This is a genomic window from Aerococcus sp. NPDC058936 (assembly GCF_042741995.1).
Taxonomy (GTDB): domain Bacteria; phylum Bacillota; class Bacilli; order Lactobacillales; family Aerococcaceae; genus Aerococcus.
Genome location: NZ_JBHYKZ010000006.1, coordinates 1 through 115,343 on the forward strand (window position 1 = coordinate 1; position 115,343 = coordinate 115,343).

Consider the following 115,343-nt stretch of genomic DNA (forward strand, 5'->3'; position numbering starts at 1 on the left):
ATGAAAATGAATAATGGAAAAGAATATATAAAAAGCCAGGCAATCTAATGATTACCTGGTAGAAATTACTCATCAGTCCTATTTGACGAAGAGCCAAAAAACCACAATATCAAGCACTTCACAGATGAAGCTAGATACTGACGGTTTTCAATGTCGTATATAATGTATATATCATTTCAATCGCTTATTCGAATTCGATTTCAACTGATTCAGTTAACACATCAGAATAGCTATAGCAGATGCGTTCAAATTTGTTTTCTTCTTGGTCTAGTTCAACCACAAAAACAGCAGGGAAAGTGTCACTTAGCACCCCTTGGCGTTTCATCACGCGTTTACGACCAATCTGTTGTGTTAGATGGACGCGTTCACCAATTTTTCCTTCAAGTTCCGCTTTAATCATTGCAATATTATTTGGCATGCCCTCACCTCTCTACCATAAAGTATACCATAAAATGCAAGATATTTAAATACCATTTTTGTCTTTTATTGTCAACAATAATAATGGTAGAAATAGGTGAGAATTTTAGCCAGATAATCTTAATCTTGGAAGGTTAAGTCTTCTTTATACAAGGCGTCTGCCAAGTGTCCAAAATCTGCAATCGTTAATGTTTCTGCCCGTTGCTTTTGGTCAATACCTGCAACTTCAAGGGCTTTTACCATTTTTTCAACGACGGCTTCTTCTTTTCCAAAGGCAGCCCGTAAGTTATTCCAAATGGTCTTACGTCGTTGTTTGAAACTAGACCGAACTAAATGGAAGAAAAATTCTTCATTTTCAACAGTAATTCTTGGTTTATCTAGCTTGTTTAAGGCCAAGATAGCTGAATCTACGTTAGGTTGTGGGTTAAAAACAGTCCGTGGTACGGTAAAGGCAATTTCCGCGTCACAGTAATATTGAATAGCTACTGATAATGACCCGTAAGCCTTCGTTCCTGGTGATGCTGTCAATCTTTCTGCCACCTCTTTTTGCATCATCAAGATGAATTGGTCGAAGTGGAAGCTGGCTTCAAGTAAGTTGAAGATGATTGGCGTTGTAATATAATAAGGCAAGTTAGCCACTACAACCGTCCGCTCAGCAGGTGGAAAGGCCGCCATTGTTGCATTCAAGTCCGCTTCCAAGATATCTTGGTGCTTGATTGTTACATTGTCGTAGTCACTTAGGGTATCTGCTAAAACTGGCAACAAGCGTTGGTCAATTTCAAAAGCCAATACTTCCTTGGCATTGATGGCTAAAAACTCCGTTAAAGCCCCAATCCCCGGTCCGATTTCAATAGCGTTGGTATCCTTGTCCACCCCAGCCACGTCCACCATATGTTGTAGGATTTGCGGTTCAGTCAGGAAGTTTTGTCCCAAAGATTTTTTTGCATCTAAATTAAATTTCTTTAGGATAGCACCCGTTCTTGACGGCGTTGCGATATATTTAAATGGTTGATTCATAATTTTCACCTATTTCTTTTGGTAATTTTCAAGCACTGCTGCCACTTGGTTTAATGATATCTGAAAAAGGGCTAATCGTTTCGCAAGCTGCTTGCCGTTGACATAACCCAAGTGTAGCTGGCTAGATAAGTAGTCTCTTCTGTCTTTGGCATCCGGCGTCCCAATCAACCTTAAGGCAATCAAGTCTTTTTGTGCGATAGGCTCAAGGTCAGCCTTCGCTGGATCAGCCAACTGGTATACATTGGCCATCGCCTTTTCAATCGCTGTATCAGAGGCATGCTCAACCCCTAAACTCCCCTTATGACTTGGCTTCGCCTCATCTCGTTGAATAAAGGCATGTTGAACACCTGGCACAGCATCCACAACTGCTTGTCGAATCTTAATGCCAGAGATATCTGGATCTGTAAAGACAATTACCCCATGAAGTTCATGAGCTTTCTTGATTTCAAGCAAGGTCCGTTCATCAACCGCTGACCCGTTAGTTTCAATCGTTGTGACTTGGTATAGCCGGTTTAACCGTTGGGTATCTGACTTGCCCTCAACCACAATTACTTGTTTAATCCGTTTCTTTTGTTTTGTAGATGGTTTTTCAGCTTTCGCCATCTCTCCCTGTTTGTCTTCAGCTGTCATATCACGCATCTACTTTCTCTTGACTAATTGTTGGCCATCAAAATTCAGTGCGAATAAATCCAAAGCATTTTGGAAGGTTTGCGCTTCAAAGTCAGCAATGGCACTTTCACGTGTTGCCGCCAAAGTTTCTGCTACATAGGCCACAAAAGCTGATTCATTACGTTTGCCTCGTTTTGGTACCGGCGCTAAATACGGCGAATCTGTCTCAATCAAAATCTTATCATCTGGCACCAATTTCGCTGCTTCCCGCACTTCGACTGTCTTTTTAAAGGTCGATACCCCCGAAAAAGAGACGTGCATGCCTAAATCTAGGAATTTCTCGGCCCATTCAGGTGTTTCACCAAAGGAATGCATAATGCCACCGAAGTCGCCCACTTTTTCCTCTTTTAAAATGTTGTAACAATCAGCCGTCGCGTCCCGGTTATGGATGACAATGGGTAAATGTAATTCGCGGGCAATCGCTAGTTGACGGCGGAAAACTTTCTCTTGTACATCACGGGGACTGGTATCCCAATAATAGTCCAAGCCCGTTTCTCCAAGTGCCACTACCCTGTCATCTTCTAAAGTAGATAGCAGATATTTTTCAGCTTCGCCATTGTAATCCACTGCCTCGGTTGGATGCCAGCCGTAAATGCCAACCATGTCCCCATTTTTCTTGACCATTTCTTGGGCCCGGTTAATGGTATTGTAGTTAAAACCTACTAGGGCAAATCCCTTTACCCCAGCATGTCTAGCCCGAGTAATGGTTTCATCGCGGTCGTCATTAAAATCATCCACATTTAAATGTGTGTGCGTATCAAATAACATATTTTTCCTTTCTTAACTTAGAAAAAGGGGCTGTGACAACCAGCCCCTTCATCACGTTATCATTAAGCTATTTCACTACCATTAGAAGCATCTTCAGGTGCAAATACAACTTGTAATTTACCCTCGTGTTCTGCAGAAAGGATCATTCCTTGAGAAACTTCACCCTTCATCTTACGCGGTTTTAAGTTAGCGATGATGCAAACTTTTTTCCCGATTAAAACACTTGGATCTGGATAGAATTCACGAATACCAGATAGGATTTGACGGTGACCCTTGTCTCCTGCGTCCAATCTGAATTTCAATAATTTGTCTGCTCCTTCAACGAAGTCAGCATCAATCACTTCAGCAACCTTGATTTCAACTTTATCAAATACATCATATTTGATTTGGCTATCTTTAACAGATACCAATTCCGTTTCTTCAGGGTTGAAGTTTTCGTCTTCTTCATCGTCACCAGCTGGTTTATTGGCCGCCATTTGTGCTTGGATATAAGCTACTTCTTCATCGTGGTCTAGTCGTGGGAAGATTGGTTGCCCTTTTTCAACTACTTTCGCAGTTTCTGGGTATAAACCAACTTTTGCATTTTCAAAGCCTGCATCAGCGTCGAAATCTAAACCTAATTGTTCAAAGATGTTAGCTGGCGTTTCCACCATCACTGGTTGAATTAGGATGGCAATCACACGTAGTGAGTCCACCAAGTGGTACATCACTGATTGCAATTTACCTGCTTCTGCTTCATCTTTAGCCAAGATCCAAGGTGCTGTTTCATCAATGTATTTGTTGGTACGAGAGATGATTTCCCAAACATGGTCTAAGGCTACACTGAATTGTAGGTCATCCATCGATTGACGGTATGCCGCTACTTCTGTTGTGATGAGGTCTTCTAATGGTGCATCAAAGTCCGTAATTTGACCTGGGTAAGCACCGACTTGACCGCCTAAGTACTTGTTAACCATTGAAACAGTACGGTTCAATAAGTTTCCTAAGTCATTGGCTAAGTCGTAGTTAATCCGGTTGATGAAGTTGTCAGGGGTAAAGATCCCGTCATGACCAAATTTCACTTCACGCATTAAGTAGTAACGTAAGGCATCTAAACCGTAGCGCTCAACCAACATTTCAGGGTAAACAACGTTCCCTTTAGATTTAGACATTTTACCATCTTGCATCAATAACCAACCGTGACCAAAGATTTGTTTTGGTAGTGGTAAGTCTAATGCCATCAACATAATTGGCCAATAAATCGTATGGAAACGAACGATTTCTTTCCCTACAAAATGGATATTTGCTGGCCAATATTTGTCAAAGTTTTCAGCATCCGCATTGGGATAGCCTAAAGCTGTAATATAGTTGGCTAAGGCGTCAATCCAAACGTAGACTACGTGTTTAGGGTTAGATTTAACCGGCACCCCCCAGTTGAATGATGTACGTGAAACCGCCAAGTCTTCTAGACCAGGTTTAATGAAGTTGTTAATCATTTCATTTTTACGGGTTTCAGGTTGGATGAATGTTGGGTTTTGTTCGTAGTATTCTAGTAAACGATCAGCGTATTTACTCATCTTGAAGAAGTAAGATTCTTCTTTTACTAATTCTACGTCGTGACCAGATGGCGCTTTACCACCGATAACTTTACCATTTTCATCTTTGTAAACTTCTTCTAATTGGGTTTCAGTGAAGAACTCTTCATCAGAAACCGAGTACCAACCTTCATATTCACCTAGGTATATATCGCCTTGTTCTAATAAGCGATCGAAGATGTATTGAATGGCTTCAATATGTTGTTGGCTTGAAGTACGCATGAAAATATCATTTGAAATCTTCATTGTCTTCCAAAGTTTTTGCATGCCAGCCGCCATACCATCAACGTATTCTTGCGGTGAAATGCCTTGTTCTTCAGCTTTTTGTTGGATTTTTTGTCCGTGCTCGTCGGCACCAGTTAAAAACATCACATCAAAACCGTTCGCACGTTTGTAACGCGCAAGTGTGTCAGATGCTACTGTTGTATATGTATTTCCGATATGTAATTTACCACTTGGGTAATAAATCGGTGTAGTAATATAAAATGTTTCCTTATTTTCAGCCACGAATGAGTGCCCCCTAATATTTGTCTATTCTCTTTCCGTAATAGTATATCATAATTTATCAGTATTTTAATGGGGTTCGACGACATTTACGATCACTCGTGTCACGAATAATTGATAATATGCTAATGATTCAATTTGAAAAATGGTGAATCTGTCCTAAGCTAATCCACTAGTCCACCTAATTATCTACTTACTAGACTAATTGCTTACAGGTCATTCATCACCCGGTTAGCAAACTGTGGGGCAAAGCGGCCAACATGACCGTATGAAACAGCCTTTCCCGGACTTGGCGCGTGTAAATAATAGCCATCCTCAAGGGCTAAGGCGACGTGGTAAACCTGGTCGTCTTCTTCAAAAAAATATAGGTCGCCAGGTTGAACATTGTTTAAGTCTACAGGTTGGCCAAAATATTGCTGTTGATTGGTTGTACGTGGCATATATAAGCCGTTTGCCTTGAAAATATATTCAATAAAACCGGAGCAATCAAACCCAGATAAATCATTGCCACCCCAAACATAAGGAATGCCAATCAAATCATTGGCTGTGATCAGGATGGCTTGCCGCTTAGTTGTTGCGGTCTTGAATGGTAGGTGTGCATTTTGGTCGCTAGCTGGTATTGATGCTGTTGTGCCCTTTCCCTTGGCCTCAATGGCTTGTGCGGGAAAGGCGAGCGCAGCCACTGTGTATAAGGCGGACAGCAAGTACAAGAAACTTCTTTTTCTAAACATATTGATCACTCCTTTATTGGTTATAACAGGGCTATCATATCAGGTTAAAATCCTTGTTGCTATAGGATTTACACAAGTTTTACCAAGCGTTTTCTGGGTGTTTTCACGTATACGGATTGGGGGCAAAATGCGTCAAAAAAAGACCTGAACCGGGGTCCAAGTCTTTCATCTTTTCTATATTAATATTTACGCGCCTTCGATGGTTACTAAGAAATATTTTTTCTTACCGCGACGAACAACGATGTATTTGCCTTCGATGGCATCTGCTGCTGAGATTTCGTAGTCGACGTCTTGTAGGCGTTGACCGTTGATGTAGATGGCGCCGTTGTTGATGTCTTCGCGTGATTGACGACGTGATCCTTCGATGCCTGCGTCTACTAACCAAACGGCTAAATTGTTGCCTTCTTTAGGCATTGTTGACCCTGGCATGTTACCGAAACCTTGTTCAATTTGTTTGGCTGATAGGTCTTGGATATTGCCTGAGAATAAGGCTTCTGTGATGGTTTGGGCATCTTGTAAGCCTGTTTGACCGTGAACAAAAGTAGTCATTTCTTCTGCTAAACGACGTTGTGCTTCACGTTTTTCTGGTTGAGTAGCTACTTTTTCTTCTAGGGCTTCGATTTCTTCTTTATTTAAGAAGGTAAAGTATTTCAAGTATTTCACGACGTCTGCATCGTTTTGGTTTAACCAGAATTGGTAGAATTCGTATGGTGACGTTTTTTCTGGGTCTAGCCAAATCGCACCACCGGCAGTTTTACCGAATTTAGTGCCATCCGATTTCAACATTAATGGAATAGTTAATCCAAAGGCTTCTGCGTCTGCTCCAGCTTCTTTACGAATTAATTCTAAACCTGATGTGATGTTGCCCCATTGGTCGGCCCCACCGATTTGTAGACGAACGTCCTCGTTTTCAAAAAGGTGTAGGAAGTCCATTGATTGAAGGATTTGGTATGAGAATTCTGTAAATGAAATCCCTGTTTCTAATCGTGAAGCAACGATGTCTTTTTTGATCATGGTATTCACGTTGAAACGTTTCCCAATATTACGTAAGAAATCAAGTAAAGTCAGGTTTTTGGTCCAATCGTAGTTGTTGACCATACGGAAGTCGGCGTCTTTTTCTTTTAGGAATAAGTTTTCCATTTGGCTAGCTAATTTGCGGGCGTTGTCTTCTACTTGTTCCATAGTTTGTAGGTTACGTTCTTCCGATTTACCTGATGGGTCACCGATTGAACCAGTTGCCCCACCGATTAAGATAACTGGACGGTGTCCTGCTAATTGGAATCGTTTAAGGACCATAAATGGAATTAAGTGACCGATATGTAGTGAGTCACCAGTTGGGTCAACACCGCAGTATAGGCTGATTTTGTTGTCTTTGATGTAGGCTTTTAGACCGTCTTCGTCTGTTTGCTGGTTGATGGCGCCCCGCCATTCTAATTCTTCAATAATGTTCATATTTTTCGCTCCTTTTCCCTTTTATAAAATAAAAAAAGCCCCTGCCCTAAGCTCTTCCAATTGGAAAAACCTAGACAGGGACGATCAATTACCGTGTTACCACCCAAATTGTTATAAACATCTAGTTTATAACCTCTCTTTGTGCGTTATCGGGCACTAGCCGGCGGAATTTGTACTGCTATGTGTAATTCACTATCAATCCTTGACTAGTTTTCACCCACCACTAGTTCGCTAATTACCAGATTTATTGCTACTCCACCAATTGACTTGGTGCCATAGTGCATTCCTTGCACAAGATTATTTGCGTGTGAAGCTTTCGCTTCTCACTGAATTTTATCAAAGTCATTGGATAAGTCAAGCAGTTTTGATGTCTTTTTCTACTATCGATTGATACTGATATGCTTTCTCTTCTATCCAATTACCATTCTTCGTGGTTCCATGCTAGGCCGTCTAAATTGCCTTGGGCTTGGAATAGACGTTTGTCGGTTTCAGCGATTTCAGCTTTCACTTTTTTTAGTATGGCGATTGTTGCATAGTCTGTTGCCGTTTCGATGGCTTGATCAATGATCGCCTCGGTCCATTTCAAGTCATTTTCCATTCCGGTTCTAGTCTCCTTGTTTAATGCCGTCATATGATGTGCCCCTCTTAACGCCAGCTTGTTTTAGGTAGTTGCGCTTCAATATCGCCTAGATTATCCATTTCCTCTGCCCATTCTTCAGCAACCAGATTTAGTTGCTCTTGTAATGGTTGATCAAAATCGCCTGCAATGTCTTTTAATTGTGCGATCAACCAAGCGTTTCGCTCAGCAAATTTTGCCTGGTTTGGTAGTTCTAGGTATTGTCTAAAACGGACTAGATTGTCTTGCTGGATATGTTCTGGTTGGTAGGAATGTTGGGCAAGGACAAATGGTGGCAAGTAATTCAAGCCAATCGCACGTGCGAAGGATTGGTAAGGTCGAAGTAACTCTGAAATGGTTACTTGTTCCCGACCACCTGCTTGATACTGTCTTAAAGGCACACCCACTGAGATGATTACACCAAATTCTTTACCTTTTAAATTTGTACTATAGGTATCTAAAAATTCATTGTTAAAGACTTCTTGAATAAAATCCGACACTAAACCGGGTGCTTGATACCAAAATAATGGAAATTGAAGAAACCATCTGTCTGACGCTAGGATAGCTTCTTGATAAGCTGTCACATTTGCTTCAGTGAATGGTCGTTCAATTTGGATAAAAGGAACGGTACTTGGTCTGGCTTCATACAGAAATTGGTGGGACGCTGATGTCGCCATTTCTGGATGTCCACCAAAGATCACTCTTGCCATTGATTCGCCTACTTTCTCATTATTTGTAGTCATTTTATCATAAGACTATTTTACATAAGAAAAGCAGCCTAACCAAGTAGACTGCTTGCAAAATTTATATTGAATGATTTTTATAATAAAGCTGGTGAATTTGGTCCAACTGGAATACCAATTAGATACCAGATGACTGCCATAATAATCCACGCAATACCGATGGCTACTGAGTATGGTAATACGTTAGACATTAACGTTCCTAAACCAGAACGCTTGTCGTATTTGTATAATACTGCTAGAACTACCGGAATGTAAGCTTGCATTGGTGTTAATGGGTTAATAATCCCATCACCAATACGGTAAAGCATTTGGGTGAATGCTGGGTGATAACCTAATAGCATGAACATTGGGACAAAGATTGGTGCCAGGATTGCCCATTTTGCCGAAGCGGAACCAATAAAGAAGTCAACGAACATTGATAATAAAATGAATCCGATGATTAAGGCGATACCATTGGCGCTTTCTAGTAAGCTTGCGCCTGAAATCGCAATGACTGTCCCCATGTTAGACCATGAGAAGTACGCCATCATTTGACTTGAGAAGAAGATGATCACGATGAAGCTTCCCATATCAGCCATTGATGTAGATAACATCCGAGATAAGTCGTGTGAGTCTTTGACTTGGCCGGTCATCTTACCGTACACAAAACCCGGTACGAAGAACATAATTGTCATCAAGACTGTGATCCCGTCCATAAATGGCGAATCAGAAATTAATGAGCCCGTTTCAGCGTTTGCTAAGAATGAATTTGGTATTAAGGCTAAAACTGCAACAATAGCGATTGTCGCTAGTAATGACCAGTTTGCATATTTAACTGCTTTGATTTCTTGGTCTGATAATGAGCCACCTTTGTGAACTGATGGTAATTGCTCGCTGGCAAATTCAGGTTGGTACTCCCCCATTTGTGGTAATGAAATTTTAGTCAATACAAAATAAATAACTGGTACTAATACAAATGTTGAAGCGAAGATGAAATAGTAGTTCATCGCAACGTTGAGTTCAATATCTGGCATAATAGTCTGTGCTGCTGATTCTGTAAAGGGGAATACTAAGGCATCAGACATCCCCAACATCACGTTGGCTGCAAAGGCTGCAAGTGATGAGACATAACCTAGCACTGCACCGGCCATTGGGTTTAATCCCATTTTCAAGAAGGTTAAGGCTGCTAACGGTGGCAATACGATTGGACCAGCATCCCCAGCGATGTTGGCAATTACTCCTGCAAAAATGATGATCAGTAAGATATATTGCTTGGGCGCTTTCTCCACTACGTTAGTTAAAACGGCTTCAAAGTAACCTGATTTCTCAGCCATACCAACACCAAGCATAATAACTAATACAGCTGACAAGGCTGGGAATCCAGCAAAGTTGGCCCCTGCTTCTGATATCATGCGGGCAAAGTATTCGCCAGTTAGCAAGTTATTTACTGCAACCTCTGAATTATCTATCGGATTGACAACCGATACCCCAAACATACTCATTACCCATGACGCTAGAATGATTAGAATACATAGGTAAATGAAGATCATAATTGGTGAAGGCATTTTGTTCCCTACACGTTCAATCCTGTTAAGAAAACGGAGTAACCGTGATTCTTGTTGTTTTTCTTCCACTTATTTCATCTCTTTTCTTATTGTAATTCTTGCTTATCTTTCCACTATTATATTAGATTATAAATATTTCATTAAAATTTCGCAAGTATTCGTTAAGTTTTTCTATAATTTCCACTCTTTTCTTGGAAGATAATCTCCATTTTCCCCAAAAAAAAGACCCATATCATCTTTATATGGATCTATTTGTTAGATTTATTGACGGCTAGAGGCCAAATTCTTTTGGTATAAGTTACTTGTACTTGTCTCAACCCTACCGTATTGATGTATGAATCCTAATAATTTGTAATGATTATTGGTCACACTGTTCACCTCTTTCCGTTGTTGGATTTGTATTTCCTGCGAAAGAGGGGTTTGTAAATTATAGAACCTTTAACGGCTAGCTACCGTTTCTGTGATTGTTTGAATTGCGGCTTCACTTCTTTGAATCAAGTCTTTACCTTTGGCACCTAATGTTGCTTGTAGGTTTTCATCCTTTAATAATAAGACGTTTTCTTCAACATTTTCGTTGGCTGCTTGAATAGCTGTTTTCAGCATGGCTGTCCCAACGGTGACGTCGGCCATTACAGACTTCCTTCCTAGGCTAGCGACTTGGGTCATAATTTCTAAGCCTTGTGTTGCGTGGTCCATGATTTCCAATGGCACTTCTGTGGCAATTTTTAAGCCCGCTTGAATCGCTTGTAGGCGGTCAGCTTTTTCTTGGTCAGTGGCTTTGGGTAATTTAAATGCACCGAATAGTTGGTTTGATGCGTCTTCGTCCCCTTGCACCAAAGCGAACAGTGCTTCTTGGTGGCTAGTCATTTGATTGACTAGACCCGTCAGCAAATCAATGTCTGCCCCCTTTTGCTTTTCAATAGTAATATTTAGGACCATGTTACCTAAGGCGGCGCCCATTGTGCCGGCGTATGCTGCTGCTGACCCGCCCCCTGGTGCTGATTGGCTTGAGGCTAATGCTTCGATATAAGTATACATTTCCATGATATTTTCTCCCTTTTAATCATTTTTTGAGTGATAGTTTGAATAATTTCTTCTATTATAGAATAGTGTTAAAAAAAGTTGAATAGTGGAATTAAAACGATTGGTACGAACATAGATGGCGCGATGTTCATGACCTTGATGTCAGTAATTTGTAAGAGATTGAAGCCTAAGCCCATAATAATGAGGGACCCTACTGCACCAATTTCTGTGGTTACGACGTCACCTAATAAGGGCGCGATGGATGCAGATAGTAGCGATAAGGCTGCTTCATAAATAAATAATGGGATAGCGGCAAAGGCTGACCCAATTCCAAGAGTTGACGACAAGACAAACACAAACACAAAGTCTAAGATAGATTTGGCGTACATGGTGGTGTGGTCTAGGAATAAACCAGACTGCAGGGACCCAATGATCGCCATTGCGCCGACTACAACGAATAAGGTGGCCGATACAAAGGCTTCTTGAAAGGTAGATTCACCTTCGTCAGCTACTCTTTCTTGGAGTTTTAAAGCAAAATGGTTAAATTTCCCGTCGAAGTCAACTGTTTCACCGATTAAAGTCCCCATCACTAAGGACAGCACCATGACGATTAGATCCTCTGTTGCAAGAGCACCCTGGATTCCAATAAATATAACGACCAAGGCAACGGCTGTCATGATACCTTTTCGAGTGTTGTTCGTTAAGAGATGACCGAATGTCGACCCCACACCTGCCCCAAATACTACGCTAATCGCGTTTACAATTGCCCCAAATATGACCATGTCCAAACTCCTCTTATCTTCGTTTTCTTTTGAATTTGATTATAACAAATAATGAGATTTTTATGTGTGACTTGTTAACATTTTGTTAAATCCAGTTTCCGTGTTATATTTTATGACACAAAACGTTAATTTGCCCTTGCATTATATTAAAAATACATTCATAATACACAAGTAGTTAAATTTAGGACAACAAAAGAAGGAGCAATTTATATGGCAATATGGACAAGAGAAGCAATTTTTGAAGACGCAAAAGAAAAAAATGTACATTTTATTCGTTTAGCATTTTCAGATGTTAACGGAATTTTGAAAAATGTTGAAATCCCTGTTTCACAGCTAGACAAGGCTTTAGATAACGAAATGGCTTTCGATGGTTCTTCTATTGATGGATTTGTCCGTATCGAAGAAGCTGATATGAAGCTACACCCAGACTTGAATACTTGGACTGTTTTCCCTTGGGGTTCTGATGATAGAAAAGTTGCCATCTTGATTTGTGATATTTATACAACCGACGGTGAGCCATTTGCAGGTGATCCTCGTGGCAACTTAAAACGTATGGTAGAAAAATTAGATGATTTAGGTTTTTCTTCTTTCAACTTAGGTCCTGAGCCAGAATTCTTCTTGTTCAAACTTGCAGAAGACGGCAACCCAACGACTCGCGTAAATGATGTTGGTGGTTACTTCGACGTTGCGCCTGTTGATTTAGGTGAAAACTGTCGACGTGAAATCGTATTGGTACTTGAAGATCTTGGTTTTGAAATAGAAGCTTCTCACCATGAGGTTGCGATCGGCCAACATGAAATCGACTTTAAATACACTGATGTTGTAGATGCTTGCGATAAGATTCAATTATTCAAGTTAATCGTTAAAACTGTTGCGCGTAAATACAACTTGCATGCTACTTTCATGCCAAAACCTATTTACGGCATCAATGGTTCTGGTATGCACTGTAACATGTCTTTATTCAAAGGAAGCGAAAACGTCTTCTTTGATGCAGATTCTGAAACACAGTTATCTGAAACAGCTATGAAATTTATCGCTGGTGTCTTAGAACATGCTAAAGCAATCACCGCAGTTGCTAACCCGATTGTTAACTCATACAAACGCTTGGTTTCTGGTTATGAAGCACCTGTAAATATTGCTTGGTCTGCACGTAACCGTTCACCGCTAATCCGTATCCCATCAGCTCGTGGGAAATCAACACGTGTTGAATTACGTTCAGTTGACCCGGCGGCTAACCCTTACTTAGCACTTGCTGCAATCTTAGGTGCTGGTCTTAAAGGTATCGAAGATGAAATGGTTGCACCTGCACCAATTTCTCGTAACGTATACAAAATGACTGCTGATGAATTAGTTAACGGTGGCATTGATAAATTACCTAGCTCTCTATCTCGCGCTTTAGACGAATTAGAAATCGACAACGTTGTACAAGATGCTTTAGGTGCACACATCACTGCAAACTTCATCTCAAGCAAACGTATTGAATGCCAAGAATACCTACACCAAGTAACTGACTGGGAATTGAATACATACTTAGAACAATACTAATTTAGGCAAAATGAACACGACTTGGCGAAAGCTAGGTCGTGTTTTTTTATTGTATACGAATAGAAAAAACACATAACCCAAACAGAAATTCAGATTATGCGTTAAATTTGGTTTATTCATTTCTCAACAGTTTGTGTCGCACCCTAGTCAGGTTCGCTTTGGCAATCAGCTATCCACTTCATAATAACTTGCCCAAAAGCTCGCACCCTCTTTTTAAAAGTCGTTCCAGTTTTTATCGTCTGTATACTTGTCATCCACAAAACTGTGATTGGTTTTGTATGTGGACGGTTTTTCTTTTCTTGTAAATCCGCGGTATGTGTTGCCTGGTTTTTTGGCATTGCGGTTTGAACTCGGCGTGCACTCGTCTTCTTCTGCAAGGACTTCTTTGGTCCGGTGCTTTCTAGCTTGTCTTAGTCGGGATACTTTTTCCGGATAGCCCGTTTCATCTAATGCTTCTTCGTAGAAATTGATTAAGGCTAGGCTGTGGTAGGGTTTGACGTAGAAGTAGGCTAATCCTAGCGTGAATGGAATCAATACGTACCATCCGATGAAGCGTAGGTTTAGCCAGATAAATCGCCATTTCCGGCCGCGCATCATCCGGCGAGATTCTGTGATGGCCTCAGAGGCTGTTAGGATTGGGAAGTCGACGATTAAATAATCGGTCAATGCATATCCTATACCTTTGTAAACCGCTGGAAAAAATAACAACAATGACCACATAAGTAGGTAAAATCCTCGTAGGCATCCTGCCCAAGCAAATTTGATTGAATCACGCATAATGGGCCCGATGATGTCACGGTGGATTCGTATCGATTGTTGGTTATTCTTTACCATTAATGACCGTAGATAAGCCATTTCAGCTCCGGCAATAAAAACGATCCCGATAATCATAATAAGGATGCTGATGGGGTAAAGGACGAAGGATACTGCAGTTGGTACAGTCCCAATAATCCATACGATTGCCCAAAAAATAATGGTAAATAAGACAAACCAACCTGTATTTTGGCTTAGCGTCTCTTTAGCTTTCACTTTTAAATTTCTTCGCAATCACGGTCACCTCCTCATTAAAAATCATCAATTTATTATGTGCATATAATACTTGTCTAATCGATAAACTGGTAGACAGCAATACTTGCCTTTCAGACCAGCTAACCTTATATAAGTATTTTATCAAATTCTAAAGTTTCGCCATCCAACCTAAGACCTATTTCAAACAAAAGAAAAGCCTTGAATACCGTCGTACTCAAGGCTGTCCTTCGCCTGTAATAAAGGTTACATCTTAGTCGCGAGAACGACCGCCAAACAATATCAAGACACGTAGTAGTGACAAGGCACCTGCAATTGCTGAAGCGACGTAAGTCATAGCCGCAGCGTTTAGAGTTTTACGGGCATATGGTAATTCCGTTGCAGTTAGGACATTCCCGTCTTCCATAATTTGTAACGCACGTTTAGAGGCGTCAAATTCGACTGGTAAAGTCACCAATTGGAAAAGTAAGGTTAGGGAGAACAAAATAATCCCAATATTGATGAAGGTCTCGTTAAACCCAGCCATAGCACCAAGGATTAAGATTGGCCAAGACAGTTTTGAACCGATACTCACAACAGGTACAATTTTTTGACGTAGGGTCATCATGAAATAACCTTGGGCATCTTGAACAGCATGGCCACACTCATGGGCCGCAACACCGATAGCAGCAATCGATTTTGAATCGGCTGTGGCGTCAGATAAACGCAATACTTTATTGCTTGGATCATAGTGGTCGGTTAAGTTCCCAGAAATACGCTCAACTCGAACGTTGGTAATGCCTGAATATTGTAAGATGTATTCGGCAACTTGGGTACCGGTCATCCCCTTTGCAGTGGCATATTTACTATATTTAGTAAATGTTCGATTTACGTTGGCACTTGCGATTGATGCGATTACAGCACCAATAATAATTAAGATATAAGTCCAGTCAAACATCATGGGGAAAAACATTGAATCACTCCTTCTTTTATATTATAACAGCTAACGCCGCCCTGACCAATGCGTATGCTGGTTAGGGGTTTATAATTTGTTGGTGGATGATGTCGATAACTTCCTGACTTTCTGGTAGGTTGTTCAGGTAAAATTCATGGTGCATGTAATCAAACTGGTAGTAGTTACTAGTATGATTATGGGCACGTAATCGGCGGTGTAACCAACGGCCGTCGCAGGCGTGGCTGTCATGCGTTCCGTTAATAAAATCGACTGCTGGCATTGAGTCAATTGGCATTTTAGCATAATTTAAAGCTGGATTTTTCTCCCGCCAGATAGTTTTTAAGGCATTGACCTTGGTGGCATCAAATTGAACATCGTTTGGGTTGATATTGACGTCATCAAAGCTTGTATTCAACCATGGTGATAGTAAAATCACCCGTTGCACTGGACTGCCTATTTGGTCCATCCGATCCGCAACCAGTAAGGCTGGAATCGCGCCAGTGTCTGAAGCAAGGAAATAGACATTTCGAAGAGAACGCCCTGTTTTTTTAGCGATTTCCTCTATCAAATTGGTCAACCGTCCTGTTTCACTAGCTAAGTCATAATTAGCGAATGATCGCAGCAAGGGAATTGACACATTCGCATCATCTTCGAAACGGTTAGCTATTTTTCGGGCGAAGGCCCATTCACGCTCTTGTAAGGTATGAATCCCGCTTCCGCCATGGAAATAAATAATCCAGGCTTTGTCTGTCTCTTGAGAATCCCCTTGAGTGCCCAAAGCTGGTTCAGTATCAATATCCGTCAGCTCGACCATGACACCCTTTTGGCCACGGTGAATCTTTGAAGCTTGGTCTCGGGTAATAAAGAATAAGTTTTCGTGGTTGATACTCCGTGTAGCTAGGTCTACAGTTGCTTGCTTCTTGCTATTGGCAGGGGTGAGGCGATTAGCTTCTCGCATAATCCGCATACCATCTTGTATCACCTTGCTGCGCACCGATCGCTCTTGACTCATGGCATGATAAACATAGCCGACACCTGTTGCAGCAACCGCTAACCCTAGTCGCCACAGTCGGTTATTGTCCTTTTTACTCATTCCCACACGCTCCTTCCCACTTTCTTCATCATAAAACTTGCACCAATTCTTTAGTCTATTATAACTGAACACTCAGATTTGGATAGGGACTAAAGTCCTAATTTCTGGCAAAAGAATTCCTACGTTTTACTTAGCGTTTTCTAAAAATTATATTAATTTCTTGAGTAATTTGCTTAAGTCTCGTATCATTAAGGGAGCATTATACTTTATGGGTTATCATTGGTTACTTTATGCAAAAATGCATATGGTATTCATTGATCAATAAAGTAAAAAAGAATAAGGAGATAGATAATGGTATTGAAGAAACTATCCACCCTTGCAATCATTGGATCGAGTATTGGGGTATTAGCAGCTTGTTCAGCCACACCAGACCAAGTTGTGACGAAATCATCCGAAAACGCCGACGCTATGATGGGCCAATTAGAGGCCATTCAAACGCAGGAAATGGCCTTACAAGATGCTTTTGAAGCAGATTTGGCAGCTGACGAAAGCTTAGCCAACTTCGTTGAATCAGGCACGGGTGCAACACGGGAAAACTTACAAACAAGACAAGAAGATTTTGATGAATTAAAATCACTTTTTGAAGATTTCCAAGGTCAGGTTGAAAGTTTAAATGAATTTGACGAAACTGATTTCACTGCTGGGGAAGATTTCGCCAACTTTGATGCATCTCGCCAATTAGCTGCTAGCATCAACACGCAAATGAGCGCATACATTGAAAACTACCAAGCTGTTTTGGAACAAGAAGATGCTTATTACACGAGATTGGCAGCCGAAGATAGTGACTCAGCAGCCTTCTATGACGGCCTAGCTGAAATTAACGGAAATTTCGAAACGTCACAAGCAGCTTTATCGGATATGTTGCCTGACTTAACGGCATTAGCCAAACTTTCTCAAACAGAAAATCAATCATAATAAAATCAAATAGAACGGAGGCCAGAACCTTGAAAGACAATCAATCAAATCCAAATCCGGATAATAAGAAAACTTTAGACCCAAAAAACGAAGGACCTAAATTCAATTGGAAACTCGTTTTAAGCTTACTCACAGCTATTGTACTAGGTTTAGCCTTAATCTTTGGGATTCGAACAGACTGGTATGGCTTAGCCAATGAAAATAACCAAGATCAAACAGCAAGTAGCGACAATTCGTCTGAACAAAATGCTGAATCTACCAGTGAATCTGGTGAAGCAAGTGATGAAGATGCTAGCACTGAGGCGACAGGTAGCGAAGGTGACAGTGCACAACTACCAAATGTTTCTACAGAAGCAACCACATTATTAAACCAACCAAAAAATTTACCCTCAAAATTTCAATACGATTCGGGTTATGACATTGCCTATCCTGAAGATGGGGTAAAAGGAATTTACCTATCAGCTGCCGGTGCCACCGACCAAGCCTTATTTGATGAAAATATGGCCCTTTTAGATGAAACCAATCTAAATTCAGTTGTACTTGATGTCAAAGACGACTACGGGAACATTACTATGGACCTACCTTCAGAAGATGATACGGTCAACAACAACGAAATAGATAGTATTGACGGCGAAGGCATCATGCAAACCTTCGAAGACAAACAAATCTATCCAATCGCTCGTATCACAACCTTTAAAGATACCAACCTAGCCAATGCTGATCCATCACGTACCTTCCAAACAGCATCCGGTGAAGTATGGACTAACGGTGGTGGCGACGCCTTCTTAAACCCATACAACAAAGATAACTGGGAATATCTTGTAGAAGTCGCAAAATCAGCCGCTCGCGCTGGTTATAAAGATATCCAATTTGACTATGTCCGCTTCCCGGAAGGATTTGAAACTTTCGGTGAAACCTTAACTTACGATATGGGTGACTACGCTGAATATGGAAAGGCTTCAACTGAAGCCCGTCAAATGGTTATCGCAGACTTCCTAGCTTATGCGCGTGAAGAACTTGAACCATATGGTGTAGATGTTTCTGCAGATATCTTTGGTTACGTGACAGATGTTGTCGCAACACCTGGTATCGGTCAAAACTACAACATGATCGCAGAAAATGTAGACGTTATTTCATCAATGATCTATCCTTCTCACTGGGGTCCTGGCTACTTTGGCTTAGACTACCCAGACTTATATCCATATGAAGTTGTACAAGCTTATATGGAAAAAGAAAATGCTTTAAATGCTGAGCTTGAAGAATCACCTGTATCTAGACCTTGGTTACAAGACTTTACCGCATCATACCTAGCGGAAGGTACTTATGCTGAGTACGGTGCTGCCGAAGTACAAGAACAAATTGACGCTGTTATTGAAAGTGGCGCCAACGAATACCTACTTTGGGATGCCTCAAACACCTACACAAGAGGTGTAGATTACAAATAGTACCTAGGATAGCAAAAACTCGACGTCAGCTGGCGTCGAGTTTTTGTTTTTTTACATTAAAGATTTTGATTTTAAAACAATGTCTTTCGACTAGCTAAAAAATGAGTTTGTCAGGTTTTAAAGAATTAACCTATTATTTAAATAATGTTCAACATGATAGCGAATTGTCTGAGGTTGACGAGAATACAGCCGATGTTCTTGCAACTGATCTCTTTTTAATGATAAGTAAAAGCCAAATGTCCCTGAAATTATTCTAATCCTCTCTTACCTCACATCCCTTCTTACTAGTATATTTTGCGTTTATGTTAGAGTAACTATTTGAAGAGTGCGTTATTTTTTGAATTCATGAAATAATTGTCAATATAAAGCGTTTTTGTAAAATTAAGAAACCGATATGCTATACTTCTGATAAATCTTCGGGAAGGAAGTATCGTATATGGATTACAATAAAATTGGTCGCGATATAATAAAGGGTGTGGGTGGTAAAGAAAATATCAATGACTTAACCCACTGTTTCACTCGTTTAAGATTCGAGTTAAAAGATAAAGATAAGGCGGATAGTGATTTGCTTAACCAAGTTGAGGGGGTGATTTCAACTGTCTATAGTGGTGGGCAATATCAAGTTGTCATAGGAAGTAAAGTTGAGGAAGTATTTAACGCTGTTCAAGAGGCACTCGATGATCTTCAGACTGAGGACGTTCAAAAATCAGTCTTAGATAGAACGCTCATCCTAATTACACAAATTTTCACCCCAATTGTACCTGCTATTGCCGCTTCAGGGCTAATTAAAGGATTACTAACTGCTGCAAATATGCTGTTGTCAATATATTTTTCTATAGACATTTCGACATCTGATACTTACATTTTATTATTTGCCGCTAGTCAAATTATCTTCTACTTTATGCCGATCTTTTTGGCTTACACAACTGCAAAAGCTTTAAAAACTGATAAATTTACGGCAATGCTATTAGGTGGATTTCTTGTATATCCACAAATCAATGAGATGATGTTAGATTATCAAACCCAAACCTCAATTTTCGGACTACCCTTTATTAAAGGTGCATGGGGAACTGGAGATAATGTGCGGGTATTTTCGTATGTAGAATCTGTTATCCCTATCATTTTAACTGTAATAGCACTCTACTTTTTAGAAAAGGTTTTAAAGAAAGTTACACCTGAGATTCTTCAAATTATATTAGTTCCAGGATTGTCTGTCATTATTATGCTACCAATTATGTTATCTGTTACAGGACCTATTGGAATATATCTGGGTAATATGATTCAAACTACATATAACGCTATTATTGATTTCAGTCCAACGTTAGGTGGTGCTATGGTTGGAGGTTTATGGGCTGTTTTCGTTATCTTCGGAGCCCATCGTGCACTTTTACCAGTTGGACTGAACGATGTTGCTTTAACAGGTAGACAAAATCTCCTCGCATTTGCTGGAGCTGCCAACTTTGCCCAAGGTGGCGCCGTTCTAGGGGTAGCGTTGAAAACAAAGAATAAAGACTTAAAAAGTATCAGTTATTCTGCCTTTATTTCTGCAATCTTAGTTGGCATTACAGAACCTGCCATATATGGGGCTAACCTCCGTCTAAAAAAACCTATGATTAGTGCAGTAATTTCAGGTGCTCTCGGTGGCGCTATTATGGGCTATGGGAATGTATATGGTGATGCCTTTGCTAATAATGGTATTCTAACTATATTTACATATGCAGCATTTGGCCTGAATCCTTTCGTATACTATCTTGTGGGATGCTTAGTTGCTTTCACTGGGGCAACCGCATTAACTTATGTGATAGGTTTTGAGGACATCCCGGTTTCTAATTCATCATCGAATAGCTCTACAGACGAAAAAACTACCAGCGGAAAATTTAATCAGGTTAATATAGTTGCACCAGTTGAAGGTGTAATTAGACCGATTAATACTGTAAATGATCCAGCATTTGCCAATAATTTACTTGGTGAAGGTATTGCTATCAGCCCTTCAGAAGGCATCGTTTTAGCTCCTGCTTCTGGTGAGGTTGTTGCTGTCTTCCCAACTAACCATGCGTTTGGCCTAAAATTAGATGATGGTATAGAATTGTTGATTCATATCGGTATCAATACGGTTGAATTGAATGGTCAACATTTCCAAAGTCATGTTAAGGTTGGTGATTATGTCGAACAGTATCAGTTGTTAGCTAACTTCAATATCAAAGCGATTCAAGAAGCTGGATACGACACCACCGTTTTTACAATCATTACGAATAATGAAGAATTTAAATTACACGGTATTCAAAGTAATCAAACAATAACAAATCAAGATAGTGTATTTACCTTAGAAGGAGGATCTAATGTTTCCAAATAATTTTTATTGGGGTGCCAGCTCATCCGCTTTTCAAATCGAAGGAGCTTGGAATGAAGATGGTAAAGGACTTACGGTAGCCGATTATAATTCATTTAAAAAAAGTAACAAACAAGCTGACACTAAAGTCGCTAGTGATTTTTATCACCGTTATAAAGAAGATATTCAACTTATGAAAGAGCTAGGTTTAAAAATGTACCGATTCTCTATATCTTGGGCCCGAATTTTTCCAGAGGGTGATGGTAAAGTAAATGAAAAAGGGATTGATTTTTATAACAATGTTATCGATGAATTGATAGCGAATAATATTGAGCCTTTTATCACGTTATACCATTTCGACCTCCCCTTCTCTTTAGTCGAAAAATACAATGGTTGGGCTTCTTACAAAACTACCGAGGCTTTTGTAAACTATGCTGAAACTTGCTATCAAGCTTTCGGTGATCGCGTAAAAAAATGGCAGATTAATAACGAACAGAATTTAATGGTCCGAGTTAATGAAAGAATGAATATTTACGATGCTACAGGGGAAGAAGCTGAAAAGCTTAGAGTGATTATGGACCACCATATGTTTCTAGCCTATGCAAAATCTTCTAAATTATGTAAGCAATTAGTTGATGGTGGAAGTGTTGGGCCTTCTATATCAGCCACAGTGACTTACCCAGCTACGAATAAACCTGAAGATGTGATGTCAGCTATTTGGAATAACCGCCTCAAAACAGATTACTGTATCGATACTCATGTAAACGGGGCTTATCCAAATTATTACTTAGAGTACCTCAAAGAAACTAACCGCATGCCTAATATTTCTGAAGAAGATGTTGTAAGTTTATCCGAGTCTGTTGTTGACTTCATTACAGTGAATTACTACCGTACTTTAACCTCAAGACACTTACCTGCTGACGCCAACCATATCAAAGGTGAAAAAATCGAAGGCTTTAATATCGTAGATTACAACATGTACGGATATTGGGAAATTCTGAAAAATGAGAACTTAAAGGAGTCTGAATACGGTGCTCAAATTGACCCTTCTGGTTTAAGAATTGCCTTAAATGATTATTGGAACAAATATAAGAAGCCCCTTATTATCACAGAGAATGGCTTAGGAACTGCAGATAATCTAGTTAATGACAAGGTTCACGATGGATATCGTATTGATTATATTAAATCTCACCTTCTAGCAATTGAAGATGCTATTAAAGATGGTGTTGACGTCTTTGGATATAATGTTTGGTCGATAATCGACATATTAAGCTCACATCAAGGTTTTAAGAAACGTTATGGTCTCGTATATATAGATCGCACTGATTTCGACGAGAAAGATCTCCGTCGTATTCCAAAAGATAGTTATTATTGGTACCAAGACGTTATAAAGTCTAATGGTCACAACTTATAGTTCTTAACAAACAACCTATTCATATCCTGTAGGCTTATCTGGCATCATCATAGGACTGCTAGTACTGTAAGAATGAAGCGTCTATGGAAGATTTAGAATGCCTCAAACACCTACACAAGAGGTATAGATTACAAATAGTACCTAGGATAGCAAAAACTCGACGTCAGCTGGCGTCGAGTTTTTGGTTGGTTTTAAATAGTGTTGGTGAAAATTATCTAAAAGTTACGAACAACTATTATTTTGTGCATCTAAAAAGGCCATGATTTCCTAATATAAAGTAAAACACCACGTTATACTTGAAAGAAGAAAAATTCATGACCTATTTATTAATAGAACAATTTTTATGCAAACTTTGCGAGACAATTATTATTGGATGATTTCAGTGTGGAAACACCGTGTCATATGTTCAAGCATGATGTCCCCTAGATCAGTAAAGGTGGCAACGCCATTCGCATGGACTTTCGTTTGAAAACCATAAGCATCCGCCCCACTAACTGTATTGAAAACACAAATATCTGTGGCCACACCAACGACATGAACTGTATCAACGTCTTTATCCAGCAACAAGTCCGCCAAACCAGTATTAAAGAAACTATTGTAATTTTCTTTAGGCAGGTATGTGACCAATTCATTCTCTTTGTTAGCTTGGAACCAGTCCTGCAATTCACCATAGAGTGCTTGCCCTTCTGTCCCAACCACGTTATGAACTGGCCACAATTTAAAATGTGGGTCATCCATTTGATGGGCATCCATAGCCACGACTACATTATCACCTCGGCCAATAAAGTCTTCTGCCAAGGTTTTTATATAAGGTACGATGGCTTGACCTGGTTGGCCAACGGTTAATGATCCGTCTGGCGCTACAAAATCGTTACTCATATCTACAATGATTAATGCTTCTTTACCCATGATATCTGCCTCTCAATCGTTATGTGCACAAATTCTTTGAAAAATGAATGTGCATTTCTATACGCACTATTTATCTTTGTTTTATTTGTTTCTTAGCTCGGTAACGAATTCTTCTATTTTATTCATGGCAATCGTCAATTCTTTAATTGAGTAAGCATATGAAATACGTAAGAATCCTTCCCCACCTTCACCGAATGCAGAACCTGGCACAACAGCCAGTTGCTTCGCATCAAGGAGAGCTAAGGCAAATTCTTCACTGGTCATATCAAATTCACGAATGTCAGGGAAGGTATAGAACGCCCCGCGTGGCACGAAACAAGGTAGGCCCATATCCCGGAATCGGCCTAATAGGAAATTACGACGTTTTAAATAGTCCTTCCGCATCGCTTCTACATCATCATCACAGTCTTCTAAGGCAACAACTGACGCATATTGTGACACAGTTGGTGCAGCCATAATTGTGAATTGGTGAATTTTCAACATTTGTTCCACTAAAACTTCCGGTCCACATAGATAACCAATTCGCCAACCTGTCATTGAGAAGGCTTTAGCAAACCCGTTAATGTAGATTGTTCGTTCTTTCATCCCTTCAAATGAAGCGATTGACGTATATTTATCTTTGGCATACCAGATTTCAGAATAGATTTCGTCCGTTAATACATATAAATCATGTTTCTTAATCACATCAGCCAATTTTTCCAACTCTTCGCGTGTTGCCGCTGCCCCTGTTGGGTTGTTTGGATAGTTTAAGATAATCGCCTTTGTCTTGTCTGTAATTAATGCTTCAATATTTTCTGGCTGTAAAATGAAGTCGTGCTCACTTGGTAGCTTCACTGGTACCGGAATCCCGCCTGCAAGTGCAATCGATGGTGTGTACGATACATATGAAGGGTCCATACACAATACCTCATCACCTGGGTTAATTAACCCACGACAAGCAAGGTCAATGGCTTCAGAACCACCCACAGTGACAATCACTTCCGTATCTGGATCATACTTCAAATCATATTTACGGTCTACATATTTTGAAATTGCACGACGCAATTCAATTAAACCTGCATTGGCAGTATAATAAGTTTTACTTTTTCTAATGGCCCGAATCGCTTCTTCACGAATTGACCAAGGCGTTGGAAAGTCAGGCTCCCCTACACCAAGCGAAATCACGCCTTCGATTTCATTGGCAATGTCGAAAAAACGTCGGATACCAGATGGTTCCATGTCTATAACGGTTTTATTTTGAGATTTTGTCATTGTGAAATCACCATACGTCCGCCATCTTCTTTGATATCTTTATAGACAACCCCTTGTTCTTTATAGCGGTTCATTACAATATGGGTTGTTGTAGCGCTAACTTCATCGATAGCTGCTAATTTGGAGATAAATTTTGAGATATCAACCATAGTTAATCGTTTCGTCAATAATAGGAAATCATAAGTACCCGACATCAAGTATAAAGATTCTACTTGGTCATATTGGTAAATGGTTTCCGCAATATCTTGATAAGATACACCATGATGTAAATCAACATTTACTTCTACCATTGCTGATAACAAGTTATCATCGGCAACGTCCCAGTTGATCATTGTGTGGTAGCCGGCAATCACATTATCTTTTTCATAAGCAGCGATTTGCGCAACTACTTCTTCTTCGTTTGCTTCAATCATGTTAGCGATAGTTTTAGGTGCTAATCGAGCATCCTGAGCTAAGATTGCTAGCAATTCTTTTTTCTGTTCGATGTTCATTTTTTTCCCTCCAAAAACGACATAACTTGTAGACTTAAGCATACGTTTAAACTGAATTTTTGTCACTTAATTTGAATATTTTTAATAAAAAATTTTGATTTCACCCCGATTTCAAAGACACGTACTATTTTATTATATATGAAATAGAATATTTTTGTAGTGATAAGGCTAATAGCTCTTTTCACCAGATCATTAGCCTTCCTTCGCTTATGATGCTTTCCATATACCTTTGGTATAAAAATACAGAGTCTAGTAATTAAAAAACAAAACTCTCCAAAATTCCTTTAATGATGAAAATTCAGAAATACTCGTACCTAACGACATCCCCTCACATCCTAATGATATTATGCCTAGACAAGAATCATCGTCTTTCGCAATCTTTTTCTCCTTAAACAATTTTTATATCCTTGTTAAAAGTTTCCTAAAACCCTTTCCAATTAAAAATGATACAATGGAGTCACCGACAACTAGGACCTTCATGGCCATAATCAGTCTGTAGGAGGAAACAAATAATGGAAAAGTTTACAAAACGAATTTTATTAACTAGTGGTGTTTTAGCTTTAGGCCTTGCCGTAGCTACACCAAATAAATTAGCAGATAAGGTTGCTATTGACCCAATGTTTACATACGGGGAAACTTTAAATGAGCGCCAATATACTGAAACAAAAGAATTATTAGGTGTTGAAGATGGTGCGACTGAAATCGAAGTTGCAGTTGACGAATTAAACGACTTATTACAAGATAGCTACCCATACAACCAAGTATATTCTTCAGCTTATATTACACCAGCTGATAATAATGGTGGCGTAACAGTTGAAATCGAAACACCTGATACAATTACAGATATCACAGAAGCGCAATATGAGAATGCGGCTATTACTGCAGGTGCAGTTGACGTTGATATTAAGGTTGCATCTGCTGTTACAGTAGATGGTTCTGGTGCCTTAGCGGGTGTTTATAAAGCCTTTGAAGATGCTGGCTATTCATTAGATGATGATGCCCGTCAAGTGGCGCAAGACGAGTTAGCGGTAACTTCTTCAATTACGCAAGAAAACGAAGATACTGAAGGCTACTCTGATAGCGACATGAACGCTGCGATTGCGGATATTAAAGCACAAATTGCTGACTTGAAAGACCAAAATGGTGGCTCAATTTCAGTGGATGAAATTACTGTTATCGTAAATAATGTTGTGAATAACTACAACTTAGACGGCGTGATTTCTGAAGACAATATCCAAGCGATTATTAATCAAATGAAAAACTTCTCAAACCTTGAGTTAAGTGAAGAACAAAAAACACAATTATCTAACTTAGCAAGTTCATTATCTGACGCTGCAAGTAATGTGGCTGCTTCTGCTTCATCTGCAATTGAAAATGCAGATACTGAGCAATTAAAAGAAGATGCTGTAGGCATTTGGGACCGTATCTTATCCATTATTGATAACATCTTTGGTACTAACTTCTCAGATAGCAAGGAAAACAATAACGAATAGTCAATCAAACGCTTGCATAAGAAAACCATATTGTCTCCAAAACTACTTTTTTCTCAACAAAAAATAGTTTTGGAGACTTTTTTTATGAGGTGATCGCTACACTTACACTATACTACATAGACTGAAATAAACGTCAAGGTCTATAATAGCTGTATGAGGGAGGGATTGTAATGATCAAAGCTAATCCATTCAATTTTCGTATGAATAGTGATTATGTGAAAAGCATGGTCTATGGTGGTTTAGATGGCATAATAACAACTTTTGCAGTAGTTTCCGGCGTTACTGGCGGTGCCTTAGACTTTAAGATTGTAATTGTTCTAGGCTTCTCAAACTTGTTAGCGGATGGCCTTTCAATGGCTGTCGGTGATTACTTATCTTCTAAGTCAGAAAACGAATTTATCTCTAAAGAAATTGAACAACACCAATCTAATTTCAAATATGATTTTCAATCTGAGCAAAACGATTTCAAGGAATATTATATAAACAAAGGGCTTACAGAAACAGATGCTTCACTCATTTCAGAAACATTAGCTAAATATCCAGAAGTAATCGAACAAGAGCGTATAAACATGATATTTGGCGCCGCAGAAACAGAAGCGCATCCTATGTTTAATGCTTTAATTACTTTTTTCTCCTTTATTTTGTTTGGGTTTATTCCTTTGATTGCATATGTCTTTGCTTCTTTTTCAACATTTCTTATGGAGAATACTTTTATAGTTGCTGGTACTTTAACTGGACTTACGCTATTTATTTTAGGTGCAATCAAATCAAAGCTAACTTTAACTAACTGGGTCCGATCTGGTATGGAAATGTTATTAGTAGGAGGTGCAGCTGCACTAATTGCTTATATGATAGGTTTTATTTTGGGTAGTTAGTATTCTTTAAGATGAGATTACGTTTTGCCATTGTAAATAGACACAACACGCTTTTTCTATTAAATATAATCTCCAAGTAAGTGAGTATAAATAAAAAGCCAAGCAATCAAATAATGATTACTCGGCTTTTTTTCAAACGCTCATTTGCTGGCAATTCATTTTTATGAGTCAATCTGTTCGCTTTAAGATTGACCTATTAGTGATGTTTCTCAACCAATTCTGGATATAATTGGTTGATTTGTAATTGATCATTGATTAGTTTTGAACTTGGATCGATGGCTTCTTTTTGCTTAACGCCTTGACGCCAGTAAACAGCAAGTAATACCAAGGTAATGGCTGCCCCGCCCCAGTAAGATAAATTACTTAATCCTAGGTTAAAGCCAATTGGTTCACTTAATAGGTATACAACAACGGCATATAACATAAAGACCCCTGGCACTAGTGTGACGAAGTAATTTCTACCTTTTAGGAATAAGTAACGTGTTGTTACTAGTAAAGCTAATACCGCTGTAACTTGGTTGGCCCAGTTGAAATAGCGCCATAGCATGTTGAAGTCTACGAATGTTAGGAAGAACGAAATAACATAAATTGGTAAAGTAATCGTCATTATCTTTGGCAATGTGTCTTGTTTCATGTGAGTATAGTCTGCAATGATAATACGTAATGAACGGAAAGCAGATAGACCAGATGATAATGGAAGTACAATAACCCCAATAATGGCTAAAGTACCAAATACTGGCCCTAACAATTCTAGTGACACAGCGTTTACAACTGCTGAAGCTGTCCCTGCATCAATCATACCTGATAAAGTCTCTCCATCGAATAAGGCTAATGAAGCTGCCACCCAAATCATCGCAATAACCCCTTCAGCAATCATCATACCATAGAAAGTGAAGCGACCTTCGCGTTCATTTTCCATTGTACGAGATACCATTGGTGCTTGGGTTGCATGGAAACCTGACATCGCTCCGCAAGAAATAGTGAAGAAAATACCTGGGAAAATAGCCAAGCCTTTAGGATGAAAGTTTGCCATAGTAGCTGAAGACAATTCAATCATTGAGTGGTCTCCAAAGACTAATGTTAAACCGATTGCTAAAGTTGAAATGATGAGTATTGCACCAAACCAAGGATATACTTTCCCCATTGCTTGATCAATTGGTAAAACTGTTGAAATAATGTAGTAAATAAAAATAGCGATTATAATGATAATCAAAGCAACATTACCTGGCAACAAGCTTTGAATAAGCGCAGCAGGTGACGAAACGAATACAGTACCTACCAATAATAATAGTAAACAAGCAAATAAGTTTACGACGTGCATTGTCCCTTTGTTGATGTATTTACCGGCTAAGGCTGGTAATTGGGCCCCATTATTTCTAAGAGATACCATCCCCAACATGTAATCGTGAACCGCCCCAGCAAATATACAACCAAAAACAATCCACAAATAAGCGACCGGCCCATATAAAGCACCCATAATCGGTCCAAATACAGGTCCTGTACCAGCGATGTTTAATAATTCAATAATTGCGTTTTTCCATCTAGGCATTGGTACGAAGTCCATGCCATCTTGTAAAACCTCCGCTGGCGTTGTCCGTTCAGGATTTGGCTCAAAGTTTTTCTCGATATAGCGACCATAGGTGAAGTATCCTACAATTAAGGCGACAACACCCAATATAAATGTCCACATAAAAATTTCCTCCCTTTTTATCAATGAAAGCGTTACACCAGTATATTATCACGCTATACTGATGTACAAGTCAATTTTACTTGAAGGAAATCATTGCCACGCCATTTATTTGTACATTGCTGTTTTTATGAATATGAGAAAAAGAGTAATTTAAACGCTATGATACAAACCTTTTCATACCTCATTTTCATTTTCTCACTTGTCAGCTTCATGCTTCTCTTATATAAAAAACGCAATATACAGTACAAATTTGTATTCATCACTAATCCAAGTACTTATGTAGCTAAGGGTAAATAAAAAAGAGAGCTAGCTTACCATTCGCTACCTCTCCATAATATTTTTCCACATTGAATGTTTTAAAAATTATCCCGTAAATTTCTTAAATTTTTAAAAGCTGTGACATCTTCCGCTTGCATAAAAATGTTAATGATTTTTTCTCTACCAATAGTTGAAGGATAGGTAGGATGGTTTGCAGCATTTAAAACTTCTGCTTGCCCTAAGGCTTCAGCAATTACTTCATTTTCTGGAAATATTGAATGTGCGAATTTTAAATTGGTTAAGGTATACTCGTGTCCTGCAAATACAACGATGTCATCATCTAAACGGCTAAAAGTTTCTAAGGCATCAAAGGCTGCTTGGTAGTCGCCTGTGAAAACCCGGCCGCAACCGGCTGAAAACATGGCATCTCCTGAAAATAGGAAATGATTGTCTACAACATAAGCCAAATGCCCTTCTGTGTGGCCAGCTGACAGTAAAGCCGTTACAGTGTGCCCTAAAATGTCTACCTGGCTACCATCTTCTAAAATTGTCATATCGTCAAAACTTGGCACTTCATTTGGACCATAGATATTAGTTTCTGGGTAGGCCTGGATAATTTCCTCTACACCCCCAATATGATCGTCATGTTTGTGTGTTAATAAAATAGCAATTTTGCTAGGTTTTTCTACTTCAATATAAGATAAAACTTCTGCTGCTTCACCCGGGTCAACAATCACAACACTATTTGTATCTTCAATCATCCAAATATAATTATCTGCTAATGCATGTATCGGGAAAATATTCATACGTAAACTCCTCACTAATCCTTGTATACCTAACATAATCCATATAAAACCTAATCTTTCTCTTGCATCTTACCATATCATGCATACTAATCGCCATTTATCAAACTGAATCAAGTTTTATTTATGATATGGTTCCCCGTTTCATTTGTTTCTGCGGTTAGTCATACCTTTAAAATCATTACGGATACTCAATCAGCTCCACATCAGACTATCGTATTTTTAACTGTTCGAGTACAGGAATTCATTAATAATGGACATTTCTTTCACTCATTAAAAGAGTATATTTGCCAGCTTTGTAGATGTTTTCACAAGTGCAGGTTATAATGACTTCATCAAAAGGTGAAAGAAGGAAAGATAAATGTTGTTAGAAAATAAAGTAGCGATTATTACTGGAGCTGGCAGTGGTTTTGGCCGTGCAACTGCAGAATTATATACTAAAGAAGGCGCAAAAGTCGTCGTAGTGGATTATAATGAAGAAACAGCTAAACAAACGGCTGCTGGTATTCGAGAAGATGGTAGTGAGGCAGTCGCTGTAAAAGCGGATGTCAGCAACGAGTCAGATGTGAAACGCTTTATTCAAACGGCGATTGATACGTATGGACAAATCGATATCTTGTTTAATAATGCTGGAATTTATGCGCCAGGAACAGTGGAAGACACATCCATGGATGATTGGAACCGATCATTAAATGTTAATATCACGGCTTTATTTTTGGCAAGTAAGTACGCTATGCCTTATTTAAAAGAAACAAAGGGAAATATTATTAATACGGCTTCCGCAGGGGGTATTATTGGATTCCCTGACGCCATTTCGTATGCGACGACTAAAGGGGCTGTCATTTCATTCACTCGTGCGACGGCTGTTGATTATGCAGAAGCTGGCGTTCGTATCAATGCGATTTGTCCTGGGACTGGAGTCACTGGGATGACAAAAGATTTGTTAGAGATTGACGAAATTTACCAAGGTTTTGTTGCACCTATCCCTATGAAGCGACTAGGTGAAGCAAATGATGTGGCAAACGCTGCGTTATTCTTAGGCAGTAATCAAGCTTCTTACATTACGGGTCATGCTCTGCCAGTTGATGGCGGATGGACAATGTCTTAATATAATCTAAATATAGATAATACGGCTAGTAAAAGATTTTTTTCTTTTCTAGCCGTTTTTTTTATCATTTTTTTAATCGATACCCTTCCACTAATTTTTCTGCCCATTTAGAAAATTTGCTGAGCATTCTAGTGCGACTTTATAATTATTTTAAGTATAATTATAAATCAAAGAATAAAATAGAAGAACCAGTGTATCAGCGATTCATAAAGGAGCCCGGTATGGTAAAAACGCATCCCATGTGGAACAACTATCCTCACATTCAAAGCCTTTTACAAGAGTGCCTTGAATTAATTATAGAAAAAATAACGATTGAAAATAAGGACATTGAAAAAACTGTTACTGATTTGATAGAGCAACAAGGAAAATTACTGAGACCAGCTTATTTTTTTCTTTTTTCACAATTAGGCAACGCCCCTGAAGATACGCATAACAACATTATCGCTGCCGCTGCGTCTACTGAGGTCCTTCATCTCGCTACGCTTATTCATGACGACATCATAGACGATTCGAAAATGCGCCGCGGCATGGAAACGGTCCAATCCAAATATGGGAAAGATGTGGCTGTTTATACAGGTGATTTATTGCTCGCGGTATATTTTGATTTATTGGCGGATGCGACGGACTCAATCAAAATCATCAAATTAAACACACTATCGATGAAGCAAGTATTATTGGGTGAAATCAATCAAATGACAAATGTCTATAATACAGATATCACCTACGAAGACTATTTGAAAAGTATTAAAGGAAAAACAGCCCAGCTGTTTGAATTAAGTTGTTACGAAGGGGCTTATTTTGGACAATGCGACCCTGAGATTATTGAGCAAAGTCGGTCGATTGGTCAAAATATCGGAATCGCTTTTCAGATGCTAGATGACATTCTGGATTACACCCAATCCCCTGAAATTCTAGCAAAGCCTGTTTTGAATGATGTCAAACAAGGGATTTATACCCTTCCGCTCATTTTAGGCTTGGAAACAGACGAAGCCTTTCTCCCTCTGTTGAAAAAGGGTGAACACTTATCGGACAGTGATCTAGCCGCTTTAGTTACTTTACTGCACGACAATGAATGCATCGAACGCGCATACGCTATTGCAAATACATACATTGATAAAGCTTTAGCATCTATTGAGACGCTTCCCAGCCATCCTGAAAAAAAGGTATTGTATTCATTAACTAAAAAACTACTCACAAGAGAATTTTAAAAGGAGACCGTTATGACCCTCAAACAGTATGTCTTACTTTCTCAAATGGAATACGCCACAACCAGTTTTTTTCCTGGATTTATGGGCATCTTGTATGCCTGGTACAATTATGAAACTTTCCATCTAGGGTTCTCACTTTTAGGTTTACTTACCGTTGGTCTCTTTCAGCTGGCTATCAGTCTTCGCGATAATTACTTAGATTATTACGTCGCAGAGAATAAGCAGGCGGACTCTGCTCAAAAAATGATATTAGGTAAAGAAAAGATTCCTCTTAAAAATGTGCGGTCAGCTTATTATCTTACTGGTGCTATTGCCCTAATTATTGGATTATTCTTAGTTCTTCAAACATCTTTTTTCTTGTTATACATCCTCTTGGGAGGGATGTTGATTGGTGTTCTTTATACCTTTGGTCCTATTCCTATCTCAAGCACGCCATTCGGTGATTTCTTCATCGGGCTGGTATATGGCTTTGGGATTTTTACCGCCCTTTTTTATGTGAATGCATTTAACGTTATTTCATTTGATTGGCTGACCATCATTAAGCTCATCATTGCGTCCATCCCCACAGCGATTACGGTGATGTCCGTCTCACTCGCTAATAACATTTGTGATTTAGAAGAAGATATAGAAGATGGCCGCTTTACGCTGCCTTATCATATCGGCATAGATAAAGCGCTCGTTGTTTTTAAATCCCTTTATTATGCTGGTTATATCGCCATCATTTTATCGATTGTTTTTGGGACATTTCCAAGGTTTGTGACGTTGTCCTTGTTGACTTTCCCATACATTTCAAAGAACATCCGCATCTTTATGAATAAACAAGATAAAGAGACAACTTTTCTGACGACCATTTATAATTCTCTTGTCATTCCTATTCCACTCATTCTTACCTTCTTTATAGGCGCTTGGCTGGGTATTTGATGATTTCTTTGAAAATGTTTTAAAGTAAATAAAAACCAGTGATTGTCTGAAGAGTTTGCTTCTTCAGACAATCACTAGTTTTCTTGTTCATAAAGCATAATTTACAGATTTAAACATCCCTGGACATTCCTATCACTATTTATAACACATTTAAATATAAATCAAAGGATACTTCTACTTCTTTAGAAACGAGTTCTATAAAATCTCTATAATCCTCAGTTGAACAAGCCTTATCTAGTGCGTTGTAATAATCTAGGCGATTCTCAACACGTATAATCACAGGTGGGTAACCTGATTTCATCAACTCTAAATTTAATAATAATCTTGCAGTTCGTCCATTTCCGTCAATAAAAGGATGAATACCTACAAAAATAATGTGTAAAATCGACCTGCGAACGATTGGATGCATTTCCTGGGCTTCATTATCATAACATTCAATTAAGTGTTCCATTTGTTCTGAGATTTTTCAGGGTGGCGGCGGTGTATGACTGGCACCTGAAATAAAGACTTGCTGATCCCGATATATTCCTGCATATCGATCATTTATCACTTTTAACACCAACTGATGCAGGTTTTTAATTTGGCTTTGAGAAAAAGGATCTTGTTTACGAATAACCTCCTCAACGTAAAGGATGGCCTCTTGGTGATTCAGGACTTCTAAATGCTCTCGCATTGTTTTTCCGCCAACTGTTATCCCCTCAAGAACTATTTTCGTTTCATTCATCGTTAATGTATTGCCTTCAATAGCGTTGGAGTTATATGTACATTCTAAGAATAATTTTTCTCTTCAACTTTGTAAAGAATATTCAGGTCAAGGTGTATTAGCATCCAGCTGTTGCTTTTTTTTATCGATTTGATTAAACAATTATTTTCAGGCCCCCTTTAGTAAATAGTTTACTACTCAATATCTTTACAATCTATTAGTCGATTTAACTTTTCATACAATGTCTTTGTTGAAAAATCGGAATGAAATGGTCTCAACGAGTAGACTTCACTCTTTTACCTTACTTATGATATGACTTTCCGTATCGTTTGTCTCTGTGGTTTTTAATCAACGTAAAGTTATTTCACATATCTTTTTGATTAACAGTATATATTCCTTATCATACTACATAGATTCACTCACGTAATAGACCTTTTTACTGATTATCAATAGTATTAATTATTGAAACCATTATCAACATAGCATTTTCATCAAAATAGAATGTTTCTTTTGAATAGAACGATCCCCCTACATCTTCGCCCAAACTAATTGAATCAGGAGAAAAGAAGTAATCTCCATCCTTGTGCGGTTGAAAGTACTCTCTTAATATTTTAGTGGTATTCTTATCAATTGAAAGACAAAATTCTTTAGTGACTATACTAAACAAGTCTAAAATGTTTTTCTCCCATTCAGGTAAATAGTTTAATACATTAATTTCCTCTAGCTCTATACTGCTAATATATTTATCGTTTTTATCGTTCTTTCCTTTATTTTTTTCAAGATGATTCTTTTCAATTATCAACTCACATGTTATTTCACCGCTAACAATATCAATTTCTTTTGAGAAATTAGTTATTGGTAATGAAAAATGTTGTCCAAAATCTCTCAATACTTTCAAGAATTGACTCTCGTCCTTTTTTTCATATTCTTTTATTATCGTTTTTATATTCTCATTCTTAATTTGGGCACCAAAAGATTTCATATTGTCGACTAACTGTCTAGTAAATAAAATGTATTTATATATAAGATATTTATATTCAGCATATAGTATATTTAAAGTAATTTTATCATCGTACTTAGCACCTTCATTAAATGTATTAAGCTCCTCTAAAGACTTCATTACATTGAAGAAACAATCATAAATATTTGCATACTTTTGGAAATCTTCATTAAAATCTTTCAATAATTCATATTCTTCTTCAGTTATTTTCTGAGTAACTAACTTCTTTCTTAAGTTGTTTAACGTATACAAGGTTTCCCTCCTTAAAACTTGTTGTATTTTTTCACTTTCAACGTAGCTTTTAAATATACTGTCATTCTCGTAAAAACCTCATTTATTTATGATATGGCTCATTATTTTGTATTCTAAAGGCGCGATAAATTTGTTCTGTTAACACTAAGCGCATCAATTGGTGAGGTAAGGTCATTTTGCCAAAAGAAACGGCTTGATTTGCCCGCTGGTTGACTGCACTACTCGTACCTAAGGATCCACCAATCACAAAAACTAAAGTTGATTTCCCTCGGGTCATTTGACTCTGCATTGATTTAGCTAATTCTGGTGAGGACAGCATTTGTCCGTTAATTGCTAGCAGATAAACATAATCATCCGGTTTTATTTTATTCAAGATACGTTCACCTTCCGCATCCTTCACCATTTCATCTTCCGATTCACTAGCGTTTTCTTTTGTTGGTTCGTCTTTCACTTCAATAATTTCAATCTTTGTATAGCGCGAAAGGCGCTTGCTATACTCTTCAATGCCTTGTTTTAGGTATTTTTCTTTCAATTTACCAACTGAGATAATTTTAATTAACATGCAAAAATAACTCCTATCATGCAAATATTTCGTTATTAACTTTTTTATTTTTTATTCTACTAGATTTTTCTGCTAAAGTGTTTATAATTAATCGTATTTGAAAAATGAATCTTAAAATTTCTTAAAGTCATCAAATTTTATGGGAGGTTATCACAATTAATTTAATATATCGGGCACTGGATTATTTTCTAAAACCGGTGAGTCAATTATCTAGTGCCAAAAAGATTGCTTTGTCATTTGCTGTCGTCATCATCATAGGATCATTATTACTGAGTCTACCGATTAGCCAGACATCCACTTCAGATGCGACATACTTTGACCATCTATTTATTGCTGTTTCTGCGGTATGTGTAACTGGATTGTGGATTGAATCAATTTTTGATACCTACAATACCTTTGGTCAAGTTATCATGTTGATGTTAATCCAAATCGGTGGTTTGGGCTTAATGACCTTCATCTCGTTAATTTATTTTAGGATTGGCCAAAATGTTCGCATTCGTGATCAAGTTGCGGTATCTGGCGCTTTAAACAATAGTTCATTAAATAATATTTCTAACTGGCTACGTAGAATTTTTCACTATACATTCATTATTGAGTTTATTGGTGCTTTACTATTCGCCACTTATTTCATTCCTACATACGGTTTACAACGAGGTACTTTTCTAAGTATCTTTATGGCCATCTCTGCCTTCTGTAATGCTGGGTTTGACCCATTAGGAAATTCTTCTATGATAGGGTTACAGACACAGCCAGTGGTTAATTGGACCATTATTTCTCTTATCATTCTTGGAGGTATAGGATTTTCAGTTTGGTTTGATGTGGCTAACCAAATGAAGAAATTCGACCGAAATATACCAAAATCTGCTTTAAAAAAGGCGATCCGTCAATTGCGCCCACATACTAAATTGGCTTTAAAAATGACCATCCTAATTATTACATTAGGTACCTTTCTATTTCTCGCTTTTGAGTGGAACAATCCTGATACGATTGGAAAGATGTCTATTGGTAACAAATTCATGACTGCTGTTTTCCAAACGGTTACTATGCGTACTGCAGGATTTGCATCTATTGATTATACACTGGCACACCCTGTTAGTATATTGGTGTTCGTTGTTACCATGTTTATCGGTGGTAGCCCTGGTGGTACAGCTGGTGGTTTAAAAACAACAACATTTGCTTTAGTATTAATGCTAGCTATTGCAGAGATTAGACAAAAAGAATTTATCAACTTTGATAAACACACGATTCCAGCAAAACTATTACGTCAGGCATTTGTTATTTTCTTACTATATACCACTTTATTGATTGTCGGTTCTGGTTTAATCTTAACTTTTGATCCTCAAGTGGATTTCTTATATATACTATTTGAAACTATTTCTGCGTTTGCAACCGTTGGTGTAACAGCCAATTTAACACCAACGCTTTCTATGGCTAGCCACATTATTTTAATGGCATTAATGTTTATGGGACGGATTGGTCCAATGACTATGTTCCTTTCTTTATTACCAAGTAAACAAGATAAAAAACGTGATATTAAATATACAAGCACAAATATTTTAATAGGATAGGTGTTATAAAATGGGAAAAATGAATTTAGTAGGTATTTTAGGTTTAGGTATTTTTGGTTCTACAATCGCTAAAGAATTATCCGAAAGCGGCGTTGAAATCATCGCTTGTGATCTAGATGAAAAAAATGTAAACCGTTTAGATGGTTACTTATCAGTTGGTTCAGTTGGTGACTTTACTGATATAGAATATATGCGAAACCTTGGCTTTGGCCAATGTGATGCGATTGTTATTTCTACAGGTACCAACCTTGAAGCTTCTGTATTAGGTGTTATTAATGCAAAAGAATTAGGTATCAACCACATCATCTGTAAGGTTAAAAATAAAACAAATCGTAAAGTTTTAGAAGCGCTAGGTGTAGATACCATTGTACAACCAGAAAAAGAATCCGGTGTTCAAATTGCGCGTCGTATGAATCATAATACAATTGAAGAAGTCATTAATTTAGACGATAAAACTTCACTTGTCGAATTCCGTGCGCCAGAAGAATGGGTTGGCAAATCATTAACTTCACTAAATACACGACAACGCTATGACATCAATATCATAGGTATTCGCAAACGTCGCCGTGAAGCATTAACTACAACATTTCCTGCTGACTATATCATCCAAGCCGATGATATCTATGTCGCTATTGCTAATACTGATAAATTTGAAAAAGCTGACTATTTACGTGAAATTCGTTAATAGTCCCTATACAACTTTTAGGTTGGGGCGCAGGCCTCAGCCTTTTTTATTACCAAGAATCTAGCAAAAGTATCCACAATCTCCACAAGACACAAACTTGATTTATCAACCTTTTAGCAAAAAAGGTAACCGATCCACCAACTTATCCCCATTATCCACAGATACATTCACAATTCACAAAGCCTATACCACAATGTTTTAACCAGTATCATGAACTTGCCCACAATTCACCCACCTTATCCACACGATTGTGGATAAAATGTGGGGATAAGTAAAAAATTCCCCCCCAGAATAGGATTAATATTTTATCTAGCAATCATGTTATCTTTAACACACAATAAAACTAACTTCATTAAGCAAAAAGTAAACCAGGTTCACCTCTTCTCCATTATGTAAAAGATGTTTCCCTCAGTTGATAGCTGCTTTAAAACACCATCCCCAACTTACGGCTAGAGTAACAAGATGCACTGACATTACAAGTGACACCTGTTTCAAATTGTTGAACCAGTTGTAAGTATTTAACGATAACTATTACACAGCAAGAATCATCAAGAACGAGCGGCAAAGAAAAAGCCCAACCCGATTATAGGTTGAGCTTAGTTGCATATATATCGACTATTGTTAGATAGTAGAAATATTTAAAACGAGATATGCCCTGAGGCTGAAGCTTACCTACCATACCTTAGCAATGTGAATCCAGGGTGTGGCTTACCTATGACCTATATCAGTTCGTGGGTCTTAGACCTTACACAATAAATAGTCAGACAAAGTATAATTAGACCTTGACTCATTTCTTATCCACTGCTCTTTAGGGCAATGATCGATAAAGCGTAAGTAGCAGGCTTACAGTATCTCTTTATCTTTTATATCTTTAAAAAGTTAGATCTTTTACTTTCTAGCTTACTGTACTTGAATTTTGTGGTTGCAATTGTACTGTCGCTGTTTGTAATTCACCATTACGGTAGAAAGATACTTCCACACTTGCATCAGATTCTTGTTGGTACAAGACTTGACGCAATGACGCTGAGTCAGTCACTGCTTCACCAGCAAATTCTACAACAACATCATCCGCTTGCAAGCCTGCAGCTTCAGCACCTGAACCAGCCACAACTTCTGCGATGTAGACACCACCTTCAACATCATCCGGTAATTGTAGGTTTTGAGATTGGTAATCTAATGAAACGCGGTTTAAGTCAACCATAGATACACCCAACTCAGGTCGAACGATTTCACCATTTGCCTCAAGTTCAGTAATAATAGTTTGGACTTGAGATGCTGGAATAGCAAAGCCCATACCTTCTACTTGGTCACTTGATACCTTCATCGAGTTGATCCCAATCACTTGTCCAGCAGCATTTAGTAAAGCACCACCAGAGTTACCTGGGTTAATCGCCGCATCTGTTTGGATAACATTAGCCACCCAGTCAGATGTACCATCACCGTTAATATCAACAGCTACAGAACGGTCTAAACCAGAGATAATCCCTTGCGTTACAGTTGTCGCATACTCAGAACCTAAAGGTGAACCAATTGCAATCGCAGGTTCCCCTACTTTCAAGCTATCAGAATCCCCAAATTCAGCAACTGTTGTCACAACATCTGAAGAAATCTTCAATACCGCTAAGTCAGTCCATGGATCAGAACCAACCACTTCAGCCTCAACTTGGGTACCATCAGCCATAATAATATTAATCGCATCTGCCCCGTCAATTACGTGGTTATTAGTGACAACATAAGCAGTGTCCCCATCAACCTTGTAGACAACACCTGAACCCTCAGAAGAAGTTTCTAATTCTGAAGACTCTGTTGTAGATTCGTCTTGAGTTGGTGAAGTAAATCCGAATAAGTCATACGTTGAAACCGACTCTGTCATGTTCACAACAGAAACAACTGAATCTTGTACATTCGCTACAGTTTCAGAAACATCCGTAGTCACATCAAGTGAAGTCGATTGGACTGAAGAAGCAGTATTATCAGCTTGCGCACTAGCAACTGCCTCATCTACAATCGATTGCACTTCTTCTGTTGAAATCTGATCATCCGTATCATTGGCAGTAGTCACAGCATAGCCCACACCAGAAATTAACACAGCAGCAACTGCACCACCAATTAAGCCTGATTGTAAGGCGGTCAATTTACGTTCTTTCTTTTCAGGCCTATGTGGTTCATTTGGGTTTTTAATTGGTTCATCATTTTGGTTATCCACTGATGACTGGTCATTTAAATTATTTGGATCATTTGACTGAGACATTTGCTCATCTCCCTCGATTTTTTTATATTAGACTCTTAACACTTTGATTATAGTAGGTATATTTGAATTGTTTATGACTTTTTACAGGCGATTCTATAAATATTTTTAAAATTTATAAGGTAAACAAGCTTGTTGGCTTGTCTGGATTGGTATCATATACTTCAAATTGCTCATGAACACCAAGATCAGCCTGAACCATTTTGGATACACATGTTTGATGTGCAATCGACTTCATATTATTTTCTTTAGATAAATGGCCTAGGTAGATACGTTTGGTTTTATCCCCAATCATATCAATCATGGCTTGAGCACCGGCATCGTTTGATAAATGGCCCTCATCACCAAGGATACGTTGTTTTAAAGACCATGGATAAGCACCCATCCGCAACATATCCAAATCATGGTTGGACTCGATTAAATAACCATCTGAATTCTTCAACAAGCCAATTAACCGGTCACTCACATAACCAGTATCCGTTAAAATCGTAAACTGGCGGTTATCCTTTTGAAAGGCATAAAACTGCGGTTCAGCAGCATCATGACTCACACCATAAGACACAATATCCACATCGCCTAAAGTTAGTATATCACCTTGCTCCATGACATGCTGTTTTTCTACTGGGATAACCCCAACCTTACTCCCAATTGCTTGCCAGGTCGCCTCATTAGCATAGACATTTAAATCGTACTTACGCGCTAGAACCCCCATCCCCTTGATATGGTCTGAATGTTCATGCGTAATAAATAAACTATCAATCTCATTGATATCGCGGTTAATGCCGGCTAACAATTCCTTCATCTTTTTCCCACTAAATCCTGCGTCCACTAAAATCTTCCGCTTAGGGGTTTCAATATAAGTAGCGTTTCCGCTAGAGCTACTGCCGAGCATGGAAACACGCATTGTAAAATCATTTTGTGCAGTCTCCATGATTGCCTCCTTCTAGATCTAAATACTGTTATTTTTTAATTTATTATTCTTCATCTTGTCACCGACTATTCAGGACGTCATCATCCGAAACTTCCTCAGCCTGTGGTTGCCACTTCAATTTCCCTAACTGTAAATGGTCAATCGCTTGTGCCGAACCCATCAAAGGTAACTGGACAACCTGCGCCTCTTGTTCCAGCGCCTTAGCAACCTTCACATTAGACCCTGCCACCCAAGCATATAAATATTGATGGTCCAACCATTCTGCAGATTGACGACCCCAAGCATCCGGATTCATTAACTGGCTGCCGATGCCCTTCAAATAGCCCTGCCACAGCTTGAATAGGGATACTCCTTTTTCACTCCGCATTGGTAAGACATTTCTTTGTAAAAGGGCAACCAAAGCTACGCTGGCAACCAGCAATAACAAAGCCCATACATTTAAAGTTTGCAGCTGCAATTGCCAGTAAATCACGAAACCTGTTCCAAATAACCATGCTACCATATAAAGGGTTAGAATAGCCATGTAAACTTGATTCATTTTACTATAAACACCGTCTTTAGTTAAGGGTTGTTTAGCTACTTGGTTAATCTTACGGACTAATTTTCGGCCAAAGCGTGACAGCATCGTTACCTTGCCCGTATTGTTAAAGACTAAGTCATTTAAAGAAACCACATCACGACTGGATTGGGTATTTTTTTGGAGCCTCGTTAATAATAATTGACCTGCTGGGTGGTTGACTTCCTGTTTCAAGGTCGATACTTGAATATCCGCTAATTGACCACGTTTATTAACTTCAAAATGCGCCGCCAAAACTTTTGCTTCAATCATCTCTAAGACTAACAAGACAATCTTTTGATGGTCCGAATACCCTTTGCCCATTAACCGAGCCACTGTTTGCGGACCGTAAGCATTGGGTTGACTCGCCATAAAGTCTTTCTTATTCGTCACCGCAATCACAATTTGGCGCTTCTTCATGTATAAATAAATGGTATAAGCAAAAATTAAGACAAATAAAGTCCCCGCCACAGCCCAGATTTGCATGGTTTGCCGTTTTTGTAAACTAGTCGCTGCTTCTTGGCTAGCCTGCATACTTTCAATAGTAGATTGGCCTTCAGAATTCGCCCCGACCTTTTGGTTATCAGGTAGAATGGACACTGGCATATACATTTGAAGGGCCACGCTTTCATCAGCTTTTAAGTTATCCACTGTGATTGTAAATGATTTTCTATCTTCAGCCCATTGCAAATCCGTTCTGCCAGGAACTGAAATGATTAAATCAGATTGGTCTTCCGGAACGGCTTGCGGGAATGTGACAGTTAAAGTGGCTTGATCGACGTCATAGGGTAATGCTAGAAAGCTGTTCTTTAAAATTGACCACTCTGAATAATTGGTCCAGGCATCTGAAATCGTCGCTGAAACCTGGGTAATATGTGGTGCATCCGTCACCGTATTATAGATGGTGATGTCCGCCGCTTGATCATTGGCAGTAGAAACCGTAAAAGTCCCCACTTCATTTGAATCACTCTCCACAAAAGTGAAATAAGCATCCGCCGACACACTCTTCATATCCACGCCAAGACTGGCCAACTTGCTCATATCCGTCAGGGCAATCCTGTGGTTAAATTCCTCAACCGTCCCCTTCACATCAAAACCAATCGTCTCCTCTTGTTGCATGGTCCCATCAGCTTGCACATTCACAGTCGCCGTATATTCACTCACCGACACCTCCGCTTGTACGCCAGTCTTATCCCCCTCAAAAAGGAACATCGCCACTAAGCTGACTAGGATAATCGTAAACTGGTGCCAGCGGTCACTGACGTTTTCTTGATAATTTTGAAACATGAATCGTCCTCTTTCCAATTATTGGGTCATAATTGCCCCATTGATACCATCTACAAATACACGCTGCGTCGTCCCTTCATTCGTGCGAATCAATAGGGTCCACACTGGATGGTAGAGTGTCATTTCATCAAGCACTAGGGTCACCCGGTATGATAAGAATGAACGCACAATCGTTGATTCTTCTGGAATACTGTTGTTTAAATAGGCATTTTCAAGGGCTTGTTGTTCACTAATGACCGTCCGTTCCTCACCTTGAGTCGCCGTACCACCAACAATCGTCTGGTCATAGGCGTAGACTGCAAAATCATCATTCACCTGGAACACAATTTCCCCAGTCCCATCCGCAATCACTGCACCCGATGCCGTTTCTTGCATGTAAGTGACCCTACCTGCATTCTTATCATAGCTAATAAACCGATATTGGCTTCCTTGATAAATTTCACTATTGATAAATTGATTCAAGCTAGTTAAGGCAGAATCAGAAAGTTCTCCTGCTGGTGTTTCACTAGTAACCCCTTCCAATTGAATGGGCGTATTAATCTGTCCTAAAATTTGATTGGCATTTACTTCAACACTTTGCGTGTCTTCTGTGACAGCTAACACATCGTCTTCATCTAAGGTAGTATTTAAGGTCCTAATAAAAGGAATCCGCAAAATCTCATCTGAAATCTCATCATATTGAATATCATTGGCTTTAAATTCTTTCACAATATCCACTGACTGATTTTCAATCGCTTGATTCGATGTCCACACATACTTACTCATAAAAATATTCATCAGAAATACATCTAAAATCAGGAAAGCTAGAATAAAAATGATTTCTACTTTTTTAAAATTCATTGCTAGCTCTCCTCCTCGTCACTATCTGATAATGGCGGGTTCAAAAATTGAGAATAATCATTTTCGTCTACATCAGAAGAAAAAGATTCCGAGATACTTTCGTTTAACTGAGTCTTCACTTCTTCCTCACTCACCTGTTGGCCTAGATTGTCAAAATAAAGAGATAAATCAACGACCTCACCAGATTCAGTATACGTAGTCTGCAGTGATGGATACTGACTCATGTCAATTAAATCTTCAAGCATAAACCACTTACTACCAATTTGAATATGCCAAGAAGGGATTAATTCTACTAGGCGGCTCGTTTCAGGATTCTGTACCCAACGATAGCCTAAGACCAATTCCGAAATGTCCTCATTAGGATAACCTGCATTATTCAGTAAATCCAAAGCGTCCGCACCTGACATCACCGTATAAGATTCTGATAAATCAGTCACCTGAGTTTGAATAGTCAAAGCAGACATATAAATATTTTGAATGGTATCACCAGACATGGCAAACTGTGCTTTTGAGACGTAATTATTCCCAAAAACCGGCAGTGAATTCACATACTTACGATAAGTGATCATCTCTCTTCCATCGTCACCATTAGCTTCTGCATACAACCATGATGTTTGGTCAGCTAAAATATCCGCCATGGCAGCTGATGTGACCTCAATTTGTTGGTTTAAATTCGTTTCTTCCGCTTCCGTATTATCTTGTAACAAGAATACTTCAAAAGTTTCCATATTGATCGTTAACTGACGACCTTCTGTATAATAGCGTGAAATATTATTCATTGAATAGTCATGAATATCTTCTGGTGTTTCAAAGAAATGATTCAAGAAGTAAGTTGTTGGTTGACGCTCTTGTAAATAAGTGAACCGTTCAATTTCTTGTGCATCTTTTGATATATAAGACACTCCATTGGCTAGGGTAACTGGCAAAACTGGTTGCATTAAGTCTTCATATGAAGATAAATAATCATGGACTTCGGCCATTACATCATCTACATTATCTGAAATAGTCAACGAATAGGCCGTATCAGTCACATCATTCAATAGATAGACTTCATTGGTTTCCATAATATAAATATAAGAAGTGATTACAATTTCCTGTAATTCTTCAGGCAGTCTAGACGTATCTGCAATTAACAAGTTAATCGGTGTTTCATTGTTCAATTTATCTTCAATATAGGGTTGAGTTTGGACGTAGTTGCGAATATTATAGGCAGAATCTTCTTCGTTTTCACTATCATAGTCAAATCCTGCGGCAACATGTTTTAGCTCTTTCACTGCTGACATATTATCGATTGCTACGTATTCATCCACCTCACTATGTAAAATTAAGGTCTGTGACGCTGTAATTTCAACTTCTTCAGTCGAATTTCCGTCTGTTGTTTCATTAGAAATCGCCATGTTATTCAATTCAGTAGTGGTTTCCCCATTATTTTCTTGACCATCCTGACTAAACAAGGCATTTAAGGCACTAGGCCCATAGAGGTTGCTGACTGAAGCAGCAACCGATACAAGTGCTAGTATGACAAGTATCGCATGAAGGATCCAATTCCATTTATTCTGCTTCATCGGCCCATTCATCCTCCCCAGCCCAATCATCACTATCAAACTCCTCAAATGGAAGTGAGATAAAGAATGTCGTTCCTTTGTTTTCAATTGAATTTACCCAAATTGTCCCGTTATGCAATTCAATTTCTTCTTTTGCGATAGATAAACCTAACCCACTACCACCTTGAGCACGTGAACGCGCCTTATCTACCCGGTAGAAACGGTCAAATAAATGTGGAATAGATTCTTGAGGGATACCTAACCCTTGGTCTTGAATACTTAAAACCAGTTGGTTATGTGTAGACATTAAACGCACATAGATTGTCCCACCATCTGGCGAGTATTTAATAGCGTTATTCATAATATTATCGATAACTTGAATTAACTTATCTTGGTCAATTTCTACCCAGACCTCTTCTTCCATTAATTCACGTTTAATAATATAATTTTTACCTTCATAATTTTCCGATTGAAGCATCATGTCAAAACGATCTAAGATATGATTCACCAAGTCTTTGAAAATAATCAACTCTCGGTTAATCACCTGTTGCTTGGCGTCCATTCTAGAAAGATGTAGTAAGTCTGAAATCATCCGAATCATACGATCAGTTTCAGTTTGAATAACATTCAAGAATTCTACCGCTACTTTTTCATCTTTAATGGCCCCGTCTACCAATGCTTCACTGTAAGAACGCACACTCGTTAGTGGTGTACGCAACTCGTGAGAAATATTTGAAACGAATTGCTTACGGTCACGTTCAATTTTTTCATGTTCCGTAATATCCGTTAATACCCAAACCAAACCGGAAATAAAGCCAGATTCTCGTTGAATAACTGAATACTCAGCGCGAATAATTGTTTCCCCATCATCATTTGCATAATTTAATAGGATAGATTCATGTTGGTCAAATAACTCTCTAAATGAGAAACGGTCAGAAAGGTCTAGGGCTTCAATAATAGATTCCCCAATCACTTCTTCTTGTGTCTTATTCAAAATACTCAATGACCGGTCATTTATAATGGTAATTTTTCCGCGTCGGTCGGTGGCGATAACCCCATCCGTCATATGACGCAGGACTGAATCCAATCGTTGCCGCTCTGCTTCTGTTAGATCTTGTGCATCCCCCACACGAACAGATAGGTAATTGATAGATTCTGCCAACTGCCCAATCTCATCTTCTGAATTGATATCCAAAGTAGTTGAATAGTTTCCTTCAGCAATTTGCTTGGTTTGATCGCGCATTTTTTGTAGCGGATTGATGATCTGACTAGAGATTAACACCGCTAATCCTGTCGTAAACACAAGTGAAATACCTGATGCAATTAAGAATAGAGACATAATATTTTGAATCTGACTATAGATAGTCTCTAGATTTGCAGTCACATTTAAAATACCAATCATGGCACCTGAAGATGCTGTAGAAAAAATTGGTGTCACAAATTTTTTGATGCGGATTTCTTGATTGGAATCATAGCCTGACGTTTCACTACGAATACCTGTATATAACGTTTCTTCTATATCCTCATCCACGGTTCTTTGCCCAATATAGGCTTGCGAAGTGGGGTTTGAAGTAGCTAATAAGAAACCATTGCTATCGAATAATTGAATTTCTAATACACTATCATTATTAAAACGACGCAAGATTGAATTCACCTGCGTCTCTTTCTCATCCTCATTCAAATCTTCATCTTCCATCACCGTCTGAATATTATCAATGATAAACGTGGTCTGACTCGTTACTTGGTCATCAAAAGACGTTAACATTTCCGTTTCTAGTGAACGAATAAAATACGCTCCGACAATTTGGAGCGAAATTAGCAGCGTTAATATAAAAATAACAGGTATTTTAAAATGGATAGATTTGAAAAAAGGAATCCCAGATTTCTTCCTTGTTTTTGGCATGACTGACCTCTATTCTTGGGTTGGAATTTTAAGGAAATACCCAACGCCCCGTCTAGTGATTAAAATCTTAGGATGACTTGGATTTTCTTCGATTTTTTCGCGTAACCGTCTAACAGTCACATCCACTGTACGAACGTCACCAAAATAATCGTAACCCCAAACCGTTTGAAGCAAGTGCTCCCTGGTCATTACTTGGTTAATATGTTGTGAAAGATAATGTAGCAACTCAAACTCACGGTGTGTTAATTCAACATCTTCCCCATTTTTAGAAGCAATATACTCATCCTCATGGATCAATAAATCGCCAATTTCAATAATATTGTCTTTCTCCGTCACCTCATCAGCTGCTACTGGTTCAGAAACTACCGCAGTACGTCGGATATTGGCTTTTACGCGTGCCATTAACTCACGGTTTGAGAATGGTTTGGTCACGTAATCGTCCGCCCCTAATTCAAGCCCCAATACCTTATCAATTTCACTATCTTTAGCCGTTAGCATAATGATTGGCACTTGGCTGTCTTTACGAATTTGACGGCAGACTTCTAGCCCGTCAATTTTTGGTAACATCAAATCTAAGACCACTAGGTCGGGTTGGAATGATACGAATTTTTCTAAAGCTTGTTGCCCATCATAGGCAGTGTCTATTTCATAACCTTCGTTTTTTAAGTTGAAGGATATAATATCTGAGATTGGTTTCTCATCGTCGACGATTAATATTTTTTTCATTTATTTGCTCTCCTTGATTGTGAACATCCGATCTTGGAAATTTAGCTAGAACTTATCACCTTATTTTAACACCTTTAGATGGAATTGCCAATAATGCCTACAAAAGGGCTTTCATAGCTATTGACATACACTTTTGATACCAAATTTTTCTAATAAAAAAAGGCCGAGGGGGGTAATCATCTCGACCTTTTCTATTTCATATTTAAAAGATTGCTTAGTTATAAGCAGCCATACTTACAGCAAATGATGGTGCCCAGTATGGGTTGATTGATTCTGAGTGAACTGTTTCTCCGGGACGTTGTGAATGGATGTATTGTCCATTACCTAATGAAATCGCTACGTGGTATGGAGAACCATATGAACCCCAGAAAATTAAGTCGCCTGGTTGTGCAGATGAAACTGAGATTCTTGGACCAGCGTATTGTTGTTCACCAGTGTAGCTACCAACGTTTACGCCGTAAGTTTGTTTGTAAACATAGTTTACGAAACCTGAACAGTCAAAACCTGATGGTGTTTTACCACCCCATACATAAGGTACACCCACTTGTGCGTACGCATTGTTTAATAATGCTGTTACGTTACCAGTCTGCGCTTGAGCCGCTGCTTCTGCTTCAGCTTGTGCTGCTGCCTCTGCTTCCGCCGCCGCTTGTGCTTGAGCTGCTGCCTCTGCTTCCGCCGCTGCTTGTGCGTCTGCTGCCGCTTGTGCTTGAGCTGCTGCCTCTGCTTCCGCCGCTGCTTGTGCTTGAGCTGCTGCCTCTGCTTCGGCTGCCGCTTGCGCTGCTGCTTCTGCGTCTGCTTGCTCTTGAGCCGCTGCTTCTGCTTCAGCTGCCGATTGTGCGTCTGCTGCTGCTTGCGCTTCTTCTTCGGCTGCTAGTGCTTCTTCAGCCGCAACTTGTGCTTCGATTTCTGCGTCAGCAGTTTCAGTTTCTTCTACTGTATTTGCAACTGGTGCTACTTCAGCAACTACTTCTGTTTCTTCTAATACTGGTGCTACTTCAGCAACTGCCTCAGTCTCTTCTACTGCTGGTGCTTCTTCAACAGCAGGTGTTGCAGCTAAGCCAGGAATAGCTAATGATTGACCTACTAAGATCAAGTCAGATGTTAAGTTGTTTTGTGCACGTAATTCAGACGCTGAAACGCCAAATTGACCTGCAATTTTGTTGATAGAGTCGCCAGCAACTACAGTGTAGTTACCATTTTCGTCTGCTACATAGTTGTTAACAGTTGCTTCTACTACTGGAGTAGCTTCTACTTCTGTTTCAACTGTTTCTTCAGCTACAGAAGCTGTTTGTTCTACTGTTGTTTCCTGAGCTACTTCACCTTGAACTTTTAATTGTTGACCAACTAAAATCAAGTCACCTGAAATACCATTTAAATCACGTAAGTTTTGTGCTGTTGTATCAAAATCTGCAGCGATTTTGTTTAAAGTATCGCCTGCAACAACTGTATATACGTTAGTTGCATCTGCTACACGTTTAGTGCTTGCTACTACTGGCGCATCAACAGTTGGAATATTTAAAGCGTGACCTGCGATAATTAAATCTTGGTTATCAATTGTGTTCACTTCTAATAAGTCAGCGATTGATAAATCAAATTTACGTGAAATAGCAGTTAAAGTATCTCCCGTTTCAATTGTATATACTTCGTCTGCTGAAACATTAGTGGTTGCAAAGGCTGCTAAAGCCGCTGACGTCGCTAACGATGTCCCTACCATTCTTTTTACTGAAAACTTCATTAAATTTCTACCCCCTGAAATTTCTAATTACAATAGCTATTATATACAAGCAAACTGCAATTTTCCGTAACAATCAGGTTACAAATCATTTACTCTTTCTTACGCAAATCCTTATTTTTACGCTACATTTCGCTAATAAATTTCACCTTATTTGAACTAAGATCACAAAAATATTATTTAAAAACTTTAAAAAAGGTTAATAAATCAATCTTTTAAGAAATTCTTAAATTCAAATTAAAGATTTCTATTTTAAATATAAACGCCATATCTCTGTAACAATAATGTAATATTAGATGCAATAAATGTTAAAAAACCTCTTTAAAGTAGTATCGATATCTCATCAACACGCTTCAAAGAGGCACTATTCAAATAAATTTTCCTAAAATAAACCAAATATAATCACGATTGCACCCGGTACATTATTCAAGAAATGAATAAAGATGGCATCATTAATATTTTTCTTCCGCCAGTAAGCCATGAAACAACCTGCCCCAATTCCGGCATAAATAATGAAAGAAATGATGTTTCCAGAAAGATGCATACTTGAAAAGAAGATTGAAGAGATGATAATAGCTGCAGTGAAGAAACTATCCTTAAACATCCCTTTACTAATCATACCGCGGAAAATGATTTCCTCCATCACTGGGGCCATAGTAATCACGGTTAAGCCCAGGTTTAAGGCCACTAGGATATTGCTATTACTACCTAGCAAACCAAAAATCATATCATCATTTACTGTCGTCTCTACGCCGTACATACTAGCCATAATGAGTGACATAATTATCTTAAAGGCTAAAACACCTGCGAAAATGGCTAAGTCCTTTAGAATATCATCCCAAGTTAAACCCACAACGTTTTCTGGATTTTGCTTTTGGTATCGGCGATAAAACCAATAGCTCACAGCAAACATATAAACAATACTTAAAATACCCAATATCGTTAACCAGGTATTATCCAAATAGCTAGCAAACATGACGTATAATTGAGGAACCGAAACCATTAAAGTATAAGCAATCATCCACAAAACAACCTTAGCCGCGCCAACTATCCAACCCGTCCACTTCTGTCTAGTTGGATTTTGGTAATAAGCATCCGTATTTCGATTCTTCCTTTTCCCCATATAATACCCCTAACTTTTTTGTTAATGAAAACTTTCTTCTATATAAAAGACTTAATAAAAGACTTAATAAAAGACTTACTTATTTTTTAAATCAAAATAAATTACCCTAACCTTATCATACCTGAAAAGTAAATTCACTAGACTAGTGCATTTACTTTCAAAAACTAATAACCATTAACAAGCGAAAGGATACTTAAATCTGTGGCAATGTAGTTAGAAGCATATGTAATTGTAGTAGTGACAATAATATGAAAATAAGTGTTAGAAAAAACTGTAGCACTGAAAACATAGCCTCTCTTTAATAAGTATTCATTCAATCCTTGGGTAAATTAAAATAGGAAGAGTTTTTTACCTCTTCCCATTTCTAGTTCTAATTGTTTTATTTGCAGTGCGCTAGATTTCCGAGTTAAGCCATAGTCGGAAGTATTCCTAGCATGCCTTCGCTGTGAAGCAAGGATGTCTTGCCCAATATCAGAATGTTTGGGGCACTCCGTTACAGTATGAATCGTCAAGCAAGTTAACAGACCCAAGCTGTGGACAGTCTCACCGCTATTAAAGCGCTTCAGGGCAGGCAAGGGCCTACTTCATATTAGATCCCGTCACACTTTGTGTGCCACTTCACGATTCTTCCATCATCTCTTGCCTGAACGCCCTAAAATGCACCTTATATCTAAGGCAATGATAGAAAAAACTGAAGCCGAAGCCTTACTAGAAATTTTATTATTCTGCTGAAAATTCGAATGTGTCGTTTTTATGCTCTTTTAAGTTCATGTAGAAGCCACTACCTTCATATACTTGAAGCGCAACAACTGATTTCCGATCTTCTTCATCAGGATAAACATCTTTTACATATGGGTTGTCTTTTAGAATATCCTCTAAGTAAGATTGATCCACTTCGCGCACTTTACCGTCAACGGTAATGGCTTGGATGCCGTTTTCGTCATTTGACATAGCTGAAATGGATACATGCTCATTTGCTTGTAATTGAGTATAGAATTCATTCCCTGGTTTAGTCATAAAGAAAATTCCATTTTCATTCGCCACACCAACATTCGCAAACCGTGTACGAGGTTTCCCTTCACTATCTACCGTCGCAAAAACCGCCGCACCCATATTTTCTAGGATTGTCATGTAATCTTGTAATGCCATTTTTCAACATCTCCTTCATCATTCTACTTTCTTCTATTGTATCGCAAAACATCATATTTCTTTAGTAGAATCTAAGTCAAAAATCCATTAAAAAACTATTGAATGGTGAGGGATAAAGTGAATGGTGTATTATCACTAGCGTTATCTAGGTTGAAATCATACTCACCGGGATCGATGATAAAGTCGCGGGCCTTGTTGTCCCATACACCTAGCGGGTGGTTGGTTGTAAATGGACCAATTGTGATCATGGTATCTGTTGTTTCTCCTACTTCTAAGTAGATTTTCTTGAAGTCAACTGCAAGTTGGGTAAGTTGTTGGGACTTTACCAGGTGGACTAGCCAGCCCGAATACTAATCTGGCCATGACAATAAATATTGGCTGCTTAACCACTTCTTTAGCGTTCGCTAAATTGCTTAAGTTGCCCACTATCAGCTAGTTCTTAATGTTTGCATTTCCTCCTAGCCGTCGCTATATTAGCAAGTGAACAATAGCTTTAACCAGTGATTGAATGCGAGGAAATGCCATTGAAAACAACCATTAGAAGACGACAAATTGGCGAGATACCTTTACTTGAAGTCGTCCCTTTAGACCAGCGAAATGCCCCATTACCCTTGATTGTCTACTATCACGGCTGGCAATCCAATAAGGAACTGAATTTAACCCAGGGCCGAAAATTGGCCCAAGTAGGTTTTCGGGTCCTCTTACCAGACGCTATGAACCATGGTCGCCGCAAGCAGGCCATATCTGCCATCCCGTCATTGACTTTTTGGCAAAGTATCCAATCTAATTTATTTGAATTCGGGGCTATTATCACCCATTTCAAGCGACTGGGCTTGGTCTTAGATGACCGGATCGGGGTTGGTGGAACTTCTATGGGCGGGTTTACATCATCTGCTTTACTGACCCACCATCCAGAGATTAAAGTAGCCTCTTGTATGATGGGATCACCTACCCCTATCCAATACCGAGAGCGACTGATTGAACATGCCAGCAGATTACCTAACCGGTTTGTTCCAGATGATTTAAGAGAATTGACGGCTTGGGTTGACCGGTATGATTTGTCCACCCAGGTTGATAGCTTAGCGGGCAGACCCTTCTTCATTTGGCATGGCGAACGCGATTGGCGGGTCCCTTATGACCAGACTGCGGCGTTCGTAAAAGACAACAGCCACTTGGACAATATTATTTTTGTACACGAGGATGAAGACCATTTGGTTAGGACAGAAACAATGGATATGATGACGACTTTCTTCTTAGACCACTTATAGGACTGCCAACATCACGAAAAAAGGACAACCTTTCCTAGCTGAGGTTAGCTAAGAGGGTTGCCCTTTTTCAATGATTTAAAGTTTAATTTTTAAGATTGTAATTATTCAGCTTTTAACGCTGCTTTTGTGATGTAGTTGTATGGTTGGTTGAAGTGAGGTAAGAAGAACAAGTCTAATAATGCTAATTTATCGACTGTTAATTGTTCTTGCACTGCTAATGAGAACATGTGGATACCCATTGAAATATCAAAGCGTGATACCATTTGCGCACCTACGATACGACGAGATTCTTCTTCGTATACAATACGCAATTTAACTTCGCCATTTTCTTCTGCTGGCATGAAGCCTGGTAGTTGTGTATCTTCGATGTCTGTGTAGTTGACTTTCAAGCCGTTTTTCTCTGCTGCACGTACTGATAAACCAGTAGATACTAATTTCAAGCCAAAGATTTCGATACCGTTTGAACCTTGAATACCAGCACCTTCTACGTGGTTACCTAAGATGTTTTGACCTGCAACGATACCTGAACGAACAGCGTTTGAAGCTAATGCAATATAAGCTGTGTCATTTACAGCGTTTGAGTAGTTAGTTGCACAGTCACCTACTGCATATACTGAGTCATCGTTTGTTTTGAATGTACGGTCTACTAAGTAAGCACCGTTAACGAATGTATCTAAGTGGCCAGCACCTAATCCAGCATTTGGACGGAAACCGATACAGTTGATGATAACGTCAGCTTTGTATTCGCCGTTAGTCGTTTTAAGACCTGTTACTTTACCGTTTTCACCTAAGTATTCTTCAGCTAATTCACCAAAGTGAGTGTGAACACCGTTAGCGCGTAAGTTTTCGTCCATTGCTACTGCGAAGTCTACATCGTAGTAGTTCATTAATGAATGTTCTTCAGCGTCGAAGATGTGCACTTCTTTACCACGACGAGCTGCTGCTTCAGCGATTTCAACGCCGATGTAACCAGCACCGATAACACATACAACGTTAGCGTCGTCTGCTGCTAAGGCCTTGTCAACTGCTTGACCTTCTTGGAATAATTTTAGGAAGTGTAATCCTTCTAAGTCGTTACCTGGTAATTTAGGTGCGATTGGAAGAGATCCAGTTGCTAAAACTAATTTGTCATAGTTTTCTTCTAATTTTTCACCTGATTTAGTTTCTGCGTATACAACTTTATTTTCAAAGTCGATTTCTTTTACTTCCGTTTCTAAAGATACTTTAGCACCTTTAGCTTCGAAATCTGCAGCATTTGTGTAGAATAACCCTTCGTAGCTATCGATTTGACGTCCTACCCACAATGCGGTCCCACAACCTAAGTATGATAAGTTTGAGTTACGGTCTATTAATGTAACTTCTACGTCTTGATCTGAATCTAATAATGTATTTGCTGCTGAGATACCTGCATGGTTAGTCCCTACTACTACAACTTTCATTAAATGTTTCCTCCTCGGTGTATATATCGTTTGCTCATTTATTTACAAGCTTAGAGTAACACCATTTTTTTGGGATGACAAACCAAAGTTGTATAATTTATAAAAGCTCACAAAGTCACTAGCAAGCAATTTTAAAAGAAAGTTTGTGAAAAACTTATTATGTGCCTTTATTTAAAGGGTAATTATTGCAATTTTTGTTTTTTTGCTGAAAATAATCTTTTTTACTCCAAATTCGTCATTTCACAAACTTAGGTTTTTTTGTACATTTTTTGTATTTTAACTGATTTTGAACCTATATAAATGAAAAAGACACTCACAATTAAGTGGCGTCTTCCCTTTATGTATCAACGTTTATTGTATTATTTGCTTGTGAATGTCTCGCATGTGAAAAAGTTTGTGCATTTTTATACGATATTACAACTTATCGATTTCTTCCTCAGTTAAAGCTTGGTGTCGCAGACTCTCTAAAAAGCGCACTGTCGGCCTCAAATCTTGTTCCCCAGTTTCTTGACGGACCTGCTCGCGGTATTTGACATCGATCTTGATAATCTTATAGATTGAGGCTAGGACCGGCACCCCGATTAACATGCCTGGAATACCCATCAAGCCCCCACCAACAGTTACAGCGAACAGGACCCACATAGATGGTAGACCAATTGAATCCCCTACAACTCGTGGATAGATCAAGTCCCCTTCCAATTGTTGAACGAAGAGTACAAAAATGAGATAAACCAAGGCGTAAGTTGGGCTTAAAGCGAGTAGAATCACGACCCCAACCGCACCCGATAGGAAGGCCCCAATAATTGGAATTAAAGCCATAACACCTTGCAAGACACCTAACATGGCTGCATAAGGAATTTGTAGAATGAACAATCCAGCTGTCACAAGAGCCCCTAAAATAATGGCCTCTGTTACCATACCAGAAATAAATTTAGAAAATGTTTCATTGGCCACATGTGCCACGTTCTCAATTAACTGGTGAATATCCTCTCTGACATAAACGGTCAGCAACCGGTCCACTTGCTTGCCCAATTTCTCCTTTGAAAAAAGGATATAAATGGCGAATAGGATACCCAAGAAAATGTTGGTTACTGCCCCAACTGAAGTGGTCATTACAGAAACAGAAGTGGTTGCGACATTAGAAGCTAAGCTATTAATCCCACTAGCTACACTAGAAAACATGCTACCCCAATCAATGTTGACTTGATTAGCCAATTCATTGACGAAAGGTACTAACGCTTCTTGACGGTTAAACCAATCTGTTAAGTTTTGGATTGCTTCAGGAATTACATCAATTAAGGTCATGACTGCTGAAGCCAATTGCGGTACGACAATGACAACAGTCGCTGCAATGACTAAACAGACAATTAAAATCGCTAGAATAATGGCTACTGGGCGTCTAGAACCCTTTAGATATTTATTTTTTGCATTTGGATACAGGTACTTTTCAAGCCAAGTCATCAATAAGTTCAGGACAAAGGCAATCATCCCACCTAAGATTAAAGGGAAAACCACTGACCAGACCATAGAGATTATTTGGACAAGATATGACCAGTTGATGACGGCTAGAATAAATATCGCAATCAAGGCCAACCATTGGACCCCTTGCTTTGTTGGTCCGTTTAATTTTTTCAAAATAATTCAACTCTTTCTTTACTTTAGTATGTATACATTTTAACATATCATGCTAAAAGTAGGTTAATGAGAACAGTTGGGTCAATGGAGCCAAAATAAGGCGTTAAATCGATATCTCTTAACCGCTCAGCCAGCGATTCTTGTCTAAGTGGCTGGCCGATAAGCACCTGCTCTAGGTCAGCAATATCCTTTTTACCAAAAAAGTCCCCATAAATTCGACATCTTTGAATATGGCCTTTAGCAATTTCTAAGGACACTTCAATCGTCCCAATCCCTGGCGCATGGACGTCATTTGTGGTGGCATAAGTCGGATTATTGCCGAAGTTCCAGTCCCAATTCTTGTATTTATCAGCCACCATCTGGTCGATAATCGCCCAGTCTCGATCGGTTAAATCATACCGCTTGGCTTGACTCATATCCTCGATGCCTAAAAATTCACCAGCCATCAAATCTTTGAATCCAAAATTGGTGAGCTTTTGGTAAGCTGGCGCTAAATGACTTCTGATGTCCGTTACCCGTGCACGAACAGATTGGATGCCTTTTGAAGTGATTTTCTTTTCATTGGGAGTGAGCGCCTTGACCATGGCATCATAGTCTACGTCTAGCATTAAAGAAAATCCGCCATAGACCAAGTCATTTTTCATGGTCATGGCTGCGCCGGAAATCTTTTTCCCAGCAATCTCTAAATCATTCCGGCCGCTCTGACTCAGGTCTTTGACACCAAATTTCTCAAGGGCATCAATCGTCGGCTGGTACATCTTGGTGTAATTGTCGTAAATATCGGTATCGCCTGGATAAACAAAGCAAAAGTTGACGTGGCCGGCGTCTTGGTAAAGGGTCCCGCCACCGGTATCGCGACGGACGAGTAAGATGTCATGGTCTTCAACATAGTCTTTATTGACTTCAACCAGGGAATTTTGAAACCGGCCCACTTGGACTGTTGGCCCTACTATATAGGGTAATAAAACAGGCTCTGTAATTTCAAGCTGGTCTTGGACATAGACTTGAACGGCTAAGGCATAAGCCCCATCCATGATATATTGGCCATTTCGGATTGGTTCGATGACGATCATTTGGCTAATTCCTCCTGTATGAATTTATTGGCGCCGATAATGGTGTCTGCGATATCCCCATCAAGTCGGTAGGTTTGCCCTTTTATTCGGTCAGGAATCCGATATAACTTCTTATTCATTGGGACATACATGGCTTTTGGATTGTTGGCGGTCATTTCTTGGAATGGAGTTTTAACGAATTGTGGCGTGGTATAACCTACCCCAATATCTAAGAAGAGAATGGCTTGGCCTTGACGTTGAGCTAAAAAGTCATCGTAACGGGCTTTTTGAGCGAAGAAATCCGGACTTTCTACCATGCCCTTGCCCGCTTTTCTTTTGTTGACCTCCATCACGGCCCCGCATTTTGGACAATGGGGAATCAGGTCATAAGGAATCTCCATGTTTTCTTGCTGGTCCACCATTTGCCGGATTAAATCGTCATCTCGGTAGGTTTCTTGGTGGCACATTTGACTGCACTGCATCAAAATATACTCCCCTTGAATGTGGAAGATCTTATCCAAGTCGTAATCCGCCACCGCAAAGGCATTGTCTGCGTTGGTGGTAATAATATGGTGGGGTTTATTGGCCAAGAGTTCTTTCAAAGCGATATAAGAGGCCCCTGCTGGTTGGTCAAGGTAGTTCAAGGCGATAAAACGAGATTCGAAGGCCCAATATTCCTGAGTCGACGGAAAATCAAAGAGGCTGGCTTGTAACATATCGAAAAAACCGTATTTCTCAATAAAATCAGGAAAATTGTCTTCAAACCGTGGCCCCACATAGGTGAAACCGTCAGCTGCTGACATGCCAGCTCCAATTCCAACCACCACTGCGTCTGCCTCGGCGACTGCTTCTTGTAACATTTTTGCTTGATCATCTCTTATCATTTCAAAAGCTTTCCACATACCTACACCATTTCCTTTCCTATAGAAAGAAGTAGGCAGCGAGTCTTTAGCCTACCTACTCCAAAAATTCGTCATTATTTTTATCATTTTTACATCAATACGTCTTCATATAGGGCCAGATCTTCAGCCGAATAGACATTGAAGAGGACCTGTAACCCACTAGCCGTTTGCGCCAAATAATCGCGGACCGTTCGGATGGCAATATCCCGGGCCAAGGTTTTAGGAAAGCGGAATTCACCCGTTGAAATGGCACAGAAGGCAATACTCGAAAGCCCCATCTTATCCGCTTCTACCAGGCAATTTCTATAGCAAGCAGCCAACAAATCTTGGTTGAATTGAGAAACCGGCTCCCTGAAAATCACAGGTCCAACCGTATGAAAAATGAAGGCAGACGGCAAGTTATAGGCCTTTGTGACCATGACTTTGCCCACAGGTAATTTACGGCCATTTAGGGCAAGCGCCATGTCCGTTCTGACCTGGGCCCCCGCCATGGTATGAACAGTATTGTCAATACAATGGTGGCTTGGGATAAAACAGCCAAGACCGTCCTTGTTGGCGGCGTTGACAATGGCATCCACTTTTAACCGGGTAATGTCCCCCTGCCAAAGGAAAATTTGCTTGTCATGTCGGCTTTCTTGCCAGAGGACTGGGGTGGCAGCGGAGCCTAGCTTGGCCTGCAAGACTGATCCTTCTGCCATCAAATATGCTTCACTTGGTTGGTAGCCGTCTCGTACATTGACTAACCCACGGAAAATGGCCCAGCGGTCGTTTTCGTCGGTGATGGACGCCAAGTTCAATGTCCCGTCAGCTCGGACGGTACCTGTCCTTTTCAAAGAATCAGTAAAGGCTTTCTGGGCGTGACTACTATCATTCTGCTGGTCCCACAGGTAGTGAATGGCCGTCTTGAGCGCTTTGTCCATCAGTCTACGCTTCTGGCAGTTGGTCGAATGCCGCTTGGTCTACGCCAGTCATTTTGTATACCCAGCTGGCTTCGGCTTTTTCTGAGTTCAATTGGTCAGGCGCTTCTTCTGCGGCTTTGTTGATGGCTGTGATGGTTCCTGCCAATGGTGCTTGCAATTCTAGGACGGTTTTTGAGGCTTCTAGGTTTAAAATCGCTTGGTCTTTTTCGATTTGATCGCCGTCATTGGCGATGAATTCGACGTAGCCAACGGTCCCGATGTCGTCTTGTAATTCTGGCGTCATGATAAATGTAAATTCGTTTTCGTTTTGTTCTACCCATAGATAATTTGCTAGTTTGCGCATGTTGTTTCCTCCTATAAGTTGATTGCTTTTTTGTTGATTAATGTAGCGTGATTTGTCCTGACTGACTAATGATTTATTTGTAATTTTGTTATCATTATTTTTTTGGAAAAGGGCTATCGCCGCTCAAGCTAATGTCTAGATATCAAAGGCTTGTGCGATTAAGGTCAGGTGTTCTTGACGACTTTCTATGCCCGGCACCGTCGGGATCACCATAAATTCATCAGCGTTTGTGCTGTTGATAATCCTGTCAATTTGCGCTTTGACTTGCCGGATATCACCTGTGATGACTTTATTGCGGTTACGGGCTATTTTAGCCAAATCTGGTTGCGTAAACTTATAGTCGGCTGCTTCATCGATAGTTGGCAAGTGGTCAAATTCGCTGTAGTCTTTTTTGCCAAGAATCCATAAATCAAATGCTCGTTGAAGCGGCTGGATATCGACCCCTTCAGGCACGACGGCGATGAAGGCCGAAACCATAAATTGTGGCTTATCCAAGCTGGCAGAAGGTTGGAAATTGTCCCGGTAAATTTTCGCAATTCGCCCCGCTGCTTCAATAGCATCTTCGTCCTGGTTAAATAGTAAACTATAAACGTAGCCAACCCCTAATCGGGCAGCCTTATAAGCTGATGCTTCGCTAGCTGATAGGGTCCACAAGGTCGGTGGGGTTTCAGCCCGCGGATAAACCTGGACATCCCCATAAGAGGACGCTGTTTGAGTCACAAAGTCTCGCACTTCCCGCAAAGCCTCTTCATTGTCCCTGTAGCCTTTGAGATTATTGTCCAGTACCTCACGAACCGCTTGACGGCCGGGATTGTTGCCCATACCTAAATCCACCCGGCCAGGAAACAAGTGAGCGATTGTAGCAAATACTTCAGCCACTTTCAATGGGGCATAATGTGGTAACATGACCCCACCTGATCCAAATTTCAACCGCTTAGTCTGACTCAAAAAGTGGGTCATCAGAATTTCTGGGGCAGCGGATGGATAAGCAGCTAAACTGTGGTGTTCCGCAAACCAAAAGCGGTGATAACCCAAATCTTCAGCCGTTTTAGCTAACGCGAGTGTATCAGCGTAAGCCTCTCTGTCGCTTTTCCCCTTGTCACGGGCCACGAAATCAAGGACATTCCATTTCACTGTATTGGTCATACAACTGTACTCCTTTACTTTTATAAACTGTAATATTACAAGTTTATAATTCTATCCACAAATTACATAGCTAGCCTTTTTAACTATTATCATGATATCATAGAAACTGTTCAAATGTTTGCAGAATTTGTTTTTACTCAACTAATTATGTATCCGCATACACCTATTGCGATATGCAAACATTCAATCCAAATGCATTCTGAAATCCAAAAATCCATAGATATAGAAAGGACATCCAATCATGACCCAAGATTATAAGACATTGTTACAACCAGTGACCCTACCCAACGGTCTAGTCCTCGAAAACCGCTTTGCCCTATCGCCAATCGTGACTAATTCATCCACTCAAGAAGGCTTCATCACCCAAGAAGACCTCGATTACGCCAACCGTCGCGCTAAATCAGCCCCTATCCAAGTGACCGGCGCTGCATACATCGAATCCTACGGTCAACTATTTGAATATGGTTTCTCCGTTGACGATGATCGTGCCATTCCAGGTCTTAGCAAAATGGCTACCGCTATGCAAGCTGATGGCGCTAAAGCCATTCTACAATTAACCCATGCTGGACGTTTTGCCAACCAAGCAATCCTGGACTACTACACAGTTTATGGCCCAAGTCCGCAGCGCTTGCATACGCCAATCGACCACCAAGTTTTAGAAATGTCACCACGTAAAATCAAGCAAGTCATTCGTCAATACGGGGACGCCGCTCGCCGTGCGATTAAAGCAGGTTTTGCTGGGGTGGAAATTTCAGCGGCTCAACGTTTATTAATGCAGACTTTCTTCTCTCCTTATTCAAACCAGCGGACAGATGAATATGGTCCACAAAGCTTAGAGAACCGGGCCCGCTTTGGCCTCGAAGTCTTTAAAGAAGTACAAAAAGTGATCAATGAAGAAGCGCCAAGTGATTTTATCCTTGGTTTTAGAGGCACGCCTGAAGAAACGCGCGGCACGGAAATCGGCTATACTGTTGAAGAATTTAACCAATGGGTGGACTGGATCATTGAAGTGGCCGATCTAGATTACCTCGCTATTGCCTCTTGGGGTCAAAACATTTTCCAACATACTGTACGTGCTGAAGGTCAATACTATGGTCAGCCAGTCAATAAAATTGTTCATGACCATTTAAATGGTCGCGTTGTCATGATGGCAACTGGTGGGATCAATTCACCTGAAAAAGCCATGGAAGCTATCCAATATGCAGATATGGTTGGGATGTCATCGCCTTTTATTACAGAACCGGATTTTGTCAATAAATTAACAGCCGGCAAAGCTGATGAAATTGACTTACAATTAACCAACAAAGATATCGATGACCTTGCTATACCAAAAGCAGCCTTTAAAGACATCGTCCGCATGATGGACTACGGCAAAGGCTTACCACAAGAAGCCCGCGACAAATTACGTGAACACGAAAAAAATTACGATTCAAAATAACATTTAAAAATATAATGATCTAAATATTTAAAGATCTAAAGATATGCCTTCGACTTTAGCTTTCTCTTTCATTGCCTTAGTTGCGAGAACGGTATATGTTGCGTCTAAACACGCTGTATCTGCTATGACGAAATCAACAGCCTTCATGCATACCAACAACAAAATTCGTGTTAACGGGATTGCCCTAGGTGCCATCGCTACAAATATTACCTCAACAATGACCAACTTAAGTGACTTTGGGAACGCCCGGATTGGTGCCGTCAGCGCCTTAAACCAAGGCGTTGGTCAACCCGAAGATATCGCCAATGCCGCAGTATTCATGGCATCAGATGATGCTAAATTTATCAACGGTGATATTATCACTGTAGATGGTGGCTTCACGGCACCACTCTAAAATAAAAAAAATTCCGTAAAAAAGCTGGTCCTCATTTTTCTGAGGGCCAGCTTTTTTTGTTTTTATTTCCTTATTTATCGATCATTTCGCAATAGTTGATTATGAGTTTGGTCGATTAATACTGCGCCAAGCGGTGCGGTGACTAAGATGGCAACGACTGAGATGGTTAAAATGATTTGACCACTCGGTAATCCCATCGCTAAGGGCACAGCGCCTATGGCTGCTTGTACTGTGGCTTTTGGAATGTAGGCGAAGACGGCGAATGCTTTTTCCTCTTTGTTTAATTGAGTGCCCAAAACAGATAAAAGTACGCCAAGTCCTCTAAATAGCAACAGCAAGAGCATTAACACTACTGCAAGGAGGCCTGAATCTTTGACGGATTCGATGGACATACTGGCACCAACTAACACAAATAGGATAATTTCAAAGACTTGCCATAAATGATTAAACCCTACTTGAACAGATTTGGCTTGAACTGGATTGACGCGAAGCATCATAAAGCCCATTGCCATCACAGCAAGTAAGGCTGAGAAGCCAATTGGCCCTGTCATGCCTTTTTCAACCCCATCAAATAACATGGCCATCCCAAAGGTTAAGATGACTGGGTATCCACCTGATAATTGATATTTTTCAATGGCTAGTGACAGTAGCCAACCTACTAATAATCCCCCAGCGATGCCTAATATGATAGAAGTTGGTATAGATATCACGCTTACCCAATGGAATTCACCGGTTTCAGCAAGGGCTGTTAAGGCAGTGAATATGATGATGACGAAGATATCATCCATAGAGGAGCCCGCCAGAATCATTTGCGGTACCCCTTTTTTCTTACCATATCCCTTATCCATTAAATCTAACATGCGGGCAACGACGACGGCCGGTGATGTGGCTGCGATAATAGTCCCTAAGATAGCTGCAGATAAGTATGACATCCCAAAGAATATTGGTGCCAAAATGATTGTCCCGATGATTTCTAGGGTAGCTGGTAGGAAGCTCATGAAGATGGCTGGGCGCCCTACTTTCTTCAAGTCCTGCAAATCGATATTTAAACCCGCTCTAAGTAAGATGATCATCAAGGCAATCCGTCTTAAATCACTGGATATGTCCAATGCACTTTGATCAATTAGATTGAAAAATGACGGCCCCATGATTAAGCCTGCGATGATGTAGCCGATTAAACTAGGTAAATTCATTGCACTCAACAAGCGCCCCAATAAATACCCCACAATAATGATAAAACCTAACGATAGTAACATAATTTCCTCCTTTTGCAGGCACAAAAAAAGCCGATACGCCTGCAGTTTTACTTGCAGAAGTCATCAGCTTTTCAGCGGTTCGGTATGGGATGGCCTAAAATCACCATCTACTTGACCAGGGAGAACCTCATTCCCTTTTTTTATGCTCCCTAAGCATACGCTTTTTTTCTGAAAAATACAAGGTATAAAATACACATATTCTTCTTATTATAGAACGCCATCAGCCTTCACATGCCTATTATAGCTTTAAAAGCAGTGGACCCAGAATTAGCCGAGGTCTAATTCTTTGTCTGACAATTAGTGCTTTTTCAGAAAGGAAATTACCTGTTAATTCGCCAATCATTAAAAGGGTAATTGCCCTTTACGACAAATTATAAAAATAGTGAAATCATCATAAATACAAAAATGAATCAACCAGACATTTTCGCTTGTTATTAAAGAATTTGAGGTGTATTTTCTTGCTATAGTTTTCACCTGGGCGTATAGTATAGGTAAGCCTAAAAATGAAGAACAGTATCCTTGAAAGGATGGAGAAAGATGGCTAAATTAGTATTTATCCGCCACGGACAAAGTGAATTGAATTTACAAAATGTGTTTACTGGATGGTTAGATCCGGCTTTAAGTCCTCTGGGGGTGGAGGAAGCTAAGGCTGCTGGTCTAGCGCTTAAAGAAGAAGGTTTAACTTTTGATGTTGTACACACTTCCCTACTAGCACGTGCGATTCAAACAAGTTTTTATACGCTTGATAATTTAGACCAACTTTACTTACCAGTCCACAAACATTGGCGGTTAAACGAACGTCATTACGGTGCGCTTCAAGGATTGAATAAGGCAGAAACGGCTGCTATTCACGGTGAAGACCAAGTGCATATCTGGCGCCGTTCTTATGATGTTCGCCCGCCTCAAGCGAATGCCAATACTTTTGACCGCCGCTACCAAGACCTTGATATCGACCATTTATTAGCTGGAGAAAGCTTAAAAGATACCTTAAATCGGACCATGCCTTATTGGGAAGACCATATTGCAGCTGATTTAAAAGAAGGCAAAAATGTCCTCGTTGTCGCTCATGGTAACAGTTTGCGGTCATTAACCAAATACTTGGAGGGTATTTCTGATGAAGATATTCCTGACTTAGAAATTGCAACCGGTGAACCCATTATTTATGACGTTGACGAAAACCTTCATATTTCAAACAAAAAAATCTTAACGAAACATATCGCCAAATAATATGTAATCATATGCAAATAAATAGCTTAGAAGTCGGGAACAATGCATTCCTCGACTTCTAAGCTATTTTTCTTCTTTCAATTTTTCTTCTTTAAATTGTGTTTCATAAGCTTGCGTTAACTCAGCCAATTCATCTGGCAATGGCCATTGTGGTGGTTGACCGTTCATGATTTGCACGAATACATTTAAGCAATTATGCCAACCGGTAGCCGTCTGCACTACCCAGGCAAGATCTGAAAATGTATGGTTAAAATGTAATTTAGCACCAGATGCCGTTTCAGAAATCTCCATGCGTATCACATCGCGGCCATCTTCGATAAACTCAAAACCATCTTCAAGTGAAAATTTAGTAATCACACCTTGGTAAAGATTCCCTTCGCCATCGTCAAATTTGATCAATCCGCCCACTTGGCCATCCATTTCCCCTGTTGCGAATGGATACCATTTTGAAAAAATGATTGGATCAGTCAATGCGTTGAATACCGCCTCTTTTGACTGGTAGAAGTCCCTTTCAAAGTATAGTGTATACGAACTTTCGTTTTCAATTAATTGCCCAAATAACATCGTGTTTCCTTTCTCTTATGCTAAATCTAATAGCCTTTGGATATCAATATTCTTATCTGCATCATGACTTGAATCTGTGCTGGATTTTGCTGTAACGCGCCAATATTTGCCGGCACAATTTGCTATGATAAACCATATCTGTCTTTTACCCAACCATACTGCTCAGCTTCAGAAATAGCGGATAGTTTTCACAGTAATAATCTATTTCATCCTGACTCTAGCAATTATGCATCAAAGATATCACTTCATTAAAACGGAAATATGGACCGCCATCCAAAGCGATATAAGGTTGGTTATTTAAAATGAACTCGGCCGTAATAACTTTACCTAATATACTCTCAAAATGTTCAGCTAAACTGGCATCCGGATAATATTCAATGCGCTAAATTTCTGAATTCGGAATCAAATATCCATAGAAGCGAACCGCCTCTTCACAATCGCCGTCACTAAATCATACACAAGGTACAATACTCCCTATTGGGTATTGATCAATCATACGTCACTAATACCTATATAGTTTACCACAAGAAAGTGAAATTTCGAACAGTCTATCATAGTTAGGCCTATCCCTCATAAAAAAAAGAATCCAGCCATTACACTGAATCCTTTTTAGTAAATCTATTTAGGATGTGTTGTTTTTTTATCTTTTTTGTAGATGGCATCGACGATGACGGCGATAGCGTTATCACCTGATACATTTGTTGCGGTACCAAATGAGTCTTGTGTGATGTATAAAGAAATGGCTAATTGGTTGAAGGCTTCTGTTAGACCAACCATTGGTAAGAAAGGTAAGGCTGACATGATAGCCCCGCCTGGTGCACCTGGTGCAGCGACCATAGCGATCCCTAACATCATGATGAAACCAGCCATTGTACCAATTGAGATTGGCATTGAGTACATCATTAAGATGGCTGTCACACAAGATGTGATGGTAATCATTGAGCCAGCTACATGGATAGTGGCGCATAGTGGCACAACGAAGTTAGCTATTTGCTCGGAGACGCCATTTTTCCTTGCAATTTCTACGTTTGTTGGAATGGTTGCGGCAGATGATTGGGTACCAGCGGCTGTTAACCAACCTGGAATTTGGTTTTTCATTAATTGAATTGGATTCTTGCCGACATAAGCACCAACCACACTGAATATGATTGTTAGGTATAGCAGGTGCAAAACAATAGCGGTTAGTAATACGCGCCAGAATACTGACATAACGGCAAATACTGAACCTGAATATGACATATCCGCAAAATTGAAGAAGATATAGAATGGCAGGAATGGAATCACGACTGTTTGTAAGGTTAAATCGATGACCTTACCGAAGTCTGTAAAGACGTTTGCCAAGGCTTCACCATGTCCGCGAGCTCGTAGCCAAGAAATCCCCAAACCTAACATAAAGGCAAAGATGATGGCTGTGGTAACTGAAAACATGGGTTCTAGACCAATTGAGAATAAGGCGGTTGCCCCTTCACCTGATTCCTGAATAGTATTTGCCAAGTCGGAGGTGATAAACATTGGGAATATATTGCTGGCAACGATGTAAGCTAGGATACCGGCAATGATTGTTGACCCGTAGGAAATGGCTACGGTGATCCCTAAAAGTTTACCCGCACCTTCTGCTAGTTCGGCGATACCTGGAATAATCAGGCCGACGATCATCAATGGAATGATAAAGGCCAGGAACTCGGAGAATAGTCCGGATAATGTTTTTAATACTTGGAAGAAAATTTCTGGTAGAAAACCAAATTGGCCAACAATGATTCCTAATATAATTGCAATTACTAATTTCAAGGCTAGCGGTATTTTAAACCCCTTCTTTGCCATATGAACAACTCCTCTAAATCATTTCTATCTCAAAAAGAAAAAAGTCCCAAATCAACTTGGGGCTTAACTTATTATTATGAGATTACTGCTTCTATTTTAACAGACTTTTAATGAAACACACTAGGTAATTTCGCTAAAATTGCATTCGCTTCTTGCCATTTCGGAAAATATTGGTCCATTAGCTGGTAGAACCGCTTGGTATGGTTGGTTTCTAGTAAATGGACTAATTCGTGAACAACGACTGATTCTAGGCAAATTAACGGTGCGGCGACCAAGCTTAAACTAATCCAGATGCGTTTCTTCTGGATATTGCAGGTTCCCCATCTGGTTTTCATTTGCTTGACCCGAAATTCATTGGCCCATACGTCCATATGTGCCATCATTTTAGGCCCGGTAATCGCTAATTGTTCTTTCAACTCTTGTCTGTAGAAGGCTATCAAGACTTGTGCCCGCTCATCCTGGTCCATTCCTGGTTTGACAGTTAAAACTAGCTGGTCATCCACTAATTGGCAAGATGTTGGCCCCGGTTTTTCAATGACTAGTAAAGGATAGGATTGGCCCCATAAATAATGGTTTTCACCAGTTTCATAGTGTTTGACTTGGTCTTGATAGCGGTTTTGGATATCCGCCTGCATCCGCTCAATTTGTGCTAAGTTATTTTCCACGAAGGCGACAATAGCGGCTTTACTGGCATATTTAGGTGCTGAAATACGCAGGTCCCCATGCGGCGGGACGGCTTTTAAGGTCAAATTTTTATAGTTGGCCTGCTTGGTTACTTGAACGGGATAGCCCGCAATGGTCATATCAAGTTTAATAACTGGCACCTCCTCTCGCGATTTTATGGCAAAATGACTACCTTATTCACTCTTGTTAATTTCTGCAATGAGGTTATCGTAATTGACTGTGGCGTTCATGAAAGCTGCATCATCCGTTGCGAAATGCTGGTGGAAGTCGGTGACGGTTTGGACGGATACGTCTGCATGATTAATCGTGTAATCAATGATGTGGCCACCAAAGTTCTTGTCTTCACTGATAAAATGGCAATGAAAACCTTGTTTAACTACACCTTCAAATAGGTAAGGACCGTAAATCCCGATGCAAGTGCCCTTGACGTTTTCTTGCTTGAATTCGGGTTGCTTGCGACTGGCTTCGATAAAGCGTGGGAAAGGTTCTTCAACGCGCGGAATGACTCGGGTATGCATGAAATCAAAAGACCCTTCGATGCGGATGACTGAAAATGTCGATAAGGATTTCAATTTCCCTTTTAGGAACTGATGCCATTCATCTAGGGTAAATAATTCATTTATCGTGAAGGTTTGATCAGGGGTAAAGTCAGTCACAGCGGCATACGGCACGGTTTCATCCCCTTTTAAAACGATTAATTTGCCATTTTCCTTGGCTTGGTATGCCTTACCGTCAATCACGATCAATTCCCCATCTAAATGGTCCATGGTGCCAATCCCATAGTTACCCTCTTTTAATAAGGATTCTATGGTTATCGACCCATCGAAAAAGCCCGCCATTAAGTCACCTAATGTTTGATGTTGAAATAGTTTCGCCATATCTGTCTCCCCGTATCGTTTTCTGTGCACAGTTCATTTTCATTTTATTTAAACGATGGCACTTCTTGTCATGTCCATACTACCTTTTTTACCCTCGTCTCGCAAGCTATTGCGGGGGTGCCAGCTTGAAATTGTTGACCCTTTTTCCTATACTTACTAGTACTTACGAGACAAAAAATTTGAGAGGAGTGGTTGGATGATTTCGCACGAGTTGCCTTTGATGCCGATTGGCGAGGATGAGAAGCGGTGGATGGCGGAAATTACTGGTGATGATGAGACGTTTGTCTTGAAGCGGGATTTTCAGCCTGAGATCCGGCCCGGCGTATGGGAAATTTATGACGGTTGGTACCAAATTCACGGCCAATTTCCTGGCATTTCACCCTTTGAGAAGGAATATGTCCTCGTGCAAAATGGGCAAATGACGCGCCACCTTGACTTTCGCTATATGATCAGTGCCCTACCAAAAATTAAGGCCTACGAAGACCAGCGAAAAGAACGGTTAGCATACCAAATCACCAAAGTCCTAGATGAAATCTACGAAGAAGTGCCCTACGACGGGGTTTCAGACGCCATTCTAAGCCAAAAAGAGGACATGTCGATGGTGGAAACATCTAGCGAATTGGTCAAAGGGCTAGCCAACATCTTGAAGCAAAAAGACGACATCATCAAAAAATACCAGACATATTACGACCAAGCAGAAGACTTGTGGTAGATAGATAGGAGCTGCGACAAAAGTCGCTGCTCTAATCTTCCAAAGGTTCCTTTCTTGGTGTCGGCTCTTACACCTTAAAAAGCCGAACAATTACCGGAAGTAATTGGCGTATTTTGGAAACCATCGAAAGAGTTTGACTTTTGTGGGACAGCCGACGAAACGGCGAATTAATTTATGCTGATTTTCGCTCGTCCCACGCTCCCAAGAAGCATAGGGGTGGCTGAAATAGACATCAGCTACATCTTGCAGAGCATCGTGTAGCCCCGAAAACTCCGAGCCATTGTCGGAGGTCACGGTCTTAAATAATTGATCGAAGTTAGCGCCAGCCCGTTCTCTTAGATGTTGAACCGCTTGGTCCACCGATTCGGTGTCCTTCCCGTTCAACTTTAGGATGACTTCAAAGCGTGTCTGCCGTTCAGCCAGCGTCAGCAGCACGGCATCCGGCTTGGTCTGTTTCCCAAGACTGTGTCAATTGCCCAATGACCGAATGTTTCCCGGGTTTCAACTTCTTTAGAGCGTTCTTCAATTGATGTCCCGAGAACACGCTTGTTGGGACGGTGTCCTGGGCGGCCCGCTTTGATTTTACGGGATAGTTTTTCAAGCAAGTCCATGTTCTTTGTTCGCATGATTCCGCGGTCAATCCATTGATAAAGAGCAGTTGTTCCAGGAATGATGGCACAATCGAACAGCGCGTGTTTTCTGGCAAATCCGACTACGACGTCCGGCGACCATTTTTCATTTAACATTTTGTCATCTGCCCAGTCAATGAAGGCATTTGTGTTCGCCCATTTGGGGCGTCTGCCACAGTTCAGTCGTTGATTTTCATAGAAGGCCTGTCCTGCATCAGCGTCATAAACAGAATAGTAGGTGTCATACACTTTTCCATTTTGGAGCTGAACCCAAAAGGAATCCGGGCAGTTGTCGAGCAACAATTTGAAGTTGCCAGACAGATTCTGGATGCGGGGCTTGTGCCAATCATTGAACCTGAAGTCAACATCTATAGTGAGAAAAAAGATGAAGTGGAGACTATTCTGAAAGAAGAATTGCTGCGGAATCTGGATACCTTACACGAAGACGATCATGTTATGTTGAAGTTGACAATTCCTACTGTGGCTAATACTTATAAAGAAACCATTGACCATCTAAATGATCTTCGGGTCGTGGCCCTTTCCGGCGGTTATTCAAGGGATGAGGCAAACGTAAAACTGAAAGAAAATGATGGTTTGATCGCCAGCTTCTCCCGTGCTCTCTCCCAAGACCTGAACGTCAACCAGACCGATGAGGAATTTAACACCGCATTAAAGGATGCAATTGATAGCATTTTTGATGCTTCCGTAAATAAAAAGGCTTAGAAAGACAGAAGTAGAATGCTGTGACGATCATTTTTAAGAGGATTTACAGATGTAAAATGAATATAAGGAAAAATACCTCCTTCACGAAAGGCTTAGCAGTTGATTACGTGAAGGAGGTATTTTTGACAGCAGGAATCGCTCGGCCTTCCCACTTTTCCATTCCATTTGATCTAAAAGAAACATAAAATACTTTTCTGAAGGTTATCTTTCATATCGATGTTTCCTTTTTTAATCAGAGACGGCAAATCAAAACCCTTCTCTTGCCTATTCATGGCAGGTAGCACAGGCAACAAAAATGCCTGCGACATATTTGTTGATTCTGCTATGAAATAGTTCTTGACGAATCGTTTTTTCGTCCCTAGAATGTATGGACGTATCACTGACAAAGGTCATTTAGGAGAATTAGAAAACATGGAAAAAACGGAATTGAAAAAAAGTATCAGCGGCTTGACTGCGCTGACAGTATTAGTGGGTACTGTAATTGGAGCGGGGGTCTTCTTTAAGCCTACAGCGGTGTATTCTGCTAGCGGGGCTCCGGGTGTTGGGCTGTTGGCTTGGTTTGTTGCCGGTATCATTACCATCACTGGTGGTCTGACTGTTGCTGAAATTGGCACGATTTACTCGGAATCGGGCGGATTAATGCTGTATATGGAAAAAGTATATGGAAAGATTTGGGGGTTTCTGGCTGGATGGGCACAGATGATTGTTTATTTCCCAGCAAACTTTGCGGCTTTGGCCATTATCTTTGCGACGCAAGTTATCAATCTTTTCGGGTTAAGCGATCAATTGATCATTCCCATTGCGATTGGGACCGCCCTCTTTATAGCCCTCATGAATTTTATGGGAACGAAGCACGGCAGCAGGATTCAAAATGTCGCTACTTTCCTGAAACTTATTCCTCTTTTTATTATCATTATTGCTGGGTTACTTTATCCTGGAGGAGGTCAACAGAGCCTTATGCCTTTTGTTTCAGAAGACCATTCTTTCCTGACTGCTCTTAGCTCAGCACTGGTTGCCACCCTTTTTGCTTATGATGGTTGGATGAACGTGGGGACGTTGGCGGGAGAGATGAAAAATCCCGGGAAGACATTGCCTCGTGTGATTGTCGGCGGACTCTCCATCGTGATGGCCGTTTATCTTGCAATCAATGTTGCCTATCTTTTTGTAGTCGATAGCGCTACTCTTGCAGGTACTGCTACCCCTGCAGCAGCTGTTGCTTCTAAACTGTTTCCAGGTATTGGCGGCAAATTAATCACGGTGGGAATTTTAATCTCTGTTTTTGGTGCAATGAATGGCTACTTCATTTCTGCTATGCGCATTCCCTATGTACTGGCAAAAAGAGGATTGCTTCCTTTTGCTGATTGGTTCGGTGTTTTGCATCCCAATACTTATGTCCCAATAAATGGCGGCATAATGATTGTTTCTATCTCTGTCGTGATGATGCTGTCCGGTTCGTTCAATCAACTGACTGATTTGATTGTATTCGTTATATGGATTTTCTCTACCATGACTTTCCTGGCAGTCATTATCCTGCGGAAAAGAAAACCCGCAATTGAGCGCTCTTACAAAGTGCCACTCTATCCCTTTATTCCGCTGATAGCAATTGCAGGAGGCTTGTTTATTTTAATGAGTACTTTGCTGACGCAGCCGCTCAACGCTTTATTGGGAATCGTCTTGACTCTGTTAGGTGTTCCTGTTTTCTTATATACTCAAAAAAATCAAAAAGCTCCCGTTTTAATTGAAGAAGAATAATATTGGCATAGATTATCGAACAAGCAGCCCCATATGGAAGCTGCTTGTTTTGCATTTTTTTGGGGTGGTTTATAGGGATTTGGGGAGGTTTGTATAGTACAGAACTTTTTTATGAGCTGTATCATACACATTTCCTAAAGAAATGAATGACGACGAGCAGTAATGATACGTTCGAAGAAAAAAATAGAAACAAGCTCCGAATTTTGGAGCTTGTCTCTATTTGAATGCTCTATTCAATTTTAAAAAGGCGCGTACTGACATGACTTTCTTTCATTTCCAAAAAGATAAATGTATCTTCTTTTTCTGGGAAAGCAAGACTCGATAATACTTTCAAACCATCATTGAAAAAGATTTCTACGGATGAAGTATCAACGAAGATATTCATCTTCAACTCTTTGTTTGGAAGGAATTTACTTTGACGTGTTGATTTTGTTTCATTCATCTTTCCAATCCCTACATTCGTGCGGTCTACTTCAACAAAACCTCGTTCTGAGTCAAAATCAACTTTTAAGTAGCGAGTCCGCTCTTTATTTGCCAAAAGATAGAGGATCCCTTGTTGATTTTCAGGAAGAAGAATTTCTAATTCATAAGCATTTTCATCTGGCTGGTGTAAAGTTACCAAACCATTTATTTTCTCTGCTTTTTCTTCAAGCAATCGTTTAGTTTTGTTCATTTCTTCTACAGGATATTGATATAATTGGTTTCCTTTTACTTTCAATTCCTTCACTAAATTTAAACAATTTGTCCAACCATCTTGGTAAACAGGATACTCATTTAATGAACGCGAAATAATATTCCTATTGCATGAGCAAGGAAAGTCTTTGGGATATATTTCTAAGCAACTAAATCGTGCAAAATCAACAATTTCAAGATAACTAATGCGGAATGCTATTCAAGAAAAAAGTTATCCCCCTCAAAAGCACAAGAAAAGTATCAGCAAAGAAAGAGAAAGAAGTGTGGTCGTAAACGCATACTTCTAGATAAAGAAATTCATTCTAGGGTAAAAAGACTCTATTTGGAAGAACAATGGTCTCCAGAGGAGATTAGTGCCCGAATTAGACTGGAAAGAAATCAGCAAGCTCTTAGTTATAATACGATTTATCGTGCAATATATCGCGGAGATTTTGATGAACCGAATCTTTCTCACGGCAATAAAGGTGCAATTCGTAAGTTAAATCATCGAGGTAAAACACGACACACAAAAAATTATCGAGAGCGCCGTGGAAAAATACCAATTTCGAATACGATTCATGAACGGCCATCTGCTGCCAATGAGCGCCTTGAGATTGGTCATTGGGAAGCTGATACTGTAGCCGGTAAAACAGATAGGGCTTATATTGTAACTCTAGTCGATCGTAGATCTCGTTTTTCCCTACTTGGTAAGGTTGAAAAGAAAATCTCTAAAAATGTGATTGATTGTATGATCAATCTACTAAGAAATGTAGGAGAAGATAAATGTAAAACCGTTACACCCGATAGAGGAAAAGAATTCTCCCAACATAGTCGAATAACGCTAGAATTAAATGGCACTAAAGTGTATTTTCCAGATCCACATGCTCCATGGCAACGTGGTACAAACGAAAATACTAATGGTTTATTACGAGAATATTCACCCAAAGGTGAAGATATTTCAGGTATTTTCAATAGTCAAATTCAAGAATGGGCGAATAAATTAAACACGCGACCACGGAAATGTCTAAATTGGAAAACCCCTTATGAAGTATTTTTTAATGAATCGTTGCACTTAATTTGACAACTGAAGATATATTTATTTCGACTATATATCTATTTCCATTTCGCTTCTGCTGTTGGTTCATAAGCAGCCATTTTCTCTAACAATACTTCTGGATCTCTTTCAACCAACAACATATCCCGGTATTGTTGATGCATAAATCCATGATCGACTTGGAAATCCAAAAAGTCCAACAAGCCATCATAGTAGTTATTCACATTCAAAATCCCGATTGGTTTATCGTGGTAGCCAACTTGCTTCCAAGAAATCACTTCAAACAACTCCTCCATGGTCCCTGGACCACCCGGCAAGGCCATAAAACCGTCAGATAATTCAATCATCTGTGCCTTCCGTTCGTGCATCCCTTGGACAACGAACAATTTAGTCAGGTCAGGATGTTGAATATTGTTATCCGCCAACTTCTGTGGCACAACGCCCATCACATCGCCGCCAAAAGCCAATGCGCCGTTCGCTACAGCAGCCATACAGCCCACATTTGACCCACCATAAACCAAAGTTCGCCCCGATTTAGCAATCACTTCACCGACTCTTGTCGCCATCTCCTCATAAACCGGATCATCCCCAACAGCCGACCCCAAATATACCGCAACACTTTCAAGTTCCATCCACAACACTCCTTCTTTCCCAATATTTTAGCCAAACCATCAGCATCTGACAAGTCCCTCCACCTGAAAAAGGGCGAAACGCATCTTGCTGGCATTCTCTATCAAGCACCCACATTGACTCACCCCACGCATCCTGTCATAATTTAAATAGAAGAGGTGGTTATATGACAACAATATTAGATAAAATTGCATACGAAAACTTACAAGACCAAGTAGTGGTGGATATCCGTGACAATACAACCTTCCGTCAAGGTCACTTGCCGAATAGTTTGAATGTCACAGCCAAGCAAAAAGACAAATACTGGGATAGCTTGGTCAAAAACAAAGAGAACCTTGTCATCCTTACAGATAGGGAAGAATCACTCGGTGACTTTGAAGACCTAGAGCCAAACGCTTATCTTCTTTTTGAAGATATCCCACAAGAAGTATTGGTGACAAGCGCGGAAATCACAGCAGCAGATTTCTTACAATTACCTGATGACAATGACTATATTTTATTAGACTTACGTCATCCAGATGAAATTACTCGCCCAGCACCAGAGAAAAACTTGGTCAATATTCCACTAGAAAAGCTAGCGGATAACTTAGAAAAAATTGATAGCGACAAAGATATTTACCTACTCTGTGGATCAGGCGGCCGCGCCACAGCAGGTGACGCCTACTTAACAGCACATGGCTACAACAAAACACATGTCATCGAAGGTGGCATCAAAGCAGTCATTCAAGCACAAGGGGAATAATTGTTTTGGCTGTATTTCAGTTTGCTATATTACTTTACTGAGAAGAATCTCCACTAATATTGTTAAAAAGATAGCGATCGCCAAGTCAGCGGTTACTATCTTTTTTATTTGAGTGATTGTTTTTCCGAAATTTGAATGGTTTTTTTATCGTATTTTTTTATACATTAGTGTATGATGGATATGCATTATATGTTATAGGGAGGAATAGGTCATGTTGAAAAGATTACCCATTCTATTATTAACAGGTTTGCTTTTAACTGGTTGTGCTGGAAATGAACAAGAAAATGGCGATGGGCCTCAAGAACAAGCCATTTCTAGTGAATTTTCAGAGGCTACCGATACTAATAGTGGTGAGGGTGCAAAAAGCACTGACCCAGATGAGGCTACTAAGGAAGAAAGAGATAATCAAGTAGCTAACTATTATATCGATCCTGAGACCTCAAGTGTATTGCCGGCCAATGAGGATGCGAACCCTAATGTTGTACTCGCCACTGTCGATGATGTACCAAGGAAATTACCCGAAACACCAACATCGTCAGTAGAGGAAGCACAAGCAATGGCCGATCGCGGCATTTACGGGATTTTCTTCGTCAACGGTATGTACTTACAAGGGGAAGATGGTGAAGAAGGTCGACAGGCATTAAAAGAGATTGCCGACATGGGCCATGTGATTGGTAACCATACGCTTACGCATTATAGTCTTGACCAAGTGCCTGACGAAGAAACCTTGCGTCACGAAATTATTGGTAACCAAGATATCATTGAAGAAGTTGTTGGTTATCGCCCACAATTCTTCCGTCCGCCACACGGTATTGGCATCCCAGAATTAGAGGGGATTTTAGAAGAAGAAAACATGGTGGCGATGAACTGGTCGTATGGTTTTGATTGGGACGAAAACTATTCAGACCCAGCGACGCTAGCAGATGTCATGGTGAACACTGAATTCTTATCTCCAGGCGCTAACTTACTCATGCATGACTTAACTTGGACCAACGAAGCGATGCCGGCCATACTAGACGGTATCCAAGTCAAAGGTTACGAATTTGTTGACGCCCGTGACATTGCCACCCGAGACGAAATGGCTAACTTATAATCTAACCACTCTTTTTTGACAAATATTTATACAAGCAAAAAGATAGTGTCTGTTTAAGTTAACATTCACTATTTTTTTGTATTGGTGATTAATTTGACTATATTGAGAAATTACCCATCATCATTAGCATTTATTTATATTCTGTAACTATTGAATGTATTCATGAATTACCTTAAAGCAGAGGACCTATCTATTAATCAACAAAAGTTACTAAATAGCGTTGAAGCTAGAGACTTCATGTTTTAATTAATCTTTTATTTCTTTTTTCTTTAACAGCACAATGTTTTCTAAATGTGCGGTATGAGGGAATTGGTCGATTGGTTGCACTTCTACGACTTCGTAGCCAAAGTCGAGTAACCAAACTAGGTCGGCTGCTAAACTTTTCGGTCCGCATGAGACGTAAACAATACGGTCGGTGCCGAATCGACCGATGGCACGCATGACTTTACCGCCCGCCCCGTTACGCGGTGGATCTAATAATAGTAGGTCTGGTTGTCCCCAAACATCCGGTAAAACCCGCAATCCTGTTCTGGCATCCGAGGCCATAAAGAAGGTATTGTCTAGGTTGTTATCCGCGGCATTTCGTTTGGCTGAGTTGATTGAGTTCTCTACGATTTCAATCCCTGCCAGTGATTTTGAAGCGGCTGCTAATGGTAATGAAAAAGTCCCGATGCCACAGAATAGGTCTAATACTTTCATATCCTCTTTGACTTGGGCCATGTCAATCGCTGTTTCGACCATCTTATTGGCTTGGACAGGATTTACTTGGAAGAAAGTATCTGGCCAAATACGGAATTTAAAACCTTGTAGTTCGTCGTTGATATAGTCACGACCGTGAATGAGATAGACATCATTGTCATACGAACGTTCGGTGCCCCCATTTTTCTTCAACCATTGGAAGGAAACGATCCGTGGTTGCGCGTTCAGTAGGCGTTGGGTAAGGTCTTCAATGGCTTCAGTATAAGCTTCCGGTGCTTCTAAAGCGTAAATGGCGACCATGATTTCTCCTGTTGCAAATGATTGACGCATCAATAGGTTGCATAGCAAACCTTCTTTAGTATCTTTATCCAAGCCTGGGAATTTGTAGTCTTTCTGCCATTTGGAGACAACTTTTTTTATGGCAATCATCTCTTCTGGTGCTAGGATGGAGTCTTCTAAGTCGATGACTTTGCGGTAATTTCCTTGTTGGTGCATACCTAGTGACCCGTCTACGCCAAAGGTTAATTCCATCTTATTGCGGTATCGGTAAGGATTGTCCATGCCGATGATGGGTTTGACTAAGTTGGTATCAAAGCCATCTTCTGCTAAATAACCCTTAATCAGATTTTCTTTGTGGGTTAGCTGGTCTTCGTATTTCATAAATTGTAGGGGCGCGCCGGCAGCCATTTCTCGGTCTACTGGCATATCCAAATTCCGCATGGGACTAGGTTCCAGCAATTCGTCAAATGATAGACTGGCTTTATGACGTCCTTTGGCGTTGGGCACAGTCACGCGAACTTTGTCTCCTGGGACGACATTATCGATAAATAGTAGTAAATGTTTTCCGTGGGGGCCTTTTTCTGGCGGATGGATATAGCGCACAAACCCCACGCCTGTATGGTCCAGTTTCTCAACTGTTACCTCAAGAACTTCTGTTGGATATAGATCTTTCTTCAATGTTTCACACCTCTTCTGGCAATTGTCAAGAAATTATAACAGTTTATACGAAAAAAGACTAGGTTTCCCCAGCCTGATTTCTACTATTATCTACTATATATGGGACGGTAATTTATTCCCCGCGGTAGCGCATTTTCAACCCATTTAGGAAGTTACGTGCGTACCGGTCGCCACATGGTTTGTAGTTGCGGTGGCCTTCTTTACGTAAGACGGCACCTAATTCACTTTTAGTTAAACGGCCGCCAGCATCTTCCATGATCTCATGTAATTCTTCTGTAGTTAGTGACAGGGCAATCTTCATTTTCTTCAATAATAGATTGTTGGCATTGTCGTCAGTTAACTCTAGCTTTGGTTCCGGTGCCCCTTCACGGACGCCGCGCTGGGAAGTGATGATCCCATTTAAAAAGCGCTCAAAGCGTTCATTGTCTAAGACCTCTTCATACTCACGTTCATACTCGTCTTCTCCAGTACGGGTTGAAGTAGTGAAAGCACGTACTTGATCAGCGGTAACACTTGCCCCACCCATGTCGAAAATTTTTACAACATCTTCATCTTTGATATCTAAAGCATAACGCAGGCGCGTTAGTCGGTCATTATTATTCATTTTATCTCAACCTCTCTCAATATTTATTATAACAGATTAACCATCACGGCGGGCATCTGCTTCAGTAATTTCACGGATTGGTTTACAAGGGTTTCCAACTGCAATCATATTTGCTGGGATATCTTTTGTGACAACTGAACCGCCACCAATGACAGCCCCGTCCCCAATCGTTACACCCGGCATGACTTTCACACCACCACCAAACCAGACGTTGCTACCAACTGTGATGGGTTTGGCGTACTCTAAACCTTTGTTGCGACGGTCTGCATCTAGTGGGTGGCCGGCTGTATAAAAACCGCAGTCTGGTGCGATAAATACATTATCTCCGAAAGTAACTTTAGCTCCGTCTAGAATGACTAAATTGTGGTTGGCATAAAAGTTTTCCCCGACTTCAATGTTGAACCCATAATCACAATAAAATGGCCCTGCAATTTCAAATCTCTCGCCCGTTTTGCCTAGTAACTGGCGGATAATGTCTTGACGCTTAGCTTCTTCTTTAGGACGGGCATGATTGAAGTCGTAGCACAATTCCTTGGCGTCCGCTCTAGCGTCAATTAATTCTTGGTCGTAGTTGGCATCATAAATCAGCCCAGCTGACATCTTGTCTTTTTCGCTTGTCATCGATTAAAACTCCTTATATCATTAACCTATTTCTTATTGTTTAGTATAACAAAGTCTATTTATAAGAAGAAATAACTATCATCTTAATCATTTACAAATTTGTCTAGATTGAATGACGCGCTTAACGTGCTGATTTCGTTAAAAAATTTAAGTTTTAAGTCTCATATTAAAAAGGCCAGGGCTAATTCCCGACCTTTCATGCTAACTTAATTCTTTTTATGGTGAAGATTATTTGCAATTATTGGTGCAAGGTTACTAGTAAAATTTGTGGCTTTTAAAATAAAATGACAAAATAACCATCTAAAGTATATCACCTTAGATGGTTAACTAACGCCTGTTATCCTATATCGTTTGAGCTTAAATCTCTATGCTCATTCAATTGTTTCCACCAGTAGGCACTCTTCTTCGGATATCTTTCTTGGGTATCAAAGTCGACATAGAATAAACCATACCGTTTGTTGTAACCGTTAGACCAAGAGAATACATCCATTAATGACCAGACAAAGTAACCGGCTACGTTAACACCTGCATCAATAGCTTCTGTACAAGCTATTAAATGCTTTCTGATGTAGTCTATCCGCGGGGTGTCATCGATTAAGTCAGTATTAAAATCATCTTTGTAGCCCATTCCATTTTCAGTGACATAGATTTTCTTATAATTTGGATACTCTTTTGCCACCCGAATCATTTGGTCTCTTAAGCCGTCTGGATAAATCAACCAATCCCAGTCATTTCTAGGAATGTCCATATCAAACATTTGCTCCCCGACACCGTGCAAGGCAAAGACGGATGTCCCCTTCTCACCAGTGCCGTTGTGGTGGATATCGTTGTCTCCGTCATATGCTCTGACAAAATTACTTTGATAATAGTTGATGCCTAAGAAATCATTTAAATCTTTCGCTGCATCTAAGTGAGCTAAATCTTCATCCGTGATCTGAATTTCACCACCATTAGCAGTTAAAATTTCATCTACACCAGCCATGATTTCATCCGTATAATAGCCTTTATAGGTTGCGTCTAGTAAAAATTTATTAGCCAATACATCATATAGGAATGCAGCGTGTTCATTTTCTTTTTTACCTTCATATGGATACTTGGTTTCTAGCGAATGAATAATCCCAATTTCACCATCATATTGCTTATCTTTGAATAACTTAATAGCTTTTGCATGGGCAACCATCATATTATGTTGGCCTTGCAGTGTTTTTGAAAAATCATAAGTAATTGCTGGTGGGAATTTTCCTACTAGATACTGCCCACTGGTTACTGGCCAAATTTCATTAAAGGTAATCCAGTAGCTGACTTCATCTTTATACTCTTCAAAACAGAAGGCTGCATATTTTACGAAACTATCAATCGTGTGTTGATTCAAGAAGTCTCCTTGACTATGCAAAGCATCCGGCGTATCAAAGTGGTGTAAGGTCACATAGGGTTCAACACCTCTAGCTCGTGCTTCTTTGAATAAATTATGGTAGAAGTCTACACCTGCCTGATTCGCCTCTGCATCATCGCCATTAGGAAAAATACGTGACCATGCGATAGAAACACGAATAGCATCAACACCAAACTCTTGTGATAATCTTAAATCTAATGGATATTTATTATAAAAATCACTCGCCGGATTGGCTTTAAATCGCCCTTGTTTCTCTAGATAATCATCCCAAGCAACTTTACCTTTTCCGTCTGCTGTTGTTGCACCCTCTGCTTGATAAGCAGCTGTTGCGCCACCCAATATAAAATCTTTAGGTAAATTCATCATAATCTCCTTTACTTTGTTCTAACTATTGGTCTTTACTTAATACAGTATCCACAAAATCTAATGCGGCTTTTGGATCACGGGTCAACGAGATATACTCTTTCCCTTTAGTTTTCACTAATTTTACATTTAAGCGGTCGGCATCTTCTTTAATATCATCATAGTTAGACACCACTTGAGGTGCTAATATGATTAAATCATAATTCCCCATAATTTCTTGGTGAGCGCCATAAGCACCGGCACCTGCTACAACTGGCACATCGTATTCTTTAGCCCCCTTGTTTAGGGCATTGGCTAATAGCCCACTGGTTCCTGCACCGGCACATAAGACCAAGACAGATACTTCATCTTTGATATGACTACCAGTTGAAACTTGACCGTCATTTCCACCAACTTCAGTTGCCTCAGCTTTAGTTTCTGCTTGTTCTTCAATAATTTCAGCATCATTACTCATTTCTTCTTTTAAAATTTGTTTATCATAAACTTTAAAGAACGGGTAGTAAATAATCGCATCTACTGCAATTAGTAAAGCCACTACAACAAATGATAATGGCGCAATCCCCGTCCCTAATATGATACCGATAGGGCCTGGTGTTGGCCAAGGTAGGAAATAAGAGAATCCATTCATTCCAATAACTTCTACAAAGAATTTAAATATCCAAACATTTAAAATAGGTGCTAAAACAAAAGGCACAAAGAAAACCGGATTCAATACCAATGGTCCACCAAACAGGATTGGCTCGTTCACACCAAAAGAGGTTGGAATAAATGACGCTTTCCCCACTGCTTTATTTTGTTTTGATTTGCCAAACCACATAAATAGGTAAGGTACGACAAACGTTGCACCTGTACCACCTAAGGTTGCAACGAAGTATTGCAAGCCAGGTGTAATAATATTGGCTGCGTGTTCCCCACCTTGAATTAAGGCCAAGTTGGCATCCATGTTTAAGAAGGCAATGGCTGTAATAGCAGGTTCAACAATTGAAGGCCCATGAATACCAATAAACCAGAAGAAAGATATAGCACCGTATATGATGGCAATGCCCACATAACCATCAGCTGCCGTAAACAAGGGTTGAAACATTTGTATTATAGCTTGTGCAAAACTTACACCTGTAAAGGCACGAATCGCAATGTCAATACCATAAGCGATGGCCACTGCAATAGCAAACGGGATAACGTCCGTAAATGCTTGAGAGATATTTGGGGGTACTTCCTCTGGCATCCGAATGGCAATGTCATTTTTCATACAGAAGTTATAGACTATTACGGTAATAAAGGCTGCGACAAAGGCCGCTAATAGCCCTGTTGTGCCGAGATAACCAGATGAGAATCCTGCCACAACTGCATCCCCTTCCCCCTGTGCAATTTCAGTTGATGAAAGGAATAGGAAGACAACAATCGCCGCAATCATGGTGGAAACCCGGTTTAACTGCTTGGTTGCTGGCAAACGTCTATTATAGGAATCTGTTAACGCCCTTGCTGTTGTTGCTGAAACGAGTAGCCCTAAAATCCCCATTGAGAAGGTATAGGGTTTTACAATGAAGGCAACAACTTCATCACTCCAGTAGAATCCCCACACATTTGGTACATAAGCAATCAGCATGAAGATACTTGAGAATAAGACGACAGGCATAGCGGATATAAAACCATCTTTAATCGCCCTTAAGTATATATTTCTAGATAGTTTCTCGAAAAATGGCTTCATCTTCTCAATCTGAGTAATCAATTGATCCATCATCTTAGTCACCTACTCTACGATATAGTTCGATAAAATCAGTTACAATCTCTTTTAACAACAAGGTCGTCATCAAGTGGTCTTGCCCGTGAACCATAATGAAACCTAATTCAATATTTTCACCACTCGCTTCTTTAGCTAGCATATCTGTTTGAGCATTATGCGCGTCTACTAAACTTTCATTGGCCTCACCAACCAAGCGTTCAGCTTCATCAAACTCACCGTTTCGTGCTTTGGATAAAGCTTCCACCAAAATTGACCGCGCTTCACCAGCATATGCGACAATTTCAAAACCTATCATAGTTGCTTCTTCTTTATTCATCACTGTTACCTCCGTTAATTGATTTTATTTACTTGCGACTAAATTACTGGCAATTTTACTTTCCCAAGACACCGCTGTTTCGTTCAATGTCTGATTCAATTCCTCAATATTGGCCACACCTTGCGTGCTCAACCATTCGCGGGCTGCAGCTTCTCCTTCATTAGCAAATACGGCAACCGACTCTTTCCAAGTAGCCCGGCCGCATAAAACCCCATTAAAGTCTGCGCCAGCTTCTTTGGCGAATACCAAGGTATCTCTAAATAATTGTGAACTTACGCCTGCACTTAAGTAGATATATGGCAACTCTGTCGCTTCATCTTGTGCTTTAAAGTAGCCTTTCGCTTCTTCGGCAGAGTAAACTGGTTCATCATCGGTAAATCCTTCAACAAAGTTCATATTTACAGGTACTTCCACTTTCAAGACATCTACGTCATATCTATCTTTAGAAAATTCTTTCATTGCTTCTAAGACTTTTCTTGGTTTAACTTTAGCGTATTCTTTCGATTTAGCATCTTCGATATCTTTATCATAGGTCAAGATTTCTAAGAAGTAAGGAATCTCTTCTGCCTTACATTCAGAACCAATCCGTTCAACAAAGGCTTGTTTTTGTTCATTAATTTCAACATCTTCATCTGCATCATAATATAGAAGGAATTTAACAGCATCTGCCCCTTCATCTTTAATTCGTCTAGCAGACCAGATTGGTAATAAATCTGGTAAACGACCGGGTTCTGAAGCATCATAACCTGTTTCTTCATAAGCTAACAACAAACCTGCAGAAGGCGCTTTCACTTTTGCCGCTGGTAAACCATATTCAGGATCTAATAAGATAGAAGATGCGTAGGGCGTTAATTCTTCAGAAATAGCTTCTTTGAATGTTTCGACCGCCTTTTGAATATCTTCTGTTTCCCCTGCTTGAGCGATCATTTTCTTCAATGAACCCCGTTGATCAATAGCTAGCGCAGAAATAAACCCTTCCTTAGTAGATAACTGTTTCAATTTATTTAACTTACCCTCTGATACGAATTTCATAATATCCTCCTTGTGGCCTTTTTGTTAATTTGTGTTGTTTTATGTTTCTTTTTGTTTAATTAGATACTATAACGCTTTCGCTTTGTAGTCAAGCCTTTTTATAATATTTTCATTTGATTCATTTATTTATTATGATTGTTATTGTTGATATTTGTTTATTTATGTTCTACAATGTGTTTGTAAATATAAAAATAAAATTTTGGAGGTTATATTATGAAAGTGTATCTTGGTGCTGACAAGGACGGAATGCAATTAAAAGAAGTCATTAAACAATACTTACAAACAAATAAGATTGATTTTGAAGATCTATCAGAAACACCTAGCGTGGATTTTGTAGAATCTACCACTAAGGTAGCCCAAAAAATTCTAGCAGATGACAATGCACGCGGTATTTTATTTGATCGTTATGGTGCTGGTTCATACATTTCTGCCACAAAAATTAAAGGGATTATTGCAGCTGAAGTTTCTGATGAACGGTCTGCTTATATGACTAGAGAACACAATAATTCAAAAATCATTACATTAGGTGAACAAATTGTGGGGCACGAACTAGGAGAAAACATTGTGGATGCCTTTCTATCTGCTGATTATGACGGTGGTCGCCACCAAATTCGTGTAGATATGTTAAACGCTATGTGCTAAGGGAATAGAATCGGAGGTAAAATTATGAAAATTGCAATTGGTTGCGACCACATCGTGACAGATATTAAAATTCGCGTATCAGATTACTTAGTAGAACAAGGTTATGAGGTAGTTGATGTAGGTACTCATAATCATGTGAGAACCCACTACCCTATCTTTGGGCGTAAAGTTGGTGAGGCAGTAACAAATGGTGAAGCTGATCTTGGTGTCGTGATTTGTGGTACTGGTGTTGGAATTTCAAATGCCGTCAACAAAGTGCCAGGCGTTCGTGCAGCTTTAGTAAGAGATATGACAACTGCCCAATATTCTAAAAGAGAATTGAACGCTAACGTGATCGCCTTCGGTGGCATGATTACTGGTGAATTATTAATGGAAGATATCATTTCTGCCTTTATCAAAGAGGACTATCAACCATCTGAGGAAAATAAAACCCTAATCAACAAAATTACCCACCTTGAATCAAGCAATCATTCTGATAATCCTGACTTATTTACTGAGTATCTTGAAAAATGGGACCGTGGCGAATACCACGATTAAGCGGTGAACATATGATTTTGACTGTAACCTTAAACCCTTCTGTTGATATCTCATACACCATCCCAAACCTACAGTTAGACATAACAAATAGAACTGACCAGGTGGGTAAGACAGCAGGTGGTAAGGGGATTAACGTGACTAGGGTCATTCACGAGTTAAATAAAGCCGTCACCGCCACTGGTTTTATCGGTGGACATTTAGGTGAAGGCATTGTCTCGGAATTAAATAAAAACGGTATCAAATCAGATTTCTTATCTATCGAAGGTGAAACCAGAAATTGCATTGCCATCTTACATGATGGTCAACAAACTGAAGTCTTAGAATCAGGTCCCACCATCACAGATAATGAAAATGCGGCCTTCTTAGCTCACTTCAAACAATCTGTTGACTATGCTGATGTCATTACCATTTCTGGGTCTTTACCTAAGGGCTTAGATGAAGATTACTATGTAAAACTGATTCAAATCGCCACTGATTTAGACAAGAAAACCGTGCTTGATACGTCCAAATCTAGTCTTTCAAGTGTACTAGAAAGTCCATTTAAACCTACTGTAATCAAACCCAATATTGAGGAATTGTCCGATTTATTAGGTGAAAAAGTGAGTGCAGATGCAGCCAATTTAAAAGTCGTATTAGCTGATGAATTATTTTCGGGGATTGAATGGATTGTCGTGTCTTTAGGGGGTAACGGTGCTTTTGCTAAACACGGGGACCGTTACTACAAGGTGTCAATTCCAAATATCAACGTGGTGAACCCAGTTGGCTCTGGTGACGCAACGGTGGCTGGTATCGCCAGTGCTTTAGAAGACAATTTGGATGATATTCCCCTCCTTAAACAGGCAATGACCACAGGTATGTTAAATACTATGGAGCGTATAACCGGTCATATTGATATCAATCATTTTGATGATCTATTTAATGGCGTGGTTGTAACCGAATATTAGTTTATTTTCTGCTCTTTTCAAGTATACTAGGTATTTGAGAAGAGCTTTATTTCGTTATATGATATATATAAGGCTTCTATTGCTAACCTAAACACCTATTATGATTAACCGGAAACGAGGTGAACTCAACAATGTTAAAAAAGAAAAGACATGAACTAATCTTAGATTTACTTAAACGAAACGGCACCGTATCCGTAACTGATATCGTTGACAAATTGAATGTATCAGATATGACTGTGCGACGAGACTTAACAGAACTAGAAGAAAGTGGTTCATTAAGACGGGTTCATGGGGGAGCCATTTCACTAGGCGACTATCCAAAAGAAGAACTATCTCATGACGCTAAAAAAGTCATTAATATCAGCGAGAAGAACCGTATCGCTGAAAAAGCGATTGAGCTAATTAATGACGGCGATATCATCTACATGGGCCCTGGTACCACCATGGAAATCATGGCTCAAAAGATGGAGCGGCAAGATTACGAGGTATACACCAACTGCCTACCGGTATTCAATACCCTGGCGGATAAAGACATTAATGTCTACCTACTCGGTGGTAAAATCAAGAAAAACACCCAAGCTTTTAATGGCTATATTACGCTGGCTGTACTGGAAAACCTAAAATTCCACAAGGCTTTCTTTTCTGCCAATGGGGTCATCAATAACAGCATTATGACTGCCACCCTGGAAGAAGGAAAAACGCAGGAACTGGCCCTGAATAATTCAACTGAAAGGTATCTATTACTCGATGCTTCTAAAGTTGGTAAAGAAGACTTCTTCACTTACTATTCTTTAAACGACGTAACTGCTGTAGTCATTAATAATGATGAAGATCATCGGTATGAACGTATCATTAATCATTCTAACATTCTACTAGTTTCTGACTACGAAAAAATCTCCAAGAATTAACCATTTAGTTAATTCTTGGAGATTTCTTTTCATTTTTTACACTTTTACAGTTTGTCTACTGTTGGTATACACGAATGCAACTGCTGTTAGTACGACATAGAAAGTAACTAAACCCATAAATACAACATTTTCACGCAAGAAGTCAATGGCCATCATGTGGACAAGTGTCGCAGTTGTACTCACTGCAAGTAGGCCCTTTGTCCATTTGCTGAAGGTAGATTGGCGTTTAGCTGTCATTTTGCCAGAAGCAGTTTGACCGATAAATGTGGCTACCGCATACGTTACAAGACCGATTACAGCAACGAAACCGGTGATGGCTACGGCTGATCCAGCTAATAAGTTGCCTAGACCAGTGAATGATAGGGCAACGTGACCAAGAATGGCCATCACTAAACCGATAATAGTTGTTGATGCTGCTTGTATCTGCGCGTCATGTTCTTTGGTCAAGATAGCTTGCAAGGTGCTCGCAATCATTAGGGCAAATACCATCAACCCCATAACTAGTCCCATTGAAATGGTTGTTGTGCCAAGTAAGCTGGCTACTAATGTGGCAAAAATACCCATGCCGATTACGGGGTAAAGTCCTTTTTTCATCATAATATCCTCCTAAAAATGTATAAATCAAGTAACAGTTGCCAATTATAAGAAGAACGGGTCGTCCATAATACCTGTTAAGCTTGTTGGATCTTGAACGTTGGTATCACGACCTTCTTCTGGTAGGTCATTGGCTGATGCTGGTTGCGCGGACTCAGTAGGGACGTTTAGGTCTTCAGCGCCTCGTGCATTGGCTTCGCGGTTAGCTTGGTCTGAGTCTCTAGGCGTTGGGGTTAGGTCAACGTCTTCGATGTCAATACCTAGTGCTTCTGCGACACCTTCCCCGTATCGAGGGTCAGCTTGGTAGCAGTTGTTGATATGACGGTGTTTAATTTGCAATGTCGCGTCGCCCATTGCACGTGCAGTATTTTCAAATAAAACTAACTGTTGTTCAGAAGTCATCCGGTTAAATAAAATACCTGGTTGAGTGTAATAGTCATGATCATCCCCGCGGAAATCGTAATAATCTACATCACCTGCATCCATCGGTGGTTCAGCCATATCTTTATGATCTTTCCAGTTACCATATGAATTTGGCTCAACATTGATTTGTCCACCACCATTTCCATCCATACGCCCTTGACCATCACGGCTATATGGGTGGAAATCTTTTACACCACGCGGATAGTTGACTGGGATTTGATGATAATTCACACCAATTCTGTAACGTTGTGCATCCGGATATGAGAATAAACGTGCTTGTAGCATTCTATCTGGTGAAACGCCGATACCAGGTACTAAGTTAGCTGGGTTAAAGGCTGCTTCTTCAACATCTTGGAAGTAGTTTTCTGGGTTTTTATTTAATTCCATTTCCCCTACTTCAACAAATGGGAAGTCTTCTTTTGGCCAAACTTTTGTTAAGTCAAACGGGTTGAAGCTGACTTGTTTGGCTTCTTCTTCAGTCATAATTTGGAAGTATAAGGTCCATTTTGGATATTGGCCAAATTCGATAGCGTCATACAGGTCACGTTGGTGTGATTCACGGTCTTCAGCAATCACGTGCGCGGCTTCTTGGTCAGTTAAATTTTGAATCCCTTGTTGTGAACGGAAGAAGAATTTCACCCATACACGTTCATTTTCCGCATTAATTAAACTGTAAGTATGTGACGAAAATCCATGCATATAGCGGTATGATGATGGGATACCACGGTCTGACATGGTAATTGTTACTTGATGTAAGGATTCAGGTAAAGAAGTCCAGAAGTCCCAGTTAGTATTTGAACTACGCATATTCGATTTAGGGTCACGTTTAATAGCGCGGTTTAAATCGATAAAATGTTTCGGTTCGCGTAAGAAGAATACGGGTGTATTGTTTCCAACTAAATCCCAGTTTCCTTGTTCAGTATAGAATTTAAGCGCAAATCCGCGAATATCACGTTCTGCATCAGCTGCCCCACGTTCACCGGCAACACTTGAGAAACGGGCAAACATTTCTGTTTCTTTCCCTACTTCAGAGAAAATATTGGCTTTTGTATATTTAGTCACGTCATGGGTTACCCTAAAAGTCCCATAAGCACCAGAACCTTTGGCATGCATACGACGTTCAGGAATCACTTCTCGAGAAAAATTCGCTAATTTCTCTTGTAGCCAAGTATCTTGCAATACACTAGGGCCGCGGCGACCTGCAGTCATGGTATCGTTGTTGTTGATAACAGGCGCACCTGCATCGGTGTGAAGTGCTGGATTATTTGGCACCACTTGGTTGCGACTTACGCTACTGTTGACTAGTCCGTTTTTAGACATTGGATTATTCAAAATAAAACCTCCTATTTTTTATCCTTTAAGGGTACCACTAGCTAGGAAACTACTCAAAATTTTTGCTTATTTTAAATTAATAAAAAACATTTATCAAATATAAATCCTTAATTAATGAATACTTACCCTTCCTATAGTAGCGAGTGACTAATTATAAAAGAACAATCATGTATAAAAAAAGCGTTCAAATGAACGCTTTTAAACTACTATTATTTATTTCCCTAACATATCATAACGACCTGTATGCAAGTGTCGAATGGTTTCACCACCTGGTAGTGGAGGTAAGCCTAATGAATCTTCACGAGAGAAAGCTTCTTTCAACCCTTCTGTCCATGAGACATAGTCCATGTTTTCTGGGCTAATTTCATGGAAGATTTCATCTCCACGGCCTTCTTGGATTTTGCGTCCGAATTGTGGATCTACTAGCGTACCGCGTCCGACAACAACGATATCTGTATAGTTTTCAACAGCATCTTTAGCACTTTCTTCGTCAAAGACGCCACCAACCGCTAACAATTTAGTTTGGTCATCTAATACGGCCTTGAATAATTCAGCGTATGATTTGTCCACCTCGTTTGGTGTAGAGTTGTAGCCTCCCCATAATGATAGGTGGATATAGTCGAGTTCATTTTTCACGATTTCAGAGACTAAGGCTGTAGCATCCCTGTAGTCGTAACCAACCACATCGCCGTGAATTTCTTCAGGGCTTAAACGGTAACCGACGATAAAATCACTTGGTGCTTGTTCAGCGACTACTCGTTTCACTTCTTTCACAACTGCTAATGGGAAGGCCATACGTTTCTCAAGGCTGCCACCCCATTGGTCGTTTCGCTGATTTGAAAAGGCTGAGAAAAATTGTTGCAATAGGTAGTGGTTAGCTCCGTGGATTTCAACCCCATCAAAACCGGCTTTTATCGCACGGGTCGTTGCCCGTCCAAAGTCTTTGATAATGTCGTCAATTTCTTGACCAGTTAATTCACGCACTGGATAAGATAAGAAATCGAAGTCAACGGCTGATGGTGCCACAACGTCTTGACCAGAAATCGCTTGACCTACTGCTGCTCGACCTGAGTGGTGGATTTGTAGGACAGCTTTGTTGCCGTCTTTCTTCATGGCCGTCGCTAATTTTGTTAGACCGTCCAAGTGGGCATCAGAATAAACCGCTAATTGTTCTGGATAGCCAGGATGGTAGGCGGGTCCCCCATTTTCACTGACATAATGGAATTCAGTGACGATTAAACCTCCTGCTTGTGACCGGGCACCGTAGTATTTCAAGGTGTCGTCACTCACAAATCCGTTGCGCTTACCCGATTGGGATTGCATGGGTGACATGGCTACCCGGTTATTTAAAACGGCTCCGTGACGTAGGGTTACTTTGTCCGTTAATTTGTTTGTCATTCTGCTAGCTCCTTTTGTACTTTTCTTCATCATTTATTTTCGACTGTCATATCGATAAAATTCGATATGTTTGGATTAAAATATAGGTTGCTTATTAGCTAGTTCCTATATTTCCTTATCTATAAACTTACTTAATTCCTGAATTGCTGCCTCATTGCGACGGTAGTATGTCCACTTACCAATCCGAGTTGGCGTCACCAAACCAGCCTTACTCATCATGGTTAAATAATGAGAAGTTGTAGACTGGGTTAACCCAAGCACCCGTTGAATTTCCCCCACACAAACCCCGTGTTCTGTCATATCAACATCCGTTTCATGGACGAAATAAGCCGTTGGATTCTTCAAATAGTGCATAATCAGTAAGCGGTGTTCATTTGCTAAAGCCTTAAAAATATCTATCGCCGCCAAATAATCACCTACCCCGTTTCCAAAATATAAATCTATCATATCGAGTTATTTCGATATGTAAAATAAATCGACTCAAACAAGCTATATTTTTTAATATTTTTTTATATTCATTTTGAATACAGGAAAATAGAGATAACAACCGTCGCTTTAAATCCTTAAAGGAGAATCGTTATGGACACATATTCCATATATGGCAACCTAGTCGCTAAACCTATTCATCAAATGCGAAAACGTCCAATTTTAAACACAAGCTTACTCATCAGTTAAAAGAAACTTTCCAAAAATACGCCGTCATACTGATTCTCCTTTCAGTATAACGGCGTATTTTAGTTTTTTCAGACTGACAGACATCAGTCATTTTGACAAGTCTTCTAGGAATTCGTCGCCCCAGTCACAAATTGCATAGACGACATTATCCAGTCTTTTACCAATATCCGTTAGCTTGTATTCAACTTTTGGTGGCAACTCTTGATAGACTATTCTTTCAATCACCTTGTCGCGTTCTAATTCTCTGAGTTGTCGAACGAGCATCCGTTGATTAATATCTGGCAACAAGCGCTCAAACTCGCTTAATCGTAGCACTTCCTTTTGCAATAAATGATAAATGATGGGAATCTTCCATTTACCACCGATAATCGATAGCGCCAAATCCTTTGTTGTATAGAATTCCTTGTTATTAAATTCGATAAGCATTGTATCCCTCCATTCAGACTTTTGAACTGAAGCATTATTAAAGATAACGCTATTAAAGATACCACAGTATGGTTAAGTTCAGAAAAAACTTTGCACCTTGGATATGAAAGTCACCTTTTATATATTTCATTAGGCAAAAAAGGCTGAGACATGATGATCTCAACCCCATTCTACCTTATTATGCTAACAAACTGTTACATATCTACATCTCTAAAGTTAGCTTCCACAAAGGCAGCTTCTTGATCATCGTCTGATAAGGCATAAGCTTCCCCAATATCCCCATCTTTGCTGTTCCACACGTAATTGTGGGCGTAAACGGCATTTGAGAAGTCCCCTTCATTCCAAGCGGTTAACACTTCAATGTAGAAAGGATAGTGTGCAGAGTCACTAAATGCTTCAGCTTGTTCAAGCATGATAGCGATTCTTTCTGGTGTGATTTCTAACGCACCCTGTTTCGAGTTGGCTTGAACTTTTTGATGGGTCATATAGTGGATGGCATTTAGAAATTGGCTTTCTTGAGTAATATCAATATGCAACCAAGAACCATATAATTCTCTACCCATTAAAACCTTAGTATCTGCTTCTTGAGCAAGCGCTTTTTCGATTTCTGAACCTTCATATTCTGCACTTTCATCTTCTGAATTCTCTGCTTCCTCAGATTCGCTCTCTTCTGATTCAGATGAAGCACTTGAGCTCGAACTAGAAGCTGTAGAACTTGTAGACGAGGCTACTGAACTTGACGCGGCGGTGGTACTCGATTCGCCTGATTCACTTACACTAAAGTAGACCACAGCAACAATCCCACCCGCTACTACTAATGCTAAAAAAATTAAAAATGCATTTAATACCTTTTTCAACGATACATCCTCCCAAAACTCTTTCTCTTCATCTATAAATTCTGTTAAATTGACATCCGTTCTCCCAACAAGATATCAGTATTCTCTAGAAAAATACCTATTTCCCGATTAAGCCAATAATGACTGTCCAAGCAGGTGCTTATTTCCAGTCAAATTTATGGCGTGTTACTTTCATCTAAACCCTCCCAAACTTTGCTTGCGAAATAATTTTAAAGCCCTCTTCATCCATTTTAATCACCTTATCATAAATGGCACCGTAATTTAACTTCTTTGCTTAATAAATACGAACTTCTTATCATTTGAGTGATCTAAGTCAAACTGATAACCGTCAGCATCGAATTTTTGAATATCTGTAAGATTTTTAATTTGATTGCTAGCTAAAAAGGCAACCATCTTACCACGCCCTTTTTTAGAAATGGTTGAATGTTTTTTCAATCCATCTATCTTATTTGGATCGTATTCGTAGAATTCAAAGTCGACCCAATGGTAGCGGTCTTGGTCTAGCATCCCTGAAAACTCCTGGCTCGCCAGATTTAAGACTGTCTCCCCCTTTTCAAAAAAGGCATTAAAATCACTTCCCCATAGGTTGCGCAAGTTTTGGCCGTCGACTTTAAGGGGTGTGTTGAAATCGAGTCTGTAGGGGCGGATGGGGTCGGTGGCTTTGACTGGGCCGTATAAGGCGGATAGGATGCGGAAATGTTGGTCTAAATAGCTTGCGATTTCTGGGTTTGCAGGGTCCACATCGATTTGACGGAAGGCGAGGCCGTTATAGAGGTCCAGAGCTTGGTAAGCAGGACCCGTATTTAATTGTCGGATATAGTCTTTGACTCGTGACACTTGTTGGTCAGAAATTTTGTAAAGTTTTTTCAACTGGTCGTCTGACTGGGCTTGTAGGGTTTGGATAATAGCTTGGGTAGTGACTGCATATATCGGTTTTTCTGTTGATATTTTATCTATTTTCATTTCTTTAGCAGGGGCAAAAATAATTTTCATTGTTCACTCGTCCTAACACTTATAATCTATGGTCCTAGTTTAGCTTATTTTATAACGATTAACCAAATGATTGCCATGTGTATTGTTAGCAACTTTTCATGAATTAAAGGGTTAACAAAAGTTGAATACTGAAATTTTAGCATTTTTAGCAATCCCCTTCCTTCAACTCAAGTCATTTTCAAATTTCCTTTTACTTTCAGCCACAAATTCCGTATACTAAAAAAGTAAAGTCAATTTCAATGACAAATGACAGCCATAAATTTTTAAGAAATCGAGGATTGTTTATGAGTGCGGTAGCCGCAAACTAAGTTATTCAAATCAGAAGTAAGATCGTTACCGGGACGGACATTTAGTCACCCGCTTTTCAACATGGTTTTATTTCTAACTTAGAAGGTGCCTACCTCACTTTACAAACATGCTGGATATTGGAATGCCCCTAGATGAACTAGGTCTATTTCCCTATCCCTCTTGATTTGAAGCTACGGTGTGCCCGTGGCTTCTTTTTATACCCACATATCATTGAAATACTGGGAGGTTCCCTTCAATTCGCCCTAAGTAAAATTGCCTATTGATGAGGAGACATATACATGAATCAAAACACCTATGAAAAATTACAATACGAGGCCTTTAAAGCCATGGTCCGTTCTTACTGTGTCAGCGAACTTGGTGGTCAATTAATCGACAAATTAACCCCGTCTACCAATCTTGACGTGGTCCAATTACGGCTAAAGGAAACATCAGAAGCCCGCGCCATTATTGATACCGGGTCATCCGTCCCCTTTATGGGGGTCACTAACCTAGACCACACCATGACCAAGTTAGACAAGGGGATTGTCCTGACCGCCAGCGAACTTTTCACGGTAGCTGAATTCCTGCGGGGTTGTCGTCGGATTGCCAGCTTTATGGACAAACACGCCTTCATCGCCCCTATCCTTGCCCAGTACGCCCAATCAATGACCGACCTCCGCCAGATTGAGGAGGAAATTCATTTTGCCATTAAAAATAATCAGGTAGATAGCGAGGCTAATCGTGATTTGAAACGGGCTCGCCACCATATACAAACAATCGAAGAGAAAATTAAGGATCGCCTAAACAAATTTCTGACTAGTGCTAGCAATAAGTCCTACATCCAGGAATTCGTCGTGGCCTACAAGAACGACCACTACACCATTCCCATCAAAGCTTCCTACAAAAATCAAGTTCAAGGAACAGTGATTGAATTGTCACAAAAGGGCACAACGGTTTTTGTTGAGCCTAGCATGGTCAGCAAATTATCCGCCGAGCTAGATGCCTTGCGTGCCGAGGAATCCATGCTTGAATACCAGATTTTAGCTGGTTTAACCGGTTTGATCGTTGAAAATACTCAACTGATTCGAGTTAATATTGAGTTAATCGCTCAGTACGACATGATCTTCGCCAAAGGAAAACACAGTCGCCATATTGAAGGCATTGCCCCCTCAACCAACGATTATGGCTACATCAACCTGGTAGACGCCAAGCACCCCCTATTAACAGGGCCAATCGTACCTTTGAATTTCACCATTGGAGACGACTACCGAAGCTTGGTCATTACCGGACCAAATGCCGGTGGGAAGACCATCGTCTTAAAAACGGTCGGGTTAGTGACCCTCGCTACCATGTCAGGTTGTCATATTGCCGCTAACCCTGAAACAGAAGTGGCTGTTTTTGACCAGACTTTCGTCGACCTTGGGGACAACCAAAGTCTTGAAAATGCCTTATCCACATTCTCATCGCATATGAAGAATTTATCGGATATTTTGCGCGTGGCCAACAACAATACTCTGTTGCTGTTTGATGAAATCGGCAGCGGGACTGAACCCAATGAAGGTGCCGCCCTAGCGATGGCCATTTTAGAAGCGTTTTACCTGAGGGGTGCGATTACCGTTGCCACCACCCATTACGGTGAAATCAAGGACTTTTCAGACCAGCATCCAGATTTTATGAATGCCGCCATGCAGTTCCAGAATGAAAGTCTAGAACCTACCTATAAATTATTGATGGGTCAAGCCGGTACCAGCAATGCCATGTGGATTTCCCGGAAAATGGCCGTTCCTGACCATATCTTGCAGCGAGCAGAAGGCTATCTAGTTGATAAAAACTACCAATTTGACCTGGTCAAAGACAGTAAAGTCAGAAAAGCCAAAGCCGATAAACCAGGAGACGATCTTTTCACTGACTACCAAAAAGGTGACCGAGTGACCCTACTTGAAACTGGCCAATCTGCTTTAATTTATTCAAAGGTGGATAAATACCATCAGGTAACAGTTTATGTTGCCGGTGAATATGTGGATATCCACATCCGCCGCCTACAATTAGACCAAAAAGCCAGCGACTTATACCCAGATGGTTACAATATAGACAATCTATTTGTGGATTACGCTACCCGTAAACGCAACCACGACATTGAACGCGGGTCGAAAAAAGCCCTGCGGAAAATCTATAAAGAGTTACGCCATAAGGATTAGTTTTAGGATTAAGTTAAGGTTCTAGTATCGGATTAAATAAGGATCGGGACGAAAATTGCCCACCACTTCCATTCTGGTTATTGAAAGCCGATTAAAAAAGCATTGCCTGAAATTTTGGGCAATGCTTTTTTTCGTTATTTTTACCAAATATTCCAGGGATAAGCCCCTGGCAAGGGTGATTCTACAGTGATTTGGGTCTTTTGAACAGGATGGGTTAAGGTCAGGCTATTAGCCCATAAAGCAATTTGTTGGCCCACTTTACTATATTGTGCACCATATTTTTGATCTCCCCAAATAGGCGTACCAATCCCTGCCAGTTGGACCCGAATTTGATGAGGGCGGCCGGTCTGTAATTGCACACTAACTAGACTGAGTCCGTCTTTGGATGCGATCACACTATAATATAGGACGGCCTTTTTTCCTTCTTTATGGTGCTCTGAAACAATTGACACTTTGTTCTTTTGCCGGTTTTTGTACAGGTAATCCACAAGACGGCCGCTAGCCTGTTTCGGTTTCCCATTGACCACCGCCATATAGGTCCGTTCTATCGCGTTCCGCCGAACCTGGTCAGATAATCTTGACGCAGCTTTTGAAGTCTTGGCGAATACCATTGCCCCACCAACCGGTCGGTCTAGTCGATGTACTAATCCTAAATAGACATTGCCCGGCTTTTGATAGCGGTATTTGATATCCTCTTTTAGGTGGGTAAGTAAGTCTTTATCCCCACTTTGGTCTCCTTGAACTGGTATATTTACTGGTTTTTGAACCAATAATAAATGATTATCCTCATATAAAATTGGCACGTCCATTGCTTCTACTCCTTTTCAAACATAGTGGCCCTACCATAGCATATTCCCAACCTTTACTCTAATTTGGTCAGTTTTCTCTATGATATTGGCCTATATATTTTTATCTGAAAAGGCGAAAACAGGCCCCAAACGGATCTTTTGACACCTGTTCTTTGCGATACATATTTGTACTTTAGATATGAACTTATTTCCCCGCTTGTAACTGTCCTTTGTCGATAATTCGACTATCTAAAAACCAGTATTGGTGGGGATCACCTTTTAAGGCTGAAAACGGAATAGTCCGGCCACCCTGATGATCAATTTGCGCATTTAAATAGCTTTTTAGAATCCAGGGATCTTCTAAACGACTAGGTTGTAAGTTTAATGTACTTTCTATATATTCTGGGCTGGTTGAAAAATGTTTCGCTAAATCATCCACAGTTAAATCCGCCTCTTGCAAGGCTTGTTTGAATTCTTTAATAGTTGCGGCTTGTTGGTCTAAAGTTAATGACATCTTATCTCCACCTTTTTAAACTATTATTCACGGTAGTCAGCAATGTTAATATAGCTACCATTGTATCACTTTTACCTGATAAGACAGGCAAATACCCTTTTTTCAAATTTAAAAAAACCTTACTAGACTAGATCAACATGACTCAAATCTAGTAAGACGAATGTATTCAATTAGTCTTCTTTTGAACCCCCGTATGAGTCAACTAATTCGAAATTACGCTCTTCTCTTGCGTGTAAGTCTCCACTTAATTGATAGAATTCGATTAAGATTTCATCTTCATAAACTCTGCAAACTGCAAAGATTTGGCTGTTTCATTGATGATAGTTTTCTTATTTGTAGTCAAATTCAGCTGATTCGTCTGGTTACTCAGCGACGATGAAAAAATATATTTGAAATCGCTTGCAAAATGTATAATGACTATGTATAATTCTATTTGAAATCATGTATAGACATAGAAATGGAGTTGTTTAGATGAATTATCGTTTTCCTCAAGATTTTTGGTGGGGGTCAGCTATTTCTGGCCCACAAACAGAAGGTCGCGTCCAAGGTGACGGCAAGGGTGACAGTATCTGGGACCACTGGTATCAAGAAGACCCTACCATTTTCTTTGACCAGGTAGGCCCAGCTGAAACCTCAGCCGTCTACACCCACTATAAAGAAGATATCCAGCTGATGAAGGCCACTGGCCACAATTCGATGCGGACGTCTATCCAGTGGAGCCGCCTTTTTCCGGAAGGTCGTGGCGAAATCAACCAAGAAGCCGTCACTTTCTACAATAACTATATCGACGAACTGATCGCCAATGACATCGAGCCCTTCATCAACCTCTATCACTTCGATATGCCCATGGCCCTACAAGAAATTGGTGGTTGGGAGAGTAAGGAAGTAGTCGACGCTTACGTAAATTACGCCAAGACTTGTTTTGAGTTATTTGGAGATCGAGTCTCAAAATGGTTCACCCACAATGAACCTATTGTCCCAGTTGAAGGTGGTTATCTCTACAAATTCCACTATCCTGCCGTAGTCGACATGAAACGCGCTGTTCAAGTGGCCTACCATGAAAGTTTAGCCTCTGCTAAAGCCATCAAGGTCTACCACGACCTCAATCTGGGCGGTGAAATTGGGATTATCTTGAACCTTACACCTAGCTATCCAAGAGACGCCAACAATCCAGAAGACGTCAAAGCTGCCAGCCTAGCCGATGCCTTTTTTAATCGGTCATTTCTAGACCCTGCTATTCGCGGTGAATTTCCGGAAGACTTGGTAACTCTACTCGAGGAGCTTGACTATCTGCCGGACTATACAGATGGTGAATTGGCCATCATCAAAGAAAATACCATCGATTTACTAGGCATTAACTACTATCAACCCCGCCGCATCCAGCAAAAGGAATCGATTGAACGCCTGTCTGACAAACCGATGCCAGACGATTATTTCGACAACTACATCTGGCCAGACCGCAAGATGAACCCTTACCGTGGTTGGGAGATCTACGAGAAAGGGATTTACGACTGCCTGATTAACGTCCGCGACAACTATGGGAACATCCCATGCTTCATTTCAGAAAATGGCATGGGCGTCGAAGGAGAAGAACGGTTTAAAAACGCTGTCGGTATGATTGAAGATGACTATCGGATTGACTTTTTAAAAGGTCATCTAGCCTACGTCCATCAAGCCATTGAAGAAGGATGCAACGTCAAGGGTTACCACATGTGGACCTGCATGGATAACTGGTCATGGATGAATGCTTATAAAAACCGCTATGGACTCATTTCAGTCGACTTAGACAATGATAAAAAACGTACCATTAAGAAAAGTGGTTACTGGTTCAAAGCAGTTTCAGATCAAAATGGTTTCTAATTATTGGGTTTTATATAGAAAGGAATAAGTCATGAATAATCTCATTGATAAACTAGCTGAGTCCCTCACACCTTTTGCTGCAAAACTGGGTAACAACCGTTACCTAACCGTCTTACGTGATGCCTTCATGTTGGCATTTCCACTGACCATGTTTGGGTCAATCGTTGTTGTATTCAATAACCTACCCTTCTTCCCCGACGAATTAAAAGGGACTTTGGGCACCCTGCTTGGTAATGGTCAAAATGCGACCATGTCTATCATGACCATCTTCGTTGCTTTCGGTATTGGCTATTATTTAACCAAATCATATGATGAAGATGGTGTCTTTGGTGGGGTTGTAGCCCTTGCTTCCTTCCTGATTTTGACACCATTTAACTTCTTAACCGCTGAAGGTGTAGAAGTTGCGGGTGCCCTAACGAGTGACCGTTTAGGGGCAAAAGGGATGTTCATTGGGATGCTAGCAGCCTTTTTAGCCACAGAGATTTATGTCCGCATCACGAAAAAAGGGATTAAAATCACCATGCCTGAAGGTGTGCCGGATGCAGTCTCTCGCTCATTTTCTTCACTGATCCCGGCCATTTCAACACTAACTGTCTTCTTATTAATCAATGCCGCTGTAGTTGGTTTATTCAATACCAACTTACATGACGTCATCTATACCTTTATCCAACAACCACTAACAGGTTTAGGTTCAAGTTTACCAGCTACCCTACTAGCCCTATTCTTAACACAAATCTTATGGTTCTTTGGTTTACACGGGCAAGTCATCATCAACTCTGTATTAGATCCAATCTGGCAGACATTGTCATTAGAAAACTTAGCAGCTTATGAAGCTGGTCAAGAATTACCACATATCATCACTAAATCATTTATGGATACCTTTACTGTAAGTCTTGGTGGTACTGGTATGACCTTGATGGTGGTTATCTTAATGGCCTTTGTCATGAAGAGTAAACAATCAAAAGAAATCGGTAAATTAGGTCTTGGACCTGGTATATTCAACGTAAACGAACCGGTAATCTTCGGTTTACCAATCGTATTAAATGCTTCAATGGTTATTCCTTGGGTATTAACACCTCTTGTAGTAACTGTCTTTAACTACTTCATGATGGCATCAGGTATCTTCCCAGCAACAACAGGGGTAGTTGTACCTTGGACCATGCCACTCTTCTTCTCTGGTATGATGGCAACTAACTCAATCATGGGTGGTATCCTGCAATTAATCGACGTCGTAATAGTTGGAGCAATCTGGTTCCCATTCTTGAAAGTACAAGACAAAGCCAACTTATCCATGACAACAGAAGAAGAATAATACTAACTTATCCTCTCCCAAAAGGCGCCGTGACACTGTCATAGCGCCTTTTTTATTACAAAATATTAAAGCCTACACCTTGAACTTTGGGTAGTGATTACTTGAAACCTTCGGCTTCTGCTTTTTCCTAGCATGTCACAGGCATAAGAATGCAATTGCACACGCCAAGCGAAGCTACTTCTAATACAGTTAAGTAAGTTTTCTGTTAATAAATTCACTCATTTACTATGCGAAGTATGGAATAGAGAGATAGCGGTTAATCACGCTGAAAATGTTGCGATTACATACACAACAAAGGCTTTTTGTAATGTTCAAACGCTATTATTTATTATTACCGAGGACAGAATTAAGGTGTTTAAACTACCTTTCATTTTCGAAAACCTTGCTTTTCCAGTCACGAGAGAGATTTCATTTGATCTATTTTCACCAGGGGGATAGTGGTAGTTAGATTAGATTTTTAAGTCTAATTTTCATAGACATATTTGGAATAAGTCTATACATTGTATTATAATGGGTTGGAGATGGAAATGAGCGTTTAGATTAGGGGGATACACTTGAATAAGTACGAAGAAATTGCTAATGAATTGCGTCGCCGAATCAGCGAGGGTGAGTATGCTGAGGGTGAAATACTGCCGGACCAGATTGAGTTGGCCAAGGAGTTTGATGTGAGTCGGATGACCTTGAAGAAGGCAATCGATATGATTGCGATGGAAGGCTTGATCTTTAAGAAGCGTGGCGTTGGGACATTTGTGCTGAAGAGTAGTTTATGGAACAATGGGGATTCTAAGTTCAATGATTATAATGGTTTGACCGAGCAGTTTGGCCATCACCGGATTGTGTCGAAAAAAATTAATTTTGATATTGTCTTCCCTGATGAAAAGCTGCAATCCCTATTGATGATTGGGGCTAGCGATCCTGTTTACCATGTGCAGCGTTTGCGGATTGTTGACGATAAGCCTTATATTTTAGAGGATTCTTACTTTGTAGCGTCTGTGATTACCCAATTGAAGGCTGAACATTTAGATGGGTCGATTTATGGTTACATCCGGGATGAATTGGGCTTGAAAATTGGTGGAGCTTACCGAAAAATCCACGCTGATGTGGCCAATGATCTAGATATTCAAGAGTTAAATTGTGATTCCCACACCCCTGTCCTTGAAGTGGAGCAAGTGGTTTATTTGGATAATGGTACGCCATTTGAATATTCTACTTCTAGAAATCGCTTTGATACACGTTCTTATACCATTACGGATATTATTGGCAATCACTAGTGGTTGCATTGGGTGAGAGATTTTACTTGTCTCTCCCCTTTTTTATCGATTTTTAGGTTTACGAGAACGTATCTCTTCGCTTTCATTTACTTGTGAATAATGGTATGATAAAAATTAGGTTAAAAATACAATTCTTTGTCTAAGTTAATTTTAATTTCTATTGTGATTTTCCTGACTGGAATTTATTTTACCATCATGAGGGAGGAGGATTTTCATGAAAAAACAATATGCATTTTATGCTGTGACGGCTGCATTGGTTGTCGCTATTTCTTTATTCATTATTATTCCTGTACCAGCGTCGAATGGGTTTTTCACCTTTGCTGATGTGGGGATTGTGACGGCTTCATTAGTCTTTGGACCTGTCGGAGGACTCGTTGTCGGTGCCATGTCTGGTGGGTTAATTGATTTGCTGTCTGGTTATGCGCAGTGGATTATTTTTTCAGCGGTCATTCACGGGGCGCAGGGCTATATCGCTGGTTTAGCCAAAGATAAAGGTCGTAAGGAACAAGTATTATACTTAGTTTTATCGGCTGTTGTAATGATTGTTGGTTATGCGCTTGCTAGCTGGATCTTATATGGTACGGCTGCGGCTGCGATTGCTGGCTTATTTACAAACATTCTACAATCTGGTGTTGGAGTCTTGATTGCTATTCCAATCAGCATCCGGTTAAAACCAGTTATTGAAAGATATTTATAATAGTATATTATAAATAATGACCACTATCTCAAGTCTTGAGTTAGTGGTCATTTTTTATTTAATCGCTATTGTCCTAACATTGTTAGTGCTTCATTAAGGACTTTTTCACCCTTCATCATACCGTAGTCTTGCATGTTGATGACGGCTAGTTTGGTCGGTGAATCCGCTAACTTAGCCGCAAATTCCTTTTCCATGTATTTAACTTGTGGTCCAAGCATTAAGACGTCGATATTTTTGTTAGCTAGGTTATTGTCAGCATCTGAAGCTGAGACCGCAAAGATTTCTGCGTCTACTCCCTTATCTTCGGCTGCTTTCTTCATCTTTGAAACAAGTAAACTCGTGCTCATTCCTGAAGCACAAACTAACATAATTGTTGTATCTGCCATTTATTTCTCCTCCAATTTTTGATAAACATCAATGATTTCTTTAGCCATATCTTTAAAGGCGATGGCGGTCATTAAGTGGTCTTGCCCGTGTACCATGAGTAAGGATAAGGCTACTGGATCGCCACTTGCTTCTTGGGTTAACAAGGCGGTTTGGGCATGGTGGGCTTCAATCAGCGCTGCTTCGGCTCCGGCCATAGAATCGTTAGCGCTTACAAAATTACCCGTTTTTGCGTATTCCATGGCTTCGATGGCTTTTCCTTTCGCATCTCCCCCGTACATAATGAGCTGCATGATGACTTCCAAATTTTGTGGTTCTTCCATTCAAAAGGCTCCTTTGTGGTCTATTTTATGTTTTTTCTTATATGTATATACATATATCCTATTATGTTCATACATATATCTGATAGGTTTATTTTACCACATAACCTTCATTATTAAAACCCTTACATTGTTGTATTTTAAGCATTTAGGTAAAAAAATCGCCCCACTCATGTAAGTGTAGGCGAATTAAAGTTCTTTACTAAATTGTGTTGGTGGGAAATTTTTAGGCAAAAAATATTGGCCATCGGCTGAATCGTCGCCTACGACAATGAAATTTACCGTGAAGTTAGTCCCATGTTAGCCCAAGTTGCAACCTTAGACGAGACAGACGTTTAATATAACGGTAGCTATCAGATCATAGACAGCTTCCTTGGCATAGCCTTTTCCCCTAAAACCTTTTGAGAAAGTATAGCCAAGCTCCAAAGTCTCTTGCATGTCTGTATAAGTCACAAACAAATCGCCGATAACCTTGGCATCTATAACTACCGCCAAATCTTAATTTTTTCAGTTAATCCATATCATGCGACTGTATTTCCCATCTATGTTATGATGAAATTAATCAAAACTAACGGAGGTATTTAGAATGAGCCAAGTACTTGTTGAAATTTGTTTACGTGTGAGAGATATTGATGCGACTTTAGACTTCTATACAAATCTATTTGATTTTGAGGTAGCTAGCCGCAGAGAGTTTCCGGAGAATAAATTTGATTTAATCTACTTAAACTCACCAGGTTCAAATGTCCAAATCGAGTTGACTTACAACTATGATGCAGATCCATACACAATTGGCGACGGCTTTAGCCATTTAGGTGTTACTGTTGATGATTTAGAAGCTATGCATGAAATTTGTAAAGCATCTGCTTATGAAACTGGCGACTTAAAAGGTCTTTCAGGAGGCACACCTTCATACTTCTTCGTAACTGACCCAGATGGTTACAGAATTGAAGTTAAACGTAAAAAATAATTACCCATTCCTATAAAACAAAAGGCGTTACCCTAGTTCAATTATTAAGGTAACGCCTTTTTATTATGCTTTCACTCCTATTGAAATACCCATTTCGTGCGCTTCTTGATACGTATAAAAATAGCATATTTGCTCTCTTTATAGATAGACAAGATGGTTTTAGCCTAGTTGAATTATCCATGGTGAAGTAGCGGTATTAACGTTACTATTCACCTTTTGCCTTCAGCATCCACTTTTACCAATATTTCCTAGATCATGCTACCTTAGGGCTGCTTGCATCTCATTAACGTAGTCATAAATGTAAGACTTCGCTTCTTCACCGTGAGCTTCAACTAGACGCACAATCCCGCTACCTACAATGACGCCATCTGCTTTGGCTGAGATATCTTTCACTTGGCTTGGTGTATTAATCCCAAATCCAACGGCTACTGGAATATCTGAAACAGCACGTATTTCCGCCACCATGGCAGAAATATCCGTTGTGATATTAGACCGCACGCCCGTTACCCCCATAGATGACACTAGATAGATGAAGCCTTGAGCCTTTTTGGCAACATCTTTAATCCGGTCTTTAGAGGTCGGTGCAATCAAAGTAATGACTTCAATCCCGTATTGATTCGCAACAACTTTCACCTCATTATCTTCCTCAAAAGGCAAGTCAGGAATGATAATACCAGAAACACCAATTTCCTGACATTTAGCGAAAAACTTGTCATAACCATACACAAAAACCGGGTTTAAATAGGTCATAAAAACTAATGGCACATGGATTTGATCCTGCAATGAAGCTACCATATCAAAGACGTTATTCAAGCGCACCCCTGCTGATAAGGCCCGGACACTCGCATTTTCGACAACTGGCCCTTCAGCGATTGGATCTGAAAAAGGAATCCCGATTTCAATCAGGTCAGCCCCTGCTTCTTGGGCGGCTAGGATATTTTCAGCTGATTGGTCCAGGTTGGGATCGCCTGCCATCAAATAGGTGATAAAGGCTTTTTTATTTTGGAATGCTTCAGCTATTTTACTCATAAATCTCTTCTCCTTTATAACGGGCAATGGCTGCCACATCCTTGTCCCCGCGTCCTGATAAACAAATCACGATTCTTTGGTCTGGTGACAATGTAGGCGCCAATTTTTGGGCGTAAGCAACAGCATGGGCAGATTCAATCGCTGGAATAATCCCTTCCATTTTAGATAGGTATTCAAAAGCCGCCACCGCTTCATCATCTGTTACTGGCACATATTCTGCACGGCCAACTTCATTTAAACGAGCATGTTCTGGCCCAATCCCTGGGTAGTCAAGACCCGCTGAAATGGAATAAACTGGGGCGATTTGACCATATTCATCTTGGCAGAATAAACTCTTCATGCCGTGGAAAATACCTGCCGTCCCCTTAGCCATAGTCGCTGCGTGTTGAGTGGTGTGAATCCCTTTTCCAGCGGCCTCACATCCAATTAAACGAACATCTTCGTCTTCAATAAAGTGGTAGAAAGTCCCAATCGCATTAGACCCACCACCCACACAAGCAATGACTGCATCCGGCAATTGTCCATGATTTTTCTGGAAATCGTCCTTAATTTCACGAGAAATCACACTTTGGAAGTCCCGCACCATAGTTGGATATGGATGAGGCCCCATGACAGAACCTAGGACATAATGCGTATCTTCCACCCGATTAGTCCATTCACGCATGGTTTCGTTTACCGCATCCTTCAAGGTTTTGGTTCCCTTAGCCACGCTGTTCACCTTAGCCCCTAACAATTCCATCCGAAAGACATTTAAAGCTTGGCGGTCTGTATCTTCTTGCCCCATAAAAATTTCACATTCCATCTTCAATAAGGCCGCCGCTGTTGCTGTCGCCACCCCGTGCTGACCAGCCCCAGTTTCCGCAATTAAGCGGGTTTTCCCCATTTTTTTCGCCAACAAAGCTTGACCTAGGACGTTATTAATTTTGTGCGACCCGGTATGGTTCAGGTCTTCTCTTTTTAGATAGACCTTGGCCCCACCTAAATCAGCCGTCATATTCTCTGCATAATACAAACGCGACGGACGACCCGCATAATCATTTAATAGCGCAGTCAATTCTTTCTGAAAGTCTGGATCATTTTTATAAAAATTATAGGCTTCCTCTACCCGTTGCACTTCCGCCATCAAGGTTTCTGGAATATACTGGCCACCAAAGTCGCCAAATCTACCATTAGTCATGTGTTACCTCCCGTATTTTCGCTACGAATTCCTGCATTTTCACTGGATCTTTGACCCCATCTGTTTCAAGTGACGACGACGCATCTACCGCATAAGGCCGAACCACTTTTAAGGCCTCTTCAATATTTTCAATCCCTAGACCTCCAGCTAGGAAGAAGGGCTTATCTTGGTATGCTGACACCATTTCCCAATCAAATACCTTCCCTGAACCACCGCGGCTAGGACTCAAGCTATCGAATAATAAATAGTCCGCTTGACTTGGATCCACCACCAATTCATCTCCAACCGCAACCGATTTGATAATGTCTTGGTCAACTTGACCCTTCAACTGTTCAATATAGGCCTGGTCTTCTTCACCGTGTAACTGAACCAAATCAATAGTCCCCGCCTGACAAATGGCCACGATTGCTTCAATTGGGGCATTCACAAAGACACCCACCGTTTGAATATCTGCCCCTAAATCACGTCTAAATTTTGCTGCTAAGTCAGGCGCCACATACCGCTTAGTCCCTTCCACAAAGATAAAACCCACGAAATCTGGTTTAGCCGCATTTGCTGCCTCAATATCTTCCGGCCGTCTCAAGCCACAAATTTTCACCTTAACCATTATTACAGAGCCCCTTTAAGTTCACTTAATTTCGCTTGTTTATCGTCAGCCAACATCATAGATTCACCGATTAAAACCGCGTCCACTCGGTTGTCATGTAATAATTTGATATCCGCTGCTGTCTTAATCCCACTCTCAGCAACAAAAACCGTGTCATCCGGCGTCAGATTTCTCAAGCGAATCGAATTTTGGAAGTCCACTTCAAAGTTATGTAAGTTTCGGTTGTTGACCCCGATAATCCGGCTGCCCGCTTCAATAGCCATGGCAACTTCATCCGCATCATGGGCTTCCACTAAAACCGACAAGCCCAATTCATCTGCTAAGGTAATGTATGCGGCCAACTGGTCTGGACTTAAGATTGCACAAATCAATAATATGGCGTCCGCCCCGATTGCCCGGGCTTGGTAGATTTGGTAAGGGTCGATTACAAAATCTTTCCGCAAAATGGGAATAGCCACTGCTTGGCTAATTTCCCGTAAGTATTGGTTGCGCCCTTGGAAATAATCTTCTTCCGTTAAAACCGACAAGGCCGTTGCCCCAGCCGCTTGGTAATCTTTGGCAATGTCCACATAAGGGAAATCTTTGGCGATTAAACCCTTTGATGGTGAGGCTTTCTTCACTTCGCATATAAAGGACATGTCCTCTTCTTTCAAGGCTTGTTCAAAAGCAAAAGGAGGCAAATGACGGTCTGGTAAAGTCGCTAACAAGTCTTCCAAAGGTGTTTTCAACTTATCTTCGGCTACCCTTTTCCCCCGGGCGAGGACGATCTCATCTAAGATACTCATGCAGTGACCTCCTGCCCAACACGGTTAGTTGCGGCAATAAATTCGTCTAATTTGGCTTTAGCCTTACCTGAATCAAGCATATCTTCAGCCAGACGGACACAGTCACGTAAAGACAATTCATCTTTACCCATGTACAGGCAGCAAGCCGCATTCATGACAACGATATTGCGGCGGGCACCTTGTTCCCCGTTTAAGATATCTAAAGCAATCTGAGCATTCTCTTCTGGATCACCACCGATTAACTCGCTCAATCGACCGCGTTCAAGGCCGAATTGTTCTGGGGTAATAAAGTAGCTAGTCACCTTACCATCATTGACTTCACAAATAGTTGTGGTATCCGTAATTGTAATTTCGTCCAAGCCGTCATGACCGTGAACCACCATCGCCCGTTTCACATTCAATTGGTTTAATACTTGAGCAAGTGGTTCCACTAATTTCTCGTCGTATACACCCAATAACTGTTTGGTTGCACCCGCTGGATTGGCTAAGGGACCTAAAATATTGAACATGGTACGGGCTCCTAATTGTTTACGGACAGGCGCCACATGTTTCATGGCTGAATGGTAAGTTTGGGCGATCATAAAGCAGAAGTCTGTTTCCTCTAAGATTTGTGCACTTTGGTCCGCCGTTAGGAAGATGTTTGCGCCCAAGGCTTCTAATACATCCGCTGACCCACATTTACTCGATACTGACCGGTTACCATGTTTGGCTACCGCAACACCAGCAGCCGCAACGACAAAGGCAGAAATGGTTGAAATGTTGAAGGAGTTTAGCTCATCCCCACCCGTCCCAACAATATCAAGGACGTCCTTTTTTGCGGATAATTTAAGGCCCTTATCACGCATGACTTCAGCTGAAGCAGTAATTTCGTCAATTGTTTCACCCTTCATCCGCAAAGCCGCAAGGTAAGCACCCACTTGACTGTCAGTAGCTTCCCCTTCCATCATCTGGCTCATAACTTGGCCTGCCGTTTCTTTAGATAAATCATTGCCCAAAAATAATTCGTTAATCGCCTTGTTAATCATGTGTATTTCCTCCTACTTTAAGAAAATTCTGAATCATCGTTTCGCCTGAAGGTGTCAGTATCGACTCGGGATGGAACTGGACACCAAACATTGGGTATTTACGGTGACGGACAGCCATCACCTCACCCTTGTCCGATTCGGCAATCACCAGTAACTCATCCGGCATACTTTGTCGGTCCGCAATTAGTGAATGGTAGCGAGCTACTGGCACAACTGGTGGTAACCCTCTAAAAATCTCACTCCCACTCGCCACATGAATGGTTGACTGTTTCCCGTGGACAGCCGGTTGGGCATGAATAATATCCGCCCCGTAAGCTAGACACATCGCTTGAAGACCTAGACAAACCCCTAAAATTGGAAAGTGGTCAGCCAATTCTTTGGTGACAGCTACTGTGACGCCTGCATCCTCCGGTCGTCCTGGACCAGGAGAGATGACAATATGTGAAGGATTTAAATCAATAATTTCATCGATGGTGACTTGGTCATTTCGTACAACTTGAATGGCTTCATCCGTATTCTTGCCGATCAATTGGTAGAGATTGTAGGTAAAGCTGTCGTAGTTATCAATCAGTAAAATCATAGTTATGCCTCCTCGTGTCCTAATGCTGTCATCATGGCTTTGGCCTTGTTCTTTGTTTCTAAGTATTCTTTTTCAGGATCTGAATCTGCCACAATCCCAGCGCCAGATTGGACAAAGACTTGGTCATTCTTCAAGACAGCCATCCGGATGCCGATACACATGTCCATGTTTCCGGCAAAGTCGATATAGCCCAAAGCACCGCCATATGGGCCTCGTTTGGTATCTTCAATTTCATCAATCAATTGGCAGGCCCGAATCTTAGGGGCACCGGATAAAGTACCCGCTGGTAGTGCCGATTTTAAGACATCTAAACAAGTTGCGTCTGGTCTGACTTTGGCTGTTACCTTGGATGAAATGTGGCTGACGTGTGAAAACTGCTTGATAGCTCTATATTCACTGACTTCTAGCGTACCGAATTCAGCGACCTTTCCGATATCATTGCGAGCTAAGTCAACAAGCATGTCATGTTCGGCCAACTCTTTTTCATTTTGCAAGAGGCCTTCAACTAATGCTCTATCTTCCGCATCCGTTGCCCCGCGCGGTACAGTACCGGCTAATGGGAAGGATGAAGCGACACCGTTACGAACAGAGACCAGGGTTTCCGGTGATGCACACGCGATTTCTAAGTCATCGAAATGCATGTAGACCATGTAAGGTGACGGGTTAATCGTCCGAAGCAGGCGATAAGTTTGTAGTAATGACCCGGAAAAAGGGGCCTTAAACCGGTTGGATACCACCGCTTGGAAGATGTCACCCTCCACAATATGGTGTTGGATTTTCTCTACGATACGCTCGTAATCTTCTTGGCTAAACAAAGCTTCAAAGTCGCCCACCTCTTGGGTCAAGTCCTCCTCACGAACAGAATCTGGGCGCATGATCATCTGCTCCATATCCTTCAAGTCTGTAGCTCCTTTGATATAGTTTTCTTCTAATTTGTCGGTTTCAATATTGACGATTAAGACAATCTTTTGGCGGAAGTGGTCAAAGGCAATAACCTTATCCATCAACATAAAATGGTAGTCCCGGAAATTTTCTGGGTTATTTTTCGTTAACTGTAGAGATGGTTCCGTATATTTGATGCAGTCATAAGACAAGTAACCAACCAATCCTCCTGTAAAAGGCGGTAAATAATCAATACTTGGGCTCTTATAACGGTCAAGGATATCGTTCAAGGATACTAGGGGATCATCTGCTTGGAAGCTTTCTTCATGCTTGCCCTCTTGCACGGTTACTTGACCATCTGTTGAGTAAATCGATAAGTTTGGTTTATAGCCAAGAAAAGAATAACGACTCCAGTTATCCTTATTCACCACACTCTCCAGTAGGTAAAAGTGGTCGGATTGTTTGCTAATCGTTCTCAGCACTTCGATTGAGGTTGCTACATCGGAAAAAATTTCTAAAGCAATTGGGATAATCGTATGGTCTTTCCCTAACTGTCTCGCCTCTTCTAAACTTGGTTTAATCATTGTCGTACGCTCCTTTTAATTCATTATTGAAATCATAAAATTACGGCTAGTCATGATGATCGGGGCGAAAACAACAGAAAAAGCACCCATCCATGACTAATACAAGTCAAGGACGGGTGCTCTAAAAACATCCGCGGTACCACCTTAAATTTACAGACACTACGCCTGTACGCTCTGCAGGATACTAACATATCCCTCGCAACTGACGTATGCGTCACGTCGCAGAATAATCAGAAGTTTATCTCCAAAAATATACTTCCTTTAACTGCGCCCTCCGTGGTCCATTTGATGCACTGCGTTGTGCGAGGCTCTCAGTAATCCCCACTCCCTGTAACTGCACGTTACACCGTTATCTCCACTTCATTGGTTTAAAGTTGTTATTCGATTAACTAGAGTATAACGGGACAGGCAAAAAGAAGTCAAGGGTTTTATTAACAAAACATTAAATAATGGATATTTAAATCATCATATCTTAATTATTCATATCAAATGTTCCTTGCAACTTCTTTATCCATCTTAGGTATCTCAGAAACAAAATTCATTATTTTATCCTTTGAAAGGTTTCTAAAACTATAAGTTATGAAACCGATAAATTAAGTAAAAAAAGCCAATTAAGTGTAAATTGTAATTTTATTTTGCATTAAATTTAAGGGGTGCTTTGCACTAATAAATCGAGTAGGAGACTAGCCATTAATTGGCTAGTCTCCTACTCGATTTAAAATAGTCCTTTTTTCAATATATAAATACTTTAACTGCCATAAGCATACCCTTTTTCCAGTTCGTCTTTACTTGTAGTTATTTCTATTGTGATATGATCCTTTACACCCGATGTATGGGCAAGCTCTGCAATTTCTTCTTTGACTTCCCTAGTCTTGTTTATATCGGAAGAGTCTATAAGAACCGTAACGATAAGGGCATTTTCTTCTCCGTCCAGTGACCAAATGTGAAAATGAGAGAGGTCCTTTACAGCAGGAATATTGTTAATGGAGTTCGCCAGGTTCTCTACGTTTACATTTTCCGGCGAACCGTTCAATAAAATTTTCATTGTACTGAAAAATTCAGGTACAGTTTTATAGAGGATATAGAGTGCTATCAAAATCGATAAGATTGGATCCAATCGATAAGCCTCGGTAAAGTTCATTAGAATACTCACAATCAAAACTCCAATCCACCCTAATACGTCTTCCAGCATATGGAGGTTCAACATACCCTCATTTTTGGATGTGCCTTTGCTTAAAATCCAAGCAGCATATCCATTCAATGCAATAGCTACGAGAGAAAGCCAGAACATGCCACTATAATTTACGGGTTGTGGGTCAAGCAAACGTGGCACACTACGATAGATCATAAAGAACGAGCCACTAATTAGCACAACGCCAGTTATCAGCGCGCCCAGTAAAGAAAATCGGTTATAGCCAAAGGTGAACCGTTCATCTTGTTTTTTCTCTGAATAACCTTGAAAAAACCAAGCGAATCCAATTGAAATAGAGTCCCCTAAATCATGAACGGCGTCAGACATAATGGACACACTATTGAAAAGAAACCCAAAGAAAAATTCACTTATGGAGAAAATAAAGTTGGTGAAAAAAGCAATTTTAATATTTTTTTTCGATTGATCCTGATGCGAGTGATTATGATTTTTATCTGATTTTGACATTTTAAAAACCTCCATTTAGTTTTATACCTTATTAGCTTTTATTGTTCTTGTTCATTGATATGAGTTAAGACTTGTTCGAGAATACTGAAAACATGAAGATCATCAAGACTGTAAACCATGCTTTTCCCTTCTCTTCTTGCCTTCACTAAACGTGAATCTTTCAATATTTTTAGTTGGTGTGAAATCGCGGACTGTTCCTTATCCAATGCAAGCACAATGTTTCCAACACTGAGCTCTTCTTTCTGTAAAAGAAAGAGAATTGACAAGCGTGTAGGGTCACTAATCACTTTGAATACTTTGCTTATTGATTGGATCTTCTCTTTATTGATTGGCGAAGTTGTTGATGTATCCATATGCTCTTATTCCTTTCATATGATTTTTCGTTCATATATATAATACCACATGGGTAAAACGATGCAAGTTTTTAGTTTATAGACTAAATTAAGACTTTTGTATTCATAATAGTAGTCCATTTGAACAAGAAGCATCTTGTCTTGACAAAGCTCATACAGTGAGTTAATATGATTTCGTAAACATATGAAGTAAACTTCATATGCAAATAATGATCATTCCGATTTACATATAAAGGAGATGATAGGAGACAGGATAATCCCAAGACACATGAATCCTTGCCTTACTTCAGCAAGCATACGAGTTCAGAATTTGCAAGACACAAAAAAGTCGGTGTATAGCTATACTATTTCTATTAGTTTAACTCAAGTTGAAAAATATTTTACGGCAGTTAAAGGATGTGTATTTTAATGGTTGATTGGTTTTTGAGTTTAAACCCAATCTGGCAAGCAACATTAGCGGGTGTATTTACTTGGCTAATGACCGCCCTAGGATCGAGTTTAGTATTTTTATTTCATGAAGTGAATGATAAACTTCTTGCCATTATGAATGGTTTTGCTGCCGGGGTTATGTTTGCAGCAAGTTACTGGTCTTTGTTAGCGCCATCCATTGATTTTGCAGAGCAAAATGGTTATGGTATTTGGTCATTTGTGCCTGCTTTGGTTGGTTTTTTAGTAGGAGGCCTCTTTTTAAGAATTGTGGATAGCGTTGTCCCTCATTTACATAAAAGAACAAGCGGTGTTGAGGAAACTGAAGGAGTTGCTTCATCTTTATCGTCTACAACCCTTTTGTTTCTAGCGGTAACCATTCATAATATACCAGAAGGGTTGGCAATTGGTGTGGCTTTTGGAGCTGCTGGACAAGGAGCTTCTGCTATTACAAGTGCATTGATGCTTGCACTGGGTATTGGGCTGCAAAATTTTCCCGAAGGTGCTGCGCTTTCAATGCCTATTCGAGCAGAAGGCAGTACAAAGGGACATGCATTTAATATGGGGCAATCCAGTGCACTTTTTGAAATTATATCAGCAACTATTGGCGCTTGGCTGGTCACACAGATAACTGTTATCTTACCTTATGCATTAGCTTTTGCAGCAGGAGCCATGGTATTTGTCTGTGTTGAAGAATTGATTCCTAATTCTCAAACGAATGGACATAGCGAAGTAGCGACAATGGCATTTATGATTGGTTTTGCTATCATGATGACATTGGACGTTGCTCTTGGTTAAACAATAAACAAAGGACACAAAAAAGTCTACAAAAATCAAATAAATTATATAG

General features: G+C 40.1%; 112 protein-coding genes, 1 pseudogene and 1 riboswitch. Of the genes and pseudogenes, 34 read left to right on the forward strand and 79 right to left on the reverse strand.

What is annotated here, in order from left to right; all coding sequences use genetic code 11:
- Nucleotides 1-184 precede the first annotated feature (184 nt).
- The 12 genes from ACFW0C_RS05700 to ACFW0C_RS05755 all read right to left on the reverse strand — a co-directional run bounded on the left by ACFW0C_RS05700 (nucleotide 185) and on the right by ACFW0C_RS05755 (nucleotide 11,840).
- Complete coding sequence (locus ACFW0C_RS05700) at nucleotides 185-418, reverse strand: Veg family protein (protein ID WP_371431151.1); 234 nt, start codon at nucleotides 416-418, stop codon at nucleotides 185-187.
- Nucleotides 419-537: 119 nt separating this feature from the next.
- On the reverse strand, nucleotides 538-1,434 hold the full coding sequence (gene rsmA, locus ACFW0C_RS05705) for a 16S rRNA (adenine(1518)-N(6)/adenine(1519)-N(6))-dimethyltransferase RsmA (RefSeq protein WP_378106139.1): 897 nt from the start codon (nucleotides 1,432-1,434) through the stop codon (nucleotides 538-540).
- Nucleotides 1,435-1,443: 9 nt separating this feature from the next.
- Nucleotides 1,444-2,073 (reverse strand): ribonuclease M5, encoded by a 630-nt coding sequence (rnmV, locus tag ACFW0C_RS05710; RefSeq protein ID WP_378106140.1) that lies wholly within the window; start codon nucleotides 2,071-2,073, stop codon nucleotides 1,444-1,446.
- Nucleotides 2,074-2,871, reverse strand: a complete 798-nt coding sequence (locus tag ACFW0C_RS05715) for a TatD family hydrolase (protein WP_378106142.1) — start codon at nucleotides 2,869-2,871, stop codon at nucleotides 2,074-2,076. It lies immediately after the preceding gene.
- 62 nt (nucleotides 2,872-2,933) lie between these two features.
- Nucleotides 2,934-4,952 (reverse strand): methionine--tRNA ligase, encoded by a 2,019-nt coding sequence (metG, locus tag ACFW0C_RS05720; RefSeq protein ID WP_378106144.1) that lies wholly within the window; start codon nucleotides 4,950-4,952, stop codon nucleotides 2,934-2,936.
- 206 nt (nucleotides 4,953-5,158) lie between these two features.
- On the reverse strand, nucleotides 5,159-5,680 hold the full coding sequence (locus ACFW0C_RS05725) for a C40 family peptidase (RefSeq protein WP_378106145.1): 522 nt from the start codon (nucleotides 5,678-5,680) through the stop codon (nucleotides 5,159-5,161).
- A 186-nt stretch (nucleotides 5,681-5,866) separates the two neighbouring features.
- Nucleotides 5,867-7,132: a tyrosine--tRNA ligase gene (tyrS, locus tag ACFW0C_RS05730; protein WP_378106146.1), complete on the reverse strand. Its 1,266-nt coding sequence runs from the start codon at nucleotides 7,130-7,132 to the stop codon at nucleotides 5,867-5,869.
- A gap of 418 nt (nucleotides 7,133-7,550) precedes the next feature.
- A complete protein-coding gene (locus ACFW0C_RS05735) occupies nucleotides 7,551-7,763 on the reverse strand; it encodes a hypothetical protein (RefSeq protein WP_003143078.1) in 213 nt (70 codons plus the stop codon).
- Between the two features lie 14 nt (nucleotides 7,764-7,777).
- Complete coding sequence (locus ACFW0C_RS05740) at nucleotides 7,778-8,491, reverse strand: NAD(P)H-dependent oxidoreductase (protein WP_378106148.1); 714 nt, start codon at nucleotides 8,489-8,491, stop codon at nucleotides 7,778-7,780.
- A 77-nt stretch (nucleotides 8,492-8,568) separates the two neighbouring features.
- Nucleotides 8,569-10,104 carry an AbgT family transporter gene (locus tag ACFW0C_RS05745; RefSeq protein WP_378106150.1) on the reverse strand — a complete coding sequence of 512 codons (1,536 nt, stop codon included), beginning with the start codon at nucleotides 10,102-10,104 and terminating at the stop codon, nucleotides 8,569-8,571.
- Nucleotides 10,105-10,473: 369 nt separating this feature from the next.
- Nucleotides 10,474-11,079, reverse strand: coding sequence for a cyclodeaminase/cyclohydrolase family protein (locus ACFW0C_RS05750; RefSeq protein WP_378106151.1), 606 nt, complete (start codon nucleotides 11,077-11,079; stop codon nucleotides 10,474-10,476).
- A gap of 68 nt (nucleotides 11,080-11,147) precedes the next feature.
- Nucleotides 11,148-11,840: a DUF554 domain-containing protein gene (locus ACFW0C_RS05755; protein ID WP_378106153.1), complete on the reverse strand. Its 693-nt coding sequence runs from the start codon at nucleotides 11,838-11,840 to the stop codon at nucleotides 11,148-11,150.
- A gap of 210 nt (nucleotides 11,841-12,050) precedes the next feature.
- Here ACFW0C_RS05755 and glnA point away from each other — a divergent pair, with 210 nt between their 5' ends.
- A complete protein-coding gene (glnA, locus tag ACFW0C_RS05760; RefSeq protein WP_378106155.1) occupies nucleotides 12,051-13,385 on the forward strand; it encodes a type I glutamate--ammonia ligase in 1,335 nt (444 codons plus the stop codon).
- Between the two features lie 213 nt (nucleotides 13,386-13,598).
- Here the strand turns inward: glnA and ACFW0C_RS05765 are convergent, their stop codons facing one another.
- The 3 genes from ACFW0C_RS05765 to ACFW0C_RS05775 form a co-directional block, all read right to left on the reverse strand.
- Nucleotides 13,599-14,432: a DUF975 family protein gene (locus tag ACFW0C_RS05765; RefSeq protein WP_378106157.1), complete on the reverse strand. Its 834-nt coding sequence runs from the start codon at nucleotides 14,430-14,432 to the stop codon at nucleotides 13,599-13,601.
- A 232-nt stretch (nucleotides 14,433-14,664) separates the two neighbouring features.
- A complete protein-coding gene (locus tag ACFW0C_RS05770; RefSeq protein WP_290491856.1) occupies nucleotides 14,665-15,363 on the reverse strand; it encodes a zinc metallopeptidase in 699 nt (232 codons plus the stop codon).
- 61 nt (nucleotides 15,364-15,424) lie between these two features.
- The gene (locus tag ACFW0C_RS05775) at nucleotides 15,425-16,438 is read right to left on the reverse strand and encodes an alpha/beta hydrolase (RefSeq protein WP_378106159.1); all 1,014 of its coding nucleotides are present in this window, start codon (nucleotides 16,436-16,438) and stop codon (nucleotides 15,425-15,427) included.
- A gap of 291 nt (nucleotides 16,439-16,729) precedes the next feature.
- On the opposite strand from ACFW0C_RS05775, the gene ACFW0C_RS05780 reads away from it, so the two are divergent.
- The 4 genes from ACFW0C_RS05780 (at nucleotide 16,730) to ACFW0C_RS05795 (ending at nucleotide 22,541) form a co-directional block, all read left to right on the forward strand.
- Nucleotides 16,730-17,353 (forward strand): YkyA family protein, encoded by a 624-nt coding sequence (locus tag ACFW0C_RS05780; RefSeq protein ID WP_378106160.1) that lies wholly within the window; start codon nucleotides 16,730-16,732, stop codon nucleotides 17,351-17,353.
- 29 nt (nucleotides 17,354-17,382) lie between these two features.
- Entirely contained in the window at nucleotides 17,383-18,798 is a 1,416-nt protein-coding gene (locus tag ACFW0C_RS05785) for a putative glycoside hydrolase (protein ID WP_378106161.1), read from the forward strand.
- A 436-nt stretch (nucleotides 18,799-19,234) separates the two neighbouring features.
- Nucleotides 19,235-21,151, forward strand: a complete 1,917-nt coding sequence (locus ACFW0C_RS05790) for a glucose PTS transporter subunit IIA (RefSeq protein ID WP_378106162.1) — start codon at nucleotides 19,235-19,237, stop codon at nucleotides 21,149-21,151.
- Entirely contained in the window at nucleotides 21,138-22,541 is a 1,404-nt protein-coding gene (locus ACFW0C_RS05795; RefSeq protein ID WP_378106163.1) for a glycoside hydrolase family 1 protein, read from the forward strand. Before ACFW0C_RS05790 ends, ACFW0C_RS05795 begins: the two co-directional genes overlap by 14 nt.
- 366 nt (nucleotides 22,542-22,907) lie before the next feature.
- Here ACFW0C_RS05795 and ACFW0C_RS05800 read toward each other — a convergent pair whose 3' ends face one another.
- From ACFW0C_RS05800 to ACFW0C_RS05810, 3 genes are all read right to left on the reverse strand, one after another.
- The gene (locus ACFW0C_RS05800; RefSeq protein ID WP_378106164.1) at nucleotides 22,908-23,450 is read right to left on the reverse strand and encodes a cysteine hydrolase family protein; all 543 of its coding nucleotides are present in this window, start codon (nucleotides 23,448-23,450) and stop codon (nucleotides 22,908-22,910) included.
- 81 nt (nucleotides 23,451-23,531) lie between these two features.
- Nucleotides 23,532-24,701, reverse strand: a complete 1,170-nt coding sequence (locus ACFW0C_RS05805; protein WP_378106165.1) for a pyridoxal phosphate-dependent aminotransferase — start codon at nucleotides 24,699-24,701, stop codon at nucleotides 23,532-23,534.
- Nucleotides 24,698-25,192 (reverse strand): Lrp/AsnC family transcriptional regulator, encoded by a 495-nt coding sequence (locus ACFW0C_RS05810; RefSeq protein WP_016896378.1) that lies wholly within the window; start codon nucleotides 25,190-25,192, stop codon nucleotides 24,698-24,700. Before ACFW0C_RS05810 ends, ACFW0C_RS05805 begins: the two co-directional genes overlap by 4 nt.
- A 512-nt stretch (nucleotides 25,193-25,704) precedes the next feature.
- Here ACFW0C_RS05810 and ACFW0C_RS05815 point away from each other — a divergent pair.
- Together ACFW0C_RS05815 and ACFW0C_RS05820 are read left to right on the forward strand one after the other, a co-directional pair.
- Nucleotides 25,705-26,685 (forward strand): DUF1002 domain-containing protein, encoded by a 981-nt coding sequence (locus ACFW0C_RS05815; RefSeq protein ID WP_378106167.1) that lies wholly within the window; start codon nucleotides 25,705-25,707, stop codon nucleotides 26,683-26,685.
- Between the two features lie 170 nt (nucleotides 26,686-26,855).
- Nucleotides 26,856-27,560: a VIT1/CCC1 transporter family protein gene (locus ACFW0C_RS05820; protein WP_378106168.1), complete on the forward strand. Its 705-nt coding sequence runs from the start codon at nucleotides 26,856-26,858 to the stop codon at nucleotides 27,558-27,560.
- A gap of 196 nt (nucleotides 27,561-27,756) precedes the next feature.
- On the opposite strand, the gene ACFW0C_RS05825 is transcribed toward ACFW0C_RS05820, so the two are convergent.
- Both ACFW0C_RS05825 and gloB read right to left on the reverse strand, forming a co-directional pair.
- Nucleotides 27,757-29,250 (reverse strand): carbon starvation protein A, encoded by a 1,494-nt coding sequence (locus ACFW0C_RS05825; protein ID WP_378106170.1) that lies wholly within the window; start codon nucleotides 29,248-29,250, stop codon nucleotides 27,757-27,759.
- A 356-nt stretch (nucleotides 29,251-29,606) separates the two neighbouring features.
- Nucleotides 29,607-30,314: a hydroxyacylglutathione hydrolase gene (gene gloB / locus ACFW0C_RS05830; RefSeq protein ID WP_378106171.1), complete on the reverse strand. Its 708-nt coding sequence runs from the start codon at nucleotides 30,312-30,314 to the stop codon at nucleotides 29,607-29,609.
- A 358-nt stretch (nucleotides 30,315-30,672) separates the two neighbouring features.
- Here gloB and ACFW0C_RS05835 point away from each other — a divergent pair, with 358 nt between their 5' ends.
- The 3 genes from ACFW0C_RS05835 to ACFW0C_RS05845 all read left to right on the forward strand — a co-directional run bounded on the left by ACFW0C_RS05835 (nucleotide 30,673) and on the right by ACFW0C_RS05845 (nucleotide 33,548).
- Nucleotides 30,673-31,419, forward strand: coding sequence for an SDR family NAD(P)-dependent oxidoreductase (locus ACFW0C_RS05835; protein WP_378106172.1), 747 nt, complete (start codon nucleotides 30,673-30,675; stop codon nucleotides 31,417-31,419).
- A 221-nt stretch (nucleotides 31,420-31,640) separates the two neighbouring features.
- A complete protein-coding gene (locus ACFW0C_RS05840; protein ID WP_378106173.1) occupies nucleotides 31,641-32,627 on the forward strand; it encodes a polyprenyl synthetase family protein in 987 nt (328 codons plus the stop codon).
- 12 nt (nucleotides 32,628-32,639) lie between these two features.
- Nucleotides 32,640-33,548 carry a UbiA family prenyltransferase gene (locus ACFW0C_RS05845; RefSeq protein WP_378106175.1) on the forward strand — a complete coding sequence of 303 codons (909 nt, stop codon included), beginning with the start codon at nucleotides 32,640-32,642 and terminating at the stop codon, nucleotides 33,546-33,548.
- Nucleotides 33,549-33,687: 139 nt separating this feature from the next.
- Here ACFW0C_RS05845 and ACFW0C_RS05850 read toward each other — a convergent pair whose 3' ends face one another.
- The 4 genes from ACFW0C_RS05850 to rlmH all read right to left on the reverse strand — a co-directional run bounded on the left by ACFW0C_RS05850 (nucleotide 33,688) and on the right by rlmH (nucleotide 36,065).
- Nucleotides 33,688-33,999, reverse strand: a complete 312-nt coding sequence (locus tag ACFW0C_RS05850; protein WP_378106176.1) for a Fic family protein — start codon at nucleotides 33,997-33,999, stop codon at nucleotides 33,688-33,690.
- A 15-nt stretch (nucleotides 34,000-34,014) separates the two neighbouring features.
- Nucleotides 34,015-34,272: a hypothetical protein gene (locus ACFW0C_RS05855; RefSeq protein ID WP_378106177.1), complete on the reverse strand. Its 258-nt coding sequence runs from the start codon at nucleotides 34,270-34,272 to the stop codon at nucleotides 34,015-34,017.
- Between the two features lie 415 nt (nucleotides 34,273-34,687).
- Nucleotides 34,688-35,503, reverse strand: coding sequence for a hypothetical protein (locus tag ACFW0C_RS05860; protein WP_378106179.1), 816 nt, complete (start codon nucleotides 35,501-35,503; stop codon nucleotides 34,688-34,690).
- 82 nt (nucleotides 35,504-35,585) lie between these two features.
- Entirely contained in the window at nucleotides 35,586-36,065 is a 480-nt protein-coding gene (rlmH, locus tag ACFW0C_RS05865; RefSeq protein WP_016896373.1) for a 23S rRNA (pseudouridine(1915)-N(3))-methyltransferase RlmH, read from the reverse strand.
- 197 nt (nucleotides 36,066-36,262) lie between these two features.
- Between rlmH and ACFW0C_RS05870 the strand changes: the two genes are divergently transcribed.
- Together ACFW0C_RS05870 and ACFW0C_RS05875 are read left to right on the forward strand one after the other, a co-directional pair.
- Complete coding sequence (locus ACFW0C_RS05870; RefSeq protein ID WP_378106181.1) at nucleotides 36,263-37,633, forward strand: TrkH family potassium uptake protein; 1,371 nt, start codon at nucleotides 36,263-36,265, stop codon at nucleotides 37,631-37,633.
- A 10-nt stretch (nucleotides 37,634-37,643) separates the two neighbouring features.
- Nucleotides 37,644-38,318, forward strand: a complete 675-nt coding sequence (locus ACFW0C_RS05875; RefSeq protein ID WP_378106183.1) for a potassium channel family protein — start codon at nucleotides 37,644-37,646, stop codon at nucleotides 38,316-38,318.
- A gap of 895 nt (nucleotides 38,319-39,213) precedes the next feature.
- Here ACFW0C_RS05875 and ACFW0C_RS05880 read toward each other — a convergent pair.
- The 11 genes from ACFW0C_RS05880 to ACFW0C_RS05930 all read right to left on the reverse strand — a co-directional run bounded on the left by ACFW0C_RS05880 (nucleotide 39,214) and on the right by ACFW0C_RS05930 (nucleotide 52,605).
- Nucleotides 39,214-40,569, reverse strand: coding sequence for a S1C family serine protease (locus ACFW0C_RS05880; protein ID WP_378106185.1), 1,356 nt, complete (start codon nucleotides 40,567-40,569; stop codon nucleotides 39,214-39,216).
- 112 nt (nucleotides 40,570-40,681) lie between these two features.
- Complete coding sequence (locus ACFW0C_RS05885; RefSeq protein ID WP_378106187.1) at nucleotides 40,682-41,497, reverse strand: MBL fold metallo-hydrolase; 816 nt, start codon at nucleotides 41,495-41,497, stop codon at nucleotides 40,682-40,684.
- Nucleotides 41,498-41,555: 58 nt separating this feature from the next.
- Nucleotides 41,556-43,340 carry a DUF2207 domain-containing protein gene (locus tag ACFW0C_RS05890; protein ID WP_378106188.1) on the reverse strand — a complete coding sequence of 595 codons (1,785 nt, stop codon included), beginning with the start codon at nucleotides 43,338-43,340 and terminating at the stop codon, nucleotides 41,556-41,558.
- A gap of 18 nt (nucleotides 43,341-43,358) precedes the next feature.
- The gene (locus ACFW0C_RS05895) at nucleotides 43,359-44,180 is read right to left on the reverse strand and encodes a two-component system regulatory protein YycI (RefSeq protein WP_378106190.1); all 822 of its coding nucleotides are present in this window, start codon (nucleotides 44,178-44,180) and stop codon (nucleotides 43,359-43,361) included.
- A gap of 2 nt (nucleotides 44,181-44,182) precedes the next feature.
- A complete protein-coding gene (locus ACFW0C_RS05900; RefSeq protein ID WP_378106192.1) occupies nucleotides 44,183-45,745 on the reverse strand; it encodes a hypothetical protein in 1,563 nt (520 codons plus the stop codon).
- Nucleotides 45,732-47,627, reverse strand: a complete 1,896-nt coding sequence (gene walK, locus ACFW0C_RS05905; RefSeq protein WP_378106194.1) for a cell wall metabolism sensor histidine kinase WalK — start codon at nucleotides 47,625-47,627, stop codon at nucleotides 45,732-45,734. Before walK ends, ACFW0C_RS05900 begins: the two co-directional genes overlap by 14 nt.
- 9 nt (nucleotides 47,628-47,636) lie before the next feature.
- Nucleotides 47,637-48,353, reverse strand: a complete 717-nt coding sequence (gene yycF / locus ACFW0C_RS05910) for a response regulator YycF (RefSeq protein WP_378106196.1) — start codon at nucleotides 48,351-48,353, stop codon at nucleotides 47,637-47,639.
- Nucleotides 48,354-48,567: 214 nt separating this feature from the next.
- Entirely contained in the window at nucleotides 48,568-50,088 is a 1,521-nt protein-coding gene (locus tag ACFW0C_RS05915; protein ID WP_378106197.1) for a LysM peptidoglycan-binding domain-containing protein, read from the reverse strand.
- A gap of 379 nt (nucleotides 50,089-50,467) precedes the next feature.
- Complete coding sequence (locus ACFW0C_RS05920) at nucleotides 50,468-51,208, reverse strand: type II CAAX prenyl endopeptidase Rce1 family protein (protein ID WP_378106198.1); 741 nt, start codon at nucleotides 51,206-51,208, stop codon at nucleotides 50,468-50,470.
- 720 nt (nucleotides 51,209-51,928) lie between these two features.
- On the reverse strand, nucleotides 51,929-52,357 hold the full coding sequence (locus tag ACFW0C_RS05925) for a pyridoxamine 5'-phosphate oxidase family protein (protein ID WP_069286430.1): 429 nt from the start codon (nucleotides 52,355-52,357) through the stop codon (nucleotides 51,929-51,931).
- A gap of 95 nt (nucleotides 52,358-52,452) precedes the next feature.
- Nucleotides 52,453-52,605, reverse strand: coding sequence for a hypothetical protein (locus tag ACFW0C_RS05930; RefSeq protein ID WP_378106201.1), 153 nt, complete (start codon nucleotides 52,603-52,605; stop codon nucleotides 52,453-52,455).
- A 276-nt stretch (nucleotides 52,606-52,881) separates the two neighbouring features.
- Between ACFW0C_RS05930 and ACFW0C_RS05935 the strand changes: the two genes are divergently transcribed.
- On the forward strand, nucleotides 52,882-53,625 hold the full coding sequence (locus ACFW0C_RS05935; protein WP_378106316.1) for an alpha/beta fold hydrolase: 744 nt from the start codon (nucleotides 52,882-52,884) through the stop codon (nucleotides 53,623-53,625).
- Between the two features lie 101 nt (nucleotides 53,626-53,726).
- Here ACFW0C_RS05935 and nox read toward each other — a convergent pair whose 3' ends face one another.
- From nox to ACFW0C_RS05970, 7 genes are all read right to left on the reverse strand, one after another.
- Nucleotides 53,727-55,064: a H2O-forming NADH oxidase gene (gene nox / locus ACFW0C_RS05940; protein ID WP_378106203.1), complete on the reverse strand. Its 1,338-nt coding sequence runs from the start codon at nucleotides 55,062-55,064 to the stop codon at nucleotides 53,727-53,729.
- A 414-nt stretch (nucleotides 55,065-55,478) separates the two neighbouring features.
- Nucleotides 55,479-56,699, reverse strand: a complete 1,221-nt coding sequence (locus ACFW0C_RS05945; RefSeq protein WP_378106204.1) for an AI-2E family transporter — start codon at nucleotides 56,697-56,699, stop codon at nucleotides 55,479-55,481.
- A 47-nt stretch (nucleotides 56,700-56,746) separates the two neighbouring features.
- Nucleotides 56,747-57,772: a lipoate--protein ligase gene (locus tag ACFW0C_RS05950; RefSeq protein WP_378106206.1), complete on the reverse strand. Its 1,026-nt coding sequence runs from the start codon at nucleotides 57,770-57,772 to the stop codon at nucleotides 56,747-56,749.
- Entirely contained in the window at nucleotides 57,769-58,653 is an 885-nt protein-coding gene (locus tag ACFW0C_RS05955; protein WP_378106207.1) for a deacetylase SIR2, read from the reverse strand. Before ACFW0C_RS05955 ends, ACFW0C_RS05950 begins: the two co-directional genes overlap by 4 nt.
- A gap of 89 nt (nucleotides 58,654-58,742) precedes the next feature.
- Nucleotides 58,743-59,573 carry a macro domain-containing protein gene (locus tag ACFW0C_RS05960; protein ID WP_378106209.1) on the reverse strand — a complete coding sequence of 277 codons (831 nt, stop codon included), beginning with the start codon at nucleotides 59,571-59,573 and terminating at the stop codon, nucleotides 58,743-58,745.
- Between the two features lie 4 nt (nucleotides 59,574-59,577).
- On the reverse strand, nucleotides 59,578-59,916 hold the full coding sequence (locus tag ACFW0C_RS05965; protein ID WP_378106211.1) for a glycine cleavage system protein H: 339 nt from the start codon (nucleotides 59,914-59,916) through the stop codon (nucleotides 59,578-59,580).
- Between the two features lie 135 nt (nucleotides 59,917-60,051).
- Complete coding sequence (locus tag ACFW0C_RS05970; RefSeq protein WP_378106213.1) at nucleotides 60,052-61,062, reverse strand: MsnO8 family LLM class oxidoreductase; 1,011 nt, start codon at nucleotides 61,060-61,062, stop codon at nucleotides 60,052-60,054.
- A 241-nt stretch (nucleotides 61,063-61,303) separates the two neighbouring features.
- Here ACFW0C_RS05970 and ACFW0C_RS05975 point away from each other — a divergent pair, with 241 nt between their 5' ends.
- Together ACFW0C_RS05975 and ACFW0C_RS05980 are read left to right on the forward strand one after the other, a co-directional pair.
- Nucleotides 61,304-62,500: an NADH-dependent flavin oxidoreductase gene (locus tag ACFW0C_RS05975; protein WP_378106215.1), complete on the forward strand. Its 1,197-nt coding sequence runs from the start codon at nucleotides 61,304-61,306 to the stop codon at nucleotides 62,498-62,500.
- Nucleotides 62,501-62,543: 43 nt separating this feature from the next.
- Nucleotides 62,544-62,894, forward strand: coding sequence for an SDR family oxidoreductase (locus tag ACFW0C_RS05980; protein ID WP_378106217.1), 351 nt, complete (start codon nucleotides 62,544-62,546; stop codon nucleotides 62,892-62,894).
- Nucleotides 62,895-62,968: 74 nt separating this feature from the next.
- Here ACFW0C_RS05980 and ACFW0C_RS05985 read toward each other — a convergent pair whose 3' ends face one another.
- Nucleotides 62,969-64,150, reverse strand: a complete 1,182-nt coding sequence (locus tag ACFW0C_RS05985) for a cation:proton antiporter (RefSeq protein ID WP_378106219.1) — start codon at nucleotides 64,148-64,150, stop codon at nucleotides 62,969-62,971.
- A gap of 47 nt (nucleotides 64,151-64,197) precedes the next feature.
- A riboswitch (Fluoride riboswitch) is annotated at nucleotides 64,198-64,294 on the reverse strand.
- Nucleotides 64,295-64,687: 393 nt separating this feature from the next.
- Here ACFW0C_RS05985 and gpmA point away from each other — a divergent pair.
- Nucleotides 64,688-65,377 (forward strand): 2,3-diphosphoglycerate-dependent phosphoglycerate mutase, encoded by a 690-nt coding sequence (gpmA, locus tag ACFW0C_RS05990; protein ID WP_378106221.1) that lies wholly within the window; start codon nucleotides 64,688-64,690, stop codon nucleotides 65,375-65,377.
- A 63-nt stretch (nucleotides 65,378-65,440) separates the two neighbouring features.
- On the opposite strand, the gene ACFW0C_RS05995 is transcribed toward gpmA, so the two are convergent.
- The 5 genes from ACFW0C_RS05995 to budA all read right to left on the reverse strand — a co-directional run bounded on the left by ACFW0C_RS05995 (nucleotide 65,441) and on the right by budA (nucleotide 69,324).
- Nucleotides 65,441-65,941 (reverse strand): SRPBCC domain-containing protein, encoded by a 501-nt coding sequence (locus ACFW0C_RS05995; protein WP_378106223.1) that lies wholly within the window; start codon nucleotides 65,939-65,941, stop codon nucleotides 65,441-65,443.
- Between the two features lie 217 nt (nucleotides 65,942-66,158).
- Nucleotides 66,159-66,320 carry a VOC family protein gene (locus ACFW0C_RS06000; RefSeq protein ID WP_378106318.1) on the reverse strand — a complete coding sequence of 54 codons (162 nt, stop codon included), beginning with the start codon at nucleotides 66,318-66,320 and terminating at the stop codon, nucleotides 66,159-66,161.
- A 239-nt stretch (nucleotides 66,321-66,559) separates the two neighbouring features.
- Nucleotides 66,560-67,762, reverse strand: a complete 1,203-nt coding sequence (locus ACFW0C_RS06005; protein WP_378106224.1) for a dicarboxylate/amino acid:cation symporter — start codon at nucleotides 67,760-67,762, stop codon at nucleotides 66,560-66,562.
- A gap of 107 nt (nucleotides 67,763-67,869) precedes the next feature.
- On the reverse strand, nucleotides 67,870-68,586 hold the full coding sequence (locus ACFW0C_RS06010; protein ID WP_378106225.1) for a M48 family metallopeptidase: 717 nt from the start codon (nucleotides 68,584-68,586) through the stop codon (nucleotides 67,870-67,872).
- Nucleotides 68,587-68,619: 33 nt separating this feature from the next.
- Entirely contained in the window at nucleotides 68,620-69,324 is a 705-nt protein-coding gene (gene budA / locus ACFW0C_RS06015) for an acetolactate decarboxylase (RefSeq protein WP_378106226.1), read from the reverse strand.
- Between the two features lie 196 nt (nucleotides 69,325-69,520).
- On the opposite strand from budA, the gene ACFW0C_RS06020 reads away from it, so the two are divergent.
- Complete coding sequence (locus ACFW0C_RS06020; RefSeq protein WP_378106228.1) at nucleotides 69,521-70,036, forward strand: hypothetical protein; 516 nt, start codon at nucleotides 69,521-69,523, stop codon at nucleotides 70,034-70,036.
- Between the two features lie 90 nt (nucleotides 70,037-70,126).
- Here the strand turns inward: ACFW0C_RS06020 and ACFW0C_RS06025 are convergent.
- A pseudogene (locus ACFW0C_RS06025) lies at nucleotides 70,127-70,914 on the reverse strand (IS30 family transposase).
- Nucleotides 70,915-70,923: 9 nt separating this feature from the next.
- Between ACFW0C_RS06025 and ACFW0C_RS06030 the strand changes: the two are divergent.
- Together ACFW0C_RS06030 and ACFW0C_RS06035 are read left to right on the forward strand one after the other, a co-directional pair.
- Nucleotides 70,924-71,388 (forward strand): hypothetical protein, encoded by a 465-nt coding sequence (locus ACFW0C_RS06030; RefSeq protein WP_378106230.1) that lies wholly within the window; start codon nucleotides 70,924-70,926, stop codon nucleotides 71,386-71,388.
- A 411-nt stretch (nucleotides 71,389-71,799) separates the two neighbouring features.
- Nucleotides 71,800-73,140: an APC family permease gene (locus ACFW0C_RS06035; protein WP_378106231.1), complete on the forward strand. Its 1,341-nt coding sequence runs from the start codon at nucleotides 71,800-71,802 to the stop codon at nucleotides 73,138-73,140.
- A gap of 229 nt (nucleotides 73,141-73,369) precedes the next feature.
- Here the strand turns inward: ACFW0C_RS06035 and ACFW0C_RS06040 are convergent, their stop codons facing one another.
- A complete protein-coding gene (locus tag ACFW0C_RS06040; RefSeq protein ID WP_313551724.1) occupies nucleotides 73,370-73,813 on the reverse strand; it encodes a GH32 C-terminal domain-containing protein in 444 nt (147 codons plus the stop codon).
- Nucleotides 73,814-73,940: 127 nt separating this feature from the next.
- Here ACFW0C_RS06040 and ACFW0C_RS06045 point away from each other — a divergent pair, with 127 nt between their 5' ends.
- Both ACFW0C_RS06045 and ACFW0C_RS06050 read left to right on the forward strand, forming a co-directional pair.
- Nucleotides 73,941-74,015 (forward strand): helix-turn-helix domain-containing protein, encoded by a 75-nt coding sequence (locus tag ACFW0C_RS06045; protein WP_378106320.1) that lies wholly within the window; start codon nucleotides 73,941-73,943, stop codon nucleotides 74,013-74,015.
- Nucleotides 74,012-74,893, forward strand: a complete 882-nt coding sequence (locus tag ACFW0C_RS06050; protein ID WP_378106322.1) for an IS30 family transposase — start codon at nucleotides 74,012-74,014, stop codon at nucleotides 74,891-74,893. Before ACFW0C_RS06045 ends, ACFW0C_RS06050 begins: the two co-directional genes overlap by 4 nt.
- Nucleotides 74,894-74,925: 32 nt before the next feature.
- On the opposite strand, the gene ACFW0C_RS06055 is transcribed toward ACFW0C_RS06050, so the two are convergent.
- Entirely contained in the window at nucleotides 74,926-75,498 is a 573-nt protein-coding gene (locus ACFW0C_RS06055) for a TIGR00730 family Rossman fold protein (protein ID WP_378106233.1), read from the reverse strand.
- Between the two features lie 164 nt (nucleotides 75,499-75,662).
- On the opposite strand from ACFW0C_RS06055, the gene ACFW0C_RS06060 reads away from it, so the two are divergent.
- Both ACFW0C_RS06060 and ACFW0C_RS06065 read left to right on the forward strand, forming a co-directional pair.
- Nucleotides 75,663-76,238 (forward strand): rhodanese-like domain-containing protein, encoded by a 576-nt coding sequence (locus tag ACFW0C_RS06060; RefSeq protein ID WP_378106235.1) that lies wholly within the window; start codon nucleotides 75,663-75,665, stop codon nucleotides 76,236-76,238.
- 211 nt (nucleotides 76,239-76,449) lie between these two features.
- Nucleotides 76,450-77,331 carry a polysaccharide deacetylase family protein gene (locus ACFW0C_RS06065; RefSeq protein WP_378106237.1) on the forward strand — a complete coding sequence of 294 codons (882 nt, stop codon included), beginning with the start codon at nucleotides 76,450-76,452 and terminating at the stop codon, nucleotides 77,329-77,331.
- 246 nt (nucleotides 77,332-77,577) lie between these two features.
- Here the strand turns inward: ACFW0C_RS06065 and rlmD are convergent, their stop codons facing one another.
- From rlmD to lacD, 7 genes are all read right to left on the reverse strand, one after another.
- Nucleotides 77,578-78,987, reverse strand: a complete 1,410-nt coding sequence (rlmD, locus tag ACFW0C_RS06070) for a 23S rRNA (uracil(1939)-C(5))-methyltransferase RlmD (protein ID WP_378106239.1) — start codon at nucleotides 78,985-78,987, stop codon at nucleotides 77,578-77,580.
- A gap of 112 nt (nucleotides 78,988-79,099) precedes the next feature.
- A complete protein-coding gene (locus ACFW0C_RS06075) occupies nucleotides 79,100-79,591 on the reverse strand; it encodes a DUF1456 family protein (protein ID WP_378106240.1) in 492 nt (163 codons plus the stop codon).
- A 36-nt stretch (nucleotides 79,592-79,627) separates the two neighbouring features.
- Nucleotides 79,628-80,212 carry a sugar O-acetyltransferase gene (locus ACFW0C_RS06080; RefSeq protein ID WP_378106241.1) on the reverse strand — a complete coding sequence of 195 codons (585 nt, stop codon included), beginning with the start codon at nucleotides 80,210-80,212 and terminating at the stop codon, nucleotides 79,628-79,630.
- 337 nt (nucleotides 80,213-80,549) lie between these two features.
- Nucleotides 80,550-81,971 (reverse strand): 6-phospho-beta-galactosidase, encoded by a 1,422-nt coding sequence (gene lacG, locus ACFW0C_RS06085; RefSeq protein ID WP_378106242.1) that lies wholly within the window; start codon nucleotides 81,969-81,971, stop codon nucleotides 80,550-80,552.
- A 22-nt stretch (nucleotides 81,972-81,993) separates the two neighbouring features.
- Nucleotides 81,994-83,706, reverse strand: coding sequence for a lactose-specific PTS transporter subunit EIIC (locus ACFW0C_RS06090; protein ID WP_378106324.1), 1,713 nt, complete (start codon nucleotides 83,704-83,706; stop codon nucleotides 81,994-81,996).
- A 4-nt stretch (nucleotides 83,707-83,710) separates the two neighbouring features.
- Entirely contained in the window at nucleotides 83,711-84,028 is a 318-nt protein-coding gene (locus ACFW0C_RS06095) for a PTS lactose/cellobiose transporter subunit IIA (RefSeq protein ID WP_326132652.1), read from the reverse strand.
- Between the two features lie 24 nt (nucleotides 84,029-84,052).
- Nucleotides 84,053-85,060: a tagatose-bisphosphate aldolase gene (gene lacD / locus ACFW0C_RS06100; RefSeq protein WP_378106243.1), complete on the reverse strand. Its 1,008-nt coding sequence runs from the start codon at nucleotides 85,058-85,060 to the stop codon at nucleotides 84,053-84,055.
- A 213-nt stretch (nucleotides 85,061-85,273) separates the two neighbouring features.
- Here lacD and lacA point away from each other — a divergent pair, with 213 nt between their 5' ends.
- From lacA to ACFW0C_RS06120, 4 genes are all read left to right on the forward strand, one after another.
- Nucleotides 85,274-85,702, forward strand: coding sequence for a galactose-6-phosphate isomerase subunit LacA (gene lacA / locus ACFW0C_RS06105; protein WP_378106245.1), 429 nt, complete (start codon nucleotides 85,274-85,276; stop codon nucleotides 85,700-85,702).
- A gap of 24 nt (nucleotides 85,703-85,726) precedes the next feature.
- A complete protein-coding gene (lacB, locus tag ACFW0C_RS06110) occupies nucleotides 85,727-86,239 on the forward strand; it encodes a galactose-6-phosphate isomerase subunit LacB (RefSeq protein ID WP_378106247.1) in 513 nt (170 codons plus the stop codon).
- 11 nt (nucleotides 86,240-86,250) lie between these two features.
- Nucleotides 86,251-87,183: a tagatose-6-phosphate kinase gene (gene lacC, locus ACFW0C_RS06115; protein ID WP_378106249.1), complete on the forward strand. Its 933-nt coding sequence runs from the start codon at nucleotides 86,251-86,253 to the stop codon at nucleotides 87,181-87,183.
- A 131-nt stretch (nucleotides 87,184-87,314) separates the two neighbouring features.
- On the forward strand, nucleotides 87,315-88,091 hold the full coding sequence (locus ACFW0C_RS06120) for a DeoR/GlpR family DNA-binding transcription regulator (protein ID WP_378106250.1): 777 nt from the start codon (nucleotides 87,315-87,317) through the stop codon (nucleotides 88,089-88,091).
- Between the two features lie 36 nt (nucleotides 88,092-88,127).
- Here the strand turns inward: ACFW0C_RS06120 and ACFW0C_RS06125 are convergent, their stop codons facing one another.
- The 7 genes from ACFW0C_RS06125 to yaaA form a co-directional block, all read right to left on the reverse strand.
- Nucleotides 88,128-88,688, reverse strand: coding sequence for a hypothetical protein (locus ACFW0C_RS06125; protein ID WP_378106251.1), 561 nt, complete (start codon nucleotides 88,686-88,688; stop codon nucleotides 88,128-88,130).
- 42 nt (nucleotides 88,689-88,730) lie between these two features.
- A complete protein-coding gene (locus ACFW0C_RS06130) occupies nucleotides 88,731-90,440 on the reverse strand; it encodes a catalase (RefSeq protein WP_378106253.1) in 1,710 nt (569 codons plus the stop codon).
- A 213-nt stretch (nucleotides 90,441-90,653) separates the two neighbouring features.
- On the reverse strand, nucleotides 90,654-91,838 hold the full coding sequence (locus ACFW0C_RS06135) for an NADH-dependent flavin oxidoreductase (protein ID WP_069286412.1): 1,185 nt from the start codon (nucleotides 91,836-91,838) through the stop codon (nucleotides 90,654-90,656).
- Nucleotides 91,839-91,943: 105 nt separating this feature from the next.
- The gene (locus ACFW0C_RS06140) at nucleotides 91,944-92,246 is read right to left on the reverse strand and encodes a helix-turn-helix transcriptional regulator (RefSeq protein ID WP_107309496.1); all 303 of its coding nucleotides are present in this window, start codon (nucleotides 92,244-92,246) and stop codon (nucleotides 91,944-91,946) included.
- A 354-nt stretch (nucleotides 92,247-92,600) separates the two neighbouring features.
- Nucleotides 92,601-92,939: a helix-turn-helix domain-containing protein gene (locus tag ACFW0C_RS06145; RefSeq protein ID WP_069286410.1), complete on the reverse strand. Its 339-nt coding sequence runs from the start codon at nucleotides 92,937-92,939 to the stop codon at nucleotides 92,601-92,603.
- A 194-nt stretch (nucleotides 92,940-93,133) separates the two neighbouring features.
- Nucleotides 93,134-93,796 (reverse strand): DUF6241 domain-containing protein, encoded by a 663-nt coding sequence (locus ACFW0C_RS06150; RefSeq protein ID WP_069286409.1) that lies wholly within the window; start codon nucleotides 93,794-93,796, stop codon nucleotides 93,134-93,136.
- Between the two features lie 261 nt (nucleotides 93,797-94,057).
- Nucleotides 94,058-94,789: a peroxide stress protein YaaA gene (yaaA, locus tag ACFW0C_RS06155; protein ID WP_378106255.1), complete on the reverse strand. Its 732-nt coding sequence runs from the start codon at nucleotides 94,787-94,789 to the stop codon at nucleotides 94,058-94,060.
- A gap of 587 nt (nucleotides 94,790-95,376) precedes the next feature.
- Here yaaA and ACFW0C_RS06160 point away from each other — a divergent pair.
- Nucleotides 95,377-97,275 (forward strand): endonuclease MutS2, encoded by a 1,899-nt coding sequence (locus ACFW0C_RS06160; RefSeq protein WP_378106257.1) that lies wholly within the window; start codon nucleotides 95,377-95,379, stop codon nucleotides 97,273-97,275.
- Between the two features lie 140 nt (nucleotides 97,276-97,415).
- Here the strand turns inward: ACFW0C_RS06160 and ACFW0C_RS06165 are convergent, their stop codons facing one another.
- Nucleotides 97,416-98,084, reverse strand: a complete 669-nt coding sequence (locus ACFW0C_RS06165) for an RluA family pseudouridine synthase (RefSeq protein ID WP_378106258.1) — start codon at nucleotides 98,082-98,084, stop codon at nucleotides 97,416-97,418.
- Nucleotides 98,085-98,268: 184 nt separating this feature from the next.
- Nucleotides 98,269-98,577 carry a DUF2316 family protein gene (locus ACFW0C_RS06170; protein WP_378106259.1) on the reverse strand — a complete coding sequence of 103 codons (309 nt, stop codon included), beginning with the start codon at nucleotides 98,575-98,577 and terminating at the stop codon, nucleotides 98,269-98,271.
- Nucleotides 98,578-99,048: 471 nt separating this feature from the next.
- Here ACFW0C_RS06170 and ACFW0C_RS06175 point away from each other — a divergent pair, with 471 nt between their 5' ends.
- From ACFW0C_RS06175 to ACFW0C_RS06190, 4 genes are all read left to right on the forward strand, one after another.
- Nucleotides 99,049-100,437, forward strand: coding sequence for a glycoside hydrolase family 1 protein (locus ACFW0C_RS06175; RefSeq protein WP_069286358.1), 1,389 nt, complete (start codon nucleotides 99,049-99,051; stop codon nucleotides 100,435-100,437).
- 31 nt (nucleotides 100,438-100,468) lie between these two features.
- Nucleotides 100,469-101,749, forward strand: coding sequence for a PTS cellobiose transporter subunit IIC (celB, locus tag ACFW0C_RS06180; RefSeq protein WP_378106261.1), 1,281 nt, complete (start codon nucleotides 100,469-100,471; stop codon nucleotides 101,747-101,749).
- 554 nt (nucleotides 101,750-102,303) lie between these two features.
- Nucleotides 102,304-103,020 carry a GntR family transcriptional regulator gene (locus ACFW0C_RS06185; RefSeq protein WP_378106262.1) on the forward strand — a complete coding sequence of 239 codons (717 nt, stop codon included), beginning with the start codon at nucleotides 102,304-102,306 and terminating at the stop codon, nucleotides 103,018-103,020.
- Nucleotides 103,021-103,234: 214 nt separating this feature from the next.
- Complete coding sequence (locus ACFW0C_RS06190) at nucleotides 103,235-103,717, forward strand: ECF transporter S component (protein WP_069286361.1); 483 nt, start codon at nucleotides 103,235-103,237, stop codon at nucleotides 103,715-103,717.
- Nucleotides 103,718-103,782: 65 nt separating this feature from the next.
- Here ACFW0C_RS06190 and ACFW0C_RS06195 read toward each other — a convergent pair whose 3' ends face one another.
- The 3 genes from ACFW0C_RS06195 to ACFW0C_RS06205 all read right to left on the reverse strand — a co-directional run bounded on the left by ACFW0C_RS06195 (nucleotide 103,783) and on the right by ACFW0C_RS06205 (nucleotide 104,916).
- A complete protein-coding gene (locus tag ACFW0C_RS06195; RefSeq protein WP_378106264.1) occupies nucleotides 103,783-104,103 on the reverse strand; it encodes a PTS sugar transporter subunit IIB in 321 nt (106 codons plus the stop codon).
- Nucleotides 104,104-104,424: a PTS lactose/cellobiose transporter subunit IIA gene (locus ACFW0C_RS06200; protein ID WP_069286363.1), complete on the reverse strand. Its 321-nt coding sequence runs from the start codon at nucleotides 104,422-104,424 to the stop codon at nucleotides 104,104-104,106.
- Between the two features lie 315 nt (nucleotides 104,425-104,739).
- On the reverse strand, nucleotides 104,740-104,916 hold the full coding sequence (locus ACFW0C_RS06205) for a GNAT family N-acetyltransferase (RefSeq protein WP_083227227.1): 177 nt from the start codon (nucleotides 104,914-104,916) through the stop codon (nucleotides 104,740-104,742).
- 91 nt (nucleotides 104,917-105,007) lie between these two features.
- On the opposite strand from ACFW0C_RS06205, the gene ACFW0C_RS06210 reads away from it, so the two are divergent.
- Nucleotides 105,008-105,388 (forward strand): VOC family protein, encoded by a 381-nt coding sequence (locus ACFW0C_RS06210; protein ID WP_026466596.1) that lies wholly within the window; start codon nucleotides 105,008-105,010, stop codon nucleotides 105,386-105,388.
- 258 nt (nucleotides 105,389-105,646) lie between these two features.
- Here ACFW0C_RS06210 and trpA read toward each other — a convergent pair whose 3' ends face one another.
- From trpA to ACFW0C_RS06255, 9 genes are all read right to left on the reverse strand, one after another.
- Complete coding sequence (gene trpA / locus ACFW0C_RS06215; protein WP_378106266.1) at nucleotides 105,647-106,417, reverse strand: tryptophan synthase subunit alpha; 771 nt, start codon at nucleotides 106,415-106,417, stop codon at nucleotides 105,647-105,649.
- Complete coding sequence (gene trpB, locus ACFW0C_RS06220) at nucleotides 106,410-107,594, reverse strand: tryptophan synthase subunit beta (protein ID WP_378106268.1); 1,185 nt, start codon at nucleotides 107,592-107,594, stop codon at nucleotides 106,410-106,412. Before trpB ends, trpA begins: the two co-directional genes overlap by 8 nt.
- A complete protein-coding gene (locus tag ACFW0C_RS06225) occupies nucleotides 107,587-108,201 on the reverse strand; it encodes a phosphoribosylanthranilate isomerase (protein ID WP_378106270.1) in 615 nt (204 codons plus the stop codon). The genes trpB and ACFW0C_RS06225 overlap by 8 nt, the downstream gene beginning before the upstream one ends.
- A 2-nt stretch (nucleotides 108,202-108,203) precedes the next feature.
- Nucleotides 108,204-108,986, reverse strand: coding sequence for an indole-3-glycerol phosphate synthase TrpC (trpC, locus tag ACFW0C_RS06230; RefSeq protein ID WP_378106271.1), 783 nt, complete (start codon nucleotides 108,984-108,986; stop codon nucleotides 108,204-108,206).
- Entirely contained in the window at nucleotides 108,983-110,011 is a 1,029-nt protein-coding gene (trpD, locus tag ACFW0C_RS06235) for an anthranilate phosphoribosyltransferase (protein WP_378106273.1), read from the reverse strand. Before trpD ends, trpC begins: the two co-directional genes overlap by 4 nt.
- A complete protein-coding gene (locus ACFW0C_RS06240; protein WP_069286370.1) occupies nucleotides 110,004-110,591 on the reverse strand; it encodes an aminodeoxychorismate/anthranilate synthase component II in 588 nt (195 codons plus the stop codon). Before ACFW0C_RS06240 ends, trpD begins: the two co-directional genes overlap by 8 nt.
- 2 nt (nucleotides 110,592-110,593) lie before the next feature.
- Nucleotides 110,594-112,057, reverse strand: coding sequence for an anthranilate synthase component I family protein (locus tag ACFW0C_RS06245; protein WP_069286371.1), 1,464 nt, complete (start codon nucleotides 112,055-112,057; stop codon nucleotides 110,594-110,596).
- Between the two features lie 748 nt (nucleotides 112,058-112,805).
- Entirely contained in the window at nucleotides 112,806-113,714 is a 909-nt protein-coding gene (locus tag ACFW0C_RS06250; protein WP_378106275.1) for a cation diffusion facilitator family transporter, read from the reverse strand.
- 38 nt (nucleotides 113,715-113,752) lie between these two features.
- Nucleotides 113,753-114,067: a helix-turn-helix transcriptional regulator gene (locus ACFW0C_RS06255; RefSeq protein ID WP_003143660.1), complete on the reverse strand. Its 315-nt coding sequence runs from the start codon at nucleotides 114,065-114,067 to the stop codon at nucleotides 113,753-113,755.
- 408 nt (nucleotides 114,068-114,475) lie between these two features.
- Here ACFW0C_RS06255 and ACFW0C_RS06260 point away from each other — a divergent pair, with 408 nt between their 5' ends.
- The gene (locus ACFW0C_RS06260; protein WP_378106276.1) at nucleotides 114,476-115,291 is read left to right on the forward strand and encodes a ZIP family metal transporter; all 816 of its coding nucleotides are present in this window, start codon (nucleotides 114,476-114,478) and stop codon (nucleotides 115,289-115,291) included.
- The last annotated feature ends 52 nt before the right edge of the window (nucleotides 115,292-115,343 follow it).

Bases quoted from the DNA above. Each gene is read 5' to 3' on its own strand.
- lacG (WP_378106242.1), bottom strand. From the start codon at position 81,971: ATGATGAATTTACCTAAAGATTTTATATTGGGTGGCGCAACAGCTGCT.
- ACFW0C_RS05900 (WP_378106192.1), bottom strand. From the start codon at position 45,745: ATGAAGCAGAATAAATGGAATTGGATCCTTCATGCGATACTTGTCATA.
- ACFW0C_RS06250 (WP_378106275.1), bottom strand. From the start codon at position 113,714: ATGTCAAAATCAGATAAAAATCATAATCACTCGCATCAGGATCAATCG.
- ACFW0C_RS05975 (WP_378106215.1), top strand. From the start codon at position 61,304: ATGACCCAAGATTATAAGACATTGTTACAACCAGTGACCCTACCCAAC.
- ACFW0C_RS05805 (WP_378106165.1), bottom strand. From the start codon at position 24,701: ATGACAAAATCTCAAAATAAAACCGTTATAGACATGGAACCATCTGGT.
- ACFW0C_RS06260 (WP_378106276.1), top strand. From the start codon at position 114,476: ATGGTTGATTGGTTTTTGAGTTTAAACCCAATCTGGCAAGCAACATTA.
- ACFW0C_RS06065 (WP_378106237.1), top strand. From the start codon at position 76,450: ATGTTGAAAAGATTACCCATTCTATTATTAACAGGTTTGCTTTTAACT.
- ACFW0C_RS05890 (WP_378106188.1), bottom strand. From the start codon at position 43,340: ATGTTTCAAAATTATCAAGAAAACGTCAGTGACCGCTGGCACCAGTTT.
- gpmA (WP_378106221.1), top strand. From the start codon at position 64,688: ATGGCTAAATTAGTATTTATCCGCCACGGACAAAGTGAATTGAATTTA.
- ACFW0C_RS05735 (WP_003143078.1), bottom strand. From the start codon at position 7,763: ATGACGGCATTAAACAAGGAGACTAGAACCGGAATGGAAAATGACTTG.
- rlmH (WP_016896373.1), bottom strand. From the start codon at position 36,065: ATGTTAATTAAAATTATCTCAGTTGGTAAATTGAAAGAAAAATACCTA.
- ACFW0C_RS05930 (WP_378106201.1), bottom strand. From the start codon at position 52,605: ATGATCACAATTGGTCCATTTACAACCAACCACCCGCTAGGTGTATGG.
- ACFW0C_RS05920 (WP_378106198.1), bottom strand. From the start codon at position 51,208: ATGGGGAAAAGGAAGAATCGAAATACGGATGCTTATTACCAAAATCCA.
- gloB (WP_378106171.1), bottom strand. From the start codon at position 30,314: ATGAATATTTTCCCGATACATGCATTAGCAGATAATTATATTTGGATG.
- ACFW0C_RS06125 (WP_378106251.1), bottom strand. From the start codon at position 88,688: ATGATGAAAAAAGGACTTTACCCCGTAATCGGCATGGGTATTTTTGCC.
- ACFW0C_RS06190 (WP_069286361.1), top strand. From the start codon at position 103,235: ATGAAAAAACAATATGCATTTTATGCTGTGACGGCTGCATTGGTTGTC.
- trpA (WP_378106266.1), bottom strand. From the start codon at position 106,417: ATGAGTAAAATAGCTGAAGCATTCCAAAATAAAAAAGCCTTTATCACC.
- lacB (WP_378106247.1), top strand. From the start codon at position 85,727: ATGAAAATTGCAATTGGTTGCGACCACATCGTGACAGATATTAAAATT.
- ACFW0C_RS06255 (WP_003143660.1), bottom strand. From the start codon at position 114,067: ATGGATACATCAACAACTTCGCCAATCAATAAAGAGAAGATCCAATCA.
- ACFW0C_RS06175 (WP_069286358.1), top strand. From the start codon at position 99,049: ATGAATTATCGTTTTCCTCAAGATTTTTGGTGGGGGTCAGCTATTTCT.
- ACFW0C_RS06040 (WP_313551724.1), bottom strand. From the start codon at position 73,813: ATGAACAAAACTAAACGATTGCTTGAAGAAAAAGCAGAGAAAATAAAT.
- ACFW0C_RS05725 (WP_378106145.1), bottom strand. From the start codon at position 5,680: ATGTTTAGAAAAAGAAGTTTCTTGTACTTGCTGTCCGCCTTATACACA.
- rnmV (WP_378106140.1), bottom strand. From the start codon at position 2,073: ATGCGTGATATGACAGCTGAAGACAAACAGGGAGAGATGGCGAAAGCT.
- ACFW0C_RS05755 (WP_378106153.1), bottom strand. From the start codon at position 11,840: ATGGTCATATTTGGGGCAATTGTAAACGCGATTAGCGTAGTATTTGGG.
- ACFW0C_RS05740 (WP_378106148.1), bottom strand. From the start codon at position 8,491: ATGACTACAAATAATGAGAAAGTAGGCGAATCAATGGCAAGAGTGATC.
- ACFW0C_RS06055 (WP_378106233.1), bottom strand. From the start codon at position 75,498: ATGGAACTTGAAAGTGTTGCGGTATATTTGGGGTCGGCTGTTGGGGAT.
- ACFW0C_RS06095 (WP_326132652.1), bottom strand. From the start codon at position 84,028: ATGAATAAAGAAGAAGCAACTATGATAGGTTTTGAAATTGTCGCATAT.
- ACFW0C_RS05780 (WP_378106160.1), top strand. From the start codon at position 16,730: ATGGTATTGAAGAAACTATCCACCCTTGCAATCATTGGATCGAGTATT.
- ACFW0C_RS05795 (WP_378106163.1), top strand. From the start codon at position 21,138: ATGTTTCCAAATAATTTTTATTGGGGTGCCAGCTCATCCGCTTTTCAA.
- yaaA (WP_378106255.1), bottom strand. From the start codon at position 94,789: ATGAAAATTATTTTTGCCCCTGCTAAAGAAATGAAAATAGATAAAATA.
- ACFW0C_RS05815 (WP_378106167.1), top strand. From the start codon at position 25,705: ATGGAAAAGTTTACAAAACGAATTTTATTAACTAGTGGTGTTTTAGCT.
- ACFW0C_RS05850 (WP_378106176.1), bottom strand. From the start codon at position 33,999: ATGGAACACTTAATTGAATGTTATGATAATGAAGCCCAGGAAATGCAT.
- trpC (WP_378106271.1), bottom strand. From the start codon at position 108,986: ATGAGTATCTTAGATGAGATCGTCCTCGCCCGGGGGAAAAGGGTAGCC.
- ACFW0C_RS06165 (WP_378106258.1), bottom strand. From the start codon at position 98,084: ATGGACGTGCCAATTTTATATGAGGATAATCATTTATTATTGGTTCAA.
- ACFW0C_RS06170 (WP_378106259.1), bottom strand. From the start codon at position 98,577: ATGTCATTAACTTTAGACCAACAAGCCGCAACTATTAAAGAATTCAAA.
- ACFW0C_RS05840 (WP_378106173.1), top strand. From the start codon at position 31,641: ATGGTAAAAACGCATCCCATGTGGAACAACTATCCTCACATTCAAAGC.
- ACFW0C_RS05845 (WP_378106175.1), top strand. From the start codon at position 32,640: ATGACCCTCAAACAGTATGTCTTACTTTCTCAAATGGAATACGCCACA.
- ACFW0C_RS05825 (WP_378106170.1), bottom strand. From the start codon at position 29,250: ATGTGGACATTTATATTGGGTGTTGTCGCCTTAATTGTAGGATACTTC.
- ACFW0C_RS06090 (WP_378106324.1), bottom strand. From the start codon at position 83,706: ATGGATCAATTGATTACTCAGATTGAGAAGATGAAGCCATTTTTCGAG.
- ACFW0C_RS06200 (WP_069286363.1), bottom strand. From the start codon at position 104,424: ATGGAAGAACCACAAAATTTGGAAGTCATCATGCAGCTCATTATGTAC.
- ACFW0C_RS05965 (WP_378106211.1), bottom strand. From the start codon at position 59,916: ATGCGCAAACTAGCAAATTATCTATGGGTAGAACAAAACGAAAACGAA.
- ACFW0C_RS06195 (WP_378106264.1), bottom strand. From the start codon at position 104,103: ATGGCAGATACAACAATTATGTTAGTTTGTGCTTCAGGAATGAGCACG.
- ACFW0C_RS06035 (WP_378106231.1), top strand. From the start codon at position 71,800: ATGGAAAAAACGGAATTGAAAAAAAGTATCAGCGGCTTGACTGCGCTG.
- ACFW0C_RS06060 (WP_378106235.1), top strand. From the start codon at position 75,663: ATGACAACAATATTAGATAAAATTGCATACGAAAACTTACAAGACCAA.
- rsmA (WP_378106139.1), bottom strand. From the start codon at position 1,434: ATGAATCAACCATTTAAATATATCGCAACGCCGTCAAGAACGGGTGCT.
- ACFW0C_RS05820 (WP_378106168.1), top strand. From the start codon at position 26,856: ATGATCAAAGCTAATCCATTCAATTTTCGTATGAATAGTGATTATGTG.
- ACFW0C_RS05925 (WP_069286430.1), bottom strand. From the start codon at position 52,357: ATGGCATTACAAGATTACATGACAATCCTAGAAAATATGGGTGCGGCG.
- ACFW0C_RS06135 (WP_069286412.1), bottom strand. From the start codon at position 91,838: ATGACAAACAAATTAACGGACAAAGTAACCCTACGTCACGGAGCCGTT.
- ACFW0C_RS05885 (WP_378106187.1), bottom strand. From the start codon at position 41,497: ATGGAGACTGCACAAAATGATTTTACAATGCGTGTTTCCATGCTCGGC.
- ACFW0C_RS05855 (WP_378106177.1), bottom strand. From the start codon at position 34,272: ATGAATGAAACGAAAATAGTTCTTGAGGGGATAACAGTTGGCGGAAAA.
- lacA (WP_378106245.1), top strand. From the start codon at position 85,274: ATGAAAGTGTATCTTGGTGCTGACAAGGACGGAATGCAATTAAAAGAA.
- ACFW0C_RS05995 (WP_378106223.1), bottom strand. From the start codon at position 65,941: ATGTTATTTGGGCAATTAATTGAAAACGAAAGTTCGTATACACTATAC.
- ACFW0C_RS05750 (WP_378106151.1), bottom strand. From the start codon at position 11,079: ATGGAAATGTATACTTATATCGAAGCATTAGCCTCAAGCCAATCAGCA.
- celB (WP_378106261.1), top strand. From the start codon at position 100,469: ATGAATAATCTCATTGATAAACTAGCTGAGTCCCTCACACCTTTTGCT.
- glnA (WP_378106155.1), top strand. From the start codon at position 12,051: ATGGCAATATGGACAAGAGAAGCAATTTTTGAAGACGCAAAAGAAAAA.
- ACFW0C_RS05895 (WP_378106190.1), bottom strand. From the start codon at position 44,180: ATGAATTTTAAAAAAGTAGAAATCATTTTTATTCTAGCTTTCCTGATT.
- ACFW0C_RS05970 (WP_378106213.1), bottom strand. From the start codon at position 61,062: ATGACCAATACAGTGAAATGGAATGTCCTTGATTTCGTGGCCCGTGAC.
- ACFW0C_RS05950 (WP_378106206.1), bottom strand. From the start codon at position 57,772: ATGATCGTCATCGAACCAATCCGAAATGGCCAATATATCATGGATGGG.
- ACFW0C_RS05880 (WP_378106185.1), bottom strand. From the start codon at position 40,569: ATGTCTCAGTCAAATGATCCAAATAATTTAAATGACCAGTCATCAGTG.
- ACFW0C_RS05775 (WP_378106159.1), bottom strand. From the start codon at position 16,438: ATGAGTAAAAAGGACAATAACCGACTGTGGCGACTAGGGTTAGCGGTT.
- ACFW0C_RS06020 (WP_378106228.1), top strand. From the start codon at position 69,521: ATGATTTCGCACGAGTTGCCTTTGATGCCGATTGGCGAGGATGAGAAG.
- ACFW0C_RS05810 (WP_016896378.1), bottom strand. From the start codon at position 25,192: ATGAACATCGAACAGAAAAAAGAATTGCTAGCAATCTTAGCTCAGGAT.
- ACFW0C_RS06075 (WP_378106240.1), bottom strand. From the start codon at position 79,591: ATGAATAATAATGACCGACTAACGCGCCTGCGTTATGCTTTAGATATC.
- ACFW0C_RS05770 (WP_290491856.1), bottom strand. From the start codon at position 15,363: ATGTTTTTCCCCATGATGTTTGACTGGACTTATATCTTAATTATTATT.
- ACFW0C_RS06005 (WP_378106224.1), bottom strand. From the start codon at position 67,762: ATGGCAAAGAAGGGGTTTAAAATACCGCTAGCCTTGAAATTAGTAATT.
- ACFW0C_RS05960 (WP_378106209.1), bottom strand. From the start codon at position 59,573: ATGGACAAAGCGCTCAAGACGGCCATTCACTACCTGTGGGACCAGCAG.
- ACFW0C_RS05715 (WP_378106142.1), bottom strand. From the start codon at position 2,871: ATGTTATTTGATACGCACACACATTTAAATGTGGATGATTTTAATGAC.
- trpB (WP_378106268.1), bottom strand. From the start codon at position 107,594: ATGACTAATGGTAGATTTGGCGACTTTGGTGGCCAGTATATTCCAGAA.
- ACFW0C_RS05800 (WP_378106164.1), bottom strand. From the start codon at position 23,450: ATGGGTAAAGAAGCATTAATCATTGTAGATATGAGTAACGATTTTGTA.
- ACFW0C_RS06240 (WP_069286370.1), bottom strand. From the start codon at position 110,591: ATGATTTTACTGATTGATAACTACGACAGCTTTACCTACAATCTCTAC.
- ACFW0C_RS06145 (WP_069286410.1), bottom strand. From the start codon at position 92,939: ATGCTTATCGAATTTAATAACAAGGAATTCTATACAACAAAGGATTTG.
- trpD (WP_378106273.1), bottom strand. From the start codon at position 110,011: ATGATTAACAAGGCGATTAACGAATTATTTTTGGGCAATGATTTATCT.
- ACFW0C_RS06160 (WP_378106257.1), top strand. From the start codon at position 95,377: ATGAATCAAAACACCTATGAAAAATTACAATACGAGGCCTTTAAAGCC.
- budA (WP_378106226.1), bottom strand. From the start codon at position 69,324: ATGGCGAAACTATTTCAACATCAAACATTAGGTGACTTAATGGCGGGC.
- nox (WP_378106203.1), bottom strand. From the start codon at position 55,064: ATGAAAGTTGTAGTAGTAGGGACTAACCATGCAGGTATCTCAGCAGCA.
- ACFW0C_RS05955 (WP_378106207.1), bottom strand. From the start codon at position 58,653: ATGTGGAAAGCTTTTGAAATGATAAGAGATGATCAAGCAAAAATGTTA.
- walK (WP_378106194.1), bottom strand. From the start codon at position 47,627: ATGCCAAAAACAAGGAAGAAATCTGGGATTCCTTTTTTCAAATCTATC.
- ACFW0C_RS05980 (WP_378106217.1), top strand. From the start codon at position 62,544: ATGCCTTCGACTTTAGCTTTCTCTTTCATTGCCTTAGTTGCGAGAACG.
- ACFW0C_RS05790 (WP_378106162.1), top strand. From the start codon at position 19,235: ATGGATTACAATAAAATTGGTCGCGATATAATAAAGGGTGTGGGTGGT.
- ACFW0C_RS05835 (WP_378106172.1), top strand. From the start codon at position 30,673: ATGTTGTTAGAAAATAAAGTAGCGATTATTACTGGAGCTGGCAGTGGT.
- yycF (WP_378106196.1), bottom strand. From the start codon at position 48,353: ATGAAAAAAATATTAATCGTCGACGATGAGAAACCAATCTCAGATATT.
- ACFW0C_RS06120 (WP_378106250.1), top strand. From the start codon at position 87,315: ATGTTAAAAAAGAAAAGACATGAACTAATCTTAGATTTACTTAAACGA.
- tyrS (WP_378106146.1), bottom strand. From the start codon at position 7,132: ATGAACATTATTGAAGAATTAGAATGGCGGGGCGCCATCAACCAGCAA.
- lacD (WP_378106243.1), bottom strand. From the start codon at position 85,060: ATGAAATTCGTATCAGAGGGTAAGTTAAATAAATTGAAACAGTTATCT.
- ACFW0C_RS06225 (WP_378106270.1), bottom strand. From the start codon at position 108,201: ATGGTTAAGGTGAAAATTTGTGGCTTGAGACGGCCGGAAGATATTGAG.
- lacC (WP_378106249.1), top strand. From the start codon at position 86,251: ATGATTTTGACTGTAACCTTAAACCCTTCTGTTGATATCTCATACACC.
- ACFW0C_RS06210 (WP_026466596.1), top strand. From the start codon at position 105,008: ATGAGCCAAGTACTTGTTGAAATTTGTTTACGTGTGAGAGATATTGAT.
- ACFW0C_RS05700 (WP_371431151.1), bottom strand. From the start codon at position 418: ATGCCAAATAATATTGCAATGATTAAAGCGGAACTTGAAGGAAAAATT.
- ACFW0C_RS06245 (WP_069286371.1), bottom strand. From the start codon at position 112,057: ATGATTAAACCAAGTTTAGAAGAGGCGAGACAGTTAGGGAAAGACCAT.
- ACFW0C_RS05875 (WP_378106183.1), top strand. From the start codon at position 37,644: ATGGGAAAAATGAATTTAGTAGGTATTTTAGGTTTAGGTATTTTTGGT.
- ACFW0C_RS06080 (WP_378106241.1), bottom strand. From the start codon at position 80,212: ATGACAAGCGAAAAAGACAAGATGTCAGCTGGGCTGATTTATGATGCC.
- ACFW0C_RS05915 (WP_378106197.1), bottom strand. From the start codon at position 50,088: ATGAAGTTTTCAGTAAAAAGAATGGTAGGGACATCGTTAGCGACGTCA.
- ACFW0C_RS05985 (WP_378106219.1), bottom strand. From the start codon at position 64,150: ATGTTACTATCGTTAGGTTTTATCATTATTGTGGGGTATTTATTGGGG.